99 protein-coding genes and 6 tRNA genes (2 of these 105 running past the window's edge) are annotated in these 115343 nt (G+C 66.4%); 33 read left to right on the top strand and 72 right to left on the bottom strand.

Features of this window, described 5'->3' with window-relative positions:
- The 9 genes in view from ACQP0C_RS12830 to ACQP0C_RS12790 are tightly spaced (at most 32 nt apart) and all read right to left on the bottom strand, a layout consistent with a single transcriptional unit that may run on beyond the window.
- Positions 1 to 7: the start of a hypothetical protein gene (locus ACQP0C_RS12830; protein ID WP_433733139.1), read on the bottom strand. It extends 209 nt beyond the left edge of the window; only the first 7 of its 216 coding nucleotides appear in the window; the start codon lies at positions 5 to 7; its stop codon lies off the left edge, out of view.
- A gap of 32 nt (positions 8 to 39) precedes the next feature.
- Positions 40 to 2616 carry a hypothetical protein gene (locus ACQP0C_RS12825; protein WP_433733138.1) on the bottom strand — a complete coding sequence of 859 codons (2577 nt, stop codon included), beginning with the start codon at positions 2614 to 2616 and terminating at the stop codon, positions 40 to 42.
- A 7-nt stretch (positions 2617 to 2623) separates the two neighbouring features.
- Positions 2624 to 2935, bottom strand: a complete 312-nt coding sequence (locus ACQP0C_RS12820; protein ID WP_433733137.1) for a hypothetical protein — start codon at positions 2933 to 2935, stop codon at positions 2624 to 2626.
- Positions 2936 to 2964: 29 nt separating this feature from the next.
- The gene (locus ACQP0C_RS12815; protein ID WP_433733136.1) at positions 2965 to 3318 is read right to left on the bottom strand and encodes a hypothetical protein; all 354 of its coding nucleotides are present in this window, start codon (positions 3316 to 3318) and stop codon (positions 2965 to 2967) included.
- Positions 3319 to 3327: 9 nt separating this feature from the next.
- The gene (locus ACQP0C_RS12810; protein WP_433733135.1) at positions 3328 to 4062 is read right to left on the bottom strand and encodes a hypothetical protein; all 735 of its coding nucleotides are present in this window, start codon (positions 4060 to 4062) and stop codon (positions 3328 to 3330) included.
- The gene (locus ACQP0C_RS12805; protein WP_433733134.1) at positions 4059 to 4409 is read right to left on the bottom strand and encodes a hypothetical protein; all 351 of its coding nucleotides are present in this window, start codon (positions 4407 to 4409) and stop codon (positions 4059 to 4061) included. Before ACQP0C_RS12805 ends, ACQP0C_RS12810 begins: the two co-directional genes overlap by 4 nt.
- Positions 4406 to 5908 carry a PPE domain-containing protein gene (locus tag ACQP0C_RS12800; RefSeq protein WP_433733133.1) on the bottom strand — a complete coding sequence of 501 codons (1503 nt, stop codon included), beginning with the start codon at positions 5906 to 5908 and terminating at the stop codon, positions 4406 to 4408. Before ACQP0C_RS12800 ends, ACQP0C_RS12805 begins: the two co-directional genes overlap by 4 nt.
- A gap of 28 nt (positions 5909 to 5936) precedes the next feature.
- Complete coding sequence (locus tag ACQP0C_RS12795) at positions 5937 to 7661, bottom strand: hypothetical protein (RefSeq protein WP_433733132.1); 1725 nt, start codon at positions 7659 to 7661, stop codon at positions 5937 to 5939.
- Between the two features lie 14 nt (positions 7662 to 7675).
- Positions 7676 to 8332, bottom strand: a complete 657-nt coding sequence (locus tag ACQP0C_RS12790) for a hypothetical protein (RefSeq protein WP_433733131.1) — start codon at positions 8330 to 8332, stop codon at positions 7676 to 7678.
- A gap of 736 nt (positions 8333 to 9068) precedes the next feature.
- Here ACQP0C_RS12790 and ACQP0C_RS12785 point away from each other — a divergent pair.
- A complete protein-coding gene (locus ACQP0C_RS12785; RefSeq protein WP_433733130.1) occupies positions 9069 to 10106 on the top strand; it encodes a DUF4226 domain-containing protein in 1038 nt (345 codons plus the stop codon).
- 18 nt (positions 10107 to 10124) lie between these two features.
- Here the strand turns inward: ACQP0C_RS12785 and ACQP0C_RS12780 are convergent, their stop codons facing one another.
- The 11 genes from ACQP0C_RS12780 to ACQP0C_RS12730 form a co-directional block, all read right to left on the bottom strand.
- The gene (locus ACQP0C_RS12780; RefSeq protein WP_433733129.1) at positions 10125 to 11309 is read right to left on the bottom strand and encodes a transglycosylase SLT domain-containing protein; all 1185 of its coding nucleotides are present in this window, start codon (positions 11307 to 11309) and stop codon (positions 10125 to 10127) included.
- Positions 11309 to 12409: a DUF4226 domain-containing protein gene (locus tag ACQP0C_RS12775; protein ID WP_433733128.1), complete on the bottom strand. Its 1101-nt coding sequence runs from the start codon at positions 12407 to 12409 to the stop codon at positions 11309 to 11311. Before ACQP0C_RS12775 ends, ACQP0C_RS12780 begins: the two co-directional genes overlap by 1 nt.
- A 434-nt stretch (positions 12410 to 12843) precedes the next feature.
- Entirely contained in the window at positions 12844 to 13665 is an 822-nt protein-coding gene (locus tag ACQP0C_RS12770) for a hypothetical protein (protein WP_433733127.1), read from the bottom strand.
- Positions 13666 to 13805: 140 nt separating this feature from the next.
- The gene (locus ACQP0C_RS12765; RefSeq protein WP_433733126.1) at positions 13806 to 16385 is read right to left on the bottom strand and encodes a hypothetical protein; all 2580 of its coding nucleotides are present in this window, start codon (positions 16383 to 16385) and stop codon (positions 13806 to 13808) included.
- Positions 16382 to 18910 carry an ATP-binding protein gene (locus ACQP0C_RS12760; RefSeq protein ID WP_433733125.1) on the bottom strand — a complete coding sequence of 843 codons (2529 nt, stop codon included), beginning with the start codon at positions 18908 to 18910 and terminating at the stop codon, positions 16382 to 16384. The genes ACQP0C_RS12765 and ACQP0C_RS12760 overlap by 4 nt, the downstream gene beginning before the upstream one ends.
- Positions 18910 to 19446, bottom strand: coding sequence for a hypothetical protein (locus ACQP0C_RS12755; RefSeq protein WP_433733124.1), 537 nt, complete (start codon positions 19444 to 19446; stop codon positions 18910 to 18912). Before ACQP0C_RS12755 ends, ACQP0C_RS12760 begins: the two co-directional genes overlap by 1 nt.
- Positions 19446 to 19715 carry a hypothetical protein gene (locus tag ACQP0C_RS12750; protein ID WP_433733123.1) on the bottom strand — a complete coding sequence of 90 codons (270 nt, stop codon included), beginning with the start codon at positions 19713 to 19715 and terminating at the stop codon, positions 19446 to 19448. Before ACQP0C_RS12750 ends, ACQP0C_RS12755 begins: the two co-directional genes overlap by 1 nt.
- A gap of 16 nt (positions 19716 to 19731) precedes the next feature.
- Positions 19732 to 20742: a conjugal transfer protein gene (locus ACQP0C_RS12745; protein ID WP_433733122.1), complete on the bottom strand. Its 1011-nt coding sequence runs from the start codon at positions 20740 to 20742 to the stop codon at positions 19732 to 19734.
- 69 nt (positions 20743 to 20811) lie between these two features.
- On the bottom strand, positions 20812 to 21954 hold the full coding sequence (locus ACQP0C_RS12740) for a GAF domain-containing protein (protein WP_433733121.1): 1143 nt from the start codon (positions 21952 to 21954) through the stop codon (positions 20812 to 20814).
- 428 nt (positions 21955 to 22382) lie between these two features.
- Positions 22383 to 23279, bottom strand: coding sequence for an ROK family protein (locus tag ACQP0C_RS12735; protein ID WP_433733120.1), 897 nt, complete (start codon positions 23277 to 23279; stop codon positions 22383 to 22385).
- Between the two features lie 51 nt (positions 23280 to 23330).
- A complete protein-coding gene (locus ACQP0C_RS12730; RefSeq protein ID WP_433733119.1) occupies positions 23331 to 23789 on the bottom strand; it encodes a hypothetical protein in 459 nt (152 codons plus the stop codon).
- 262 nt (positions 23790 to 24051) lie between these two features.
- On the opposite strand from ACQP0C_RS12730, the gene ACQP0C_RS12725 reads away from it, so the two are divergent.
- Together ACQP0C_RS12725 and ACQP0C_RS12720 are read left to right on the top strand one after the other, a co-directional pair.
- Positions 24052 to 24753 carry a MerR family transcriptional regulator gene (locus ACQP0C_RS12725; protein ID WP_433733118.1) on the top strand — a complete coding sequence of 234 codons (702 nt, stop codon included), beginning with the start codon at positions 24052 to 24054 and terminating at the stop codon, positions 24751 to 24753.
- Positions 24754 to 25012: 259 nt separating this feature from the next.
- Positions 25013 to 27277: a hypothetical protein gene (locus ACQP0C_RS12720; protein WP_433733117.1), complete on the top strand. Its 2265-nt coding sequence runs from the start codon at positions 25013 to 25015 to the stop codon at positions 27275 to 27277.
- Positions 27278 to 27652: 375 nt separating this feature from the next.
- On the opposite strand, the gene ACQP0C_RS12715 is transcribed toward ACQP0C_RS12720, so the two are convergent.
- On the bottom strand, positions 27653 to 29107 hold the full coding sequence (locus ACQP0C_RS12715; protein WP_433733116.1) for a class I adenylate-forming enzyme family protein: 1455 nt from the start codon (positions 29105 to 29107) through the stop codon (positions 27653 to 27655).
- Positions 29108 to 29500: 393 nt separating this feature from the next.
- On the opposite strand from ACQP0C_RS12715, the gene ACQP0C_RS12710 reads away from it, so the two are divergent.
- Both ACQP0C_RS12710 and ACQP0C_RS12705 read left to right on the top strand, forming a co-directional pair.
- The gene (locus ACQP0C_RS12710) at positions 29501 to 30091 is read left to right on the top strand and encodes a TetR family transcriptional regulator (RefSeq protein ID WP_433733115.1); all 591 of its coding nucleotides are present in this window, start codon (positions 29501 to 29503) and stop codon (positions 30089 to 30091) included.
- A gap of 107 nt (positions 30092 to 30198) precedes the next feature.
- Positions 30199 to 31455, top strand: coding sequence for a cytochrome P450 (locus tag ACQP0C_RS12705; RefSeq protein ID WP_433733114.1), 1257 nt, complete (start codon positions 30199 to 30201; stop codon positions 31453 to 31455).
- A 66-nt stretch (positions 31456 to 31521) separates the two neighbouring features.
- Here ACQP0C_RS12705 and ACQP0C_RS12700 read toward each other — a convergent pair whose 3' ends face one another.
- The 5 genes from ACQP0C_RS12700 to ACQP0C_RS12680 all read right to left on the bottom strand — a co-directional run bounded on the left by ACQP0C_RS12700 (position 31522) and on the right by ACQP0C_RS12680 (position 49676).
- A complete protein-coding gene (locus tag ACQP0C_RS12700) occupies positions 31522 to 32886 on the bottom strand; it encodes a wax ester/triacylglycerol synthase domain-containing protein (protein WP_433733113.1) in 1365 nt (454 codons plus the stop codon).
- A gap of 124 nt (positions 32887 to 33010) precedes the next feature.
- Positions 33011 to 33940 (bottom strand): aldo/keto reductase, encoded by a 930-nt coding sequence (locus tag ACQP0C_RS12695; RefSeq protein WP_433733112.1) that lies wholly within the window; start codon positions 33938 to 33940, stop codon positions 33011 to 33013.
- Positions 33941 to 33986: 46 nt separating this feature from the next.
- Positions 33987 to 48107, bottom strand: coding sequence for an amino acid adenylation domain-containing protein (locus ACQP0C_RS12690; RefSeq protein WP_433733111.1), 14121 nt, complete (start codon positions 48105 to 48107; stop codon positions 33987 to 33989).
- 535 nt (positions 48108 to 48642) lie between these two features.
- A complete protein-coding gene (locus ACQP0C_RS12685) occupies positions 48643 to 49347 on the bottom strand; it encodes a PIG-L deacetylase family protein (protein ID WP_433733110.1) in 705 nt (234 codons plus the stop codon).
- A 155-nt stretch (positions 49348 to 49502) separates the two neighbouring features.
- On the bottom strand, positions 49503 to 49676 hold the full coding sequence (locus ACQP0C_RS12680; protein ID WP_169810825.1) for a hypothetical protein: 174 nt from the start codon (positions 49674 to 49676) through the stop codon (positions 49503 to 49505).
- 236 nt (positions 49677 to 49912) lie between these two features.
- Between ACQP0C_RS12680 and ACQP0C_RS12675 the strand changes: the two genes are divergently transcribed.
- Positions 49913 to 50317, top strand: a complete 405-nt coding sequence (locus tag ACQP0C_RS12675) for a hypothetical protein (protein ID WP_433733109.1) — start codon at positions 49913 to 49915, stop codon at positions 50315 to 50317.
- Between the two features lie 15 nt (positions 50318 to 50332).
- Here ACQP0C_RS12675 and ACQP0C_RS12670 read toward each other — a convergent pair whose 3' ends face one another.
- The 3 genes from ACQP0C_RS12670 to ACQP0C_RS12660 form a co-directional block, all read right to left on the bottom strand.
- Positions 50333 to 51310: a hypothetical protein gene (locus ACQP0C_RS12670; RefSeq protein WP_433733108.1), complete on the bottom strand. Its 978-nt coding sequence runs from the start codon at positions 51308 to 51310 to the stop codon at positions 50333 to 50335.
- Between the two features lie 58 nt (positions 51311 to 51368).
- Positions 51369 to 52130, bottom strand: coding sequence for a DUF4239 domain-containing protein (locus ACQP0C_RS12665; RefSeq protein WP_433733107.1), 762 nt, complete (start codon positions 52128 to 52130; stop codon positions 51369 to 51371).
- Positions 52131 to 52212: 82 nt separating this feature from the next.
- Entirely contained in the window at positions 52213 to 52560 is a 348-nt protein-coding gene (locus ACQP0C_RS12660; protein ID WP_433733106.1) for a hypothetical protein, read from the bottom strand.
- A 40-nt stretch (positions 52561 to 52600) separates the two neighbouring features.
- Here ACQP0C_RS12660 and ACQP0C_RS12655 point away from each other — a divergent pair, with 40 nt between their 5' ends.
- The 3 genes from ACQP0C_RS12655 (at position 52601) to ACQP0C_RS12645 (ending at position 55009) form a co-directional block, all read left to right on the top strand.
- On the top strand, positions 52601 to 52726 hold the full coding sequence (locus tag ACQP0C_RS12655; protein ID WP_433733105.1) for a hypothetical protein: 126 nt from the start codon (positions 52601 to 52603) through the stop codon (positions 52724 to 52726).
- A 15-nt stretch (positions 52727 to 52741) separates the two neighbouring features.
- Positions 52742 to 53161, top strand: a complete 420-nt coding sequence (locus ACQP0C_RS12650) for a hypothetical protein (protein WP_433733104.1) — start codon at positions 52742 to 52744, stop codon at positions 53159 to 53161.
- A gap of 543 nt (positions 53162 to 53704) precedes the next feature.
- On the top strand, positions 53705 to 55009 hold the full coding sequence (locus ACQP0C_RS12645; RefSeq protein ID WP_433733103.1) for an IS4 family transposase: 1305 nt from the start codon (positions 53705 to 53707) through the stop codon (positions 55007 to 55009).
- 36 nt (positions 55010 to 55045) lie between these two features.
- Here ACQP0C_RS12645 and pspM read toward each other — a convergent pair whose 3' ends face one another.
- From pspM to pgsA, 5 genes are all read right to left on the bottom strand, one after another.
- Positions 55046 to 55942 carry a phage shock envelope stress response protein PspM gene (gene pspM, locus ACQP0C_RS12640; protein WP_433733102.1) on the bottom strand — a complete coding sequence of 299 codons (897 nt, stop codon included), beginning with the start codon at positions 55940 to 55942 and terminating at the stop codon, positions 55046 to 55048.
- 156 nt (positions 55943 to 56098) lie between these two features.
- The gene (gene pspA, locus ACQP0C_RS12635) at positions 56099 to 56935 is read right to left on the bottom strand and encodes a phage shock protein PspA (RefSeq protein WP_433683825.1); all 837 of its coding nucleotides are present in this window, start codon (positions 56933 to 56935) and stop codon (positions 56099 to 56101) included.
- A gap of 202 nt (positions 56936 to 57137) precedes the next feature.
- Positions 57138 to 57578 (bottom strand): helix-turn-helix domain-containing protein, encoded by a 441-nt coding sequence (locus ACQP0C_RS12630; RefSeq protein ID WP_433733101.1) that lies wholly within the window; start codon positions 57576 to 57578, stop codon positions 57138 to 57140.
- A 141-nt stretch (positions 57579 to 57719) separates the two neighbouring features.
- Positions 57720 to 58214 (bottom strand): CinA family protein, encoded by a 495-nt coding sequence (locus tag ACQP0C_RS12625; RefSeq protein ID WP_433733100.1) that lies wholly within the window; start codon positions 58212 to 58214, stop codon positions 57720 to 57722.
- Positions 58211 to 58867, bottom strand: coding sequence for a CDP-diacylglycerol--glycerol-3-phosphate 3-phosphatidyltransferase (gene pgsA, locus ACQP0C_RS12620; protein WP_433733099.1), 657 nt, complete (start codon positions 58865 to 58867; stop codon positions 58211 to 58213). The genes ACQP0C_RS12625 and pgsA overlap by 4 nt, the downstream gene beginning before the upstream one ends.
- Positions 58868 to 59001: 134 nt before the next feature.
- Between pgsA and ACQP0C_RS12615 the strand changes: the two genes are divergently transcribed.
- The 3 genes from ACQP0C_RS12615 (at position 59002) to ACQP0C_RS12605 (ending at position 60540) form a co-directional block, all read left to right on the top strand.
- Entirely contained in the window at positions 59002 to 59568 is a 567-nt protein-coding gene (locus tag ACQP0C_RS12615) for an amino-acid N-acetyltransferase (RefSeq protein WP_433733098.1), read from the top strand.
- Positions 59569 to 59584: 16 nt separating this feature from the next.
- Positions 59585 to 59869: a YciI family protein gene (locus tag ACQP0C_RS12610; protein ID WP_433733097.1), complete on the top strand. Its 285-nt coding sequence runs from the start codon at positions 59585 to 59587 to the stop codon at positions 59867 to 59869.
- Positions 59870 to 59985: 116 nt separating this feature from the next.
- A complete protein-coding gene (locus tag ACQP0C_RS12605; protein ID WP_433733096.1) occupies positions 59986 to 60540 on the top strand; it encodes a hypothetical protein in 555 nt (184 codons plus the stop codon).
- Here ACQP0C_RS12605 and ACQP0C_RS12600 read toward each other — a convergent pair.
- Positions 60537 to 61541: a TerC family protein gene (locus tag ACQP0C_RS12600; RefSeq protein WP_433733095.1), complete on the bottom strand. Its 1005-nt coding sequence runs from the start codon at positions 61539 to 61541 to the stop codon at positions 60537 to 60539. The genes ACQP0C_RS12605 and ACQP0C_RS12600 overlap by 4 nt on opposite strands.
- Before the next feature lie 132 nt (positions 61542 to 61673).
- Here ACQP0C_RS12600 and ACQP0C_RS12595 point away from each other — a divergent pair, with 132 nt between their 5' ends.
- The 11 genes from ACQP0C_RS12595 (at position 61674) to ACQP0C_RS12545 (ending at position 65607) form a co-directional block, all read left to right on the top strand.
- Positions 61674 to 62513 carry a class I SAM-dependent methyltransferase gene (locus tag ACQP0C_RS12595; protein ID WP_433733094.1) on the top strand — a complete coding sequence of 280 codons (840 nt, stop codon included), beginning with the start codon at positions 61674 to 61676 and terminating at the stop codon, positions 62511 to 62513.
- Between the two features lie 85 nt (positions 62514 to 62598).
- Positions 62599 to 62745: a hypothetical protein gene (locus tag ACQP0C_RS12590; RefSeq protein WP_433733093.1), complete on the top strand. Its 147-nt coding sequence runs from the start codon at positions 62599 to 62601 to the stop codon at positions 62743 to 62745.
- A 78-nt stretch (positions 62746 to 62823) separates the two neighbouring features.
- Positions 62824 to 62896: transfer RNA gene (locus tag ACQP0C_RS12585), tRNA-Trp, on the top strand.
- 81 nt (positions 62897 to 62977) lie between these two features.
- Positions 62978 to 63054, top strand: a tRNA-Arg gene (locus ACQP0C_RS12580).
- Between the two features lie 7 nt (positions 63055 to 63061).
- A tRNA-Leu gene (locus tag ACQP0C_RS12575) sits at positions 63062 to 63135 on the top strand.
- 25 nt (positions 63136 to 63160) lie between these two features.
- Positions 63161 to 63233 (top strand) — tRNA-Arg (locus ACQP0C_RS12570).
- 4 nt (positions 63234 to 63237) lie between these two features.
- Positions 63238 to 63308: transfer RNA gene (locus ACQP0C_RS12565), tRNA-Gln, on the top strand.
- 28 nt (positions 63309 to 63336) lie between these two features.
- A tRNA-Gln gene (locus ACQP0C_RS12560) sits at positions 63337 to 63408 on the top strand.
- 123 nt (positions 63409 to 63531) lie between these two features.
- The gene (locus ACQP0C_RS12555) at positions 63532 to 64488 is read left to right on the top strand and encodes an NAD-dependent epimerase/dehydratase family protein (protein ID WP_433733092.1); all 957 of its coding nucleotides are present in this window, start codon (positions 63532 to 63534) and stop codon (positions 64486 to 64488) included.
- 9 nt (positions 64489 to 64497) lie between these two features.
- Positions 64498 to 65082, top strand: a complete 585-nt coding sequence (locus ACQP0C_RS12550; RefSeq protein WP_433733091.1) for a hypothetical protein — start codon at positions 64498 to 64500, stop codon at positions 65080 to 65082.
- Positions 65083 to 65247: 165 nt separating this feature from the next.
- Entirely contained in the window at positions 65248 to 65607 is a 360-nt protein-coding gene (locus ACQP0C_RS12545; protein ID WP_433733090.1) for a hypothetical protein, read from the top strand.
- Between the two features lie 292 nt (positions 65608 to 65899).
- Here the strand turns inward: ACQP0C_RS12545 and ACQP0C_RS12540 are convergent, their stop codons facing one another.
- From ACQP0C_RS12540 to dapA, 6 genes are all read right to left on the bottom strand, one after another.
- A complete protein-coding gene (locus tag ACQP0C_RS12540) occupies positions 65900 to 67594 on the bottom strand; it encodes a carbamoyltransferase N-terminal domain-containing protein (protein WP_433733089.1) in 1695 nt (564 codons plus the stop codon).
- Between the two features lie 72 nt (positions 67595 to 67666).
- Positions 67667 to 70255, bottom strand: a complete 2589-nt coding sequence (locus ACQP0C_RS12535) for a DNA translocase FtsK (RefSeq protein WP_433733088.1) — start codon at positions 70253 to 70255, stop codon at positions 67667 to 67669.
- A gap of 237 nt (positions 70256 to 70492) precedes the next feature.
- On the bottom strand, positions 70493 to 71119 hold the full coding sequence (locus tag ACQP0C_RS12530) for a TIGR03085 family metal-binding protein (RefSeq protein WP_433733087.1): 627 nt from the start codon (positions 71117 to 71119) through the stop codon (positions 70493 to 70495).
- Positions 71116 to 71352, bottom strand: a complete 237-nt coding sequence (locus tag ACQP0C_RS12525) for a hypothetical protein (RefSeq protein ID WP_433733086.1) — start codon at positions 71350 to 71352, stop codon at positions 71116 to 71118. The genes ACQP0C_RS12530 and ACQP0C_RS12525 overlap by 4 nt, the downstream gene beginning before the upstream one ends.
- Positions 71353 to 71374: 22 nt before the next feature.
- Positions 71375 to 73351: a ribonuclease J gene (locus ACQP0C_RS12520; protein WP_433733085.1), complete on the bottom strand. Its 1977-nt coding sequence runs from the start codon at positions 73349 to 73351 to the stop codon at positions 71375 to 71377.
- 67 nt (positions 73352 to 73418) lie between these two features.
- On the bottom strand, positions 73419 to 74327 hold the full coding sequence (dapA, locus tag ACQP0C_RS12515) for a 4-hydroxy-tetrahydrodipicolinate synthase (RefSeq protein ID WP_433733084.1): 909 nt from the start codon (positions 74325 to 74327) through the stop codon (positions 73419 to 73421).
- 147 nt (positions 74328 to 74474) lie between these two features.
- Here dapA and ACQP0C_RS12510 point away from each other — a divergent pair, with 147 nt between their 5' ends.
- The gene (locus tag ACQP0C_RS12510) at positions 74475 to 74921 is read left to right on the top strand and encodes a toxin-antitoxin system HicB family antitoxin (protein WP_433733083.1); all 447 of its coding nucleotides are present in this window, start codon (positions 74475 to 74477) and stop codon (positions 74919 to 74921) included.
- A gap of 155 nt (positions 74922 to 75076) precedes the next feature.
- Here the strand turns inward: ACQP0C_RS12510 and ACQP0C_RS12505 are convergent, their stop codons facing one another.
- The 8 genes from ACQP0C_RS12505 to ACQP0C_RS12470 all read right to left on the bottom strand — a co-directional run bounded on the left by ACQP0C_RS12505 (position 75077) and on the right by ACQP0C_RS12470 (position 82089).
- Positions 75077 to 76276, bottom strand: a complete 1200-nt coding sequence (locus ACQP0C_RS12505) for a winged helix-turn-helix domain-containing protein (protein WP_433733082.1) — start codon at positions 76274 to 76276, stop codon at positions 75077 to 75079.
- 31 nt (positions 76277 to 76307) lie between these two features.
- Positions 76308 to 77321 carry a hypothetical protein gene (locus tag ACQP0C_RS12500; RefSeq protein ID WP_433733081.1) on the bottom strand — a complete coding sequence of 338 codons (1014 nt, stop codon included), beginning with the start codon at positions 77319 to 77321 and terminating at the stop codon, positions 76308 to 76310.
- Entirely contained in the window at positions 77314 to 78507 is a 1194-nt protein-coding gene (locus ACQP0C_RS12495; protein ID WP_433733080.1) for an ATP-binding protein, read from the bottom strand. The genes ACQP0C_RS12500 and ACQP0C_RS12495 overlap by 8 nt, the downstream gene beginning before the upstream one ends.
- A 95-nt stretch (positions 78508 to 78602) precedes the next feature.
- Positions 78603 to 79286: a response regulator transcription factor gene (locus ACQP0C_RS12490; RefSeq protein WP_433734529.1), complete on the bottom strand. Its 684-nt coding sequence runs from the start codon at positions 79284 to 79286 to the stop codon at positions 78603 to 78605.
- A gap of 115 nt (positions 79287 to 79401) precedes the next feature.
- The gene (locus ACQP0C_RS12485; RefSeq protein ID WP_433733079.1) at positions 79402 to 79854 is read right to left on the bottom strand and encodes a flavodoxin family protein; all 453 of its coding nucleotides are present in this window, start codon (positions 79852 to 79854) and stop codon (positions 79402 to 79404) included.
- A gap of 466 nt (positions 79855 to 80320) precedes the next feature.
- Entirely contained in the window at positions 80321 to 80827 is a 507-nt protein-coding gene (locus ACQP0C_RS12480) for a hypothetical protein (RefSeq protein ID WP_433733078.1), read from the bottom strand.
- Positions 80824 to 81570, bottom strand: coding sequence for a 4-hydroxy-tetrahydrodipicolinate reductase (dapB, locus tag ACQP0C_RS12475; RefSeq protein ID WP_433733077.1), 747 nt, complete (start codon positions 81568 to 81570; stop codon positions 80824 to 80826). The genes ACQP0C_RS12480 and dapB overlap by 4 nt, the downstream gene beginning before the upstream one ends.
- 111 nt (positions 81571 to 81681) lie before the next feature.
- Entirely contained in the window at positions 81682 to 82089 is a 408-nt protein-coding gene (locus tag ACQP0C_RS12470) for a MarR family winged helix-turn-helix transcriptional regulator (RefSeq protein WP_433733076.1), read from the bottom strand.
- 59 nt (positions 82090 to 82148) lie between these two features.
- On the opposite strand from ACQP0C_RS12470, the gene ACQP0C_RS12465 reads away from it, so the two are divergent.
- Complete coding sequence (locus tag ACQP0C_RS12465) at positions 82149 to 82586, top strand: MarR family winged helix-turn-helix transcriptional regulator (RefSeq protein ID WP_433733075.1); 438 nt, start codon at positions 82149 to 82151, stop codon at positions 82584 to 82586.
- Between the two features lie 48 nt (positions 82587 to 82634).
- On the opposite strand, the gene ACQP0C_RS12460 is transcribed toward ACQP0C_RS12465, so the two are convergent.
- Entirely contained in the window at positions 82635 to 83741 is a 1107-nt protein-coding gene (locus tag ACQP0C_RS12460; protein ID WP_433733074.1) for an alcohol dehydrogenase catalytic domain-containing protein, read from the bottom strand.
- Positions 83742 to 83941: 200 nt separating this feature from the next.
- On the opposite strand from ACQP0C_RS12460, the gene ACQP0C_RS12455 reads away from it, so the two are divergent.
- Both ACQP0C_RS12455 and ACQP0C_RS12450 read left to right on the top strand, forming a co-directional pair.
- Positions 83942 to 84337, top strand: a complete 396-nt coding sequence (locus tag ACQP0C_RS12455) for a VOC family protein (protein WP_433734528.1) — start codon at positions 83942 to 83944, stop codon at positions 84335 to 84337.
- Positions 84338 to 84581: 244 nt separating this feature from the next.
- Positions 84582 to 85751, top strand: coding sequence for a hypothetical protein (locus ACQP0C_RS12450; RefSeq protein WP_433733073.1), 1170 nt, complete (start codon positions 84582 to 84584; stop codon positions 85749 to 85751).
- 3 nt (positions 85752 to 85754) lie between these two features.
- Here the strand turns inward: ACQP0C_RS12450 and ACQP0C_RS12445 are convergent, their stop codons facing one another.
- Together ACQP0C_RS12445 and ACQP0C_RS12440 are read right to left on the bottom strand one after the other, a co-directional pair.
- A complete protein-coding gene (locus ACQP0C_RS12445) occupies positions 85755 to 87155 on the bottom strand; it encodes a pentapeptide repeat-containing protein (RefSeq protein WP_433733072.1) in 1401 nt (466 codons plus the stop codon).
- Positions 87156 to 87232: 77 nt separating this feature from the next.
- Entirely contained in the window at positions 87233 to 88498 is a 1266-nt protein-coding gene (locus tag ACQP0C_RS12440) for an MFS transporter (protein ID WP_433733071.1), read from the bottom strand.
- A 21-nt stretch (positions 88499 to 88519) separates the two neighbouring features.
- Here ACQP0C_RS12440 and ACQP0C_RS12435 point away from each other — a divergent pair, with 21 nt between their 5' ends.
- Complete coding sequence (locus tag ACQP0C_RS12435; RefSeq protein ID WP_433733070.1) at positions 88520 to 88849, top strand: ArsR/SmtB family transcription factor; 330 nt, start codon at positions 88520 to 88522, stop codon at positions 88847 to 88849.
- Between the two features lie 151 nt (positions 88850 to 89000).
- On the opposite strand, the gene ACQP0C_RS12430 is transcribed toward ACQP0C_RS12435, so the two are convergent.
- The 4 genes from ACQP0C_RS12430 to ACQP0C_RS12415 all read right to left on the bottom strand — a co-directional run bounded on the left by ACQP0C_RS12430 (position 89001) and on the right by ACQP0C_RS12415 (position 94601).
- Positions 89001 to 90311, bottom strand: coding sequence for a M16 family metallopeptidase (locus ACQP0C_RS12430; protein ID WP_433733069.1), 1311 nt, complete (start codon positions 90309 to 90311; stop codon positions 89001 to 89003).
- Between the two features lie 80 nt (positions 90312 to 90391).
- Positions 90392 to 92665 (bottom strand): polyribonucleotide nucleotidyltransferase, encoded by a 2274-nt coding sequence (locus ACQP0C_RS12425; protein ID WP_433733068.1) that lies wholly within the window; start codon positions 92663 to 92665, stop codon positions 90392 to 90394.
- Between the two features lie 531 nt (positions 92666 to 93196).
- Positions 93197 to 93466, bottom strand: coding sequence for a 30S ribosomal protein S15 (gene rpsO / locus ACQP0C_RS12420; RefSeq protein ID WP_433733067.1), 270 nt, complete (start codon positions 93464 to 93466; stop codon positions 93197 to 93199).
- Between the two features lie 169 nt (positions 93467 to 93635).
- The gene (locus tag ACQP0C_RS12415) at positions 93636 to 94601 is read right to left on the bottom strand and encodes a bifunctional riboflavin kinase/FAD synthetase (RefSeq protein ID WP_433733066.1); all 966 of its coding nucleotides are present in this window, start codon (positions 94599 to 94601) and stop codon (positions 93636 to 93638) included.
- Positions 94602 to 94724: 123 nt separating this feature from the next.
- Between ACQP0C_RS12415 and ACQP0C_RS12410 the strand changes: the two genes are divergently transcribed.
- Positions 94725 to 95507 (top strand): metal-dependent transcriptional regulator, encoded by a 783-nt coding sequence (locus ACQP0C_RS12410; RefSeq protein WP_433733065.1) that lies wholly within the window; start codon positions 94725 to 94727, stop codon positions 95505 to 95507.
- 23 nt (positions 95508 to 95530) lie between these two features.
- On the opposite strand, the gene ACQP0C_RS12405 is transcribed toward ACQP0C_RS12410, so the two are convergent.
- Together ACQP0C_RS12405 and ACQP0C_RS12400 are read right to left on the bottom strand one after the other, a co-directional pair.
- Positions 95531 to 95953: an EF-hand domain-containing protein gene (locus ACQP0C_RS12405; protein ID WP_433733064.1), complete on the bottom strand. Its 423-nt coding sequence runs from the start codon at positions 95951 to 95953 to the stop codon at positions 95531 to 95533.
- A gap of 119 nt (positions 95954 to 96072) precedes the next feature.
- The gene (locus ACQP0C_RS12400; protein ID WP_433733063.1) at positions 96073 to 96486 is read right to left on the bottom strand and encodes a DUF4345 domain-containing protein; all 414 of its coding nucleotides are present in this window, start codon (positions 96484 to 96486) and stop codon (positions 96073 to 96075) included.
- Positions 96487 to 96572: 86 nt separating this feature from the next.
- Between ACQP0C_RS12400 and ACQP0C_RS12395 the strand changes: the two genes are divergently transcribed.
- Positions 96573 to 97193, top strand: a complete 621-nt coding sequence (locus tag ACQP0C_RS12395) for a TetR/AcrR family transcriptional regulator (RefSeq protein WP_433733062.1) — start codon at positions 96573 to 96575, stop codon at positions 97191 to 97193.
- On the opposite strand, the gene truB is transcribed toward ACQP0C_RS12395, so the two are convergent.
- The 5 genes from truB to ACQP0C_RS12370 all read right to left on the bottom strand — a co-directional run bounded on the left by truB (position 97165) and on the right by ACQP0C_RS12370 (position 103716).
- Positions 97165 to 98079 (bottom strand): tRNA pseudouridine(55) synthase TruB, encoded by a 915-nt coding sequence (truB, locus tag ACQP0C_RS12390; RefSeq protein ID WP_433733061.1) that lies wholly within the window; start codon positions 98077 to 98079, stop codon positions 97165 to 97167. The two genes, ACQP0C_RS12395 and truB, sit on opposite strands and share 29 nt — an antisense overlap.
- Positions 98079 to 98750, bottom strand: a complete 672-nt coding sequence (npt, locus tag ACQP0C_RS12385; RefSeq protein WP_433733060.1) for a 4'-phosphopantetheinyl transferase Npt — start codon at positions 98748 to 98750, stop codon at positions 98079 to 98081. Before npt ends, truB begins: the two co-directional genes overlap by 1 nt.
- An 84-nt stretch (positions 98751 to 98834) precedes the next feature.
- Positions 98835 to 99791 carry a metallophosphoesterase family protein gene (locus ACQP0C_RS12380; protein WP_433733059.1) on the bottom strand — a complete coding sequence of 319 codons (957 nt, stop codon included), beginning with the start codon at positions 99789 to 99791 and terminating at the stop codon, positions 98835 to 98837.
- Positions 99792 to 99900: 109 nt separating this feature from the next.
- Entirely contained in the window at positions 99901 to 102024 is a 2124-nt protein-coding gene (locus tag ACQP0C_RS12375) for an Ig-like domain repeat protein (protein ID WP_433733058.1), read from the bottom strand.
- 9 nt (positions 102025 to 102033) lie between these two features.
- On the bottom strand, positions 102034 to 103716 hold the full coding sequence (locus ACQP0C_RS12370; protein WP_433733057.1) for an Hsp70 family protein: 1683 nt from the start codon (positions 103714 to 103716) through the stop codon (positions 102034 to 102036).
- A gap of 104 nt (positions 103717 to 103820) precedes the next feature.
- Here ACQP0C_RS12370 and ACQP0C_RS12365 point away from each other — a divergent pair, with 104 nt between their 5' ends.
- Positions 103821 to 104411, top strand: coding sequence for a nucleotide exchange factor GrpE (locus ACQP0C_RS12365; RefSeq protein ID WP_433733056.1), 591 nt, complete (start codon positions 103821 to 103823; stop codon positions 104409 to 104411).
- On the opposite strand, the gene ACQP0C_RS12360 is transcribed toward ACQP0C_RS12365, so the two are convergent.
- The 8 genes from ACQP0C_RS12360 to rimP all read right to left on the bottom strand — a co-directional run bounded on the left by ACQP0C_RS12360 (position 104404) and on the right by rimP (position 113164).
- Positions 104404 to 105849: an MATE family efflux transporter gene (locus tag ACQP0C_RS12360; RefSeq protein WP_433733055.1), complete on the bottom strand. Its 1446-nt coding sequence runs from the start codon at positions 105847 to 105849 to the stop codon at positions 104404 to 104406. The genes ACQP0C_RS12365 and ACQP0C_RS12360 overlap by 8 nt on opposite strands.
- Before the next feature lie 124 nt (positions 105850 to 105973).
- Complete coding sequence (locus ACQP0C_RS12355) at positions 105974 to 106999, bottom strand: DHH family phosphoesterase (protein ID WP_433734527.1); 1026 nt, start codon at positions 106997 to 106999, stop codon at positions 105974 to 105976.
- A gap of 22 nt (positions 107000 to 107021) precedes the next feature.
- Positions 107022 to 107465, bottom strand: a complete 444-nt coding sequence (gene rbfA / locus ACQP0C_RS12350) for a 30S ribosome-binding factor RbfA (protein WP_433683780.1) — start codon at positions 107463 to 107465, stop codon at positions 107022 to 107024.
- A 35-nt stretch (positions 107466 to 107500) separates the two neighbouring features.
- Positions 107501 to 107791, bottom strand: a complete 291-nt coding sequence (locus ACQP0C_RS12345) for a DUF503 domain-containing protein (RefSeq protein ID WP_433733054.1) — start codon at positions 107789 to 107791, stop codon at positions 107501 to 107503.
- 86 nt (positions 107792 to 107877) lie between these two features.
- Entirely contained in the window at positions 107878 to 110904 is a 3027-nt protein-coding gene (gene infB, locus ACQP0C_RS12340) for a translation initiation factor IF-2 (protein WP_433733053.1), read from the bottom strand.
- A gap of 108 nt (positions 110905 to 111012) precedes the next feature.
- Positions 111013 to 111291 (bottom strand): YlxR family protein, encoded by a 279-nt coding sequence (locus ACQP0C_RS12335; protein WP_433733052.1) that lies wholly within the window; start codon positions 111289 to 111291, stop codon positions 111013 to 111015.
- Positions 111292 to 111467: 176 nt separating this feature from the next.
- Entirely contained in the window at positions 111468 to 112499 is a 1032-nt protein-coding gene (gene nusA / locus ACQP0C_RS12330; RefSeq protein WP_433683777.1) for a transcription termination factor NusA, read from the bottom strand.
- Positions 112496 to 113164: a ribosome maturation factor RimP gene (rimP, locus tag ACQP0C_RS12325; protein ID WP_433733051.1), complete on the bottom strand. Its 669-nt coding sequence runs from the start codon at positions 113162 to 113164 to the stop codon at positions 112496 to 112498. Before rimP ends, nusA begins: the two co-directional genes overlap by 4 nt.
- A gap of 286 nt (positions 113165 to 113450) precedes the next feature.
- On the opposite strand from rimP, the gene ACQP0C_RS12320 reads away from it, so the two are divergent.
- Both ACQP0C_RS12320 and ACQP0C_RS12315 read left to right on the top strand, forming a co-directional pair.
- On the top strand, positions 113451 to 114065 hold the full coding sequence (locus ACQP0C_RS12320) for a hypothetical protein (RefSeq protein ID WP_433733050.1): 615 nt from the start codon (positions 113451 to 113453) through the stop codon (positions 114063 to 114065).
- A gap of 117 nt (positions 114066 to 114182) precedes the next feature.
- Positions 114183 to 114617, top strand: coding sequence for a ferritin-like domain-containing protein (locus tag ACQP0C_RS12315; protein WP_433733049.1), 435 nt, complete (start codon positions 114183 to 114185; stop codon positions 114615 to 114617).
- Positions 114618 to 115228: 611 nt separating this feature from the next.
- Here the strand turns inward: ACQP0C_RS12315 and ACQP0C_RS12310 are convergent.
- Positions 115229 to 115343 carry the 3' portion of an acyl-CoA dehydrogenase family protein gene (locus ACQP0C_RS12310; protein WP_433733048.1) on the bottom strand. Its footprint extends 1637 nt past the window's final position, so 115 of the gene's 1752 nt are visible here — the last part of the coding sequence; its start codon lies beyond the right edge, outside the window; its stop codon occupies positions 115229 to 115231.

Genomic DNA, 115343 nt, shown 5'->3' with positions numbered 1-115343 from the left:
ACTGCAATAATCCGCACTATGGTGCCGAGGTCCCGGGAATCATCTCGTCGGAGGGGCAGTGACGGACGAGCGGCGCGGCGCGGGTGGCGGTGTCTGGGAAGACATTTGCGTGAAGGCCGGATGATCGACGAGTTGTCCGTGCGCGTAGATCGCATCGCGCAGGCGCTGCCTGGTCGACTCCTCGGCCAGCAGCAGCACCAATTCGTCGCAGCGCCGTTCGAACAGCATCGACCGCAGGACCGACGCATCCGACGCGGAGCGGCCAGCGGCGGTTTCCGATCGCAACTCGCCCAATGGAACTCGCGAAACATCCGCCTTGAGCGGCAACATGGATGCCACCACCAGATCATCGGCATCGCGCAGCTCATCCCACCACTGCGCCGGAACCGGTTTGGCCTGCCGGAATGCCTGCAGGATCCGCTCGCGCACGGCGGCCGTCCCGAGTGCGGTCGCGGCATTCGGTCCCAGCCGTGCGGTGCGCGCATGCGCGTCCACGGCGAGTTCCACACAGCGCCAACCGATCCGGTCCGCGGGCACCGATGTAGCCCGATCCAGCAGCTGCGGTGCGCCGACCAGCTCCAGCCGGTCCACCAAACCCGATGCCGGACCCGCGAAATCCATCATCGCGGCGGCGCCGACCGAACCTGCTGTCGGAACGTCGCCCATTTGTCGGCTCAGCGCGTCCTCGATCGGTAACGAGGATGCCAGTGCGGTCAGCCGAGCCCCGGTTTTCTTGCCCCAGGCCAATGCGAATTCCGCGAGCACGCGACCCGGATCGGCGATCCCTTCCCAGGCCGCATCCGAAACCGACCACACCCACGGCGTCGACAGTTCTCGAGGCAGGTACACCCGCGCGGGCAACCATCCCTGCCCCTCGTTCGAGGTGACGAACGCGCCGATACCGCCGGGATGTCGCATAACCGACACCGCCCAGGCCGTGCCGAGTGCCGCGGACTCGGCCGCCGCGAGCAGGCTGCTCAGCAGAGTGCGCGCCAGTGCGAGATCGCCGTCGACCCGTTCACCGACCATGAAGGTGGGGGCGGCCGCCGCGAACATCGCGGCACCGACCGCATTGCGCAGATGGTCACTGCCGGAAGGCTTTTCGGATTCCTCGGCGGCCGCATCTGACTCGACCGGAACACCGGGGGCCGGACGCGGCGGGGGCGCGTTCTTGCCGGGCGGTACCGAAACACCCGGGGCCGAAACACCGGACACCGATGGTGGTCCCGCCGAAACTCGTGGTCCCGCACCGGAAAATCGCGAATCGACCCCCTGGGGCGCTCGCGTGTCCGCCCCTGATGCCGACGGACCCGCGGTGGGACCCGCCGTGGCCGGTGGCGCGCCAGTGGGCGGTGCCGTAATCGGCGGCGGCCCAATGACCGGTGGCGGCGCTACCGGACCCGCGAACGCGCCCGACATGGATCCGAGCAAGCCTCCCGGTGCCGAATTCGCGTGTTCGCCATCGGGCTCTGCCCCCAGCGGCCTATCCGTACCGGCCTTCGACGCCGTACCTATCACGTCGCGATCGGTGGAATGGCTCTCCGACGTCGAGCGGGTCTCCGCCGCAGCCGATGTCGAGCCATCGTCACCGGAAGTCGTCGAGCCCGAGTGGGATGCGCCCGCGTCCGCGGCACCCGCGGATTCACCGATATGCTGCGGTCCCCGCACAGAGTCGGGCGCCGACCCGTACCCGGGCGCACCCATCCCCGTCGACGGCGCGCTCGGCGCCTGCACCTGCGGCGCGTTATCCGGCTGCGGGCCCGTCGGTGGCTGTGTCGCGAGCGTGCTGTCGGTGCCGCCCGGTGCTTGCGGTCCGTGCGGTCCGCCGAGATCACCACCGGGTAGCGGTGAGAACGGGCGCGGCAGCCCGAGCTGATCGAACAGCCGGTTCAGCGCATCCAATGCCGGAATCCTGGGCACGCCTTGGCCATCCGGCAACCGCCAGCCATGGGGCCTGCCGGGAGGACCGGGCGGCAATTGGTGCGAAGTTCCGGGATGCCGCGGCCCATGCCCCGCGTGCGGCTCCGAATGCCCGCGATTTCCGGGTCCGCCAGAGGATCGCCGTTCCCACGGCCCCGGCTGCCCCAACGCCGCTGCGATAGCCGCCAACTCCGGCAGGCCACCCGGCCCGATCAGAGTCAGCGCATGCGCCGCCACATCGGCGACCTCGGCCCGAGCCTTTGCGATGATCCTCTTGACCTCGGCGCGTTCCTCATCAGCGGTCGAGCCGTCGCCGTCATCGTCGGAGACCTTCTCGGGAACAGCGCGAATTTCGCGGTCCGCGCCGTAGACGATATCGAGAATCCGGGTGCGCGTCCGGTCAACGATTCCGGCTATATGCCCGAAGGTGTCGGCGGTGGCCACGAGCGCATCGACGAAACCTCGCAGTGTTCCTTGCTGGGCGCGCAGATCGTCCTTGATCGGATCCAATCCGGCACTGGATCGGACACTGTCTTCGAAGGCCCGGCGAGCGCGATCGGCCTCCTCGGGATCCAAGGCCTCCGCGCCGTCACGCGCCGATGACTCCAGCGCACGCCACTCACGCGGCGAGATCTCCGGCCAGTTCTCGCCGACAATGTCCTTCCAGTACGGACTGTTGCGCTCTTCCGGGTCCATCCGGAAATCAGATCGACCTGGATACCTGGGCACCGCCCGCGACATCGGCACCGTGGAGGGCTTGGTTGGTCTCGACGACATACCGGTACATCGAACCGGCATGGCTGTTCAAGTCATCGATCCTGTTTCCGAACCATCCGAGGATCAGATCCCGCACCTCGACGCTCCGGTGATCGAGCTCCGACACCGGCTTGTGCTGCAACACGAAAGCACCGGTGGTCGCATTGACCTGACCGGTGCTGGAGGTCACGATCCCGAAGTGTCGACCGTGAATCGCGGTCACATCGTCCGGGTCGTCCATATCCAGGATGTAGGTCATGGCGGGTCCTGTCTGAAAGATTCCTGCGGTCAGGAGGTGGTGCCGAATTCGGCGATCTCGGTTGCCCGATAAGAGGATTCGGTGGGCAGATCGAACGAATCGATGGTGTACGGGCGGGTGCCGTTGTACTCCATCTCGGCGCGCAGGCCGACCCTTGACTTCATATGCGCCAACCGGGCGAGCCGGACGATTTCCGCGGCCAGCCAGGCGTCCCCGTTGTCCCTGGCATCGTCGGTGATGTGCAGCCCGACGACCTCGCCGTCGCGACCGCAGGCGACACCGACGGTGTGGTCCGGATTGAACACCTCGTAGATCAGGGTGCGCCAATCCGGCGGCGGGACATCGTCGAGGTCCTCCGGATACAGATCATTGAATTCGGTCATCGGCTACTCCTAGGTGCGTGCGACGGTGCCGGGCGCGATCACTCGGTCGGGCGGGCCCGCGGCGGGTCTGTCCGGAACCGGATCGTCGGGGGCGGACAGCTGCTGCGCCAACGCATTCCAGGCGACGTCACCGATGGTCATGACCTGACTCAACTGCCAGAATCGCGTCCCGAGATACATCTCGCCGGTGCCATCCGGCGCGATGTCCAGGTGATCCGGCCCGTCCGTTGTCGGGTTGAGGGTGATCGTTGTGGCCGGGGGAAATTGATCGTCGACATTGAGGATCGTCGCGCCGCTGCCGGGGATGAAACTCTGCCGACAGCGGTCACTGGCCGCCACCGCCAGATCGGAACTGTTGGTGGTCAGCGTGACATCCGGATTCAGCAACAGCTGCAGCACCCAGGAACGGGCCGCCTGCTCCGGATTGTCGGCATTGATCGAAATGGTCAGTGTCGCCGAAAGATCCACGACCAACACGGCGTCGGCACTGGTGACGCCGACAACCACCAACCGCTTCGGCGAACCGGCCGGATACGGCAGATCGTCCGCGGCGAGGGCGATGACATCGGAACCGACACCTACTCCGGTGACCGGATGCGCGTTCACCGTCCCCGTCGACACATCGATCGCGTACGCGCACAGCAGATCCGGGGTGCGATCCGCGACCCCGGCTAGTCGGACCAGCCCCTCGCGATGCAACCACCGGACGGTATCGGCGACGGTGACGCCATCGCCATCACTCATGACGCCTGCTCCGCGGTCGCGGCGGCCGGTTCCGGTTCTGGTTCATCGGCCCAGGGATCCCGGTCCATGAGCTGCTCGTACTGACGTGCCGCGTCGGCAGTGCTCTCCCGGATCGCGGTGACGATCTCGGTGACCAGTTCATCGCTTTCGAACCGGTCGACGGTGCCCGGAGCGAGGTAGAGCCCGACCAGCCGTCCCATGGCATCGACCTCCGGAATCACCGCTCCGCTCGGCGAAGGCCGCCGGGCACGGATGCCATCGATCTTCTCGCGCAGATCGGCGATCTTATGGCGCAGTTCGCGCGCGGCATCGAGCGCCGCCTGCACATCGGGGTGGATATCACTCATGCGGAACCTCCGGATTGGGACGCCTGACTGGGCTGGGACGGCGTCGGCGGTGTCACGGTCGGCGCGATCGACGGCTTCTCGCCGATCACCTGTTCGGTATGCGGCGTGTCGTCGACATACATCAGCCGATCCGGATGCCAGGCCACCACGCGATTGCGTTCGTTATTGCCGCTGCCCGCGCCACCCATGCCCGGTGACATCGGCATATACGGCATCATTCCGGAACCGGTACCCGCGGCGCGCGCCCCGGCAGCCGACGATGCCGACAACGGCTCGATCACCGGCGTTCGAGGCAGACTCGACGAGCCGCTCGCGGTACTGCCCGAGGAACCGACCATCGGCATCGGGCCGACCGCGACGGTCGACGCGCTCGTCCCCGAACTATTGATCGCGCTGGTGATGTCGGAGATCGGTGTCACACCGCCGGTCGAACCGCCACCGGTCAGTGCGCCGTAGTCGGTCGATCCGTAGTCGCCGTAGCCGTATTCGTCCAGCCCCTCTGTCGAGTTGTTGCTGCTCTGATTCAGCAGCGGCATACCGGCAGACATCAGCGAACTCATCATGGTCGGCAACATGGAAGCCAGACTGCTCAGCATCTGGCTGCTGTCGCCCGAACCGTTCGAACTGCCCTTGTCCGAACCAGTTTTCGACGAACCCGCGTTTTCCGCGTTCTTCGAACCGACCGTGGTGGCGTAATCGGTGATCGTCTCCGCCGAGCGCGCGTTCTGCTCCTGGAACTTCGCCAGCGCGGCCTGGATACCGAGCTCGTTCTTGGAGCGCATCGCCTTCAACAGTTCCTGGCGCGCGGCGACGATCTCCTCGGGCGTAGGGTGTTTGGCCTTCGCCGTGGTGAAGGCATTGCTGTAGGTATCGATGCCATCGACCAGCTTGCCGAGCCCGGCGCCGAGTTCATCGAGCCAGCTGCGATGTTTGGTCAATTCCGACGCCGCGGCCGAACCGACCGGAACCCAATGCTGCATCGCTTGCGTGGCCTCGTCCACGCCGGCCAGCGCGGCCGGGTGGAAGCCACCGAGGAAGCCTCGGACATCCGCCGACAGTTTGTTGGCCGGACCCGTGCCGAGGCCACCACGCAATTGGTTCGCCATGGTCAGCGGATCGATGCTGGCACCGGCCGGAGGCAGGTTGAAATCCGGCGGCTGCCGCACCGCGAGCGGCGCCGGCTCCGCGACGGGATTGGCCAATACCTCACCGCCACTGCCGTTTATGGTGCGCGCACCCTCGTCGTCAGCGACGGTGTAATCCGCCGCCGCCGCGCCCAGCTTCTGCGCGGTCTTGTGAATCTCGCTGAGCACACCCGACATTCCGTTCAACAGGTTGGCGGCGTGGGCATTGAGCTGCGGAACCGCCTCGGCCGAAATCGGGTCGCTGCCCGCGGGCAGCACCCAGCCCGTGGGCAGCGACTGCCCGGTGGCGTGCGCCAGCGCGGCGAGTTTCGCCGCCGCGGCGGCGAGTTCCGCCGGATTGACGTCCAACGCCATCACTGCCTCCTCTCACCCGGGCGCATGCTCAGACAGGCGCCCCGCCCGTGGCCGCGAGCACCGACGTGCCGGACTGGTCGCCCGTCGGGGCACCGCCGGGCGCGTGGCCGGACTGGTCGCCCGCCACAGGCGCCTCGATGCCAGCCGGGTGGAAAAATCCGGAGAATTCGCCGAACTCCCCAGCGGTGTCCGACAACTGGTGCAAGTTGTCGGAAGTCAACTCCTGCAGCTTGCCAGCAATAATGGCCTCCAGCCTGCCGCCGGCCTCCGGGGTGCCGAACTTCGCAACCACGGCCGTGCGATCCTTCCAGACGGCGACATCGCCGGTCGTCATGTCGTTCGGATCGACAGACTTGCCGATCTGCTTCTTGTCCGACCACTTCGCCGGTGTCTTCTCATAGGCGGCCTGCGCGTCGGTGCCGCCCTGGTTGCCGAAGGCGGCATCCAGTCCCAGCGCGGCCACCGCCCAAACCCGCTGCACTTCGCCGTTGGGGAAGGGGTAGTCGACCTTGCCGTCGGTGCCTGCAGTGCGGCCGGGCACCGGACCACCGGGCTGTCCTTGACCGGTCTGCGACGAGGAAGTGCCGGGAGCCGGTGTCGTCGACGACGCGGGGGTACCGGATGCGGTCGTCGCGGGCGTCTGCGCCTGGGCTTGTGGGGCGGCCGAGGCGGGCTGCGCGACGGTCGGCTGCTGCTGGACCTGGCCATACGGGTTGTTGTTCTGGTCGAGCATGCGGCGCATCATCTCCTGCTGCTGGAGCTGCTGCATCCATGGTCCGAGCTGGTTCATCATGTCGCTCAAGCCGGAGGAGCCGACGCCCGTATCCATCCCGGAGTACGGGGAGGATGCCGCGGCCGGGGTGGTGTTGGTGGGGTAGCTGGAGTCCCCCGACCCGGTCGAACCCGACCCGGTGCCCGTGCCATCCGAGCCGCCGGTGCCAGTGCCAGTGCCAGTGCCGGTGCCAGTGCCGTTCGACGAGCCGTCACCACTGGAGCCATCCGCACCGAGGTCGATCGGTTTCCAGGCGTCATCGGCTCCGGTGCCCGTTCCGTTGCCGTTGCCATTGCCGGCCGGCTGGGCCGGGCCCGGATCATAAGGGTTGCCATTCCCATTGCCGGTACCGGTACCGGTACCCTTCTTCTTCAGCTCCTCTAGTTCCTTTTCGAACTTATCGGCCCGCGCGTCCGAATCTTTTGCCTTCTTCGTCAACTCGGCGATTGTCTTGGTCTGTTCATTGATCTTGGTGGCACTGTCGGACATTTTAGCCAAAGCGTCCTTATAGACTTTCGTTACATGCTGGATCCCGTCCGAAACGTAGGAAAAGATCCACGCGTCCATCGTCATGCCATTGTCTGGTGGCTTTTCGGCATAACCGCTCAGGGTGTTTATCGCGTCAGTCATGTAGCCGTTATATTCCACGAGGTCTTCTTTAACGCCCTTTGTCGTTTTAATCGCTGCCACGACCTCGGACCGCAGACCAGCGAAATCACTCTTGAGTTCACTGTTTTTTTGCTGATAATTGGTGATGGCCCCAGATCTCAGCTGACTCATATTGATCTCGGCAACCTGCTTCACCTCGCCAGGATCCGGCATATCGGATGTCTTCCCACTGCCCTGAGCCTTCCAGCAGGGGATAACTAAGTTCAGCAGGTCCTTATCTATAAGGTTCTTTGTGGTCGACGATATATTGTAAGTTTTTCCTTCAGGATAACCTTTTTCGCGTTGATCATCCGGAACCCAGAGGATGGGCATATCTGGAGCCTCTGTCATGACAGCACCGGCCATGCCTGCTGCGACTGACCTTCCGAGTTATAATCTCCAACTATCGCGTTCGAATTCTTGTCCCCGTAGTATCTACCCTGCATATCCGCCCCCGCAGGACGAGTAGGGATCACCTTGAGCGCGGTATCCGCTCCACCATTACCACCACCGCCGCCGCCGGAACCCCCACCGGGCATGCCGGGCATATCGAATCTGGTCGCAAGGTAGGAGCCGGCCACTTGTCCGGCCGTTTGCATCGGATACCGGAAATTTTGATTACGTAGACGGGGGATCATGGCGCGTGCGTTATTGGCAACCCGCGCCCCAAAGCTGATCGGGCTTCGTCGAAGCGCATTTCGGGTGACAACCGAAGCACCGGCGAGGGCGTTAGGGCTATTCCTGAACAGTGCCCGCGCAGCCCCGCCGAGCATAGGCGCACCCGCCGCTCGCACGATCTTACCGGCCCCTCCTGAGAACAGCGCACCCTCGCCAGCCGAGGTGAGAACGTCAGTGACGCCGTGAATCTTCCCATTGATCGCGTCCGAAGCAATGTTGGCGACCGCGCCACCGATGATGCCACCAGCACCCGGCACGATCATGTTGCCCACGATCGGCAGCGCGACACTGACGGTTGTGGACAGGGCGGTCTTCCACCACGACATCAGCTCACTCCTTCTGCACCGCCGCCCAGCGGCGACCGAACTCGTCAAAGCCATTGTTGACGCTTCCCAGTAATGGGAACCGGTGTTGCCGTCGCAGCGGCCAGGATGGATCCTCGGAAGACTGACACCGCTGTGCCCGAAACTCCGTGGCCGCCACGGAGTTTCTCGGTGACCGTTCGAGGAGGAAGCGCCGGATGAGTCCTCGTCCCCGCCCATCTGGGGCGTCTCGCGTCATCATCGACTCGCGCACGCGGTTGTGGCTGGACGGTGCGCTATGACGAGCCCGGCGGTAGGGGCGGAGCCGGTCGTCGCTGATCCGGAATTCGATCCGGAGACGGATCCCAATGCGGGCGAGGGAGATTCGTCATCGGAGTCGGCGACACCGTGGACTCGGTTGGGGCGGAGAGATGGCGGCCAGTCGGGGCAGCCCGGAGTTACCACGCCGGGTGGCAGCGGGCCGGGGTCGACGGCGGATCCAGGTGGTCAGAGTGCGGTGCCTGGTCAGCCCCCGGCCGGTTCTGGTTCTGGTCAGGTTGGTTCGGGTAAGGGGGTGGCACCTCCGGCGGCGGGTGGGGTTGCGCCTGGGGCGGGTGCCGGGGGGCAGCAGGGTGCGCCCGCACCAGCGCAGGCGGCGCCCGCACAGCAGAGCCCGGCCCAGGCGGCTCCGGCGGGTGCGGTGGCGCCGAATACGTCTCGAACCACTGATGATTCGAGGGCCGCTGATCACGGTGGTGGTTTGTTGGATCCGGAGACGCTGACCTCGTTGGCGCCGACGGCGATGATGGCCGGGGCGATGATGCTGCCGATGATCGCCTCCGCCTTGGCTGGACTCGGCGGGGGCGGATCCGGTTCCGGTAGTGGGGGTTCCGATGGCGAGGGCGGTGCGAGCGGCGGGCTGAGCCCCGAAGCCCAAAAAGCCATCGACGTGCTCAAACAAATGAAAGAAGTCTACGGCAAAGGCGACACCGACGACTCCGAAACCCCCACGAGCGGAAAACAACTCGGCTCCACCACCTCCAGTGGCACCGGGTCCGGGGCGACCGCGACCAAACTGCGGGCCCATCAGCTGTATCAACGCAACGCCGCCGCCGCGTTCAACAACCTCGACAACGACCTCGTCAACTACATGCGTTCCATGGCGGGCAACCACAAGATCGACAAGAAAGCCGTCATCGCCCTGCTCCGCGAGGTCGACACCCAACTCGCCGAAATCGGTTCCGCCGCCTACACCAAAGCCGGACAGCAGAAAGTCCACCAGATCCTCACCAACGCCCTGGCCAAAGCCGCCAAAATCGTCTCCGGCGGCAACGCAGCCGCGACCGGCACCGCCGCCGAAATCAACCGCCTCACCAACCAATACATCTACAACCTCGCCGGACGCGAATACCAGGCGGCAAGCAGCAGCGGCGCCACCTCGGCGGCCGCGCAGCAGGCGGTTGCAGTGGCAATGGCCCAGCAGGGCGACCCGTACGTATGGGGTGCGGAAGGGCCTGGGTCATTCGACTGCTCCGGACTCATGCAATACGCGGCCAGAGCCGCCGGAGTCAACATTCCACGAGTCGCCGCGGACCAGTACCGCCAACTCCCCAAGGTCAACCCCGCCGATATTCGCCCCGGCGATCTGATCTTCCCGGATTCCGAATTCAACAACGGCAACCCGGGCCACGTCATGATGTACATCGGCAACGGGCAATGCGTCGAAGCGCCACGCACCGGTCTGAACGTCCGTGTGACAAACCTGCCGCGCAGCTATCACGCCAGCCGCTTCAGCTGATCCGAATCCACCACGGATTCAGTAGCCTACGTACGCGCCACCGTGGTGCAACTTCACGATGCCGGGGACATCGGCGACCGAACCGTAGCGGTCGATGGCGTACCGCACCCCGGCGATGATGTTGTCGACCGGATTCCAGATATCGCGATGTCCGGGCAGGGCGTGGGCATTGAAGGTGGAATCGATGGTCTGCATCAACCCCTTGGAGGGATGTCCGGCCGCGGCATTGCTGTCCCAGCCGTTGATGGCGTGCGGATTGCCCGCGGATTCGTGCTGGATGATCGCCGCGACATCGGCGGGGTTGATCTGGCTGATGTCATAGCCGTTCTGGTGCAGGATCTGCAAGGCCGTATTGATCCATTGGCCCACTTCACCGGTGGGCTGTGTACTCGGTGGACCGCCGCTGGCGGCGCGCGACAGATACACCTGTGGTCGGGCTCGCCCCGAGTCCTGGACATACCGATTGGCCAGTGCGGCAATCTGTTCGGCCGAAACCGCCGCGGTCGTTTGCCCGTTTCCGAGCACCGCTCCGGCCCGCTGCAGGGCATCACCGAGTGCGACCATCACCTGACGCTGGGTCGCGGCGGAATTTCCGACCGCACCGAGCGCGGTCAACGCGGCATCGGCCTCGGCGATGATCGAGGCGATCGCCGCCCGCCCCTGGATGGTGTCAGCGGCGGCACCGCCGAGGATTCGGCCGAGTTCCGCATTCAGGTTGCCCAACGCATCGTTGTGTTGAGTGCCGGTCTGCCTGTTGGCCGAATACTGCGACCCGAAAGCACCGTCCCAAAGCACTGGCCCGGTAGGCGCGCCATTGCCGACCAGCGGCGGCGCGTTCGGCTGCCCGGTGTCGGACCTCGGTGTTCCGTCACCGTACTGCGCGGAGATCGACGCCAATGCGCCCATCGCCGCTGCCGCCAGCGGACCGGCACCAGCGGCGGCGGCCAGATCCGATCCGCCGCCAACGGCCGAAGTGGCTGGCGGAGTGGATGATCCGGGCAGCGGGCTTGCCGATTGGCCGCGCACTGCGGTGGCCGCGGAACTCGAGGTGGCCGCACCGACCGACGGCGACGGCGGCATACGCACCGCGCCGCCGCGGGCCGCCGCGGCAGTGTTGCGGCGGGGTTCGGACGTTGCGATCCCACCGCGAGCGTCCCGGGCATCGTCGACGCTCGGTTCCGGCACTTCCCGTCCCGCTGGCATCAGTACGGTTCGTACGGTCGACCATTGCGGACCGCTACGACACCCGGCACGTTCTGTACGGATCCGTACCGATTGATGGCATAGCGGACGCCGGCGACGATGTTGTCGACGGGGTTGCGAATATTGGTGTGCCCCTGCACTGCCCATTGATTGAAGGTCGGCCCGATGGTCTGCATCAGTCCGATAGATGGAGTCCCGTTATCGGCGTTGCTGTCCGTTAGATTCATGGCGTTCGGATTACCACCGGATTCGTAATGAATGATGATCGCGATGGCTTCGGGGTCGATTTTGCTGATGTCGTACCCCATCTGCTGTAGTACCTGCAGCGCCTGCTGAATCCATTGCCCAACAGTGCCGCCGACCGCCGCTGTGGTACCTGTGGCGCCGCTGCTGCTTGCCGCCTGGTATTCGCGTCCGGCGAGGTTGTAGATGTATTGGTTGGTGAGGCGGTTGATTTCGGCGGCGGTGCCGGTCGCGGCTGCGTTGCCGCCGGAGACGATTTTGGCGGCTTTGGCCAGGGCGTTGGTGAGGATCTGGTGGACTTTCTGCTGTCCGGCTTTGGTGTAGGCGGCGGAACCGATTTCGGCGAGTTGGGTGTCGACCTCGCGGAGCAGGGCGATGACGGCCTTCTTGTCGATCTTGTGGTTGCCCGCCATGGAGCGCATGTAGTTGACGAGGTCGTTGTCGAGGTTGTTGAACGCGGTGGCGGCGTTGCGTTGATACAGCTGGTGCGCCCTGAGTTTGGTCGCAGTAGCTCCGCTGGCGGTGCTGCCGCTGGTCGTGGTGGAGCCGAGTTTCTTTCCACCGGTGGGGGTTCCAGAGCCGCTGGAGCCGCCGGAGCCGCCGGTACCGCCGGAGCCGTAGACGTCTTTCAACTGTTTGAGGACTTCGACGGCCTTTTGAGCTTCGGGGCTCAGCCCGCCGCTCTCCCCGCTCTCGCCGCCGGAACCCCCACTACCGGAACCGGATCCGCCCCCGCCGAGTCCGGCCAGCGCGGAGGCGATCATCGGCAGCATCATCGCCCCGGCCATCATCGCCGTCGGCGCCAACGCGGTCAGCGTCTCCGGATCCAACAACCCACCGCCATGATCAGCGGCCATCGAATCATCAGTGGTCCGAGAGGTATTCGGCGCCACCGCACCCGCCGACGCAGGCGCGCTCTGTGCGGGCGCCGCCTGAGCCGGAGCCTGCGCGGGCTGTTGTCCCGCAGCCCCCGGCGCAACCGCCTCCGGCGCGCCAGCACCCGCCGGAGGCACTACATTCTTACCCGAACCAAACTGACCAGAACCAGCCGGAGCCTGACCAGGCATCGCGGGCTTATTCTCCAGGTCCGAACCCTGCTGTGGCGCTTGCGAATTCCCACCCGAACCCGCCCCCGGCAGCCCCGGCGCACCCAGTCCGGGACTCGATCCCTCTCGAGCTTTTCGCGTCCAGGGCGTTACTACCCCAGCTAGGGCACCATCCCCGGAACCCGCCTCCGCATCCGCATCATCGCCAGCCGGCTCCACCCCCGCGTCCCACACCAACGGACTGGTCACGAATCCCCCTTCAACACCCGCTTGACCCGAACATCACCTCCGGTCGGCAGCACCTGTTCGACGACTTGCCCCGAATCCGGATCGACAGTGATGATCTGGGTTGCGTCGACGGCCACACCGACACGTGTGGGGGCGTTGGACCGGTAGTCCCAGAAGACCAGATCCCCTGGCGAGACGGCGGCCGCGTCGACTCGCTGTCCGCAAACACCCTGAGCGGCAATAGCACTCGGCAGCACGACGGCCGACCGAGCGGTGGTTGTCGAACTCGACGGCCGCCCGCAGGCAACCTGGGGCGACTCGGTTCGCGGCATCGTGGCACCCGACGACGAGCCGACCGCGCCGCCCCCGGTGCCCGCGGCCGCCTGGAGACATTGCCCCGTCATCGCCGCACCCGATGCCGCGTCGATGACGCTCTTGGACAATGTCGCGGCATCGACGGTGCCCGGCGCTCCATTGCGGCCGGGTTCGAGCGTCGCCGGGTTGCGGGCTACCGCCAGCGCGTATTGCCGCGCGCACTCGACGGCGAGCCCGGTATTGACCGTCTGCAGCGGCGGCAGCTGCCACGATGCCGATCGCATCGCGGACGCGCACGAACGCTGCCAGTCCGAGGCATCGGTGTCATCGGGCGCGATGGTCCACTCGGCATACGGGTTGGTGGTAGGCACCTCGGACTCGGGAATGGTGTCGGCTGCCCGGCGCGAGGTGGTTGCGCTCGACGTCGTCGTGACGGCCGGATCCGGACCGACGGCACTATCGCATTGGTAGTGCAGATCCGCGGCGGCCGACGTGGAGGTGTTCCCCGCCAGCGTCATAAGCATCCCCCCCACCCCGCACACCCCAACCACGCAAAAGAGTAGAGCCCACGCCCACCCCGGGATCATCGCGAAGATTACCAGGCGATTAATCATCGAATACCCTCTCGGCGCAGGTCGAGCAATCTATTTTCCTGTATGGCGACTTAATTCCCGATCGCTCGGTTCACCGGAGCCATGCCTGGTCCCCAATTCGGATTAGCGGGATTTCCGCCACTCGGCGTTACCATAACCGGTAGAGCTCCGGTCCCGCCTTCCATCTGGTAACGCACTCTGGTGGCAGTGTGGGCCGCGTCCCGCATATTACGATGAGACTGCACATTTGTTACATCCCCCCTGAGATTATCGAAGGCAGTCTCCAAATTTAAGGCATTCTCGTTAACAATCCACTGCTTCATACGAACCGCCGTGTCTGCATCCACGTTAGCCAGCCGCAACGCCATCCTCTCGTTTACAAGGGGGTTCGTCGGATTCCTATTGTACGGCGTACCTACCGCAACCTCTTCCAGGGCTTGCATCATCCTTCCCGCGCGATGGGGGTCGGTGGAAATCAGATTCATGTATTCTTGCACGTAATGGAGCTGTGGTCGGTATCCGCTTGTGGCACCGCCATCGAGGGCGACGCCACCCGATCTGAACGCACGGTACTCCCGAACCGCCTGCTCCAAGGTTCCGATGTGGGCTGCCGTCTCTTCGACGTAGCGCTGCCTCTGCGCCGGAGTACCAGTTCCGCTGACCACCAGTCGAGATGAATTCTCGACCTGGTGCACCGCAGCGGCTACGAAGGACAAGTCGGCATCCCGCAACGGAGTGGCGGCCGCGGCGTTCCTGATGGTCTCGACCGAATTGGCCGATATTCTCGCCATTCTCTCATCCTGAGCACCGGCACCGAGCATTGCCCCGAATGCATCGCCCGAACTGCCACCATTTCTTCGAATAACACCGTATGCAGCACCGGCGTTTCCGAAGTATGTGTCCAATCCGCCGTACGCCTCGGCTTCTTCCGCAGCCGTTCGCGAAAAAAACTCCCGGTTCATATATGACATGGCATACCAGCCTCGCGCCCCACCGAACCGCCCCTCGTCGACCCACACCCCGCCCTGCGCCTTCGCCATCGCCTTCTTCATCCTGGATTGCGGATGGAACGATCCGGGCAATCCCATCATCATCCATTCGGTCAACGGCGAGTTGGCAATCGTGCTCGCGCCACCCATCAGGGCCAACATCCCCATACCCGACATCTTGTGGCCTGCACCGAATTGCCCCATGCCGAGTGCGGTCCCACCGCCTCCGGACCCCCCGCCAGCCCGCGAACCACCATTCTGAACGGCCAGTGCGAAGCGGTTGGCAATCCATTCATTGCCACGATCGAGGTTGGCGGTGAAGCGTTTCGCCTGCAGGAAGGCGACTATCATCACTACCGCGGTGATGAACAATACCGCGGTTTCGCGGCCTTTCGCCTGTTTCAACATCTCGTTCTCGATCAATGCCACGACCGAGACAAAAATAATTTCAGCGGCCATCCGAAAGAACGAAAAGAAACCATGGACGACACTGCGAATTGTGAATGTTTGCGTCGGGCCGTACACGTAGCCACCCGCGGCGAAGCCGAAGAGACCCATGAATCCCCAATAGATCGAGTCCAGCCCGGACCATACGATCTTGATGGCCATATACCCGAAGAAAGGCATGATCCCGAACAACATCAAAAACAGTAGCACCAGACCGGCACCGACCTGGCCCATACCGGGATTGTCCGCGGCCGACGCTGCAGCGGAATCGTTGCAGGCCTTCAGCCCCTTCTTGACTTGGCTGTCACTGCCAGCCAATATGCCGGATGACCACGCATTAGCACATCCCGGCCGTTGGTCGACGATATGACCGAAATTCCAAACCTGCAGCGGATGGCGCACAAAATTGTCGACCATGTTCTCCTGCATGGTCTCCGCAACCGCGGAGGGATTTGCATGGTTGTCGCCGTTCAGGCCCGCCGCCACGGAAAGGCCGACATCACGCCCCTGGGCCATCATGCCGTGCGGGGAAAACACTTCTTCCAGTGGATCTCTGAGGAACAGCGCACTCAGGCTCGCCAGTATGAGCAAGGTCGCCACTTGGAACGAAGCCTTGGCGAAAAACCCGCGAGCAACGAAGTAGGCAACGATGAGCGAGCCGAGCGTGACGAAGAAGAAGAACATCGCCGTCGTCGCGATCTGAGCAGTCAAGCTTCCGGCGGCCCCGGACAAGGGTGCGCGGATCCAATCGAGCCAACTCAGGTCGATCGCTGAATCGAACGCCCAGATCGGCAGGACCACGACAAGAAGGAACAACGCGCACATAAAGCCGAGGACCGCCCCCCACACGGTTGTCATCGGATGCCATATGCTTTCGTCCCTCGTGACGTACGTATATTGCCACACCGGGACCCCGTAAGAATCCCGCATATCCGTAGCACCCAGCACGCTGTTACCGCCGGACCGCGCGGTGTCGGTGTCGGTTTGCGCGCCGGCCACCGCACCGAGCGCGACCGGCATCACAACAAGCACGAAGAATGCGACCAACCCCCAGAAGATCCAGCGTCGGCGCCGGGTCGCGGTAATCCACAGCCAACATCGGTGCGCGAGCACCGTCGGCTGCCAGCGGACCGGGTCCCAGGACTCCAGTTCGCGCCCCAGATCGGAGCCGTGCCACGCGCGCGACCAGGTGGGCACGGTGGCCGGGAGTCTCATACGATTTCCTGACGTTGCGGTAATGCGGAGCGCACAGCACCCTTCCCCGAGGGTGTGCTGCTGATCGCCTCGGCCCGATCCTCCCGCGCCGGACCGAGCACCTTGCCGCGGCCGATGCGGTTGAGCGCATCCCGCATGAACATCTCGCCGCGTCGCTCCTCTGGCACCTGCCGCCCCTGACCAACCGGGGGCGAGGTCTCCTCACGCAGAACCTGCAGCAAGAACGGCGCCTCTTCCAGATCGACGCCGAGCCATTCCAGGCTGTTGCGGGCCAGCGTTTCATCCCGCTGTCGGAAGACGAACCGGTTGGGAATCAGATTGTGCGCCGCGCCCTGGAAGTCGGTCGCCGGATCGTGCGACGCCAATCCGATTGCGGCCAAATGCTTTCGACCGTCGCGACTGAAGTCCGAGGTCACCGCCGAGCCGACCTGGGTCTGGGTGAAATGGTGCGCCTCGTCGCCGACGAGCAGACCGAATCTGCCGTTGTCGGTGAGGAACGCTTCCCTGGCGGCAACGCCGACCAGTTCATAGAGCGCGGTGCCGAGACGCTTGGTCAGCGGCAACCGGTTGTACAGGTGCGGGGTGGTGAGTTCCTCCGCCGTCGGCAGAGCCAGATTGTGGCTGCGTACCACCGTCGCCGCGGCATCGAGCCGCAGCGGGCGCAGTTTCGGATCGAACAGCACCGGAACCCGATCGACCACGGTCCCGAGCCGGGCCGCCAGATCGGCGTAGTCCTCCCCTACCCCGGGTGTGTCCCGCAGCCGCCGTACGACCTGCAAGAAGTCCAGCAGACTCCGAATGCCGTGCTCGGCAATCCCTCTCGGTGTCAGCAGATTGCTGGCGGCCGCGCCGGCACCGGATGTCGGCGACAAATCCAGCAGCGGCAGAATCGAATCCAGCGCCCGCTCCCCCGCGATCCGCGGATCGAACAGGCGCAGCGGATCCAACGACACCGTCGGATTGGCCAGATCGATGACGACCGCATTATCGATCGAGGACGCGAAATGCTCCCATTCACCGACCTGACTGCGATCGATGGCCAGGAATTGCCCGCCCATATCGTGGACCAGCACGGCCATGAGCTTCAAGAAATAGGACTTGCCGGAGCCGAGCTCACCGGTGACCGCGAACGACGCGGACAGGTCGTGCAGCGCCGCTTCCATGATCCCGAAATGGATCGGCTCGAAATTGCCGGACAACAGATTGACCCCGATTACCGGTCCACTGTCATCGCCGATCTGGCTCGTGGTGAACGGCACGAAACCTGCCCACATATCGGAGGGCACAATATGCGCGAAATCGTCGTACGCTCGCCGCGCCGGGCTGCCGGGGATGAGCATCGACCACAGATCCACCTGCGCGCCGACCGGCGCGGTCATCTCCACATTGAAGCGCCGGTACCGACGTTTGAGAGTGTTGACCGCATCGGTGGTCGCATCGCGCGACGCTCCGCCGATCGCGATAACGGTGGTGAAAGACACCTCGGATTCACCACCATTGACCTCGAAATGCTGGTTGTACTCGCCCAGCATCTGCGCCTTCGACATCAGGGTGTTCTGCGCGAAGGAAACCTCCTGATCCCGCTGGTCCATCTGCTCACCCAGCCGCCGCAGACTCAGCTCATTGTTCTTGAGCACCTGCTCCGCGGGTTTCGTCGATATCCGCATGCCCCAGTCGACCGTGACGTCCTGCATGCCCTCGAGCACGCTGAGGAATTCACTGCCACCGGGAAAGGACATGCCCGCATAGGGGAATGCACGCGGAGTCAGGACCGCCTGGTAGGAGGGCTGAAAAACCAGATCCGGCTGCACCACCTTGATCACCGGCACGAAGGACGGGCGGATGCGTCGATTGCTGTCGGCCTGTGCGCCCTCGTCCAGGGCAGCCGACCGGAAGACGGCCGATGTCGCATCGTCGAGCACCCCGGCCCGGGTCGGGGCGACCGGATCGCCCACCGCACCGCGACTCAGATAGTGCTCCCACAACCATTGGAACAGCGCGGCAGGCACGGGAACCGGGTCGAAGTCGCCGCCGATGCGCGAGAGGATCTCATTGGCCTTCTCGTCGTAAGCATCCAGGTCGGCACGCGAGAGCGCGGCGGCATCGATGGTCGTGGTGGTGCCACGCCACATCCGCGACAATGCCGAAATACCCGAATTGCTGGCCCCGACCGGGATCGACAACAGATAGATCCGGGTCTGCGGCAGAATCGCACGCACCCGCTCGAAGGAGGACACCACCTCGGTGGCGTAATCCTCGCACTCGTCCAGATCAACGCCCTCGACCATTTTGCTCAGCACGTCGAGGGTGTTGAGGCGAGCCTGGATACCGAGCAGCAATGAACCGTTCGGCAGACTATTGATCAGCGAATGATGGGCCGCTTTGACATCGAACTTGTCACTCGCCTTGCGCAACCCGTAGCCCAGCGGGTTGATGAAGTAGTTGGCCGTTACCAGACCGCCGTGCGTGAATTGCAGATGCCCGCGAATGGCGGCGGTCGGCTGCAGATCTCGTTCGAATGCCATCAGTTCCGCCCTCCGGGTAACGCGCCATTGCCCCTGTCTTCCACCGGCGGCAATGCCTTGCTCCATCTTTCGAGAATGTTGAGCGGACGCTCACTCGCCAGTACTGCTACCGCCGCGCGGTCATCGATCGCGGCGACCTTGCGATCGGGCAGCAAGATCACCACGCTCTCCTCGACGAACAGCGTGTGCCGCCCGGACTCCTCGCCGACGGGCATGCCCGAGGCGGAGACCGGCCTGCGGATGACGATCAGCCGGCCGATCCACAGAATCCGAGATGTCAATCGCACACCCGTATACGGCACCAACCCCAGTGCGACGACGGTGACGACGGTGATCACCAAGCCCACCACGAAGCTGATGGCGGGGTTCGCGGGCAGTGTCATGGCCAGCACCGAGGTGATGACCATGAGCACCCCGGCACCGACCATCTGCGGCAAGGTGTACGGCCCGAACGGGAGCTTCTGCCCGTTCTGAGCCTTGCCGATCATGGTGGGGACCCGTTTGATCGGCGTGAACACCTTGACGACTTGGGCCACTAGCGGTACACCCCACCGATCGGTTGATCCTGGACGATACGGGTATTGGTGTCGACACGTACGTAGTTGGCCAGGGTGGGCAATGTCCAGAACAGCACTACCCCCAGCAGCACCGAGGCAGCAACGCCGATGAGCTTGCCCGGCGAAAACTTCGACTTGACCCCCTCGGAGACGAAAATGACCAAGCCGCCACCGACGATGATGATCATCCCCGCCCAACGGATGAATATCAGCCCGTTATAGAGGATGATGCTGATCTGACTACCCATTATGGTGCCTTTCTGTTCAGTTCTGTGTCGCCGGTGGGATCGACACCGCCGAACTCGGTGCTGTGGTCGCTGTGCTGGTTGGGGCGCCGCCCGACCCTTGGTCGGCGGCGACGACAGTCATGGGCTCGCGCAATTCGGGCATCGAATCCAGGTACTCCACCTGCCACTGCCCGGCGTTCTGGATCATCGTCAGGGGGTAGGCGAGGGTCGGCGCGACACCGCCGGCGGTCTTCGGGTTGATCGTGACCAGTACGCGGGCATTCGATCCGCCCACACCGCAGCCGCCCTCGTCGGATGACACCGTTGTGGACTCCACCGAGGTGAAGGGCGCGGGCCGCAGTGCCGAGATACCGGAGTTCGGCACGGTGTAGCGCGCGATATCGCCGGAGGCGGTGAGATACGCCGACAGAAATCCGGAAGCCACCTGTGCCAACGGCGATTCCGCGCCACATGGATTCTGATATCCCAGTACCAGATCGATGCCACGCCCAGGTGGTTCGACGGCTGCGGGCACCGCCAGCGCGCGGCGCCTGCCGTCGGCTGCCACCGAGACCGCGACCCGGTAGTACTCGCGATTGCCGCTGGCACCGGCTCCAGCCTTGGCACCCCGGACCGAAACCGTGATCGACCAGACGTCGAACGCGTCGGTGCTCAGATTGCGCGAAGTGAACACGACGATCGGATCGGACACCTGTCGCCCGGTCGCGGGCAGGCTGATCTGCTGTCCGGCACCGACGTATTCGCCGAGGCGTTCCTGCTGTCCGGAGGAGGCGCTCAAGTAGGTGACCACGAAGTCCTCGGCGAACGACTCCGCGAGCCGGGCATGGCCGATGATTGCGCTCGACATGGTGTCCGGCGACTTCGCGGCCGGCTCATCGGCGAACCAGCCAAGGATGGTTCGGCCACCGCCGAGGACCGCGAGCACGGCGATGACGGCGACAATGGCATTGTCGCGGCGGCGGCGGGCGGCCATCCGGCGAAGTAATTCCTCGCCCGAATCTGCCTGCCTGCCAGTCGATGTCCGCACTCTCGAAATGGTAGAGAGCCGGACCGCTCCCAATTGCCTACCTGTTCCCGCGCCTGGGAATAACGACAATCAGAAGACGGGGCTGCGTTTCATACGGTCGACCAGCCAATGGCGCAGCTGATCGTCGTAACCGACCGGCGTACCCGGCTCGATCGCCTGCTGATGCGGCTCCAGCACGGGCACATCATCGGCGACCCGCACCAACTGCGCGATCGCCAACTGCCGAGTCGAATATCCGGGATACGGATAGAGCAGCAAGGATGTCGGCGTGTATCCGCCACCGTAGTTGAGGACCCGCATCGTAACTCCGGCGGTTTCTCCGGCTCGCAGTCGATCGCCCAGCTCGATCAACCGGACCCGATCGTCTGGATGAAACACGTCGATCGGCTGGAACAGATAGTCCCAGCGCACCCATGGCGCCGGATCGGTGAGCCAGTGCGAAATACTGGTGTGTTCGAGCTGGACTACCGCCAAATGGGTCCCGGCGCGGCGGTGCGCCTCACGCAACCCAACCCGCTCCAGCGTGGCCCACGACGCGGGTTGATCGTCGGAGGAGATGTCCTCGATCAGCCACCAGGCGCCTCGGGTCCGCTCGTCGTCACGGGCACGGATGGTCACGCGCCAGCGCCCGGCTCGGCCGGAGCCGTGTGGCACCGAGACATCGAACTGCAGCTTGTCCCCCGGCTTCGGTTCGTAGAGCAGATCGAGCACCTCGGCGTGCCGATCGAACGCCGTCATCCGGTGGAACAACTCCGCGATCGACATCCTCGGCACGTATTCCTCCGGCGCGCTGCCGGAGAGCCGAGTGACGCCGATGGGCTGCTGAATGGTCTGCGAATTCAGATCCCAGATCACGCCCACCGCGGGACGCAACTCCGGCGTCTGCGCAGCAGCGGGGCCGAGCCAGAGCCGGACCGCGTGCACATCGCCCGCCGGCCCGAATACCGGCCGGATCTTCAGTTCGTACGGCCCCGAGCGGGTCGGGATCTGCAGATCCACATCCTCGGCCTGATCCCGCGCCGCCTGCATGGCCGCGGCCAACCGCGCGGTTGTCAGGCTGTCATAGATCGCGGGCATCTTCGCAAACAGCCGCTGCAGAACCCGCGGCCAGCCCGCGAACTCACGCGGTGCTTCCCCCACCGACGCCACCGACATCACATCTGGCGTCAACGTTTCTATGGTCACCCATGGGATTACTGCGTCGCTACGCATCTCGCTCGCCCGTACCAGCCGTTCCTCCGGATTCGTGACTCAGATGAGCCACGATCGTGACATGTTCAATGTACCGTTGTTCAGCGGTCCAATCAACACGTCAGGAACAAGTTCACCTGGTTGAAGTCTCGTGATTCATACCGGACGGAGCAAACCGAATGCCGGTTTCTTAACCTAGTCCTAAGACAAGATGAACGGCGGCACAGGCGTTTCCAGCCACATACGTGCGCCATCGATCGCGCAACAATGCCGTGCGACCTGCGGTAACACCGAAACGCGACGGCTTCGGGACAACATCGGACACCCGGCCGCGCAACCCGGTGACGGCACGCGATCGAACGCGCCGCCACCGGCTGTCGGCACGAAATGCCCCGTCGTAACTGGTGGTTTTCCGGACAACCCGGCCGGACGACCTGTTAACCCATGTCCTAGGCGGGAACCCGGGCCATCATGGCGAGCACACCCGCACCCGCGAGAACGCCGATGCCGTCCAACTCCGAAGGGATAACGCGCAGCGAGGTCAAGAATCCGAGCCGAGCGTGTGTCGCCACGGCCGCGGTGAGCGGTTTCCACAGCGCCGGACCGGACTTCGCCACAGTGCCGCCGATGACCACCAGATCGATATCGAGTACCGGCGCCACCGAGGCGATCCCCCGGCCGAGCGCCGTGCCCGCACGATTCAGTGCGGCAACGGCGATCTCGTTGCCGCCGCCCGCCGCCTCGACGAGAGCTTCGACGGAGTTGCCGATCCAGCCCTGGCCATGCGCCCAACGCAAGATCGAGCTGCCACCGGCAACCGCCTCCACACAACCGCGCCCCCCACATTCACAGAGGTCGTCGAACCCCGGAACGAGGACGTGGCCGAAGTGTCCGGCATTTCCGGTACGTCCGACCACAACGAAGCCACCGACCATGACACCGGCACAGATCCGGCTCGATACCGTCACCGAAAGGGCGTCCATGACCTCACTGGTCGCGCCGAAGTTTCGCTCGGCCAGCCCCAGACAAACACCGTCGAGAGCGAGATGCACCGTCGCGCCGGGAAAGGTCTTCTGCACCGCTTCCACCAGGGCGAAACCGGTTCGCCACTCCGGAATCTCGGCCGGAGCGACCACTCCGGCCAGCATGTCGATCGGCCCCGACGAGCCGATGCCGACGGCCGTGATCTCATGATTCCGCGACACCTCGAGCAACAGATCTCGGCAGGTGGCCCACGCGGCGGCGGACGGCAATGGAACTCGCCCAATCTCTTCGTCCGCGACTTCCTCGCCGACGAGGGTCGCTGCGAACCCTTCCAAACCGATCTCCAGAGCCAGAATCGTCATAGGTCACCCACCGCCGCAAGAGTTTTCATGTACCGTCCGCCGCCCACAGCGTTACAGGCCGCTCGAACCGGCCGACCGCAGCCGGTGTCCGAGCACGATACGCCGTCGCGGGGTCGGGGGTACAAGATCAGCGCACACCGGCCGAGTGCTGTTGCGAATAATGCGCAGTGGTCGTTTGTGATCGATCGGCGTAGTGCGGTGCCGATCGAGATTTTCCACCACCCGGCCCGCGCTGTCGTAGGCCACCCCGGCCCAGATCATTGCCCGCGGGCCGTCGCCGCGCGCGGTGAGTGTCTGCGCCAACTGCCCACACTTGGCGAACAAGGGGCAGTGGTGGCAGGTCTGGATGGCAGCCCGCCAGGATTCCGGGGTGCCGACGTCGAGGTCCCAATCGTCTGGACCATCCGCGCAGGGCGGGCGGTGCACGGCCTTGGCCGTAGTGGGAATCACCGAAATCTGTTGCGCCGTTTGCGATCCGATCGCTGGCCGACGCGATTGCACAATGCTCATAGCCGTCTCCGAGACTGCCGAGGGCACACGCCACGCAACGTGTCCCAATGTCGGGCGGGCATCAGGGCTGCTCAACAGTCCCCGGAAACCAGCAGTGAACTGCTGTACGACGCACGTTAACTTACGATCCGTCACCCGGCAACCGTTTCCGCCGCTATGTAACGGCACATTGACCAAGTAGTGATGTCGACGTATCGTTGATTAACGGCACGTTCATCCACGGGCCGCGTTCTACGGGGTAAGTTGTGGTTTCCTGTGAGGTATGGCTGTGCAGTCGGAATACACGATCGATGAATTGGCCCGGGTAGCCGACACCACGGTGCGCAGCGTGCGCGTCTACCACGAGCGCGGACTCCTGCCCTCACCCGAGGTACGGGGTCGGATCGGCTACTACCGATCGGACCATCTGGAGCGGCTGCAGACGATCAGTCGCCTGCTCAGCCGCGGCATGAAGCTGAACGGGATCCGGGAACTGCTGGAAGCCTGGGATCGTGGCGACGGTCTGGCCGATGTCCTCGGCGTCGCGGCCGACCACCCGACCACCGAGCCGCCGACCACCCCACAACACGCGGGCACCGCCCGGGAAGAGCAGGCGGCCGAACTGCCGGACTACGTGAAGCAGGCTCTTGCCTCGAGTGATGATCCGCTCGAGGCCTACCGCCTCACCAATCCGCGCTGTTGCGATCTGGCCACCCGGCTCGTCGACATCGGCCTCCCGGCAACCGCCGCCTTCGAATTGATCGAGCGGCTGCGCGCCGACTGCGATCGGATCGCCGATCGCTATGCCACCGAAATGTTCTACAGCCTGGCCGGACGCGGTTACGAACAATCCGAGCGCACCCCCAAGGACCGCACCAAACTCGAGACCGATCTGGCCATCGCGCGACTGATCGCGACTCGCGCCACGTCGGAGTTGATCGATCAAGCCTTCGCCAGACACTCCGAACTGCCGCCGACCCCATAACAATTTCCTCCCCGCGCGGAGCGCTGCGAATATTTCGCGCCTCGAACTTTGGCGGACGATCGTATTTCGACCACGCCGAACGCGAATTGATGTGTCGCCGGCGAATTCTTTGCGTATTACATACGAATCATCCTGAGCCCAAAGGGGTTTCGACACTCGACCGGCGACTATCTTTGTATGCGTGTTCGGGCGATCGGATAAACTCGTTGGCACGCGACTCGAGTCGGGCAAGATAGACCGCGCAAATGCGTTGTCGGACTTGGAGTTCTGGGATACAGCACGGTGGCGACCGGGCGCGGTGATCCGTCGATGCGGGCACTGGGTCGGCGCGACGCGGCTGCGCCGGATAACGGCCCGACTGCTGCTCGGCGTATTCGTACTATTCGTTATCCCGATGACGATCGGTGCGGTGGCAACGGCGCAGACGGGGACCGCCACCGCCGGGTCCTCGACAATTGATGCCGTCGGCTGGATGAATGTCCGAGATTCGCACGGAGTTCCGCTGGCCAACTATGTCTTCGCCACGAATCACGGCAACATTCTGCACCCCGGGAATGCCGCGTTGTCGACCGCACTCGATCTGGAATTCGCCGGGTTCATGGCCACCGAGGTCACCGGCATCTGGGCGATCGACTACGTGGTGAGCTTCCGCTGGCTCGACCTGGTCGCGGAGCCGCTGAGCGGGGTCGCCGACACCCTGGCCGGACAAATCGCCACGCCCATCGTCTTCGTGCTCGCAGTAACCATCGGCGGAATACCCGTGGCCTGGTTCGTCTTACGCGGACAGTTCTCCAAAGCCACACTTCAGATAGGGACGATGATCGCGGTCGCCATGTTCAGCATGCCCTATCTGGCGCATCCGCTGGCCGATGTGTTGTCCTCGGATGGGCTACTCGCACAGGGGCGCGACGTCGGTGTGGCGGTAGCCGCGGGCCTCAATGGCGAATCGAATCCGAGCCCGAATGCGGTCGTCGACTCTATCGAGGGCACGCTCGCCGATAACTTCGTGCGTTATCCACTGCAGGTATGGAACTTCGGCCATGTCGTGGACGACTCGCCTGGCTGCCGCGCCGCGTGGACGGACGGGGTGCTGGCCGGCAGCGATGACAAGGTCACCAGTGGTTTGAAACGCTGCGGTGACGTCGCGGCGTACACCAAGAGCCAGAATCCCAATGCGGGCCAGATCTGCACCGGCCTGCTGTTGCTGATTTTTGCCGCCGTCCTACTGATGTTCGGCGTATACCTGTCCGGAAAGATCGTGGTGGCCGCGGCGGAGGCGATTTATCACGCCTTCATGGCCATCTTCGGCTTCGCCGCAGGCGGATACGTCTATGGACCGAGCCAGACCTTCCTGGTGCGCAATCTCGTCGATGCCTTCGTATCGTCGGGGAAAATGGTCGCGTTCACCGTCTATCTCGGCGTTTACGCCCTGGTCCTCGGCGATGTGTTCAAACAGGCGCAGGGCCATGGCATCGCGGTCATTTTCATCGGCGGATCGTTCATGATCGTCGGAATCGTCCTGCTGCGCAAGATGAGCCATGGACTCAGCGCCGGAACCGGGCGGATAGCCAGCCAGATCAGTGGTGTGCTCGCGATCGGACACGCCGCCCAAGGCGGCGGCGGTGGACCCATGATGGGCTCCGGCGCCGGGATGTCTGGAACCCAGCGGCTCATCACCGGACTCGCCGCGCTCAATACGGTCAACGCGTCGCCGGTGACCGAATATCTCATGGGTCGCAGACGGTCGCCATTGAGTTCCCGCTCCGCGATGCGCCAGCAGGCGGAGCTGGCGAACATGCGAATGGCGGTGGAGGCGGACCGGTTCGGCTGGATTCGCAACTACTACCGCACGCGCGAGCAGATCATCGACTCCGCCAGGTCCGCCGCGGCGACGTACGGCCACACACCGATGGGCGCCGCGGTCGCGATCGATCGGGTGATCGACCGCGGTGCCGGTCTCGGCGATGCCGAAGCGGCTTTGTTCAGTGCCGGATTCACCGATAAGGAAATGCGGACCAACGCCATCAAGGCCTACAACTACCGCACGAGTTGGGGGCCGAATATGTGGGACGGCGACAAGCATGTCGGACAGGCCATTGCCTCGCTCGGCGTCCTCAAATTGGGCCGGACCCCTGCCAATGTCGCGCTGTTCCAGCGAACCGCGCATCGGCTCGCACAACGTCGCTTCGCCGATCCCGACCTGCAGTTCAGCAGCTTCACCGCGCCGGAGCAGCAGTTCCTGCGCAACTACTTCACCAACCCCACCGAACCGGTCATCCATGCCATTCGGGATGTCGTATCGGGCACCGGGACCGCGTTGCCCGGCCTGACCGGGACCGTAACCAGGGACCGTGCCGCGTTGATGAACAGATTCATCAATGTCCACCTCAGCCGGGAGTACCTGGTCGCCGCCGAAGCCGAAGATTTCGCGGCGGCATCGGGAATCTTGCAGAAGATGGCACTGCCCGAGTACTGGACAGGCAGCAGCACTCTCACCCCGTCGAAGGCGATTCCGACGTTCTAGTGCCGTGTCCACATCGCTTCTGAGATAACTGAGATCCGTCGAGCGCAGTCATATGGCGGTGCGGCGGGACGTGTCGTGCCACGTTCCGACTGCGCCCGGCGAGTGAGCCGGACCTGATAGCGCGGCAACCGATCTGAACGGGGCACTGGCTACCCGCTCTGCGGGGATGTCCACGCACCGATATACATGCCGGGCACGGTGCCGCACCGCGATGTCGTGGGCGACCCAACGGTAGGTGCCGCCGCGAGCACTGTGTGGCTGAGCAGCTTCTCCGCGACAAAATCCCGGTCACTACGGCGCAACCGATGTGGACAGCGGAAAGCCGTGCTGGACAGCAGAACTCCTATCCAGCACGGCCGTGCGTCGATCGCTGTTTCAGCCGACCTCGAACAGCTGTGCCGCCATGCGACGGCTCGGCTTTCCGTTCGGCAATTTCGGCAACTGGGTGACTATGCGGATCTGGCCCGGAATCTGGTGGTCGGCCAGGTGCGCGTGGCAGTGCCGCACAATATCTCGCTTGGTGGTCTGCGAACCCTTGCGCAGGTGGACCACTGCGGCAATGTCATCGCCGAGGCGGGGGTGTGGCACCCGCGTCGCCAGCGACGAGACGACATCGGGATGTTCGTCCAGCGCGGACTCCACATCGACCGGTGCGACCGCGTGGTCGCCGCGGTGTGCGATTTCACTGAGCCGACCCAGGATGCGCAGACGTCCGTCGCGTTCCCGGCGGGCCACATCGCGGGTGCGCAACCAGCCGTCCGCGGTGAAGGCCGCCGCGGTGGCCGCCGGATTGCCGACATATCTGCTGAACAGTGCCGTACCACGGACCTCCAGCTCGTGCCCGCCCGCCAATTCGTCACCGGCCAAACGGAATTCGACACCGGTCGGTGTGCCGACCGTTCCGGGGACCCGTTCCCACGACGGCGGATCGGCCGCCGCCTGGTGACTGGTCTCGGCGAGTTCCAAGGCCTCGACGACCGGGCAGCCGAGCAAGCGTTCCGCGCGCTCGGCCGCTAGGCGCGATAGCGGTGCCGAAGCGGTGCGCAGGAAGCGCATGCCGCGTGCCCGCTTTCGCGAGGCCACCAGCCCGGCGGTGAGACCGGCCAGTTGTGCTGGCATCACCGTGAGCCAGGTGGGGGTCGCAGAATCCAGCAATCGGTGCGACTGGCGCATCTCGCTCGCGGACGGCAGCACTACCGTGCAGCGGTTGCGCAGGGTCGCCATCAGGTTCGCGAACAGACCGTGGCCCTGCGCCCACGGCAGCAGCGCAATGGTGCGATCCTCCGGTGTGAGAGCGAAATGATCTGCGACAGCGGATATTCCGGCGGCGATATTGGCCTCGGAGAGCGCGACCGCCTTCGGCGCTCCGGTGGAACCGGAGGTGAACAGGATCAGCCGGTCACCTTCGTGCACCGGCGGGTCGGGCACCGTCGAGGCCCATTGATGTCTGCGCGCCGCCTGCGACGGGATCCATTCGATCTGTGCCGGTGGCTCGAACGGGTTGCGCCACAATAGCGTCGGCGACTCGATCGGCCCCGGGGTCGACGCGACCACCACGCTGGGCCGGGCCAGCGCCATGATCTGCTGCTTCTCTCGCGCACTCAGCTGCGGATCCACCGGTGCGAATACCGCACCGATATTCCAGACCGCCGCCATTACCGCCGCGAAGGCCGGTGAATTCGGTAGTTCGGCGACCACCACGTCACCTGAACCGACGCCATTTCTCTTCAGACACCACGCGACGGATTCGGCCCAGGCCTCGAGCTGACCGAATGACAAGATCGGATCCGCGTCGGCGGAAACAAGAAACGGCCGATCGAGGGCATCCATCAATTGTCCTTCCGATGGCGCGATGGATATCCCACTCCCGTTGCGGAATTCGAGAATCCGCAACCGGGAGTGGGGTCACGAAACGGCACCCATCGCAGATCGCAGCAGTTATCCCCGGCACCTCCCGGCAAGGGGGAACAAGAGGTGAGCAATGGAACCCGAAGTCCGCGCGACCAACGCCTTCCGCATCGTGACAGCTCCAGCACCACCGTCGAGGTCCAATTCTTAGTGGCGCCAGGTGCCCAACGTTACCGCCGCGACTCGCGCATGCCCACAATCCCCGTTCCCATCTTTGGGAACGCGACGAATACCCCGGCGCGGTCGGCCGAGCCGCACTTGGTCCCGCTCATCGCGGGACTTACGCTGCTCTGTCTGGGATCAACCGGAGGGCACATGTCTGGTGAGAACGTCGGCCGCAAAAGGGATTCGGCCGCGACACGAACCGCGATTCTGACCGCGGCGCAACAGTTGTTCGCCGAACGCGGATACGAGCGCACAACGGTGCGCGAAATCGCCGCGCGCGCCGGGGTGAATCAGGCGCTGCTGTTCCGATACTTCGGCAGCAAGGACGAACTGTTCCGGGCGGCGATCGCCGATCGGGGACGACGCGTGCTGGAGGACGGGCCGGTCGATGGTTTGCTCGGCCGCTTGCTGTCACGCGCGCTCGCACCGAGCGGCTCGGCGGCACAGGGGCATTGGCTGCAGGCGGCGCTGCGCTCGAGCGGACACGATGAGGGAGCGTCGGCGATTCGCCAGGAGTTGGGTGATGAATACGTGCGCGCGCTGTCCGCACTCACCGACGGCCCCGATGCCGAGTTGCGCGCCGACCTGTTGCTTGCCTGGTTGCTCGGCATCGGACTGGTGCGGTCGGTGTACCGCAGGGAACCGCTCGCCAGTGCCGATCCGGCGGCGGTAGCCCAGCATGTGCTGCACGCCGCGCGCGAGCTGCTGGAGCGCGTAGATGTGAATTTCCCACCGCCGTAACAGGATTCAACCGTTGACGGGCCGATACCGCCTCCCTACCATCAGTTGTAAGCACTCGCTTACATCACTCGGGCGCCTGCCGTCCGCGTCGCGGAAGGGAGATCGTAATGAGGGCACCATCGCGCAGCGATTCGATGGAGGGTGGCGGCCCGGCGACGGGTGGACCGGTCGACAACGAGGTGCGCCGCTACCCCTTCGGCACCCCGGTCCGCCTCGACATGGATCCGCTCTTCGCGCTGCTGCGCCGGGAGGAACCGATCAGCCGCATCCGGCTGCCCTACGGCGGCGACGGCTGGCTGGTAACCCGCTATGAGGACGTGAAACATGTACTCGCCGACCCGAGGTTCAGCCGTGCCGCGGCGGTCGACCGCGAGGACATTCCGCGCGCCACGCCCGAGCCCGCGCGCGGCAACTCGCTACTCAGCATGGATCCGCCGGAGCACACCCGGCTGCGCAAACTCGTGGTCAAGGCCTTCACCGGCCGCCGGGTCCAGGCCTTGCGCCCGCGCGCCCAGCAGATCGCGGATCAGCGGCTCGACGAGATCGAGCGATCCGGCCCGCCTGCCGATCTGGTGCAATTGCTCGCATTGCCGCTGCCGGTCACCGTGATCTGCGAAATGCTCGGTGTCCCAGCGCAAGACCAGCACCGCTTCCGGGACTTCTCCGATACGGTGCTGTCCACCACGGCGCACACCCGAGAGCAGATCAGCGCCGCACGGGCGGGCCTGGAGGCGTACCTGACCGAATTGGTGGCGCAGCGCCGGGAGCAGCCCACCGACGATCTGCTCGGCGCATTGGTCGCCGCGCGCGATGACGAGGACCGGCTGAGCGAGGCGGAACTGGTCAACCTGGGTATCGGCCTGCTCATCGCGGGCCACGAGACCACGGCCAACCAGATCGCCAACTTCACCTACGTGCTGCTCACCGAGCCGGGACACTGGGAATTGCTGTGCGGCAGACCGGAACTCGTCCCGAGCGCGGTGGAGGACCTGCTGCGCTACGTCCCGTTGGGTTCGGGCGGTTCATTTCCCAGAATCGCCACCCAGGATCTCGAACTGGGCGGCGTCACCATCCGGGCCGGGGAGTCGGTATTCGTCAACACCCAGGCCGCCAATCGGGACGAGGCCGTCTTCGACGATCCCGAGCAGCTGGACCTCACCCGAGAACGCAACCCGCACATGGCCTTCGGGCACGGCGCACACCACTGTCTCGGTGCCCAGCTGGCCAGGGTCGAGCTGCAAGTGGCGCTCGACTCGCTGTTGCGGCGGTTCCCGACCTTGCGCCTGGCGGTACCGATCGAGGACGTGCCATGGAAGTCAGGCCTGCTGGTGCGCGGGCCGAAGGCTCTGCCGGTGAGCTGGTAGGCGTGTCCCGAGGGATGCTCCCCGGTGCTGTGGCAGGACTCTGGCACCGCGGAGCTCAGCTGATCGCTACTGTGCCTCGTTGAGCGCCGCGACTACCTCGTGCACGGATTCCAGCAGGATGTCGCGGTAGGCGTCGAGGTCGGGGACTATCTCCGGATCGCATGCCACGGATACGGTGAAGCTATCGCCGACGCCGACGAACGAATGCGCCAGACCGATGTCCGGGTACATCGGCGGCAGCCCGCCCGCGAAGCGAAACGGCTTGCCCAGCAATGACCATTCGCCGGTCGGCTCGCACCTGATGCTGGTCAGGATCGTATGGGCGAGCGCGGGCGCGTTCGGATCCGCGGGCGCCAGCGTACCGAACCTGGCCCGGTAGACGCGGCTCGGCAGCCGGTCGACCAGCGCGAGTCGGCCCAGTTCCCGGCGGCTCGATGGTGAGCGGCGGCGCTCGCGCAAGGTGGCCTCGACGGCTCGCGCGCGATCGGCGAGGTCGGGCTCACCCGCGGCCAGGACGACCGCGTCGGCACCCACGCGATTGACACCCATCACCGCGGCGTCGGGCACCGCGATGGTCACCAATGCGGCGAGATCGTCGGGGCATGTCCCATCGCGTTTTTCGAGATAGCGCTGCACGGCGCGTGAGATCGCGGCCAGACCGAGCGCCGTCACGGTAATTCCCGGCACCCGCACGTCGCGCAGGTCCAAGGGGATCGTGCGCACGGCGCGTCCCGCACCGATCCGCCGGTTGAGCACGGTCGGGCTGACCGGTGGGGTGTTCGGCCCGCCGTCATCGCCCTCGCGGGCGATCCGGCGCATTTCGCCACGGACACGGAGGTTGAAACCCAGCACCTGCCACGGCCAGCGCAGCGCCCCGCCAACGGCGGTGAGTGCCGCGCGCGGACGTTTCGCGGCAGGACCGAGCCCATCGATCCGCAACGGCGCCGAGGCGAACAATGCCTCCGACAACGAGGTCATCGAAGGACCCGCCATCAGGGCATGACTGATATGCATCAGCACCACGGTGCCCGCGCCGCTCAGCGTGGCGATACCGACCACATTCGGAAATACGTGGAGCTGCCAGGCGCTGACCCGAGCATCCAGCGGTTGCGCAAGAACGCGTCCCATCTCGTCCAGACACTGGGTCCAATCCAGTTGTGCCGCATCATGAGTGACGATGTGCGCGGCGATCGGGCTGTCGTCTACCACCCAATACGGATGCCCGAGCCCGCCCGGCACCTCGCGGATGCGGCGGCGCAGCGGTGCGAGCAGTTCGGCGCGTTCGCCGAAGTGGGCGACGATATCCGCGGCGGTCGGCGGCGCGCCGGTCTCGTTATCGAACGCCCACCACATCGGCCAGTCGGTGACCCGACCCGAGCGGGCCAGATAGTAGTAGGCGGCGTCATTGGCCACCAGCTGTGATTCATGCATGATGTTGCTCTCGTCGATCCGATTTGCTGCACTCTGCCATTACGTTGAGCGGAACTGAAATCGGCTGTCGGCGTTGGCGGTCGGCCGACGGTCCCCAGCCGTGCCGACTGGGGACCGGCGTTCGTCAGCCGCGGGACAACTTCGGCAGCAGCGAACGCCAACCACCGGCGCCTCCCGGTGCGGGACTGCTCACCGCGGACAGTGCGGCGTATTCGTCATCGGTGAGGGTGATGGTGGCGGCGGCGGTGTTCTCCTCGAGATGCGCCACACTCGAGGTACCCGGAATGGGCAGGATGACCGGCGAGCGCCGCAGCAGCCAGGCCAGTGCGAGCTGGGACGGACTGGCGTCGGTGCGCACGAGGCTGTCCAGTGGACCGCCGGGGCGCGCGAGATCGCCGGTGGCCATGGGGAACCACGGGATGAACGCGATATTGTTCGCCTCGGCGTAGTCGAGCACGTCCTCCGCGCTGCGGTTGGCGAGGTTGTACTGATTCTGTACCGAGACGATATCGACGATCTTGCGGGCCTTGGCGAGCTGGGCGACGCTCACCTCGGACAGGCCGATATGGCGAATCTTGCCCTCTTGCTGCAGCAATGCCAGCTCACCGAGTTGATCGGCGAGCGCGACCTTCGGGTCGATCCGGTGCAGCTGATAGAGATCGATGCGGTCGACACCGAGATGGCGCAGGCTCAGTTCGAGCTGCTGGCGCAGATATTCCGGGCGGCCGACCGTACGCCACTCACCAGGACGAGGACGGGTCAGCCCGCCCTTGGTGGCGATCACCAGGTCGTCGGGATACGGGTGCAGCGCCCGCCGGATGAGGGTTTCGCTGACGAACGGACCATAGGAATCCGCGGTGTCGATGAAGGTGATGCCGAGTTCGACGGCACGGCGCAGCACGCGTACGGCCTCATCGGGATCCTTCGGATCGCCCCAGACGCCGGGGCCGGTGATCTGCATGGCGCCGTAGCCCAGGCGCTGGACCGGTAGGTCACCGCCGAGGGCGAAGGTGCCCGATGCGGCGGCGGGACGGGACTGGGCTTCGGTGGTCATGCTTTCCTTTCGGATAGATATGAACGATGCTGCGGCACACACTGCCTCATCGGGATTCGACGAGATCCTCCGGTAGGCCATCATCGCTCGGGACCGGGAAGAAGCCCGAGTCGATGAAGGATCTGACATAGGCGTCGAGCGCGGCAGCATCGATGGGTGGGCAGTGGATGTGCTGTTTGGCGAGCTCGGTACGAGTATGGGTGTCGTCGATCGGGGCCGAAACCCCGCCGTAGTTACCGCTGACCAACGCGGCGCGCACCAGGGAGTCGTCGCCCGCCGCATCACGCGCCGCGGCTTGTTCGGCCAGCTTCGTCGCGATCTCCTCGACCGAGGCGATCGCGATCGGAATCCCGTGTCTGCGGATGGCTTCGAAGATGTCGCGAATGACCACCGACCGCGTATTCACCAGGTGGTACGCGGCGCCGATCGCGGGCCGGTCGGCCAGCGTCACGATGGCAGACACCACGTAATTCACCGGTACCAGCGACATCGCGGCGTCGGCGGTCTCGGGGGCGAGCCCGAGGATGGCGGCCGCCCGGATCATATTCCAGAACGAGTCGTCGACGCTGTTCACACCGAGCCGCGGATCACCGCACACGATGCCGGGACGGTAGATGCTCACCGGCACACCGCGTTCGCCCGCCTGCCGAACCAGTTGCTCGGCAACCCATTTGCTGGCCACATATCCGTTCCCGGACACCTCGCCGAGGCTCAGCTCCGCATTCTCCCGGCCGATGAAATCCGGTGCGGTGGCGGCCGGAATCACGGCATTGACGGTGGAGACGAAATGCACGGGCTTGATCCGGCCGGTGGTCGCCAGGCCGAGCACCTCGCGGGTACCCGAGACGTTCGCCGCGCGCAGCCGCGCATAGGGCTCGATGTGGTTGACGCGAGCTCCGTTGTGGTAGATCGCATCGATCCGCTCGGCCAGCCGCGTGTAACCGGCTTGGTCGAGCCCGAGGCGTGGCGCGGCCAGATCGCCTGCGACAGCGACGATTCGGGACTGGTAGGAGTCGTCCCAGATCCGGTACTGCTGCAGGGCGTCGCGGATCCGCTTGTATGCCCGCTCGTCATCGTCGCCGCGCACCAGGCACCAGACGCGTACCGGCGTGCTGACCAGCAACTCCCGCAGCAGGTGTGCGCCGACGAATCCGGTCGCACCGGTGAGCAGCACATCCCGGGGGGCCGCTGCGCGCATGGGTGCGACACCCTCGGTACTGATCTCCGGTCCGAGCACGACATCGGTATCGATCGTCGCGCCGTCATCGGGCGTTGGCACCGCCGCGGGTTCGTCCGGATTGTCGATCCGGGCGGCCAGGCCGCGCACCGTCGGCGCGGTGAACAATGCCGCCATCGGCACGTCGATGCCGAGCCGGGCGGCCAGCGCGCGCTGCAGTGTGAAGGCCAGCAGCGAGGTGCCGCCGAGTTCGAAGAAATCGTCCTCGGCACCGATCCGGGCGACGCCGAGCACCTCGGCGTAGGCCGCGGCGACGGCCCGCTCGGTGGTGGTCTCCGGTGCGAGGTAATCGCGGGCTCGGAAAACCGGCCGCGGCAGCGCGGCACGATTCAGCTTCCCGCTGCCGTTCATCGGGAAGGAGTCCAGCTCCATGATCACCGAGGGCACCATATAGGACGGCAGCACCTGCGCCAGCGCGTCGCGCAGGGCATCGGCCGCGAAGGCGGCCGCCGGTACCACGTAGGCGACCAACTGATCCCCGATATCCGATGGCGTGACCACGACCACGGCCTGGGCGACTGACGGCTCGGCCAGCAACGCGGCCTCGATCTCCCCGAGTTCGATCCGGTGTCCGCGGATCTTCGCCTGGAAGTCGGTGCGGCCCAGGTACTCCAGCACACCGTCGGCGCGGCGACGCACCAGATCACCGGTCCGGTACATCCGGACGCCCGGCGGCCCGTACGGATCGGCGACGAACCGGTCCGCGGTCAGATCCGCGCGCCGCAGGTAGCCGCGCGCCAATTGGATTCCCGCCAAATACAATTCGCCGACCACACCGGCGGGCGTCAGATGCAATCGGGAATCGAGGACGTAGGTGCGGGTATTCCACAGCGCCGCACCGATCGGCACCGTCGTCCGGTCGCTGGTGGACGCGGGCCGATACGTCACCGAGACCGCCGCCTCGGTGGGGCCGTAGAGGTTGTGCAGCCCGGCATTCGACAGCGCGGCGAAATCGGCGACGGTGCCCGGGGGCAGTGCCTCACCGATGACGAACACCTCGCGCAGCGACGCCATCTGCTCGGTCCGGGCCGCGGCCAGGAATACCTGCAGCACGGACGGCACGAAATCGGTGACCGTCACCCGATGGGTGCTGATCAGGTCGGCGATGTACCCCGGATCGCGCTGGCCGTCCGGCGCGGCGAGCACCAGCCGCGCGCCCACCCACAGCGGCGCGAAGAAACCCCACAGCGATACGTCGAACGTGGTCGCGGTCTTCTGCAGGTAGATATCGTCGGGCCGGAACGCGTACTCCGCCACCATCCATTCGATCTGGTTGGTGATCGCGCGGTGGGACACCAGCACGCCCTTTGGCCTACCGGTCGACCCCGAGGTGAACAGCACGTACGCAGGGTGGTCCGGATGCAGCGGCGCGCGCAGCTCGCCGGCGGCGACCGGATCGGCCGAGTATCCCGACAGATCGAGGGCATCGATATCGATGACCCGCGGCCCGGGAACCGGCACCGGATGCCCGCTCGTCGTCAGCACACACACGGGCTCGGCCGTGCGCAGTACATACGCGATCCGATCGGCCGGATGGTCACGGTCCAGCGGCAGATACGCGCCGCCCGCGCTCAGCACCGCGTACATCGCGACCACCAGCTCCGGCGAACGCGGCATCGCAAGCGCCACTACGGATTCGGGACCGATCCCCTGCCCGATCAGATGGCGGGCCAGGCGGTTGACGCGCTCATCGAATTCCCGATAGGTCCAGGCCGTCGCGTCGTGCACGATGGCGACCGCCTCGGGTGCCGCGGTGACGGCGTGGCGGTAGCCGCTCAGCAGGAAATCGCCCGATACCGGATGCGTCGTGTCGACCGCATCCGAGAGCAGCTGTGCGCGTTCGGCCGTATCGATCACCTCGATATCACCGAGGACGGCACGCGGCTCAGCGGCGATCACCGACAGCAGGCGGGTGAACCGGTCCACGAAACCCTGCACGGTGTGCTCGTCGAACATATCGGTGGCGTAGGTGACCACGCCGCCGATCCCGGTCGGGGTGCCCGCGGCGTCGTAGGTGTCGCCGATCATCCAGTGCAGATCGAACTGCGATATCTCCCAGCCGATATCCAGGGTCGTGATCGCGAGCCCCGGCAACTCCAGTGCCACCAGTTCCATATTCTGGAACGAGAGCGCCACCTGGTACAGCGGGTGCCGGGTGGTCGACCGCACCGGATTGAGCACATTGACCAGCCGTTCGAACGGCACGTCCGCGTTCGCGAAGGCCTGCAGATCGGTTTCGCGCTGACGTGCGAGCAGTTCGGTGAAACTCGCGCCCGCGTCGTATCGGGTGCGGAACACCACCGTGTTGATGAACATGCCGATCAGGTCGTCGAGCACCGCATCGCCGCGTCCGGCGGTCGGCGAGCCGATGGCGATATCGTCGGTCGCCGACAATCGCGCCAGTAGCACCGCGAGTGCCGTGTGCACGACCATGAACAATGTGGCACCCTCGGCGCGCGCCAATTCGACCAGCGCGGTATGGGTTTCGGCGTCGATGCGGACCGACACCCGGCCACCGGCGGCGGACCGGACCAGCGGACGCGGCCGATCCGATGGCAGGTCGAGCTGATCGGGCAGACCAGCCAACTCCTGCCGCCAGTGGGCGATCTGCTGGGCCGCCACCGATGCCGGATCATCCTCGGTGCCGAGCACCTCGCGCTGCCAGATGCTGTAGTCGGCGTACTGCACCGCCAGCGGCGCCCACTCCGGTGCCGCCGCGGCGCAGCGTGCCACATACGCGGTCATCAGATCCCGGACCAGCGGGCCGAGCGACGAGCCGTCGGCGGCGATGTGGTGCACGACCATCGCCAGCACGTACTCGCGCCCTGGCAAGAAATCCGGCGCGTCGGAGGAATCCGAGTGCGTCGCGTCGCCGAGATCGAACAGGGCGAGTCGGATGGGCACCTCGGTGGTGAGATCGAAGACCGTCTTCGCCAGATCGGCTACCGCGTCCGCCACCTCGGCCGGATCGATGGCCTCGATCCGCACCTGCGGTATCGCCTGTGTCGCGGGCAGGATCACCTGCACCGGAACCGGGTTGGGGTCATCCGGGCCCCCCTCGGTATACGGGTACACGGTGCGCAGGATCTCGTGGCGGGTGACCAGATCCCCGACTGCCTCCTGCAGTGCCGCGATATCGAGGGCGCCGCTCAAACGCACCGCCATCGGCACGTTGTAGGCCACCGAGGCGGTATCGAGGCGGTTGAGGAACCACATGCCCTGCTGGGCCAGCGACAATGGGATCCGCTCCGGTCGCGGACCGGCGGTCGGCGCGGGACGGCCGCCACCGGCCGAATGCTCGCGCAGTCGGGCCGCGAGGGCGGCCACGGTCGAGGCCTCGAACAGCAGCCGCACCGGGACCCGGGTATCGACCGCTGCGCCCAGTCGCGCCACCAGCCGGGTGGCGGTCAGCGAGCTGCCGCCCAGTTCGAAGAAGTCGTCATCGGCACCGACCGGCATTGCGGGGTGGAGCAATTCGGTGAAGACGCCGGCGACCAGTTCCTCCAGCGGCCCGGACGGCGCACGGTACTCCCGCGCCCGCAGCACCGGCGCGGGCAAGGCGGCACGGTCGAGTTTGCCGACCGGGGTCAGCGGGATCTCGTCGAGCACCATGACAGTGGTGGGCACCATATGTGCGGGCAGGCTGTCCGCGGCGAACGCGGTGAGTCCGTCGGCATCGACCACCGCACCGCCGGCGGCGTGCACATAGGAGACGAGAATGGTTGCACCGCTGGTGATTTCGTGACCGATGGTCACCGCGAAGTCGACGGTGTCGTGGGCCGCGAGCACAGCATCGATCTCGCCGAGTTCGATGCGGAAACCGCGGACCTTGACCTGGAAATCGTTGCGGCCCAGATACTCCAGCGCACCGTCGACCGTCCGCCGAACCAGATCACCGGTTCGGTACAGCCTGGCTCCGCCGAGATCGAATGGATTCGCCACGAACCGGGCCGCGGTCAGCGCGGGACGCTCGTGATATCCGCGGGCCAGCTGCGCCCCGGTGATGTAGAGCTCGCCGACGGCGCGATCCGGCACCGGAGACAAACGCGCATCCAGCACGTACTCGGTCATGGCGCGGATCGGCCCGCCGATGGTGACGGTCTCCCCCGGCACCAGCGGCGCGCTGATATTGGTCATGATCGTGGTCTCGGTCGGCCCGTACCCGTTGTAGAACTCACGGGTGCGCCGTCCGGCGATCGGAATTGTCCAGCGCCGCACCAACTCCGGCGGACATGCCTCGCCACCGGCCACCACTACGCGAAGCTTGTCCAGGCCGGTCGGGTCGACCGACGCCAGCGCCGCAGGGGTGATGAACGCGTGCGTCACCCGCTCCCGGCGCAGCAGCGCCGCCAATTCCTCACCGCCGTAGACGCTCGGCGATACGACCACCATGGTCGCGGACCCGCCGATCGCGAGCAGCAACTCCAGCACCGACGCGTCGAAGGATGGCGAGGCGAAATGCAGGGTGCGCGAACTGGTCGTCACCCGGTAGCGCTCGCGCTGTTCGTCGCAGAAGCTGGACAGTCCGGCCTGCGTGACGACCACGCCCTTGGGCTTGCCGGTCGATCCGGAGGTGTAGATGACATAGGCCGGATGCTCGGCGCGCAACGGGCGCGCTCGATCCGCGTCCGTAATCGGTTCGGCGGACTGGTCGTCGAGGCGCGCATCGATATCGTCGGCATCGATGGCGAGCCAGGCCACCTCGCCGGGCAGCTCGGCACCGACCGCCGCGACCGTAAGTCCGAGCACCGCACGCGAATCCGTGACCATGTGCCGGACCCGCTCGGCGGGATAGTTGGGATCCACCGGTACGAATCCGGCACCGGTCTTGGCGACCGCCCAGACCGCGAGCACCGACTCCGATGACCGCGGAATGCCGACGGCGACCAGATCCTCCGGGCCGATACCGCGCTCGATCAGCAGCCGGGCCAACCGGGTGGAGCGCTCGTCGAGCTCGACATAGTCCACTTCGGCCAGCCGCTCGCCGGCGTCGGCGAAGACCACCGCGACACCGTCCGGATTGCTTTCCACGGCCTCGGTCAACAGCTGCGGTAGCAATGTGACGGGCGCCTGCTCGGCCGGGTCCGTCCCGACGGACCGGACCGGTGCGGTCAATGCCCGTTCGCGTTCACGGTTGTCGAGGATATCGATGTCACCGATGATCGCGCGCGGATCGGCGGCGACCGCGGTGAGGATCCGCTCGAACCGCCGACCGAGCCCTTGAATCGTCGCGTCCTCGAAAAGATCTGTCGCATAGGTGAATACGACGGCCAGCTCGTCCGGCGTCCCATCTTCACGGTGGCGCGGCTCGATGATCACCTGCAGGTCGAATTTCGCGACGACCTCGCCGATCTCGAGCGCGGAGACCGTCAGTCCGGGCAACTCGAGCGCTGGCTGCTCGGTGTTCTGGAACGACAGCATCACTTGGAACAGCGGATTGTGCGCGCCGTCGCGTGCGGGTGCCACCACCTCGACCACCCGCTCGAATGGGATATCGGCATTGGCGAAGGCGGACAGGTCGGTGTCGCGGACCTGTTCGACCAGCGACGCGAAGGTGGCGACGTGGTCGATTTCGGTGCGCAGAGTCAAGGTATTGACGAACATGCCGACCAGATCGTCCAGGGCGGCCGCGCCACGACCGGCGATCGGCGTGCCGATCGCGATATCGGAGCCACCGCAGAGCCGGGCCAGCAGCGTGGCCAATGCGGCATGGACGACCATGAACAATGATGAATTGTGCTCGCGCGCAAGGCGATCCAGCCCCGCGTGAATGTGTGCGGGCACAATCGTGCGGCTCGACGCACCGCGCATCGATGGCCGTGCCGGACGCGGGCGGTCCGGCGGCAGCTGCGCGGCCTCCGAGACACCGGCCAGCTGGCCCCGCCAGTACGCCAATTGCTGTGCGGCGATGGAGTTCTCATCGTCGTCGGTGCCGATAGCGCTGCGCTGCCAGAGCGCGAAATCGGCGTACTGCACCGGCAGCGGCGCCCAGTCGGGCGCGGTGCCCGCGGCGCGCGCCAGATAGGCGGTGGCCAGATCCCGCGCCAGCGGCGCCAGCGATACGCCGTCCGCCGAAATGTGGTGCACGACCAGGACCAGCAGATGTTCGTTCGCGCTCGGGTCGGAGAACAACCGGATCCGCACGGGGGGATATTCGGTGACATCGAATCCCGCGGATAACAGTTCGGCGACGCGCTGGTGATCGTCGGCGGCGGCCGCCTCGACCGGCAACCCATCGGGCAGCGTTGCGGTCACCGACAGGATCTCCTGGCGCGGCAGCCCGTCCGGACCGTGCACCGGAAACCTCGTACGCAGCGCTTCGTGGCGCTCCAGCACATCCGCGACGGCCTGCCCCAATGCGGACACGTCGAGAGCGCCGGTGAGCCGAATCGCGAATGGCAGGTTGTAGGAAGGGGATTCGGTGTCGACCTGGTTGAGCACCCACATGCGGTACTGCGCCAGCGACAGCGGCACCACCTCGGGCCGCGCGGTCCGAGTCAGCGCGGGACGATCCGCCCCGGCACCGGAGCCCGGCGCGATGGCCGCGGCCAGTGCGGCGACCACCGGTGCGTCGAACAGCGCCCGCACCGGCACCCGCGCATCCAGCGCCGCACTCAGCCGGGCCACCACCTGGGCCGCGATCAGTGAGTTGCCACCGAGGGCGAAGAAGTCGTCATCGGCACCCACCCGCTGCGAGCCGAGTACATCGGCGAACACCCCGGCCACGACCTCCTCGATCGGGGTGGACGGGGCACGGAAGGCCCGGCCGGTGAAGCTCGGCCGCGGCAATGCCTTGCGGTCCAGCTTGCCGCTGGTATTGAGCGGGAATTCGGCCAACTCCACGACCGTGGCCGGAACCATATACGCGGGCAGCGTTTCCGCCAGCGCCGAAAGCAACCGCGCCGCATCGATCGCGGCGCCCGGCGTGGGCACCACGTAGGCCACCAGTTGATCGCCGAGCTCCGACGGCAGCACCAGCACGGCGGACTGACTAACCGAAGGCTGGGCGAGCAACGCCGATTCGATATCGCCGAGTTCGATGCGCAGACCCCGGAATTTGACCTGGAAGTCGGTGCGGCCCTGGTACTCGAGCACACCGCGTTCCTGGCCATCGAGCGCACGCCACACCACCAGGTCACCGGTCCGGTACATCCGCTCGCCGGAACCGAACGGGTTGGCCACGAACCGCTCCGCGGTCAGGTCGGGACGCGCAACGTAGCCGCGGGCCAGCTGGTCACCGGCCAGATAGAGTTCGCCGCTGACACCGGCCGGCACCGGCCGCAATCGCGAATCCAGCACGTAGACACGGGTGTTCCACGCCGGTGCGCCGATCGGCACACCCGTGCGCTCAGCGCCGGAGGCAGGCCAGCTCGTGACCGAGACCGCGGCCTCGGTCGGCCCGTAGAGATTGTGCACCGCGGCATCGGAGATCGCCCGCAGCGCGAGCACCGTCTCCGGTGGCAGCGCTTCACCGGCGACGAACAGCGTCCGCAGCGTCGAGACGGCGCCGGCACGCGTGTGCGCCGCGAATACCGAAAGCATCGAAGGGACGAAGTCGGTGACGGTAACTCGCTGTGCCGCAATGGTTTCCGCGAGATAGACCGGGTCGCGGTGGCCGTCGTGGGTGGCTATCACGAGCCTGGCGCCCACCCGCAGCGGCAGGTAGTAGCCCCACAGCGAGACATCGAAGGTGGCGGCGGTCTTCTGGAAGTAGATGTCGTCGATGCCCACTCGGTACTCGGCGAGCATCCAGGTGATCTGGTTGTGGATCGCGCCGTGCGATACCGCGACGCCCTTCGGGCGTCCGGTCGAGCCCGAGGTGAAGATCACGTACGCCGCGTTGTCCGGACGGACCGGTCGCAGCAGTTCCTCGGCACGCACCGGGGCGCCGTCGAATCCGTCCAGCTCCTCGGTGTCGAGGTTCAGCACCGCGAGTCCGTCCGGCACCGGTACGGCATCCGCGGTCGTGGTGACCACGCACGCCAGCTCGGCGCTGCTCAGGATGTGCCCGATGCGCTCGGCCGGATGATCCGGATCCAGCGGTACGTACGCGGCACCGGCAGTGCCGATCGCATAGATGCCGACGACCGATTCCAGCGAACGCCGGACCGCGAGACCGACCAGCGACTCGGCACCCACACCGCGCGAAATCAGCAGGCGCGCAAGTCTATTGACGCGCTCATCGAGATCCCGGTAGGTCAGCTCGCGACCCTCGTAAACCACCGCGACCCGATCCGGGTGCGCCCGCACCGCGCGGCGGTAGCCGTCCAGCAGCGGCTCCGGTTCGACCGGATGCCGGGTATCGTTCCAGTCCAGCAGGATTCGATCCCGTTCGGCGCCGCTCAGCATGATGTCGATATCGCCGATCCGAGCGGCGGGATCGCCGAGCAGCGCCTCCAGCACGCGGATCAGACGTGCGGCAAGGGATTGCACCTCCTCGGCGGTGAACCGATCGCCCAAGTACTTCCACGTCAGTTCGAGCGTCGAGGCCGCGGTCACCAGCAGTGTCAACGGGTAGTGCGTATCGTCGCGCAAACCGACACCGGTCACCGACATGCCGTCGACGGAATCGGCGGCGGCGATCGCGTCCCGGTCGATCGGGTACGACTCGAATACCAACAGGGTGTCGAATTGCGCCCCGGCCCCGGCGATTCGCTGGATGTCGGTGAGACCCACATGGTGGTGCTCGAGCAGACCGGCCTGCTCGCGTTGCACCGACCGCAGGAACTCCCCGATCGCCAACCTGCCATCGACCCGCACGCGCACCGGCAGCGTATTGATGAACAAGCCGACCATCGACTCCACGCCGGACAGTTCGGCCGGACGGCCGGACACCGTGGTGCCGAACACCACATCGGCGCGGCCGGTGAGCCGCCCGAGCAGAATGCCCAACGCCGCCTGCATCAGGGTATTCACGGTGACGCCGAGTTCGGTGGCCTGCTCGGTGATCCGGCGGGTGCGCTCGGCGTCGATCTCGGTGACGACCTTGCCGATCTCGTGGCGTTCGGGCGTCCGCGGGAGTGGCGCCAGCCGAGTCGGCTCGTCCACGCCGGACAGCGCCTGCGCCCACGCCCGCAGTGACGCCTCCCGGTCCCGACCGGCCAGCCAGCTCAGGAAGGTGCGGTAGGAGGGCACCCGCGGCAGCGCGGACTGATCGCCCCGAGTCGCATAGAGCACCAGCACATCTCGCATCAGCAGCGGCATCGACCAGCCGTCGAGCAGGATGTGGTGGGTGGTGATCACCAGATGCCACTGCTCGGTGCGGTACAGGGTGAACCGCAGCAAGGGCGCCACCGACATGTCGAAGTGGGTTTCACGCTCCTGCACGACCAGCCGCCGCAACTGCGGCAGCCGCTCGGACTCGGGCAGGTGCGTCAGATCAACCGCACGCCATGGCACCTCGACCCGTTCCAGCACCACCTGCACGGGGTGACCGTCGGCGTCGGTGACGAATGCGGTCCGCAGGTTCGGATACCGGTCCAAGATGCCCTGCGCCGCGGCCCGCAGCCGCTCGACGTCCACGATGCCGCCCAGGTCCACCGTCGCCTGCGTGGTGTAGACATCGACACCCGACTCGGCCAGTAGCGCGTGGAAGAGCAGGCCCGACTGCAGCGGCGACAGCGGCCACACATCCGAGAGCGCCGGGTAGTCCCGTTCCCACCCTTCGATATCGGACTGGCCGACGCTGACCAGCGCCAGATCCGACGGCGAGCGGCCACCGGCCTCCGGGCGTCGCACATGCTCGGCCAGTGCGTGCAGCGCGGCGACCCACAGGTCGGCGAGTTCCTGCGCCCGCTCGCGCGACAACAGCCCGCTCGGGAAGGCGAACGACGCACCGAGCTCCGGACCGTTCGGACCGTCGGTGACGATCGCGTTGATATCGATCACCCCGTTCGCCGGCATGTCCGGATCCAGCTCGGCATCCAGCTGCCCCAGATCCGCGACCGGCACCCAGCCCTGATCACCGAGTTCGGCAGGGATCTCCCCCGTCGACATTCGACCCAGATAGTTGAAGCTGATCTGACCCGCGTCGCCCAACGACGCGGCGGTCTGCGGGTTCAGATAACGCAGCAGACCGTAGCCGAGTCCCTTGTCAGGGATCGCCAGCAGCTGCTCCTTCACCGATTTCACGATGTCGCCCATGGCTTTTCCGCCCGCGAATGCCGCGGCGACATCCGCGCCCGCGAGATCGAGCCGCACCGGATAGGCGCTGGTGAACCAGCCGACCGTACGGGACAGATCCGCGCCCGCGACGACACCCTCTTCGCGACCGTGGCCTTCCAACTTGACCAGCACAGCGCCACCGGAGGTCTCGCCACGCCATGTGCTCACCGCCAGCGCCAGCGCGGACAGCAGGCCATCGTTGACGCCGCCGCGATACCGGCTCGGAATCGCAGTCAGCACCGCATCGGTCACCCCCGCGGGCAACCTCACCTGGACACGGTCGACGGTGGCAAAGGTGTCCACCGCCGGATCGAAGGCACGCGCACCGAGCAGCGGCTGCGCGGTGGCCGAAACCTGTTGCCAGAATGGCAGCTCCGCGACACGGGCCGGATCTTGCGCCGCGTCGAGCAGGGCGTGCGCCCAGCGGCGCATCGAGGTTCCGTTGGCGGGCAACGCCACCGGCTGCCCGGCCGCCAGCTGCGACCACGCCACCGCCAGATCCGGAATCAGAATCCGCCAGGACACGCCGTCGACCACGAAATGGTGCGCGATGACCAGCAATACATCACGACGGACCGCGGACTCCGGGAAGGCGAACCAGACGAACCGCACCATCACCGCGTTCGCCGGATCGAGCCGCCCCAGCGCCGCGTTGTATTCGATATTCGCCCGCCGCGACAGCTCCGCGTCCGAGATATCGGCGGGCATTTCGACCCGGTCGACCAGAGCATCGATGTCCAGGGCGCCACGCTCGAGCGCCTCGAAGACCCATGGGGTGTCGGTCGCAGTGTTGTCGCGCAGCCGTGCGCGCAGCACGTCATGGTGATCGAACACCGCACCGATGGTCGCGACCAAGGTTTCGCGATCTGTGCCGTCGGGCAGTGCGAGCGCCATCGACTGCGAGAACCGTTGGTACGAGGCGCCATTCGACAGCGTCGCCGCCAGCAGCGGCGTCAACGGGATCTCGCCGACCCCGCCGCCCGGTAGTTCCGCCAACCGCTGCTGCTGCGCAGCACCCGCCAACGTAGCGATCTCGGCCAATGCCTCGACGGTGCGATGATCGAAGACGTCCCGTGCGGTGAACACGACACCGCGCGCTTTGGCCCGCGACACCAGTTGAATCGACAGGATCGAATCGCCACCCAGCGCGAAGAACGAGTCGTCCAGACCGACCCGCTCGACACCGAGCACCGCCGCGAATATCTCGGCGATGATCGTTTCGATTTCGCGCACGGGAGCACGGAATTCGCTGGCGGCGAAGACCGGTTCCGGCAGCGCGTTTCGGTCCAGCTTGCCGATCGGGGTGAGCGGAAGGTGGTCGAGCACCACGATCGCCGCCGGAACCATGTACTCCGGCAACCGCTCCCCGACGAAGGTCGCGAGTTCGCCGGTGTCCACGCCGCTCCCAGCCTGCGGCAGCACGTACGCCACCAGGACCTTCGCACCCGAGGGCAGCGTCTTGCCGAGGGTCACGGCATAGTCGATATCGGGATGGGCGCTCAGCGCATTGTCGATCTCACCCAGCTCGATACGGAAACCACGGATCTTGACCTGGAAGTCCGTCCGGCCCAAGTACTCGAGGGTGCCGTCGGTTCCGTTGCGTCGCACCAGATCACCGGTGCGATACAAACGTCCGCCGGGATTGCCGGTGTCCAACTCGTGCGGGCTGGCCACGAACCGTTCCGCGGTCAGCCCCGGCCGCCCGAGATATCCCTGGGCCAGCGCCGCTCCCGACAGGTACAACTCTCCGGTCACTCCCGCGGGCACCGGCCGCAACCGGGCGTCCAGCACGAATGCGCCCACCCCCGCGAGCGCGGCGCCGATCGTGATCGGCTCGTCCGGCAGCAGCTCCCCCAGGGTCGCCCATACCGTCACTTCTGTGGGGCCGTATACGTTGACGAACCGCCGCCCGTCGCGCGCCCAACGTCCCACCAACTCCGGGCCGCACGCCTCGCCGCCGACCGCCACCATCTCGAGATGGTCGAGCCCGGCCGGATCCACCGACTCCAGCGCACCCGGCGTGATGATCACGTGGGTGACCCGCTCACGCCGCAACAGCTCCGTCAACTCGGGGCCACCGGATGCGTGCGGCGGCGCCACCACCAGCGTCGCTCCCGACGAGAAGGCCAGCAGCAGTTCGAGCACCGAGGGGTCGAAATTCGGCGAGCACACGTGCAGGAGCCGCGAACCCTCGCATACCCCGGAGACTTCCCGCGCCGCGGCCAACAGCCCACCGAGACCGGCATGGGTGACCACCACGCCCTTGGGCTTCCCGGTCGATCCCGAGGTGTAGATGACATATGCGGGGTGCCGGTGATCGACTGGGCGCACGCGGTCCGCATAGGAGATCGGGTGGCCCGGCCGCTCACCGATTCGCCCGGCCAGCTCCGGATCATCGAGTTCGAGCCAGTCCACACTCGCGCCGAGTACCGGCCGATGTGCGGTGGTGGTCAAACCGAGCACCGCACCCGAATCCGCGAGGATGTGCGCGATACGCTCGGACGGATATCCGGGATCCACCGGCACATACGCCGCGCCGGTCTTCGCGATCGCCCATACGGCCAGCACCGATTCGACGCTGCGCGTGATCCCGATCGCCACCACGTCGCCCGCGCCGACCCCGCGACCGATCAGCTCGCGCGCCAACCGCGAGGACAGTTCGTCGAGTTCCCGGTACGTCAGCTGCCGATCATCGGCGGCGTCGTCCGACGGATCGAACCGGATGGCGACGACGTCGGCCGCCGATTCCACAGCGGCCGCGAGCAAGTTCGCGAAGAGTAGACCTACCCGGCGACGACTACCACGTGTGGAACGACGATCCCTAGCCACTTCCGGTACTACACCTTTCAACTATGCCGAACCTGCCGACGTGGATACCACACCTGACACAAGTGGAAACGCGACTCACGAACCGACGATCAAACGCCACGGGCCGAGCGCGCCATCATACAAGCAGCGCATTTCCGCATAATCCCAACGATGGGGAGGTGCTCCGGAAGTATCGCGATAGCCGTCCCGTTGCCAACCAGCGCCACTCCGAAGTGGTGCGATCTCGCTATCGCGATACTAGTGCGCAAACCTCGTGTGCCGCCTCCACTTCCAACGTAATCTCCGCTAACCGATCAGCACGTGTGCATACCTGCACTCTGACCACAACCGCAGATAACCAGCTGACACCCGGCAACGCAATTCATCGGGCAAGTCGGCCCGACGACCGGGCTGGTCGCCACCACGGAAACGTGATAACCGCCACACATTCGTCGCAGCGGATCCGATGTTGACTTCGGTCACAAGGAACTGATCAGCCGAAATAGTAGAGCTCGAAGCCGACGGCGTGAGCGGCGGGGAAGCCCGGCTTCGCAGCGGTTGCCATATCGATCACTGCGCGAACCTGGTCGGCGACCGGCTCGGGGCTGAGCACCTCGAGATAGCGGCGGTGTGCAGCCAGTGAGGCGGCGGCCTGTTCGAGGGTGCCGGTGACATCGACGGCATGAGTGCCATTGGGGCCGACCACGGCGGCCAAGCGGGCCGACCACGGGGTTTCGGTGAGTTCGGGGAAGATCCACTCGTTGCCCGCATCGGAGATCGCGTCGAGGGCGGCGCGCCCGACGGCGCGATGGTCGGCACTATTGGCGTAGCCGGGCGCCCAGGTGTCACCAAAGTTGAACAGCACCACCAACTCCGGTTGATGGCGGCGGATCGCGGCGGCCAGATCGCGACGCAGGCCCAGGGATTCCTCGACGCGGCCGTCCGGATAGCCGAGGAATTCCACCTCGTGCACGCCGACCACCTTGGCGGCGGCAATCTCCTCGGCCTCGCGCAGGGGGCCGGCCTCGGCGGGCGGCATGCCCGCGATCCCGGCCTCACCCGAGGTGACCAGAACGTAGCGAATGTCCTTACCCTGTCCCGTCCATCGCGCCACGGCGGCCGCCGCACCGTATTCGATATCGTCGGGGTGGGCCACGATCACGAGGCCGCGCTGCCAATCTTCGGGAACATGCTCCACGCGGATCATTCAAGCAGACGCCCGCACGCACACCTGACCGCTGCCCGAAACGCGGGCAGGCCGTGTCCCGCCCACAGCGGGCGGCACACGGCCTACCTCTCGATACCGCGCCGCCCGTAAGTCCCGGCGGGCGTGCGGCTTTGCTCCGGCGGCTGCTACAGCTTGCTCACGGTGGAGTTGTCCGAGCCCGAAACCGCCTTGTACAGCAGGTAGAGCCCGAAGACGACCGCGCTGATCACCAGGATCGGGAACAGCCCCTTGATCAACGCACCGATGATGGCGAGCGCGATCCAGACGACCGCTACGACACCGATGATTTTCCACAACATGCCAGCCTCCAGAAGGTCTCGGGCGAACCGTCATCCGACGATCCGACCCCTCCATGCTGGCAGCCCGAAAACGATAAATCACCAGCTCAGCAGCGATATCCGGGTGAAGATCAGGGTTCACCCTGAGGGCACTCCCACAATCTTGTCATTGACAAGATGGGCCAGGGTGTGGAACCTTTGAGCGCAGTCGCCGCCCAGGCGCGACCAGCCCGTCGCTTCAGTCGAAAGAGCAGCCCATGCCCACCCTTCCGTGGATGACCGTCAACGCCCCCACCGCACCCGAGGCGCAGTGCATGGCCTCCCGTCTCGAGGTCGAGTCCGTTCGGCACGCACCGGCATTCCTGCTGGCTTCGCTGAGACTGTGGCGCCAGGCCCGCCGCTCCCCCGGCGCGCTCGGTGTCGCTTTGAAGGCGGAAATGTGGAAGGGCACCTTCTGGACCTACTCCGCCTGGACCGATAAGGCGGCGATCTATGCCTACGCGGGCGCCGAACCGCACAGGTCGACCGTGCAGCGCAAGCGAAAGGTCATGCGCGAGGCCACCTTCGTCTTCTTCACCGCACCGGTCGACGAATTGCCGATGTCCTGGGACGAAATCCGGCGCCGCATCGCCGAGCAGCGCGATTCCGCGAAGTCCGAATAGCACTGCCACCGGCGGTCATTCGGCCCGCTTGGCGTGGCGGCCGACCGAGATCCTGCGCACCACGGTCAGGACCGTGACCACCATGACCGTCACCAGTTCCAGCAGGTTCCAGGCAATCGGATCCGGGGTGGATTCGACCACCGTGTCCGGCGACCGGTGCGGTGCGGCGAGGATCGGCGTTTCCGGCACTTTCGCGGGTGCCGGTGCGGCAGCGGGGAATTCCGACGGGACGACCGGTGCCGCGGATATCGGTGGTGGCGGTGGGCCGGGTGCCGGCGGGCCGAGTTGGAGGGGGATGCCGGGCTCCGGCGGCACCGGAGCCGGAAGTAAGAGCAGACAGCTCAGCAGCGCGCTTCCGGTGACCGCGCTGCCGACGACGACACTGCCGAGCGCGGATCCACTCGAACCGACCGAGCCGGTGCCCACCAGAGCGGGGCCCACCACCCCGCTGCCGCTCGACCCCGCGCTACCGGTGGCCGACCCGAGCAGGATTGTCGCGCTGCCGATTACGGCGCTACCGGTGCAGGCCGACTGAACACTGCCCGGATCGAGCCCCAACGCCTCGCCCGCACCAGCCGCCGAATCGCGCGGCACCGGATGTCCGAATGAGTCATCGGCGCCGTCGGCTCGACCAGCGCTGTCGGTCGCGCCGAAACCGGCCGCCGCACCGCCCGGCATGGTGCCACCCGAGGTCGCGCCACCCGGAATCGCACTGCCGGTGGCGAGGGGCGCGCCGCCTCTCGTGCCGCTTCTCGGCTCGAGATCCAGAGCGCCTCCGGCGGAACCGCTACCGATACCGTCATTGCGGAAATCCGCCGCCGCACTTCCTGTTCCGACCGTGTCATAAGACGCACTGCCGGTACCGATAGCACCGATGAACGGCCACTCGGGCGGCACCGAATCCGCGCGAGCGGGCTGCCCCGCGAACAGCCCCGCCGCCAGCGGAATCGTCGCTACCGCGGCGAATCCCCGTGCGGCCCCTCGTCTTCGCATCACGAACACCATCTGCCGATACCCCATCCGTCGCAGCTATCCGGTCCGAAATGACTCGTCAGGTGATGTTCTGATAGCGGGACATCGCGTATTCGAAGGCGTCCCTCGGAACGCTGTTTCCGCCCGAGAACGGCCGATCGAGGTTGTAGATCGCCAGCACCGCCGAGCCGACGACGACACCGAGCAGCGCGGTCATCAGCAAACTGCGTTTGGTGACCTCGACGCCATTCAGCACCGCGGTGCACAGCAGCAGTACCGTGCCGAACCACAAAGCCGCATAGAGGAATCCGGGCATGTGATAGCTCGCGTCCATGGCCCGGTCCTGACGCGCCTCGGCGACCGCGTCGAGACTGTCCATCGCCTTCGTGCGCACTTCGGCGACGTCCGGATCCGTCGAGTTCACCGATGCGACGGCATCACGCAAGCTGTCGAGTGTCTGCTGCGTCGGCTGGCTCAGCCGCCGGTCCGCCTGCATGATCGGCCACTCCTGGGTGAGCACCTGATCGGTGTAATCCCGCACCAGCCCCTGGATCTGCCGGTGTTGCGGATCGGGCAGCGCATGCGCGGTCCAATAGGTATCCACCAGCGCCTTCGCCTCGGCAATGGTGTGATTGTGCGCATTGTCGTACTCCTGCCAGAGGATCACCACCACGAAGGCGACCACGGCCAGAAACAGCGTATTGATCAGCTCGAGTACGAGGGATCCGGCCGATTCATCATCGGTCTCCACCCACGACAGCGGCCGCAGTCGATCCCCGACGACAAAGATGGCCACCGCGATAACCGCCGCTACGGCGGGGACGAGGAATATCAGAACCATGTAGGGACGCCACCTCCCAAGACGAACCGGCACAACGAATCTCGCCGCATAGCTGGATCGCCGAGGTCGCCCACGGCGATCGTCAACAGCGTCGATCACCAGTTATTCGGCGCCGCCGCCCGGATGGATGACCGCCCACGATAATTCGTGCGGAGGCGTCGGATAGTCGTGGGGCACTGCGGGTTTCGGTGGCAACGTCGAATTCGACGCGTCGGAGGATGCCCATGCCCGCGAGGGCGACCACGGCGAGTAGCCCATGTGCCGACACGAACCACAGCGCGGTATCGAACGAGCCGGCCGAGGCAACGAGATAGCCGAGGACGATCGGCGTGACGATGCCCGCGATATTGCCGAAGGCGTTCATGGTGGAGCACACGAAACAGCGCGGTGTGTGACCGCGATCGCGCGACCGTCTGCGCAATTTCGTCATCCCCTACCTCGATATCCATGATCGCCGCCCCGGATACGCGGTGTCGATCGTCAAGGCCGGTCTCACCGCGGTCGGCAGACCATCGAGCCGGGTGCGCCCGCCGCTCACCGATCTCACCGGGGCCGAACTCGCCGAGCTGACCACGCTCGTGAAGACGATCGCCTGACCCGTAGGAATCACCATGACCACAACTGATTCACCCGTGCTCGACCGGATCGACAGCGTCAAGATCTCGTCGGTCACACTGCCATTGCCCACCGGGATCAGCGATGCCAAGGTCCTCACCGGCAGGCAGAAGCCGATGACCGAGGTCGCGGTGCTGTTCGCGGAGATCACCACCGAGGCCGGCCTGGAAGGCACCGGCATCGGCTACGCCAAACGCGCGGGCGGACCCGGCCAATTCGCCCACGCCCGCGAGCTGGCCCCGGCGCTACTCGGCGATGGCCCCAGCGATATCGCCAAGATCTGGGACAAGCTCCTGTGGGCCGGAGCCTCGGTGGGCCGCAGCGGCATTTCGAATGGTTCGATCCGCTGTTCAACGAACGCCTCGAGATCGCCGACGGCCGCATGCACCTGTCATCCCGCCCCGGACTCGGGGTAACCATCAGCGACCAGGCCCGCGCCTGGACTGTCGCGGAACACACCATCCGATCCTGAAACTGTCAGTGCCCCAGCAGTTCGGTAGCAGCTACGCAGACCGGTCGAATTCACCGTTGGCAACACCAGCGGTGAACGCGTCCCAGTCGGCGGGCCGCGTCCAGAGGAGTTCCATCGAATGCAGTCGAATGGTGGTCGCCCACACCGCCATATCACTACGCTCGACGAGCAGTAGGGCATGGCGTGCGGCGGGTGTGGGTCAGACTTAATCCGTGTCGAAGCCCTCGATGCATCGACCGAATCACCGCTCCCGCGCAAACTGTTGCGCGGCACCGAGATAGTCGACTAACCCCAATGCCGCTCACATAGGCCGGTGACCTGGCTGTCAAGTCGTGGTGGTGAGTGAGCAGGGGTTGCGAATTCGGTTGCGGTGCTGGGTGTCGTGAGATGAAAACAGCGGAACTCTAGTAGAGAAGGTTCGTCGGCCAAGACAATCCTTCAAGCTGGAGTTCCGCTGTCTGCTCAGTGTGTCATCAAACGTGAATCAGTGGTAGCCACAGGGGCTTTCGCACCCGGTCACCTGGGAGAACTGACCCGGATCATCCCGTTCGAGATGGTCGACGCGGTGCTGGAGTCGACCCGGGCGGTGCAGGCCAGGGTCCGGGCACTGCCGTCGCGGGTGGTGGTGTATCTGCTGCTGGCCGCAGTGTTGTTCGCCGAGCTCGGCTACGAGCAGGTGTGGGCGCGGATGACCGCGGGCCTGGCCGGTGTGCCGGTCGCCGATCCAGTGTCCTCGGCGTTGTCCCAAGCCCGCCGCCGGATCGGCATCGCACCGCTGCGTGCGTTGTTCGACCTGATCAAGGGCCCCGCAGCGGGTGCGGCCCGGTGGCGGGGCCTGCTGGTGTGCGCGATCGACGGCACCTCGATGTTCACCCCCGACAGCCCGGCCAACGTGGCCGCCTACGGTCACGCCGGCGGCGGCAACGGCCCGTCCGGGTATCCGATGCTGCGGCTGCTGGCCGTGGTCGCCTGCGGCACCCGCACCGTGATCGACGCCGTGTTCGGGACGCCCAGCGTCGGCGAGATCACCTACACACCACCCCTGCTGGGCTGCCTGGGCAACGACATGCTGCTACTGGCCGACCGCAACTTCGCCGCCGCGGACCTCATCGGCGCCGTCGCGGGCACCGGAGCCGATCTGCTGTTCCGCTGCCGCAACAACCGGAAACTCCCCGTGACCGGCCGCTGCGGCGACAACTCGTGGCTCACGCGGATCGGCACCACCACCGTCCGCGTGATCGCGGCGACCATCCTCGTCCACCAATCCGGCGGCCCTGCCCGCACAGAACGCTACCTGCTGATCACCACGTTGACCGACCACAAGCGTTACCCCGCACCCGAATTGGTGTCTTTGTATCACCAGCGATGGGAGATCGAAACCTCCTACCTGGAACTGAAATCCACCATCCTCGGTGGACGAGTACTGCGAGCCCGCACTCCCGACGGCATCGCCCAAGAGATCTACGCCCTGCTCGTCACCTACCAAGCCCTGCGCATCGCCATCACCGATGCCACCGTCACCACCGGCACCACCGCCGACCGAGCCAGCTTCAGCATCGCTCTCAACACCGCCCGCGACCAGCTCATACTCGCAGCCGGAATCATCGCAGGCACCACCATCGACCTCATCGGCACGATCGGCCACGCTGTGCTCGACCACCTCCTGCCCGCCCGCCGCCAGCGAACATGCCCCCGCATCGTCAAACGCGCAATCTCCAAACACCGCGCCAAAGGCAACATCGACCGAAACAGCTACAAGATCACGATCAACATCACGATCAACAGCGGTTGACGACAGCCCAACCGGCCTATGTGAGCGGCATTGCGACTAACCCCCCTGCGGCGGAAGAGTGGGCGCGTGCTGATCGGCCACCTCGGTGAGCGCCTGCGCCCAGCCGTCCAACCGGTCGGCGGCATGCCGCAGATCCGCCACGATGGCATCGAAATTGTGTCGCAGGACAGCGCTTTCGGGGACCGCGAGAATGCGCCCGGCGGCCGCGACAACCTGTTCGTATTCGGCGACGCCGCTGTCGAGGCGACCGAGCGCGAATTGAATGTTCTCGGTAAGGCCAACTGCCGCAACGGATTTGGTGCGCCCCATGGCGCCGAGCGCCTGCTCCATCGCGGCGACGTCGGCGGCCAGCGCGTGCAGCGCCGCCGCACCCGATGTCGCGGTTTCGAGCATGTCGGTGAGTTCGTCCTCGGGCAGCCGGTTCGAGCGGGCGATCTGTGTGCCGAGGCCGTGCAGCGCCTTCTCGGCGCGAACCAGGCGGGCGATCGGCCCGCGCGCCGATGACCACGGCGGCGGCTGCTTGCGCGGTACGAAGGCCGCCTGCGGCAGTGGGGCGCTGCGCAGCTGTAGATAGCGGCGAGCGCTCAGCGCGGTACCGGTGACCAACGCCACTGCTCCTCCGCCGACCACCACCACGGCCCACACCGGAGCCGAAATCACCATGAGCCCCACGGTTCCCGCCGTCGTGAGACCACCCACGGTGCCGAGTTGGAAACTGCGCCGACGGGCCCGACGGCGCTTGCGCAACTCCCGCTCGCGCGGATCCGCCCAGCGCCGCACCGCGACCAGCGCGTGCTCGCCCACCTCACGCAGACTGTCGGGCAGGCTCCCGGGCTGCGGGGCCAGCGCCGACTGCGCGCGCACGATGGCCGCACTGCGGCGGCGGCCGATCCGACCGCGGTTGAGCTGTTCGCGATGCTCCTGCGAGCTCATCGGCTTCCTCCCGGGAGCGCGAACCCGCTCGGCACGACCTGCGGAGTCCAGACAGGCAGGGCCCGAGCATGACCGACGGCCGACCCGCCAGGTACCCGTGCCATGTCCTTCACCGAACCAGTCCTCGCCGAGCTGTATCGCTGTGGAAACTTCCCGCTACTGCTGCGCGGTCTGGCCCTTGTTCATCTGCGGCTGCGGCTGCGCCGGATTCACCTGCGCGGCACCCGGATTGATCGCGGGCGCGGTTGCACCACCGGCGGGCAGCGCATCGCCGCGCATCGAGGCGCGGATCTGCTCCAGCTTGCTGTGCCCGGCCATCTGGATGCTGGCCTGCTGCACCTCGAGCATGCGGCCCTGCACCGAATTGCCCGCGAGTTCGGCGGCACCCAGCGCATTCGCGTAGCGGCGCTCGATCTTCTCGCGCACCGCATCCAGGCTCGGCGTGGTGCCGGGCGCGGACAGCGTCGAATCCATCCGCTGCAGCGATGCCGAGACCTGCTCCTGCATCTTGGCCTGCTCCAGCTGGCTGAGCAGTTTGGTGCGCTCGGCGACCTTCTGCTGCAGCAGCATCGCGTTCTGCTCGACCGCCTTCTTGGCCTGCGCGGCCGCCTGCAGCGACTGGTCGTGCAGCACCTTGAGGTCCTCGACCGACTGCTCGGCGGTGACCAACTGTGCGGCGAACGCCTCGGCGGCGTTGGTGTACTGGATCGCCTTCTCGGTATCGCCCGCCGCCGCGGCCTGGTCGGCTAGCAGAACGGCTTGGCGCGCATTGGCGTTGAGCTTTTCGACATCGTCGAGCTGACGATTGAGCTTCATCTCCAGCTGACGCTGGTTGCCGATGACCGACGCGGCCTGCTGCGAGAGGGCCTGATGCTGACGCTGAGCTTCCTCGATAGCCTGCTGAATCTGGACCTTCGGATCCGCATGCTCTTCGATCTTCGAATCGAAGAGGGCCATCATGTACTTCCAGGCCTTGACGAACGGATTAGCCATCGATTGATCCCGCCTCCATAAGATGCGCCGCGCTTTACCGCGACTGTAGTGCGCGACCGTCACGCACTCGATATGTGCCTATCCTCCACCATCTGGCACCCGGGCCGGGCGAACCCGGCCCAACCGACGCCTATTACAGAATCTATCCGCTTTCGGCGCCGGTCCGCAGCGCCGGTCACCGACGTCACCTCTTGTCGTCTGATCAGTTGCTCTTCACCAGAACGAGCATGTCCGCCTTCGGGGCCGGAATGACGATCCGGGTGTCCTCGGCGATCTTGGTCCGGGCCCCGGCCGCCGACATACTGGCGGTCGCCGGCTCCGGCGCGGCCTCGGCGGCGGGCTCGGCCGCGGCCGTCCGGTCCGACTCGGGTGCGTCGGCGGTCTGCGCGGGCGCCTCGACGGGCAGCCCGTCGACACCGGCCATGATCGTGCTCACATCCCAGAGCACCCGCGACAGCGGCACATCAAGGGCCGCGCAGATGGCGGCGAGCAGTTCGCTGGAGGCCTCTTTGCGGCCCCGCTCGACCTCCGACAGATACCCCAGGCTCACGCGCGCCGAGGTGGAGACCTCACGCAGGGTCCGGCTCTGGGCGAGACGAGCACGCCGCAGACTGTCCCCGATTGCCTCTCGCAGCAGCGTCATGTCGTTCTCCTTCAGCTCCCAGTAACCGGGTCCGCGGGCGCCTGCCAGCGCTGCGCACGCCGTCCTTTCTGGCACAACGTCGAACGCGGGTCGGTTGGTTCCCACGGGGGCAAACTCGATGCCGCCAGCATGTCGCCGGCGTCAGCGGTCGTCTCCCACGATACGACGCAACTCCCGAACCGCGCTGTGCGTAGCGCCGATTCTGATCGCCCACCGGTCACCGCGCAGCGTCCATCGCATGACCTCGGTATGCCCCGGACCGGCCAGACCGAGGAAGACCGTGCCGACGGCATGTCCGTCCTGGGAGTCGGGTCCGGCGACACCGGTCAGCCCGATCCCCCAATCCGCGCCGCAGCGCAGCCGAGCCCCGACCGCCAACTGTTCGGCGGTACTCGCGGCCACCGGGCCCTCCGTCGCCAGCACCTCGTCGCTGACACCGGCCAGGCTGTGTTTGAGATCGGTCGCGTAGACGACCAGTCCGCCGCGCAGCACCGCGCTCGCCCCCGGCACCCCGGCGATGGTCGCCGCGAGCAGGCCCGCGGTCAGTGATTCCGCGGTCGCCACGGTCTGTCCGGCCGCGCTCAGCGCATGCACCAACTCGACGACCGGTGCGCCAGTTGTCAGCGGATCGGTCATGCGCCGCGCGTCCGGCCCGGACCTCCCGCGAGCCATACCCGCGCCGCCTGCCCCAGGTAATCGAGTCCGGTGACGACCGTCAGCGCGACGGCCACATACATCAAAGTCATTCCCGCGGTGGCCGGTCCCCCGTGCAGCGGCAACAGCAGCACCGCGATCGCGACCGACTGCACCAGCGTCTTCAATTTGCCGCCGCGACCGGCCGGAATCACCCCGCGCCGCACCACCGCCAGCCGCAGGAGCGTGATTCCGATCTCACGGCCATAGATGACCAGGGTGACCCACCACGCCAGATCGCCGAGCATGGACAGTCCGATCACCGCCGAACCGATCAGCGCCTTATCCGCGATCGGATCGGCGAGTTTGCCGAAGTCGGTGACGAGTCCGTATTTGCGTGCCAGTTGTCCGTCGAAGCGATCGGTGATCGCGGCGATGCCGAACAGCGCGGCGGCCGCGATACGCCAGCCGGTCTGATGTCCGCCGCCCGCGAACAGCGCGAGCACGAACAGCGGGACCAGCGCGATCCGCAGCATGGTGAGCACGTTCGCGATATTCATCAGCGGAACGGCGGGTTCGGCCGGGGTCGGTGCGAATCCGGTGCGAACCACCGGCTCAACCCAGCGTCGATCGATCTCTTCTGGCTGCACGCTCATGCCCCCGCCTCGACCGTGGCGATACCCCCCGCGACGCCGCTGGAACGCATGCCGAAGCGATGCGGTGAGCGGAGCGGGTAGATGTGCGGCACACGTTCAGAGTATCGGTAACCGGGCGGACTACTGTGCACCCCATGACCTCTCGGGGACCACTAGGTGGTTCGACTAGCGACGCGCATCCGGGCGCGGCACCTGCCGCGAACAAATCTGGCCCGATCGTGCGACGCGCCCGAACCTCCGATGTGGCCCAGATCAAGAGCTTGGTCGATGTCTACGCCGGTCGGATCCTGCTGGAAAAGAACCTGGTCACGCTGTACGAGGCGGTGCAGGAATTCTGGGTGGCCGAACTCGACGGCCGGGTGGTCGGCTGTGGTGCGCTGCATGTGCTCTGGGCCGATCTCGGCGAGGTCCGCACCGTCGCGGTGCATCCCGATGTCAAGGGGCACGGGGTCGGACGGCTGATCGTGGAGCGGTTGGTCGCGGTGGCCAGGGAACTCGAGTTGGGGCGGCTGTTCGTGCTCACCTTCGAGGTGGAGTTCTTCGGCAGGCACGGATTCGTCGAGATCGATGGCACACCGGTGACCGCCGAGGTGTACGCGGAGATGTGCCGGACCTTCGATCCCGGCGTCGCGGAATTCCTCGATCTCAGTTATGTGAAGCCGAACACCCTCGGCAATACTCGAATGCTGCTCAACCTCTGATCAGAACGGACCGATCGTGCCCATTTTCGCCGTGCACTACACCTACTCCGATGCCACCATCGAGGCTCGCGACACCTTCCGGCCCGAACACCGGGCCTGGCTGACCGGCCTGGTCGAGGCGGGTTCGCTACTCACCAGCGGCCCCTACCCGGACGGATCCGGCGCACTGCTGCTGTTCCAGGTCGCGGACGAGGCGACGATCAAGGGACTGCTGCCGCAGGATCCGTTCGCGCGCGAGAACCTGATCGAGGCGGTGCGCGCGGTGGAGTGGCTGCCGGTGATGGGCACCTTCGCATCCTGACTATGCCGGCTGACCGCCGCGTGTCACGGTTCGACACCCGATAGTCAGCAAACTTTTGGCGACACACCGGTGCGGGTTCTCGGCGAACCCGCCTCCGGGGCCGCAGACTCCCCCGTATGCGCATATCCGCCGCGATTTTCGCGTCGATGTCGGCTGCGGCCCTCTCGCTGACCGCATGCTCATCGCCCGACCTGGGCGCGGAGTCCAGTGAACCGGTAAGGCCCGTGGTCGCTGGTCACCCCGTGCCGCACCCCGGCATGGCCGACGAACGGGAGTACCGCGCCGATGACGGCTACTACTTCCGAACCGCCGACCGCGCCATCGCCTGCGGCCTACTCGATGAGCCGTTCGGACAGCCGAGACGATCGGTGGGCTGTCAGGGTGTGACGGGCCCAGCCCCGCGGGAGATGCAGGCGTGTTGGAGTAGCGACCCGAGCGCGGCCGTCCTCGCCGTCGGCGACAGCCCCGGATATCTCTGCGTGAACCGGGGCTTCTTCGACGGACCGCCGATGGCAGGCGCGCAGGCCAGCGGCGGACCGGTGCTGCCGGTCGGGTCGAGCCTGAGTGTGTACGGATTCACCTGCCTGGCCCAGCCCGCCGGGGTGACCTGCCGCAACGAAGCGAACGGACACGGCTTCGAGATCGCGCCCGACCACCACCGGCTGTTCTAGTCGCCGATCCGACTCGCGGCCGTTCGGGCCGCCACACCACGGGTTTTGAGCAGGCTCGCCGCCGTCGCGATGACCAGAATGCCGAGAATGACACCCAGCGAGACCGGTGTCGAAATCTCCGGTACCTTGACGTGCTCACCGCCATTGATGAAAGGCAAGGTGTTCTCGTGCAATGCGTGCAGCACCAGTTTGACGCCGATGAACGCCAGGATCGCCGACAGTCCGTAGGACAGGTAGACCAGCCGGTCCAGCAGGCCGCCGATGAGGAAGAACAGCTGCCGTAATCCCATGAGCGCGAAGGCATTCGCGGTAAAGACGATATAGGGCTGCTCGGTGAGACCATAGATCGCGGGGATGGAGTCCAGCGCGAACAGCAGATCCGCGAAGCCGATCGCCAATAGCGCCAACAACAGCGGGGTCACCACGCGGCGCCCGTCGATCCGGGCGACGAGCTTGTCGCCGTCGTATTCATCGGTGGTCGGGAGCACGCGTTTGGCCAGCGCCACGATCCGGCTGTCGCGCTTCTCCTCCTGCTCGACCTCATGTCCGCTCTCGCGCAGCAGTTTGACGGCCGTGTACACCAGGAACAGTCCGAACAGATAGAACACCCAGCTGAACGCGCTGATCGCGGCCGCGCCGACGGCGATGAACGCCCCGCGCATGACCAGCGCCAGCACGATGCCGATGAGCAGCACCTTCTGCTGGTAGATCCGTGGCACCGCGAATGTCGACATGATGATGAGGAAGATGAACAGGTTGTCGACCGAGAGCGCCTTCTCGGTCACGAAGCCCGCGTAGTACTCCCCCGCGAAAGTCGAATTCCAGCGCCAGGCGACAAATCCGCCGAATGCCAGGGCGAGGCCGATGTAGATCGCCGACCAAGTGCCGGATTCCTTGAAGGTCGGATCGTGTGGCGTTCGAACGTGGGCAAAGAAGTCGAAGACGAACAGGCCGAGGATCACCGCGATGGTCAGCGTCCACTCGAGTGCGGTTACGTGCATGCGGGCTCCGGGGCGGCAAGGTGTGTCATGACAGCAATCATGCCCGATTTGTCCGTTCTTCTGGCTAGCGGGATAGTTGCTGACCATAATTTCACATGCGAATCGGGCGGCCACCGTGCCACAGTCGCGGGCATGACCGACGACTACCGCATCCTGAACAAGGCGAACTGGGACGAGCGCGCACCCGCACATGCCGCATCGCCGGACTACGCCGTGGCCCGATTCGTCGCGGATCCGGCCTACCTCAGCGAAGTGGTCCGGTTCGATCTGCCGCTACTCGGCGATATCCGCGGACTGCGCGGCGTGCACCTGCAATGCCACATCGGCACCGACACCATCTCCCTGGCGCGACTCGGGGCGCGGATGACCGGACTGGACTTCTCCCCCGCGTCGCTCGCGCAGGCTCGGCTACTGGCCGAAAAGACCGGGGCCCCGGTCAATTTCGTCGAATCGGATGTGTACGACGCGGTATCCGCACTCGGCACAGCACAATTCGATCTGGTATTCACCGGGATCGGCGCGCTGTGCTGGATTCCGAGTATCGATCGCTGGGCGCGAACCGTCGCGGACCTGCTGCGACCCGGCGGTCGGCTGTTTCTGCGCGAGGGCCATCCGATGCTGTGGGCGATCGACGAAACCCGTACCGACCGACCGACTGTCGGCTATCCATACTTCGAAATGCCCGAACCCATGGTGTTTTCGGACGGAACGACTTATGTCGAGACCGACACCGAATTCAGCCACATCATGACCCACGAGTGGAACCACGGACTCGGCGAAGTGGTAACCGCACTACTCGACCACGGCCTGACCATCACCGGACTTGTGGAGCACCGCAGCGTTCCCTGGGAGGCATTGCCCGGCCAGATGACCCGGGATGCGAATGGCGAGTGGCGGCTGACCGAGCATCCGGAACGGCTGCCACTCACATACACCGTGCAAGCACGCCGACAACTCGCCGGTGGGGAATAAATGGGTTCCTCATCGTGTCTGTCGGTGTTAGCGTTATCCAGAACGTAATCGCACCCCGTAATCGGGACCACGAAAGGCAAACGCAATGACCAGCACTCAGGACCAGGGACTACGCTCCCTCGCCGGTGCCTGGCAGTTGCGTGCGGGCGCCCGGCTGTCGACGTCGCAGCTGCGCCTGACCTGGCCGCTGATGTCGCAGCTGCGGCAGGCGAATACCCGGAGCCGCCCCTGAGGTCTCGATTCGAGAAGGCCTGAGCAGGGGCCGCTCCCGGCGAAATAGTCGCCACGGAGCGGCCCCTTTTCTTGTCCAGCGGATGTAGCTCAACTGGAAGAGCAACGATCTCCAAAATCGTCGGCTGGGGGTTCGAGTCCCTCCATCCGTGCAGATAACTTCACAGCGAATATGCGGCAGTGGGCTTTTCGTAATGCGAGATGTGAATAACCCTGCCGTAGATCGGGTTCGAGCCCGTGTAGCTCAGCGGAGCAGAGCAGCGTCCTCCGACGGCGCAGGTCGGTGGTTCGATTCCACCCACGGGTACCAAAACCATTCCCTCGTAGCCCAATTGGCAGAGGCACCGGACTTAGGATCCGGTTGATGCGAGTTCGAATCTCGCCGAGGGAACGATCCGGGTCACATACCCGGACCAGCGCTCGTAGCTCAACGGATGGAGCACCTGAATACGACTCAGGCGGATGGAGGTTCGAATCCTTCCGAGCGCGCTGATGGAGTGTGGTGTAACGGCAACATGATGGGCTCTGACCCCGTCGATCCAGGTTCGAATCCTGGCACTCCAACTGATTTCCCGGCGCTCGCCGGGATCGGTGGAGTGTGGTGTAACGGCCAGCATTGCGAACTTTGACTTCGCGGGTTCAGGTTCGAATCCTGGCACTCCAGCCCATTCCTATCCGGGCTCATGCAGGTTCGCCCCGGGGCTCTCATAAGGCCCTGCCGCGTGGTTCGACTCCACGATGAGCTACCACCGCACCGGCGCTTCCGTCGGGCTGGTTCGATGTCCCCGTGCGAATATTCGTCAGCGGAGCCAACGGCTACCTCGGCAGCGCGGTCGCGGCGACCCTGTGCGCCAGCGGACACGATGTCGTCGGGCTGGTGCATCATGAACGCTCCCGTGTCCCGGAGGGGATTGCGATCCACACCGCCGACCTGTGCGACCAGGACGCCCTCGGCGCGGCACTGCGCGAGGTCGATCTGGTCTGCCATCTCGCCGGGCTCACTCGCGTTCGCGAATCGTTTGCCGAGCCGCTCGACTACTTCGCAGTAAACGTGACGGGAACCGTGACGCTGCTGCGGGCCATGGCGGCGGCCGGGGTGCAACGACTCGTATTCGCGTCCACCGCGGCGATCTACGGGACACCGCAGCAGCAACCCATGTCGGAGGATCTGATCGACGATCCGCCGCACCCGTACGCGGCGAGTAAGCAGGCCGCCGAATCGGTGATCACCGCACAGGCCGCGACCGGTCAGCTCGACGCAACGGTGTTGCGGCTGTTCAACATTGCCGGTGGCCCTGATCCGGATGACACACGGATCGTCTCGCGGACCCTCGCCGTCGCCGCTGGCACGGATTCGACGCTGGTCGTCAATGGCGATGGCACGGCGGTCCGCGATTACCTGCATCGCGACGACGCCGCGCGCGCCTTCGACGCCGCCGTGACCGGACTCCCCCGACCGGGCCGGTACCGTCGCTACAACATCGGCACCGGTGTCGGCACCAGCGTCAACGACCTCGTTGCCGCGGCCGCGCGGGTGACCGGGCGCCGCATCCCGGTCGAATACCGTGCCGCGGCACCGGAACCGCAGCGGCTCATCAGCGACAGCAGGCGTGCGCGTACCGAATTGGGCTGGTCGCCGACCTCGTCCGATATCGACACCATCATCACCGACGCCTGGGCAGTTCGCATCGGCGCCGCCACCGATGGGAAGGATCAGCTCCGGCGCTCACCGGGTTGTGCATAGTTTCGTGAAATGCGAATTGCCTCTTCACTTCTCACCGCAACGCTGGGTGCCCTGGTGAGCGCCTTCGGCGCCACCGCGATGGCCGCACCGCCCTCGGGTTCGGCGTTGCTGCAACCGACATGGGACCTGCCGACCGACACCGCTGCCGCCGTACACGCCGCCGGTCTGCCGCTGCTGGACAAGATGTCGACGACCTATCACTATCATGCCCATCTCGATGTCATCGTCTTCGGGCAGCCGGTCGTCGTCCCGGCCCTGATCGGGATCGATGACGCCCGCCGGCTGGGCTCCCCGATGCATACCCACGATGCGACCGGGATCGTGCACCTCGAGTCGGCCGAGGATATCCCGTTCACGCTCGGGCAGTTCTGCACCGAGTGGGGTCAGCCGCTGACCGCCGACCAGGTCGGCCCGATCCACTTGACCCCCTTCGAAGCGGTGCAGCTCTACGTCAACGGGGTCCGTTTTCCCGGCGATCCCGCCTCGTATCGTTTCGCCCCGTATGACGAAATCGCACTGGTCGTCGGCACCCGATCGATGAACCCGGTCGTGCCGACGCATTACGACTTCCCGCCAGATCTCTCGCAACACTAGGCAAAGATCTTGCGGCGCAAGTAGTTTCATTGTCGAACCTCCCAATTTTGGGGAGATGTGACCGTTGACACTACCTGGGCGACTGTCGAAACTCTAAGGCCTCCAGCACTTCTGGAGCCTTGTTGGCCGACATGGTGAGTTCTCAACGAATCGAGGAACCAGGCTATGACGACTACCACCGCGTCGGCGTCGACCGAAACCGAAGTCCCCCCTGCGGAATTCGATACCACTCACCTGAAAGAGAATCTGCGCTGGGGCCACCTGTTCTGGCCAGGTTCCACCGCGTTGACCGAAGAGCAGATCGATGACCGGGTCACCCGCTATCAGCGGTCGCTGGAGCGCTTCCGCGCCAGCGGCATGCAGGGCAACTACCTGCCCGATGACCTCGAGGTCGATTCGGCTTGGCATGCGCACCAGTGCGACCCCATCGGCTACGCGGAGTTCTGTAAGAGCTACTTCGGCGGCATCCTCGCGCACACCGTGACGCTGTGTGTCTGCAAATTGGTCGATCTCGACAAGAAGTAGGCACCGGACCGAGCGGAGGTAAACCGTGGACGCATTCCTGAACATGATCGCCGCACTCTTCGCGACGCAGGGACACCTGGATATTCCGGTCCCTACGAGGGTGTGCTGACCCAGGCGAGGCGCGGCCCGTCGATGACGACGGAAAGGAGGTAGCTCGTGGACGCACTGCTGAATATGATCTCCGCGATGTTCGCATCGCAAGCACAGATCGACATCCCGCAGGTCCCTTCGAACCGTTGCTGACCCAGGCAACGGCGCGGCCCGGCCGAATACTCCGGCCGGGCCGTGCCCGTCAGGCGGTGCCGGACCGATCGGTGAAAAGGTACCCCTCGGACCAGATGTAGCGGGTACCACCCCATCGTGCCGCGGACGCTACGTCCGGAAAGAACCCCCGGCCCTCGAAATTCGCGCTGGTATTGCACAACACCGGCACGCCACTGATGGCCTCGTACCCCGCCAGAATCCGAGCGGTGGCGCGGTTGGCCGATCCATCGATGGTCTGCAGCCGCGCCGTACCGTCGACATGCAGCACCGCCGGAATGCGGTCGGTCCACTCGGGGCGGGTGCGGTGTTCGAAGAGCATGTACGGATCGCTGCCACCGGGCTGGAAGACCTCCGCCGCACGCGCGGTCAGGCAGACCGGCGCCACCGGCCGGTAGTGCGCACGGTTCTTGATGTCGTTGAGCCGGTCCTTCATCGCCGCATCCGTCGCGGGAGCCAGAATGCTGCGGTTGCCCAGCGCCCGCGGTCCCAGCTCCGCCCGACCCGACAGCACCACCACCGGCTCGCCCACCCGGTGCAGCAAGCGCGCGACTCCCCGCTCGTCACAGGGCTGTCTGCGCCAGTTCTCCGGCACCCCGCTGACACCGACCCGCGGACCGGAGTACACATCCCACCGCAATGCCGGACTCCGGCCGTACCGGAACATTTCACAGCATGCGGCGCCGATCGCGGCGCCGGAGTCATTGGGAAAGGGCGGAATCCAGATCTCCTCGACGATGCCCTGCGCGCGCAGCAATGAGTTCCACTTGATGTTCAAGGCGCAGCCGCCGGTCACCACCAGCTTCGATGGCAACGAAGAGTCCTGACGCAGTAGCGAACTCAGCGCCCGCGCCAACCGATCCCCCAGATACGCCTGGAAGGTGGCGATGAGATCGGCATCGGACAACCCTGGAAAAAGCTCGTCCCGATTCGCCGATACCTTCGCACCGACCAAACGTGCCGCATCCTGCGACGGGTTCGGTTGCGCCGCAAGGATTTCGTCGAACACCGGGTAGGCCGACTCCGCGACGGCGCCCAGCCCGGCGTAGGCCATGGCCTTCCCCGGAATGGCCAAGTGCTGCCGCAGGATCTGATCCCGGGACAGACCTTCGGTTTTCGGGATGAACGGCTCGAAGTGCGAACTGAAGAAGGTGAAGATATTGCCGACGATCGGCAGCACGGTGGCCACCGCGTGGACGGTTCGGGCCGCCGCTGAGACAGCGTAGACCCGTGCTGCGGTGCCGCCGTCCCAGACCAGCACCAGCGCATCCTCCCCGCGCGCCGCGAACGGACTTGTGCAGTAGCCGCCCAGAATGTGTTGGTCGACATGGTGATAGCTGACGTACTCCTCAGCGGCGGAACCGAATCCGTGACCGCGAAAGCGGTGCCGCGCGATCGGCACCGTGCGCCCGGGCCGATCCTGATACGGAGCCACCGCCAGCTCGATCGGACGGCCACCCGCTAGCGTCGCAATACTCGTGGGCTCCGTCGAATCAGTATCCGGCACTTCACCATTCGCGAACCAGCCGTCGACGACGAACCGGTCGATATCGGCTGGCTCCAGCCCCTCCGACCGCAGAATCTCGGCGACCCGGTCGAGATCACCCAGCGTGCTGTAGCGGAGTCCATTGCCGAGCTTCTCCATCTCGATGCTGAACACCAGCCGGTCGTCCTCGACAACCGCGACACCGCCATCGTGCGACACCTTGATTCCGCAGATCACCATGTCGGGCCACTGTACCGACGCCGCAGTGGCCCACCGGCGGTGAGAATAGTTGTCGCCGAAGCGTTTTCGGCGCTACGCCTCCGGGCTCTCCGGCTCCTCGGCACCGCCGCCGCGGATCGTCCACAGCAGACCCTCTAGCTCGTCGGGCTTGATGAGCACATCGCGCGCCTTGGAACCCTCACTCGGGCCGACAACGCCCCGGGTTTCCATCAGGTCCATCAGGCGGCCCGCCTTGGCGAAGCCGACGCGCAGCTTGCGCTGCAGCATCGAGGTCGAGCCGAATTGTGACGTCACGACCAGTTCCACGGCCTGCACGAAGACCTCGAGGTCATCGCCGATATCGGGATCGACGTCCTTCTTCTCGCCCGCCTTCGCGGCGGTGACGCCCTCCTGGTATTCGGGTTCGGCCTGGTTCTTGCTGAAGTCGACGATCGCGTGGATCTCCTCATCGGAGATGAACGCGCCCTGCAGGCGGGTGGGCTTATTCGCGCCCATGGGCAGGAACAGACCATCGCCCATACCGATCAACTTCTCGGCGCCCGGCTGGTCCAGGATGACGCGCGAATCCGTCAATGACGAAGTGGCGAAGGCCAATCGGGACGGCACATTGGTCTTGATCAGACCGGTGACCACGTCCACCGAGGGCCGCTGCGTCGCGAGCACCAGGTGAATGCCCGCGGCGCGGGCCTTCTGGGTAATGCGCACGATCGCGTCCTCGACATCGCGCGGTGCGGTCATCATCAGGTCCGCGAGTTCATCGACGATGGCGAGGATGTAGGGGTAGGGCCGGTACACGCGCTCGCTGCCCAGCGGCGCGGTGATCGCACCCGACTTGACCTTCTTGTTGAAGTCGTCGATGTGGCGCACCTTATTGGCCTGCATATCCTGGTAACGCTGCTCCATCTCCTCGACCAGCCAGGCCAGCGCGGCGGCGGCCTTCTTGGGCTGGGTGATGATGGGCGTGATGAGGTGCGGAATGCCCTCGTACGGTGTGAGTTCCACCATCTTCGGATCGATGAGGATCATCCGAACCTCGTCCGGGGTCGAGCGCGCGAGCAGCGACACCAGCATCGAGTTCACGAAGCTGGACTTACCCGAACCGGTGGAACCGGCGACCAGCAGATGCGGCATCTTGGCCAGATTCGCCGAGACGAAATCGCCCTCGATATTCTTGCCGAGGCCGATCACCAAGGGGTGGTGGTCATTTCGGGTCGCGGGCGCCTTCAGCACATCGGCCAGGCGCACCAGTTCCCGATCGGAATTGGGCACCTCGATGCCGACGGCGGATTTACCCGGAATCGGAGCGAGCAGCCGAACATTCTCGGTGGCAACGGCATAGGCGATATTGCGGGCCAGCGCGGTGATCTTCTCGACTTTCACGCCCGGGCCGAGTTCCACCTCGTAGCGCGTCACCGTCGGACCGCGCACGAAGCCGGTGACCGCCGCGTCGATCTTGAATTGCACCAGCACCTCGGTGATCGCCTCGATCATCGATTCATTGGCGGCACTGCGCTTCTTGGGTGGCTCGCCGTCGGTCAGCAGGGTCAGCGGCGGCAGCGTGTAATCACCCTCGACCTCACGGTCGGTGACGAACTCCAATTGCTTCGGTGGTGGCGGCGTCTGGTCCTCGACCTTTGCCGGGGCACGCTTCTTCGGCTTGGGCTTGTCCTCGGGGACCTCCGCCACCGCGATCGGTTTCGCATCGCGCAGCGGCGGCTCGCCGATGACCTCGGTGACCGCGTCCGAGCCGCCGAATTCGTCCGGCGGGTAATTCTCCTCCGGGGTGCGGCCGCGCCGCTTCGACTTCGTATTTCGATGCAGCGGGAATCCGTCGGCGTCGTAGTTGGCCGGATCGAAGTCGGATTCACTGTCGAAGTCACCGTATTCGTCGCCGCCGCTGCCGGTGCCGAAATACTCGCGCAGTCGCTGCGGTACCTCGCGCACGGTGGTTCCGGTCACCAGCAGCAGCCCGAAGACGATGGCCAGCAAGAGAATCGGTACCGACAGCCAAGCGGTGAGTCCATTGGTGAGCGGCCCGCCCACCACGAAACCGACGAAACCCGCTGCGCGGGAACGCCCGTGCGCATCGGTCGGCGCCCCGGCCGCGATATGCCACAATCCCAGGATCGGCAACCCGATCAGCAATCCGCCGAGTACGAGCCGCGGCCGGATCTCCGGATTCGCCTCGGTCCGCATCAGGACGATGGCGATGCCCGTGGCGACGAAGGGCAATCCGGCCGATGCCGATCCGGAGACCGCGCGAATCGCCGCTTCGACCCAGTGCCCGATCGGCCCGCCCGCCGACAGCCACACCGCGGCCGCGATCACCGCGCTGAGCGCGATGAGGGCCAATGCGATGCCATCGCGACGATGGCCGTGTTCGATTTCGCCCGCCCGGCTCACCGCCCGGGTGGTGGCGCCCAGTCCGCGCGCGAGCATATTCCAGCCACTGGTGATGCCGCGGCTGAATACCGCGAGCGGTGCGGTATTCGACTTGCCGCGGACCGGGCGGCGCGCCGCGGTGGTCCGGGCGCGCGGCGCGGGCGACCGGCGTTGCGCGGCGGTGCGAGCCTGGCCCGAACGAGGTGCCGCCGTGGTCCTCCCCCGGGCTGTTCCCGCCCGCGCACGAGTGGTCGTGGAGCTGCGGGACTTACCTGCCATAGGCTCAGGCTAGCCGCAAACGCCCCATTCAGACCATCAACCACACGCGTATCGCAGGTCACCGATCCGCCTCCCCGTGTATTTTGCCGGTCGTGAGTGCCGCTAAAGCACCGAACCGGGCCGAGAGTGAAGTGCTAGGCGGCTTTTGGGCGTGCCCGACGAGTTACCCATGTACGAACGAAATCAGTCGTCGCGAAATTATCATCGCAGTTGGCGTGTTGCCCGGCACGGCACCGGCTACACCGAGCGATCGAGGCTCAATACCGTCCGGACGGCATCGGGATCACCCGCAGTCTCGATCCGTACCTCATCGCGCCCGAAGGCGTGCAGCAGCAATTCGGAGGGCTTGCCGGTCAGCGTCACCCGCGCCGCCCCTGATCCGGTGTGCACGATGGCGTGCTCGCCGCCGGGGGTGGCCAACTCGACCGTGATCGGCGATTTGCGGTAGGCCATGCGTCCCATGCGGCGCACCGCCGTCCACAGCTTGTTTTCATCGGCGGCGGGCAGTTCGCGTGGCTCCCAGCCGGGCGCGCCGCGCCGCACGTCCTCGTGATGGACGAACATTTCGGTCAGATTGACGACGGCATCGACCGGTTTGAGCGGCGACCACCACGGCGGACCGGTCCGCACATCTTCCAGCAGTTCGGGGAAGGGCCGCCGCGCCGCCTTCGTCTGCACCGACCCCAGATATCCGGCCAACGGCTTCAGCAGGATGCCCGGTGACGCGTCCGGGCGGCGTTCCCGAACGACCAAGTGCGCGGCCAGATCTCGCACGGTCCAGCTGCCACACAGCGTGGGCGCGTCCGGCCCCGCCGCGGACATCGCGGCCACCAGTGCCCGACGTTCCCGTTGCGCCATGCTCATTCGCTGAACATATCCGATGCCGTGTTGTCGCGGCAGCCCGCATCCGCGATCGCGCTTGCCACGACCGCCCTGCTCTGCACCGCGTGCAGTTCCGACAACAGCTCGCCGAGCTCGGGTTCATCCGCAACGAGCAGCGCCGAATCGGGTGGCGGCTTCGAAAGCGGCACCAGCCATGACACCAAGGAAGAACGCGCGGCACCGACCACGTGAAAACCGCCGGGCGACAATGTCATCCGGCGGTTTTCGCAGTTGCAGTCAGACCCCGATCACCGTCGGAACGATCATCGGGCGGCGGCGGTAGGTCTCGGCCACCCATCGGCCGACGACGCGCCGCACGCTCTGCGCGATCCGATGGGTATCGGTGACACCCTCACCGGCCAGCCGCAGCAGTTCGGCCTCGACCAACTCCGCAGCGTCCAGCAGCGCGGTCGGATCATCGGAGAATCCGCGCCCACTGATCTCGGGTGTGCTGACCGCCTTACCCGTGGTCGAGTCCACCGCGAGGGTGATCGAGATGAACCCGCCCTCGCCGAGGACGAGACGATCCGACAGTGTCGACTCGCCGACGTCGCCGACGGACAGACCATCGACATACACATGTCCGACCGGAACCCGGCCGACGATCGAGGCGATCCCGTCGACCAGGTCGACCACCACGCCGTCCTCGGCGAGGACCACCCGATCCTCCGGCACACCGGTCGCCACCGCCAGCGCGGCATTGGCGCGCAGATGCCGCCATTCGCCGTGTACCGGCATGGCATTGGTGGGCCGCACCGCGTTGTACAGATATAGCAGCTCACCCGCCGACGCGTGCCCGGAGACGTGCACCTTCGCGTTCTGCTGGGTGATCACCGTGGCGCCGAGCCGGGCCAGACCGTTGACCACCGCGAACACCGAGTTCTCATTGCCGGGGATCAGCGAGGAGGCCAGCACCACGAGATCGTCGGCGCGGATATTGATCTGGCGGTGTTCACCGCGCGCCATCCGCGACAAGGCCGAAAGCGGTTCGCCCTGCGATCCGGTGGAGATCAGCACCAGCCGATCGCCGGGCAGGGTGGCGGCGACATCGAGGTCGACGACCACGCCGTCGGGCACCGTCAGATAGCCGAGCTCCTGCGCGATCTCCATATTGCGCACCATCGACCGGCCGACGAAACACACACGGCGCCCGTACTTTTGGGCGACATCGACCACCTGCTGAATGCGGTGCACATGGCTGGCGAACGATGCGACGATCACCCGGTTGCGGGCCTTGCCGATCACCGTGTCCAGGACGCCGCCGATCTCGCGTTCGGGCGTGACGAAGCCGGGCACCTCGGCATTGGTGGAGTCCACCAGGAACAGGTCGACGCCCTCGTCACCGAGGCGGGAGAATCCGGCCAGGTCGGTGAGGCGACCGTCCAGCGGCAGCTGATCGAGTTTGATATCGCCGGTGTGCAGCGCGACGCCCGCCGGAGTGCGAATGGCGACGGCGATGGCGTCCGGAATCGAGTGGTTGACGGCGAAATATTCGCAGCCGAACGGGCCGTGCGTGGTGTGCTGGCCCTCGATCACCTCGACGAGTTTCGGGCGCTGCCGGTGTTCGCGGCATTTCGCGGCCACCAGCGCGAGGGTGAATTTCGATCCGACGACCGGGATATCGCCGCGCAGCCGCAGCAGGAACGGCACCGCGCCGATGTGATCCTCGTGGCCGTGGGTGAGCACGATGGCTTCGACATCGTCCATCCGGTCCTCGATGGGCCGGAAGTCGGGCAGGATCAGGTCGACGCCGGGCTGCTGATCCTCCGGGAACAGCACACCACAGTCGACGATGAGCAGTTTGCCGCCGTATTCGAAAACGGTCATATTGCGTCCGATTTCGCCGATGCCGCCCAGGGCGAAAACGCGCAGACCGTGCTTGGGAAGCTTCGGCGGCGCGCCCAGGCGGTCGGCGGCGGCGCGTTCGGCGGGGGCAGCGGGCTGCTCACCGCGTCCGCGGCCACCCTGCTGACGGCCGCGGCCCTGCCTGCGGGGCTGCTCGGCCCTGGCGGCCGGAGCCTTCGCAGCGGGCGCCCGCACTGCGGGAGCCTTCGCGGCGGGCGCTGTTTCAGGGGACCGCGATAGGTCACCAGCATCGGATTGCGCTGCCTGATCGGACTTTTCCGAACGGGCCGGACGCTTCGCCGCGGGTTCGGGTGCGCCCGCGGCGCGGGTCGCGCTCCGGCGGGGTCTGCGGCCTACTGATTCAGTCATGACTGCACCTCACCTCTGGTCGGTTCGATCATGTCTGCCAGTGCGGTGTCGTTGATTCGCTCACTCCTCATGAAAGCACCCCTGCCAGCCGAAGGTCGGCGGCCAGGGCATCGAATTGTTCGGTGGTCGGCATCAGTTGCGGCAGACGCGGTTCGCCTACCTCGACGCCGAGCAGGCGCAGCCCGCCCTTGCTCATCGCGACGCCGCCCAGGCGCGACATCGCGGCATTCAATGGCAGCAGGCTCGCATTGATCTCACGGGCACGCACCACGTCACCGGCGGTGTAGGCGTCGAGCAGGGCGCGCAGCCGCTCGGGCACGAGATGCCCGATGACGCTGATGAATCCGGTCGCGCCGACCGAGAGCCAGGGCAGATTCAGCGCGTCGTCGCCGGAGTAGAAGGCCAGATCGGTATTCGCGATGAGGTCGGCACCGGCGTTCAGATCGCCCTTGGCATCCTTGACCGCGACGATGCGCGGATGTTCGGCGAGCTTGCGAAGGGTGTCGCTGGCAATGGGAACCACCGAGCGCGGCGGAATGTCGTACAGGGTGACCGGCAGGTCGGTGGCATCGGCGACGGCGGTGAAATGCGCGAGCAGGCCGTCCTGGGTCGGGCGGGAGTAGTACGGGGTCACCACGAGCAGGCCGTGCGCTCCCGCGCGCTGGGCATTACGGGCGAGCTCGATGGAGTGCGCTGTGTCGTAGGTGCCCGCACCGGCGATCACGGTGGCACGGTCGCCGACGGCATCGACGACGGAGCGCAGCAGGTCCGCCTTCTCCGATTCGGTGGTGGTCGGCGATTCCCCGGTGGTCCCGGAAATCGCCAGCAAATCGACGCCGCGGTCGACCAGACGGGCCGCGAGCGCGACCCCGGCATCGACATTGAGCTTGCCGTCGGCACCGAAGGGGGTCACCATCGCGACACCTACTGTGCCGGACGCGCGCAGCTCCGTTGGCGTCGATTCACCGTTCGTCATGGTCAGAAAGGCTACCCGCTCCAGGGAACGCCCTCGACACCCCGACCGCCGATCGGCTTGCCCGGGCGAGTGATTCACCTCCCACTCCATGATCATGATGTCAAAACTTTCCTTGAATGACATCAGAAATGGCGTCACACTGGTGTCATGGATTTGAACAAATACACCGCCCGGCTACGCGAGGACCTGATCGCGGCCGCCGCACTCGGCGATGAAAAGACCCAGGCCACTGCCGCCGCCCTGGCGGCGGCAACGGAGAGCTCGGCGCGACTGGCGCTGCTCGCGGCGCTGTCGGATCTCGCCGCGGAGGTCAGCACCGAACTCGGCGACCGGACGGTACACGTATCGGTGGACGGCACCGATGCGACCGTGGACGTCCGCAAGAACCCGCCCACCGAGAGCGAACATCCGAGCTTCGAGGAAATGACCGGTGATATCAGCCGGGTCACCCTGCGATTGGTCGAGCAGATGAAGGCCAAGGCGGAGGAAGCAGCCGCGGCGAGTGGAGTTTCGTTGAACTCGTGGCTGTCGAACGCCGTCAGCGGGGCGCTGCGCGATCAGATGCGCGGATACGGGCCCAAGCGCGATATCTGAGCCGGCCGCGAGGCACACCGCGCGGCGAATGGGTCGGTGGGAGCCGCGATCGGGCCGCCCGGTGCTCTACTTCCTGCGAAGGCGGTGGTCGGGTTCTCGGCGCTGGTCGATTCGACCTGGACCGCGGAAACCGAAATCGGCCTGAGGGCGAGCGCTCACAACAGTGGCGCGAGATCACCGCGCTCGCCGATCACCACCTCATCGAGTTCGAGCCAGTCGGCCATCTCACGCAGCGCGTCGGTGAGCGCTCGCGCCGTCTCCGGAGTGCTGTGGCCGGGCTCGGCGAAGGCGCCGGGTACCAGCAGCCGCCCGGCGGCACGCTCGGCCCGCAGATCGACGCGGCCCACCAACTCCCCGTTCAACAGGAATGGAAAAACGTAATAGCCGTGCACCCGTTTGGGTTCCGGCGTGTAGATCTCGATCCGATAGTGAAAGTCGAAGATCCGCTCGGTGCGGGCGCGGAAGAAGATGAGCGGATCGAACGGGCACAGCAATGCCGCACCCTCGACCCGGCGCGGGGTGGACGCACCGGCGCGCAAATAGGCGGGTTTACCCCACCCCGTCACCTCGACCTGCGCCAACTCCCCCGCATCGACCAGATCCGCGATCGCCGGTTCGGTTTGCGATCGGTGCAGCCGGTAGTAGTCGCGCAGGTCGTTTTCGGTCGCGACGCCGAGTGCGGAACCAGCGCGCAGTACCAACTCCCGCACCGCCTCGGTCTCGGAGACATCGCGCGCCAGGATCTCCGGCGGAATCACCCGTTCGGCCAGGTCGTAGTGTCTGGCGAAACCGACCCGCTTATCGACCGAGAGTTCACCGGCGGCGAAGAGCTGTTCACAGATCATCTTGGTATCGCTGAGATTCCACCAGGACCCTTTGGGGCGCGGCTTGTCCAGTTCGAGATGACGCTCCACCTCACCCGCGGTGGCCGCGCCGACCTCGGTGATCACATCGAGAATGTCCTTGCCGAGGGTGGGGTTGCGTTCCAAGGCCCGGCGCATGCCATCCCAGCGACCGTGCTCGTATCTGCGCATTCGCCACCGCATCAGCGGCCAATCCTCGACGGGGATCAGCGCGGCCTCGTGCGCCCAGTACTCCACCAGCCGCCGCGGGCGCCGCACACCATTGCTCCAGGCGGCATCGTCGAGCAGTGTGCGGTCGTATGCACCGATCCGGCTGAAAACCGGCGCGTAGTGCGCGCGCACCACCGCCGAGACCGAATCCAGTTGCAGCAGCTGTGTTCTCGCCACCGCGCCCAGTATCGACTTCCGAGTCGTCACGCTGGGCCGCCGCGCCGCGAACCCTTGCGCGGCCAGCGCCGTCCGACGTGCGGCGGCCGCACTCATCTTCCGCATGCCCACGACAATGCCATGGGGGTCCGACAGATCACGTCGAGACCGAGACCTCACCCGCGGTATCGATCTCGGTGCGCCGATCGCGGTCCGGTGCGTTCGCCAGCACCGTGGCCAGCACCCGTCGTCCCATCGGCAGCACCCGCACGGTCACCGAACCGGCATTTGCCGCGTCCAATTCGCGGGTCGCGGATTCGATCACCTGCTGGCGCACCCACTTCGGGACCCCGGCGAAACCACCGTCATCCAGCAGCACCACCTCGACCCCGCGTGAGCGCGCACCGCGGGCGGCACTGCTCAGCTCATCGGTCACCAGCTGGGGTGCGCGCAATCCGTCGCGCAGTTCGGCCTCGAGCAGTCGACACTCCTCCCGCTCACTTGCGGTGAGTTCCGCGCCGTCGGCAATGCGTTCCAGAATCGGGCGGGCCACCTTGTCGAGCCGGGCCAGTTGCCGATCGCGCTCACCGTTCTGCGCGGCCATGGTGGCCTCGGCGGCCGCGCGCATGGTCGCCTCCTCCCGCAGCAGCCGCAGCGAACGCTGCATCGGCCGCATGACCGCCGCACCGATCGAAACCCCGGCCACCGTGGCGATCGGCACGATGGACCCGACCACCACCCGCAGCCCGGTCGTCGCGCCGACCACCGCGACCACGGCCGCGATCCCGGCTACACCCCACCACGCCGCACCCAAACGGCCGCGCAACACCAGCACCGCGAGCACATAGGACGAGGCGAACGCGGTCCAGACCTGTTTGGACATGCCGTGATCGATATCGACGGTGGTCATCGCGGTCGCGAGCGGACCGGCCGCGGCCACCGCGATCGCCGCGGGCAGCGGCAGCGGATCGACCGGAATCACCAGGACCACCACCCCGGCCCCGACCAGCAGCACCAGCGCGATCAACGCCAGAATCAGCGGCGATTCGGCGAAGTTGCGCATCATATAGAGCACGATCGTCGCCTCGAAGATGACCAGGAACAGCCATGCCGACCCGTCCCGCAGCCCGAGCAGGTCGCGCAGGCCGAATTCGTTACCGGTGTCAGCCATCGCCACCCCAGACCAGGGTCACCGTGGTGCCCTCCCCCGGCTGGGATTCCACGAATCCGGCCCCACCGGCCAGTTGCCGCATCCGGCCGAGAATGCTCACCGATACGCCCAGCCGGTCGGCGGGCACCCGATCCAGATCGAAACCCGCTCCGTCGTCACGGAATACGACCCGGATACCACCCGCACTGATCGTCACTGTGACGGTGCGCTGCACGGTGCGGCCCGCAACGGTGGCGTGGCGCAGACTATTTCGGGCCGCCTCGGCGAGTGCCGCGGCAATGGTGCCGGCGGCGTGCACGGGCAGTCGCAGGTCATCGAGTCCGGCCCAGCGCCGCGCGGTGAAACGGATACCCGGATTCACCTCGTGCACCGCCGAGCGCAGGAAGCCGATCGCCGATTGCGCGTCCAACCGGTCGGGTTCGGTACTGGCGCCGCGACATTCGTCGAGTTGTTCGAGCGTGCGTTCGGCCTGACGGCGCAGCACCGGCGATTCGGCGCCGGCGCGCGAGGCATCGAGCAGCGTCGATAGCACCGCGTCGTGGATAAGCGCGGCGAATCGGGCGCGCTCCCGATCCCGGGCGGCCGCACCGGCCACCGCGGCCGCGCGGCGACTCGCGATAACCGACTCACGGTCCACCCGCGCGGCCGCCGCCAGCGCGTAGATGCAGCACCAGAGGAAAAGCGCACACAGGCCGGCGGCCCTGGCGAAGTCGTCGATCAGCGACCACGCCGTCGCATCGGGCACCACGTACCGGTTCGCGAGCGCCGCGGCCGCGGCGGCGACCAGCAGATAGGCCACGGCCAGTGCCGGACGCCAGGCCAGTACGGCGGCGAGCACACCGAGTGCGAGCACTCGATACATCCACACCGATGCGGTATCGGTCAGCGGTGCGGCGTAGAGGAACGGCATGGTCGCAAGCGCCGCAAGGTAACTCACCGCGGCCGCGCCGGCCACCATGCGGATCACCCCGGTGCCCATCGCGATCGATACGACCGCCAGCACCGGGAACCACCCCAGCGCCACACCGACCACCAGGCTCGCCCAAGCGCCGGAGACGAATTTGGCCTGGTCGGCGATGTCGGGCAGTTCGACGATCGCGACGATTACTCCGGCGAGGCCGACGGCCAGGCCCATGCGGCGCAGAATGCGATCCGAGGCCGCCTCGACAATCTTCTGCCTGGACACCGCGACCCGCCCACGACGCCACCGACTCGCCCGGAACGGGTCCAGCGAGGCAGAACTCGCGGTTGGTGATGAGGTGTCCAGCGCGCTGGACGCGGTCATCCCCGGGGCTGCCGCTCGGGAACCGGTAGCCATCCGTCCTCTACCGCCCGCTTGTAGAGGTCGGTTTTGGTGGGAGCCGGACGACCCGCATCGGCGTACTTCTGCCGGATACGCCCCAGATAGTCGTTGACGGTCTGTTCGGAGAGTCCGGTCAGCCGCGCGACGCGGGATGCCTTCTCACCGGAGGCGTACAGGGTGAGCACCTCTTCCTGGCGCGGGCTCAGGCCCACGTCGGACAGTTGCGGATCACCATCGATGGCGGCGGCCCAGTCCGTGGTCACCACCTGCTCACCCGAGGCGGCGCGGCGCACCGCCGCGACCACCGTCGGCACATCCTCAGACTTGCGCACCACGCCGAGCACACCGGCCTTCGCGGCGGCGCGCACCAGGAACGCGTTATCCGCGCCGGTGAACACCAGGACCTCCACGCCGCGATGGCGCAGCGCGCGCACATTCTCTTCCGGCGAGGATCCATCGGCCAGTCGCAGATCGAGGACGACCAGATCCAGCGGCGCGCTGTTCACCGCTGCCGCAAGTAGTTCCGGCACGGTCCCCGCAGTCAGCACCAGATCGAGATCGGGTTCCGGCGCCAGCATCGCGGCAAGCCCGATCGCCACCGACTCATGATCCTCGACCAGCCCGATCCGGCGCGGTGCTGTTTCGCCCCCTTCGGCCCACATCACCTCGATACTCCGTTCCCGAGCAAACTCGTCCACATCCCCACCGCTACAACGTCACCTCGTAGTATGCCCGGCGGCCGCGGCCCGCGGTCAGACACCAAAATTCGGGGGGCCGCTACGCCATGAGCTGCGCCGCGACGGTCGCCCCGAGCTCCCAGCAGCGCTGAATATCGTCCTTGGACGGTGGGCCCATCACGATGACCGGCGCCGCGACCTTCTCCCAGCCGAGCCCATTGGTCACGCTGACCACCCCGCGTTCGGCCCCTTCGGTGCCCTCATTGCCGTGCAGGTAGAAACCGAACGGCCGACCGCGCGTCGAATCCAGACACGGGTAGTAGAACGTGTCGAACGCATGCTTGAGCGCACCGGACATATAGCCCAGATTCGCCGGGCTACCGAGCAGATAACCATCCGCGGCCAGCACATCGCTGGCGGTAACCGCCAGCGCCGCACGGCGTTGCACCTCGACACCCTCGATCTCCGGATCTGTCGCACCGGACACCACGGCCTCGAACATCGCCTGCATATGCGGTGAGGGAGTGTGATGAATGATCAGCAGCCGAGACACATCGAGCAGCGTACTGCGGCACGTGTTAAGGGTGGGACGCCAGTGCGCCATTGAGCCAAAAATCGGGCCAATTCCAGGCCATCTAGCTATTGACTGGCGACAAAAGTAGAGGAAAATTAAGGGTTACACCGGAATACCGGAAAGTGCCGAACTGTCGGACGAAGACGTTCGTAGACATCGGAGACACATTCCAGGATTCGGCCAGGCCCCCGGCAAGTCAGTCGAATATCGGAGAAATCAACGACGGTTGAGACTCACGAATTCGATGAAGACTACCGGGGACTGCTCTGTTCGGGGGTCTTTCAAAGCCGATCTTCCGATCCCGACTGCAGCAACTCCCTGACGTCCAACCCGACACCCCACCAACCCGAGCCGACGAGAATGCGCTCAGGCAGGTGCTTCCACGAGGTTTGCCTGCACCGTTGCATGGTGATCGTGTGACCGGATTCGCAGTTGTTGGGGGCGGTCAGTTGGTGTGGGAGTCGTGTTCGAGTTTCTCCAGCGCGACTGCGCGGCGCATGGTTTCGCGGGCTCGGCTGCGGTCACCGGCGTAGTCGTAGGCGCGGGCCAGGCGGTAGGAGACGCGCCAGTTGTCCGGATCGGCCTCCCATTCCTGTTTGACCTGGTTGAACAGTTGGTCGGCGGCTTCGCGCTCGATGCGGCCGGAGGGGCGCCGGGGTAGCTCGGAGGTGTCGAGTTCCAGGCCCTCCTCGTGGATCCGGCGGGCCAGATGCTGGTGAGCCAAGGCGGCGCGGACGGTGGCGACGACGATCCAGACGCCGAGCAGCGGCAGGATCAGCACACCGATGCCGATGATCACGGCGGGCGCGTCACCGGAACCGATCAGGCTGATCGAGATGCGGCCGAGCAGCAGAAAGTAGAAGCCCAGCGCGACGACCAGGGCCGCGATGAACGCGACGACCTTGCGGACCTCGGTTGCGCGACCCGCCTCGACCGGTTCCGGGGAGTTCACAGATCCAGGAACGGGTCGAGCCCGACGGTCAGGCCGGGGCGGTTCGCGATCTGGCGCACGCCGAGCAGCACCCCGGGCGCGAAAGAGGAGCGATCGATGGAATCGTGGCGGATGGTGAGGGTTTCGCCCTGGGTGCCGAACAGCACCTCCTGGTGTGCGACGAGTCCGGCCAGGCGCACCGAATGCACCCGCACGCCGTCGACATCGGCGCCGCGCGCACCGTCGAGTTCCTGGGTGGTGGCGTCGGGGCTGGGGCCGACTCCGGCCTTGTCCCGGGCCGCGGCGATCAGGCCCGCGGTGCGGTAGGCGGTGCCCGAGGGGGCGTCGAGCTTATTCGGATGGTGCAGTTCGATGACCTCGACCGAATCGAAGAATCGGGCCGCCTGTTCGGCGAAGCGCATGGACAGCACCGCACCGATGGCGAAGTTCGGGGCGATCAGCACACCGGTCTCCGGTTGCCCGGCCAGCCAGCCGCGCACCTCGTCCAGGCGAGCCGCATCGAATCCGGTGGTGCCGACGACCGCGTGAATCCCGCGTTCCACCAGGAACTTCAGATTCCCCATCACCACATCGGGATTGGTGAAGTCGACGACCACCTGCGTCCCGGACTCGGTGAACGCCTCCAGCGATTCGTCCTTATCGACGGTCGCGACCAACTCCAGATCGCCCGCCGCCTGCACCGCCTCGCAGATGGCCTGCCCGACTTTCCCGCGCGCACCGAGCACTCCGACCCGAATGGTCACCGCACCTCCTCATTCGCCTGCTGTCCCCGCAAGCCTATCGGCCCTGCTACATCCCCCTCCGCTGACCTCCCGCCGAACTGATCGCCCGGTGCGCACGTCAGCTTCTCGCTGCTAGGCCGCCATATTCTCGGCCATCTTTTCGAGCAGGCGGACCGTCTCGCCGTACTGCTCATCGGTAATACCGTCGAGCATGGCACGGCGGCGCTTGCCGATCAGGGCGAAGGCTTCCTGATGGGTGGTGCGGCCCGCTTCGGTGAGGGCGATGGTGCCCGAATCGTCGGTGATGTCGCCGCGATCCACCAGGTACGCGAGCTGAATGTCCCACTCCGACAGGTCGTTCCAGAATGGCGCGAGACCGTCGCGAACATCGGCGGCGGGGCGCGGGCCTTCGGCCAGCGAGTTGAGCATCTGCCAGTGCCGACGAGTAAGCCCGGCGGCGGCCAGGTCATCCTCGAAGCGGGCGTTGATCAGGCGATCGAGTTCCTTGAGCCAGTAACCGATAGGGCGTTGTGCGGCCACAATTCCTCCAGTGCATGTAGAATTACAACTACATGTAATATGACATGAAAGTGAAGCGAATGGAAGAGCACGATGTGGTCACCGAGGCCGTCGAGGCGGCAATGGTCCGGATCCGGCGGCGCCAGACGCGGGGTGCACTCGGTAAGGATTCGCCGGTGCCCGTTGCGGTCTTCCGGGTGCTGGACGCGGTGGCCAGCTCCGGCGCGACCACCGTCGGAACCCTCGCCCCTGCCCTGGGTATCGATCAGCCGCGCGCGAGTCGCCTTGTCGCCCAGGCAGTTTCATCCGGACATCTCGAGCGCGTCGCGGATCAACAGGACGGCAGGCGAGCCGTCCTGCGATTGACGCCGGCCGGGCGTGCCCTCGTGACCGCGGCCCGCGATGGCCGCCGCGCCGCCATGGCGGCCGCGATGGCGGACTGGACCGACGGTGAGCGCACCGAATTCGCCCGCCTGCTTGGGCAATTCGTCGACGCACTCGACAGGTGGGAGCCCTGAGCCTTTCGATCCGCAGTACAGCGGGTGTCGTGAAAGGCTGCTGGCGGACTACTCGAACACGATCACTTGCCGCAGTGCATGCCCGGCCGCCAATTCATCCATGGCATGGTTGATTTCGTCCAACCCGACGTGGGAGGACACCAGCTTCTCGACGGGCAGCCGACCCGCGCGCCACATGCGGACATATTCGGGGATGTCGCGGGATGGGACTGCCGAGCCGAGGTAACTGCCGATGATGGTGCGCCCCTGGGCGACCAATGCGAGAGGTGAAATGCTCGCACGCGCATCGGGGGCGGGCAGACCGACGGTCACGGTCGTACCGCCGGGTCCCGTTGCGGCGATGGCGGTTTCGAAGGCGCGGACATTGCCCGCGGCCTCGACAACGATATCGGCCTCGATGCCCTGTTCCGCGAGTTCGGCCGGCGTGTAGGCGGCGGTCGCGCCGAGTTCCTTTGCGAGAGTGAGCTTTTCCGCGACGGTATCGACGGCGATCACCTCGTGCTCGCCCAGCGACACCGCGACGAGCACCGCCGCCATCCCCACGCCACCGAGCCCGACCACCATGATCCGATCGGTCGGACCGGGTTTCGCGGAATTGAGCAGTGCCCCGCCACCGGTCAGCACCGCGCACCCGAGCACCGCTGCGACCTCCGGCGGCACATCGGCATCGACCGGAACCACCGATCGGCGGTCGACGACGGCATGGGTGGCGAAGGCGGACACCCCGAGATGATGGTGCACCTCGGCACCGGCACGATGCAGCCGGCGCCCACCGTTCAATAGCTCTCCCGCATTATTGGCCACACTGCCCGGCCCGCACGGCGTGCGTCCCTCGCTGGCACAGCCCGCGCACTCCCCGCAGCGCGGCAGGAAGGTCATCACCACGCGCTGCCCCACCGCGAGATCACTGCCGCCCGGCCCCACCGCCTCGACAATGCCCGCCGCCTCGTGCCCGAGCAGCATCGGCACCGGTCGCACCCGGTTTCCGTCCACTACCGACAGGTCCGAATGGCACAGTCCGGCCGCCTCGATCCGCACCAGCAGCTCGCCCGGCCCCGGCTCGCCGAGGTCCAGTTCACAGACGGTGATCGGCGCCGACTCGGCGAACGGCACGGGCGCCGCGATCCGCTCCAGGACCGCCCCTCGAATCTTCATTCCACGACGCTACCGCGCGGCGTCACAGCCAGCGCGGCGGGTCACAGCCGGAAACGCGGTCTACGAATGATGGTCTCGATCACTCGGGGGTGGCACGGTGGGAACCGATTCGCTAGCCTCGACGCCCGTGACGGTGCTCCCGTAGGCCGCCTTGTACCGAGCCCGGGGCCGGGACCGTCACGACACCAAGGAGAAATCCCCTGTCAGTACAGTTCGATCACACCATTGTCGGTTGTCACGACCATCGGGTATCCGCCGAATTCTGGTCGGACATCCTGGGTTTGGAACTGGGCAAAGAGTGGGGGCCGTTCATCCCGCTGCCCACGGGTAATGGAGTCACCTTCGACTTCGCGAACGTGCCACCGCACATCACCGAAATCCAGCCTCAGCATTACGCATTCCTGATCTCCGAGGCCGAGTTCGACGCGGCCCACGCCAAGATCCAGCGCTACCAACTGGATCACTGGGCCGACCCGCGGCAACAGGGCGTCAACGAAATCAACCACAACGATGGCGGTCGCGGCGTCTACTTCCTCGACCCCAATGGTCACTTCCTGGAGCTGATCACCGTCCCGTACGGCGGTTGGCCGACATAGTGCGCACGTCGGGGCAGCCGCCAACGCAGCTGCCCCGACGGGTTGGTTTGATATCGTGATTTCAATTGTGCCGGTTGGTTTTTCGCGATTTCCCGCCGTCGATTCGGCGTGGCGATCCCGCCTTTCGTGACGCGTCATCCGCGTACTCTTTGAGGTACTCGTCAGGCCGCAGCCGAGCTCGCCCCGATCGACGACACCACCCTCGCGCTGAGGCCACGAGCCTGTTGAGGACAGCGAGGATCCCATGCCCATCCCGATTCAGAATCTGATCATTCTCGGCGACAGCCTGTCGGATATCGGCATCAAACGAGAGGCCCCCACCGGCATGTTCGCGCGCGCCATCGAGGCGATGCGCACCAATGACATCGGCCGCTACAGCGACGGCCGGAACTGGACCGACTTCCTGGTCGAATGGACCGGCGCGGATTCGCTCTTGCAGGACAACGTGAAAACGACCTACGACGCGACCGAACCGCACCGCAGCCTGACCCGGCATTCGCTGCTGCTGCGCACCGATACCACCGCGACAACGCCGCTGCGCTATGCGAATTACGCCGAGGGCGGTGCGATCGCCGCATCCGACTGGAAGCCGAAGGCGGGCGCGCTCGGCTATCTGAAGACCGAGGTCGGCAAGTACATCGACGCCCGCCGCGCGCTCGGCGACCTGTACACCGGCGACACGCTGCACATTGTCTGGATCGGATTGAACGATATCGTGACCGCCGAACGCGCCGAGGGCACGAATATGTCCGGCGCGCCGGGCGGCGTGTACGAGGTGCACATCTCGGCGAAGGAGAAACTGCAGCAGAAGGCCGGGATAGACCCGGATGCCGGGACGGGTATCACGCCGATCGTCGCCGAGATCAAGGAGCAGGCCGACCGCATCGTCAACGCCTTCCCGAATTCGCGCGATCATGAGCACTTCCTGCTCATCAACCTGCCGAGCCCGACCATCTCGGTGCGATTCAAGGATCAGATCGCCGACGGCAAGCGCAAGCTGGTGGATCGATTCGAGCGAAATACCCTGCGATTCAACGAGGTACTCGAATTCGTCACCACGCACTGGCCGATGACCGAGCACGACCTGTCCCTGGGCCCCGGCGCGAAACCCGCCAATGTCGGTCTGGTCGGGATGTACGAGTGGATGCGCTACGTCGCCGACAACGCGACGGCGTTCGAACTCACCGAATTGGCCCAGCTCCCCGGCGTCCCCGTGCTCTACCGCGGCGAAACCGACACCATAAGACCCGCGATTCGGCGCTGCCTCACCACCAGTGATCTCGCGCATCCGACCGAAGCCGTCTATGAACTGATCGCACGCAAGATCGCCGACGATCTGCTCGCGAAATACACACTGGGACACCTGAACGCGCAGTCCTGGCCCACCGTGAAGCCCTACGCCCGGGTCGGCTGAACATCACCCCGCGGCGGTCGGCGGCCAGGGATTGGGTTTGACGCCGATCGGTTTGCGGGTGGGCACGTCATCCCAGTCGAACTGCGTGCCCACCCAGGCCTTCGGGCGATCGAAGTGGATCTCCTGGGCAGTGAAACGGGTACCGAGGAAGGAGATATCGCCGAAGAAGTCGCCTTCGGTGAAATCGACCATGCGGCCGCCGAACACGGTCCGCGGGAACCTGATGCCACCGTGGAACTCCGCCCGCGAAAAGACCGTTTCGCGGGTGCCTCGGTTCCGCAATCGATGCGGCGCGCCCACTCTGGCCTCGTCGAAAGCGGTGAGCGTGGCATAGAACTGTGCGCTTTTGAACGTGACACGGGGACTCGTGAATTCGGCGCGGTCGAAGGCGATGTGGTCACCATCGAAGGCGGCGCGTTCGAACGAGGTCAGCTCGGCCCGGAACTTCGCGTCCTGGAACGAGGTTCGAGCGCCGAGGAAGCGGGTGCCGCTGAAGTCGGTGCGCGGACCGCGGAAGGTCGCGCCCTCGAACGACGCCGGATCTTCGAAGGTGACCTCGGCGAAGGTGGTGCCGACACCTGCCGGTTCACGATTCTCCTTGCGATCCGACCCGAACGCCGCTCGATCGAACAGCGCCGGACCATCCCGAAAGGTCGCGCCGCGGAAGGTCAGATGCAGACCGGCGAAGCTCGCGAACTCGAAGGTGGTCGGTCCGATGAAGGTCGCCCCGGCAAAGGACGTATGCCGTCCACCGAACACCGCATACCGAAAGTCCGCTTTCTCGATGACCGCCCTATTGAAGGTGAGTGTGCACGCCGACCACGAGATCTCCGCCGACGGCTTCAGGTGTTGTGCGATCACTCGCACGATCGCGCGACGCACCTCCCGATCATTGCGCCGGAATTCGTAGACCCGCTCGACCTTGACCCCGGCTTCGTCCGCCGACTCGGCCCGTGAGACAAGATGATTCGACCCATCGGCCGGATCGTAGGGCAGCTGCAGATACCCGCACAACACATCGATGCACTGCTGTCTTCGACTCGGCGCCGAGAATTCGTCCGCCACCCCCGCCATCGCATAGACCCCGGCGATCCGAACCGCCGCATCCACATCCCCCAACTGCCGGGCCGCCGCCCCGAACAATTCCGCGAACCGCCCCCGCTCCAGATCCCGCTGCCGCCGATACGCCACCACCAGCGCGACCGCCCCGCCAACTCCGGCCGCCACCGATAGCGCGATCTTGGTGAGGTCCAACTGATTCGGGGTCTCGGCCTTCGCCCCCAGTAACCACCACAACAACCACCAGGTCAGCCCGGCGATCACCAATCCGCCGACCACCGCACCGAACACCGCGAGCAACAGTGCCGCGCGGTGTAGTCGGTCGCTCAACCGCCCCCATCGCATCAACGCATGGTAGCCGGATTGTCGCTCGCCCACTACCGGATGGGGATCGGCCGAGTCTGTCCCCCTTGTGTTTTCGACTACCGACTGCGCCGCAGCCCCAGCCCCGCGGCCACCAGGCAGGCGAGGGCGACCGCGCCGACGAACCACGGGAACACCTCGCTCAGCCCCCACTCGGTCGCCGCCCATCCGGCCAGGATGGTCGGCAGTGCCATGGCCGTGTAGGCGAGCAGGTAGTACGCCGACATGGTCTCGCCCCGCTTGTGTTGCGGCACAACCTCGGACAGATGCCGCAGCGAACCACCGAATCCGAGCCCGAAGGTCGCACCGAGCAACACTCCGGCCAGCAGCACCACAACCCAGTTGCCGGTGTGCAAGGCGGGCACCGTCAACACCAGCGCCACCGCCATACCGGTATCGCCGCCGATCGCCGCGCGCCGCGCCGGAATTCCGGTCGCGAACAGCTGAGCCATGGCACCGGCCACCGCGGTCGAGGCGACGACCGCGCCGCCGAAGACCAGATTGTGAATGCCCGTCTCCGCCGAAGCGAGCGAAGGATACAGCGACAGCAGCACACCGAGCACCGACCAGGCCGCCATGACGCCCAGTGCCGAGAACCAGAAGTCACCGCGAATCTCCTGCGGCACTGCCGGTTTCGCGATCCGGATGCGTCCGGCCACCCGCGCGGTATGCGGTTCGCGCAATGCGACGACGCCTAGGCCGATGAGCAGGCACACCACGGTGATCACGACGTAGGGCATGCGCAGCGGATGCGGTGCGTACTGCGCCAGCACCGCCGATCCCAGAATCGCCACGGCCATACCGACATTGAAGGCAACGCCGCTGAGCTGCCCCGACCGCGCACCGTGCTTCGGACGCAGATCGAGCAGCGCCGCGGCACCCGCCACCACGGTCGAGCCGACCGCCAGTCCGTGCAGCGCTCGCGCCACCAACAGCATCGCGACATTGTCGGCCAGCAGGAAGACCACCAGCCCGACGATCATGGTCGCGAACGCACCGAGCAGCACCGGTTTGCGGCCGACCACATCGGAGATACGCCCGGAGACCAGCACCGCGGCCAGCGCGGCGAATGCGTAGACCGCGAAGACGAATGTCGTCGTCAGCGGCGAGAAATGCCATTGCTTCTGGTACATGCCGTACAGCGGCGCGGGCACCCCCGAGACCCCGAGCGCCACGCCACTCGCGGCCAGAATCAGCGCGTAGGCCCAGCGCTGAGAGGTCTGCTGGTCGGCCGCCACCGTCATTGTCGCTGCCATCGGAACCCCGATCAGGTAAGTTTGATGATGATCGAACCATAGAGACGATACAGCCGGTACGATGGTCATCAAACCACTGTGAGGTAGATCATGACCGAAACTAAGGAATCGGCCACCGAGGCACCGCCGGTTGCCCCGTTACCCGCCGTGCTCGGAGCACTACAGGATCCGGTGCGATTGGAGATGGTGCGCCGACTCAGCAATGCGGGCACCGCCGTGCGCTGTGGTGCGCTCTACGAGGTGATCAATAAATCGACCGCCACCCACCACTTCAAGATTCTGCGCGAAGCCGGTGTCATCGAGCGCCTGATCATCGACGGCCAGACCTGCCAGCGCCTGCGCTCCGAGGATCTCGACAATGCCCTGCCGGGCCTGCTGCCCTCGATCGTCGACGCCGCCAATCGCGCCTGCGGCGACTGATCCGTGGTCGGCCGACCGCCGGTCGTCGCTTCCGACACCACGGCTGACCATAGAGCGCCGCGCCAACCGCACAAGCGTCGAAACGTGATCGCGGACCCACATTTGCAGATCGAAGACCGGAGCGAATCACTCCGGCCCCAGGAGATCTACTTCAGCTCTCGACCAATCGCCGCACCGCGGCGGGCAATTCCCGCGTCCTCCGGTACGGCCCGGCCACCGAAGCCGCGAACGGCCGCGCGAGCAGTGTGCGGGCGATTGCCGAAACCTCCTCGGTGGTTACCGCATCGATGCGGGCCAATGTCTCCGAGACGCTGCGGTGATTGCCGTAACTCAGTTCGCTGCGACCGATCCGGTTCATGCGCGACGCCGAATCCTCCAGTCCCAGTACCAGTCCGCCGCGCAACGACCCCTTGGCGCGCGCGCATTCCGCATCGGTGATCCCGTTGGCCGCGATCTCCTCGAGCACGCCGCGCGCCAATGACGCCACCTTGCCCAGGTTTTCCGGCTGGCAGCCGATGTACACCGAGAAGGCACCGGTATCGGCGAAGGTGTCCACGCTGGAGTACACCGAGTACGCCAGCCCGCGCTCCTCCCGAATGCGTTGGAACAGACGCGAACTCAGCCCGCCGCCGACGACGGTATTGAGCACCGACAGCGGCCAGCGCCGCTCCCCCTCGTGTCGCCCGAAGGCACGCACGCCGAAGGCCAAGTGCGCCTGTTCGCTATCGCGGTGGCTCCAGTGCAGCTGCGGCACGCTATGCGGTCGAAACCGGCCCTCCCGCCGGCGGGCGGGTTCGGCGGACGGATCGAGCCGGGGGCCGAACGCGCGGTGCACCAGTTCCACGGTGTGGTCGTGCTCCACATTGCCCGCGACCGCGACGACCATCCGGTCCGGCCGGTAGCGACGCAGATGGAAACCGCGCAATTGCGTGGCATTCATCGCCTCGACGGTTTCGATGGAACCGATCACCGGACGCCCGATCGGATGATCACCGAAGAGCGCGGACAGGAATGCGTCGCCGACCAGATCCTCCGGATCGTCGTCGCGCATGGCGATCTCCTCGAGCACCACCTGCCGTTCGACGTCCACATCCTCGGCCCGGCACAGGCCGTTGAGTACGACATCGGAGACCATATCGACAGCCAGCGGCAGATCCTCGTCGAGGACGTGGGCGTAGTAGCAGGTCTGCTCCTTCGCGGTGAACGCGTTGAGCTCGCCGCCGACCGCGTCCATCGCCTGCGCGATATCCAGCGCCGAGCGAGTCGGAGTTGCCTTGAACAGCAAGTGTTCTAGAAAGTGCGCCGCGCCCGCGACACTGGCTCCCTCATCGCGCGAGCCGACCCCGACCCACACACCGATCGATGCCGAACGCACACCGGGCACATGTTCGGTGACCACGCGCAGCCCGCCGGGCAACACGGTGCGCCGTACTCCGGAGTCGCTGCCCCGCATCTGATCCATCCGCAGCTCCAGAGACGAACCCCCCTGCTCGCCGCGGAGCAGAGGGGTTGCCGTCTTCTTCTTCGTCACAGAGACAAGTACTACTCGGTCTCCGCCGGGCCCGCATCAACGGAGTCGGCCGCCGCGGGCTCGTCGGCGTTCTCGTCGACGGGGACCAGCGAAATCTTGCCGCGGTTATCGATATCGGCGATCTCCACGCGCAGCTTGTCGCCGACGTTCACCACGTCCTCGACCTTGGCCACGCGCTTGCCGTTGCCCAGCTTGGAGATGTGCACCAGGCCGTCGCGGCCGGGCAGCAGCGAGACGAACGCACCGAAGGCAGTGGTCTTGACGACCGTGCCGAGGAAGCGCTCGCCGACCTTCGGCAGCTGCGGGTTCGCGATGGCGTTGATCTGGTCGATCGCCGCCTGCGCCGCGGGGCCATTGGTCGCACCGACGTAGACGGTGCCGTCATCTTCGATCGAGATATTGGCGCCGGTCTCCTCGGTGATCTGGTTGATCACCTTGCCCTTCGGGCCGATGACCTCACCGATCTTGTCGACCGGGATCTTGATCGCGGTGACGCGCGGTGCGTACGGGCTCATCTCGTCCGGAGTGGCGATGGCCTCGGCCATGACCTCCAGGATGGTGGTGCGGGCGTCGTGCGCCTGGCTCAGCGCACCGGCCAGCACCTGCGAGGGGATGCCGTCCAGCTTGGTGTCCAGCTGCAGCGCGGTGACGAAGTCCGGGGTGCCAGCGACCTTGAAGTCCATATCGCCGAAGGCATCCTCGGCGCCGAGGATATCGGTCAGCGCGACGTAGCGGACCTCTTCCTCGCCCTTGTCGTTCGTGATGGTGTCCGATACCAGGCCCATGGCGATACCGGCGACGGGCGCCTTCAGCGGCACACCGGCGTTCAGCAGCGACAGGGTCGAGGCGCAGACCGAACCCATCGAGGTGGAACCGTTGGAGCCCAACGCTTCCGAGACCTGACGGATGGCGTAGGGGAACTCCTCCTGGCTCGGCAGCACCGGGATGAGGGCCCGCTCGGCCAGCGCGCCGTGGCCGATCTCGCGACGCTTCGGCGAACCGACGCGACCGGTCTCGCCGGTGGAGAACGGCGGGAAGTTGTAATGGTGCATGTACCGCTTGGAGGTCTCCGGGCCGAGCGAGTCGACCTGCTGGGCCATCTTCACCATATCGAGGGTGGTGACGCCCATGATCTGGGTCTCGCCACGCTCGAACAGCGCCGAGCCGTGGGCCCGCGGAATCACCGCGACCTCGGCGGACAGGGCGCGAATATCGGCCAGACCGCGACCGTCGATGCGGAAGCCGTCGGACAGAATGCGCTGGCGCACCAGCTTCTTGGTGACCGAGCGGAATGCCGCGCCCAGCTCCTTCTCCCGACCGGTGAAATCGTCGGCCAAGCGGGTGAGCACATCCAGCTTGATCTCGTCGATCTTCGCCTCACGCTCCTGCTTGTCCGCGATGCTCAGCGCCTCGCCCAGCTCGCGCTTGGCGGTGCCCTCGACGGCCTCGTAGACATCGGCCTCGTAAGGCGGGAAGAGCGGGAACTCCTCGGTCGGCTTCGACGCCAGCGAGGCCAGATCCTGCTGTGCCTTGCACAGGCGGGCGATGAACGGCTTGGCGGCCTCGAGGCCCTGCGCCACCACGGCCTCGGTCGGCGCCTGCGCGCCGCCCTCGACCAGCTCGATGACCTTCTCGGTGGCCTCGGCCTCGACCATCATGATGGCCACGTCGCCGGATTCGACGACCCGGCCCGCGACGACCATGTCGAAGACCGCGCCCTCGAGCTGCTCGACGGTCGGGAACGCGACCCACTGGCCATCGATCAGCGCGACGCGCACGCCGCCGACCGGGCCGGAGAACGGCAGGCCCGCGATCTGGGTGGACGCGGAGGCGGCGTTGATGGCCACGACGTCGTACAGATCGTTCGGGTCCAGGCTCAGCACGGTCACCACGACCTGGATCTCATTGCGCAGGCCGTCGACGAAGGACGGACGCAGCGGACGGTCGATCAGGCGGCAGGTCAGGATCGCGTCGGTGGAGGGGCGGCCCTCCCGGCGGAAGAACGAACCCGGGATGCGGCCCGCGGCGTACATGCGCTCTTCGACATCGACCGTCAGCGGGAAGAAGTCGAACTGGTCCTTGGGGTGCTTGCCCGCGGTGGTCGCGGACAGCAGCATGGTCTCGTCGTCCAGGTAGGCGACGACCGAACCGGCGGCCTGACGAGCCAGGCGGCCGGTCTCGAAACGTACGGTGCGGGTTCCGTAGGTGCCGTTATCGATCAGCGCGACGGATTCGAACACACCGGGTTCGACCTCGATGGCCGACGATGTAGTTGTCTCTGACATTTTTCTGCTCTCAACCTCTCGTCTTCGCTGGATCGAGCGCCATCGGGGCGCGATCCAGCTGTCGTCAGCCGTACCGGATACGGACGCGCGGCAACCCTCCTGGCTGCGACGCGCACACCCGGCCGAATCCCCTTGGAAACGGCGACGCGGAGGCGGTCATCGATCGAAGCCCGCCGACGGCATCGCGCCTGTCGGGAGGCCACTACCGAAGACCGACGCCACGCGGGCGGGTGCATACGGCTGTGCAATGTTGTCGTGCAAACGGGGCGTGTACACCCCTCATACACAAATAGCCAACGGGGAGATTGTACGTCTCCCCGTCGGCTACCTGATCGACCACCTCTGGTATGCAGCGTGTCGAGAGGATTCCCACCCGACCCTGCCATCACGGAGCGAGTCTTACGAGCGACCGTTCGCGGCCCGTCTCGCGTCCGAGTCGTCGAAGCGCATGCGCCGCAGGCGCGAGTCTCGACGACTCGGACGCGAGACCAAGGGGGCCGCGAACACGCCGCGCCGAAGGCGCGGCAAATCTTACCGCCGCAGGCCGAGGCGCTCGATGAGCGAACGGTAGCGCTGGATGTCCTTGTCCGCGAGGTACTTCGACAGCCGCTTGCGACGACCGATCAGCGCCATCAGGCCGTGGCGGGTGTGGTGGTCGTGCTTGTGCTTCTTCAGGTGCTCGGTGATGTCGGCGATCCGCTTGGACAGCAGCGCGATCTGCGCCTCCGGGGATCCGGTGTCCTTCTCGTGCAGGCCGTACTCGGCGAGAATCGTCGACTTCTGCTCGGTGGTCAGCGCCATGGGGCATCCACTCCTATTTCTCAGTTCCGCGCTCGAGGATTCCGGTCAACCGGCCGGGTGCCGCCGCGGACCGCAGCAAACCCGAGGATCCACCTTACCGGATTCGGTTCGCCGTACCGAATTCAGTGCGCCGAACCGGATCGCGCGAGCACATTCGCTGTTGGGAGCGTCAGTCGATGGTGGTCAGGACCTTGCGGGCGTTTTCCACGTCACGCCCCATGGCCTCGAGTAGCTCATCGATGGAGTCGAACTTGCGCATCCCGCGTAGGTGCTCGACGAAATCCACAGCGACATGTTGGCCGTACAGATCGGCCTCCCGGTCGAGGACGTAGGCCTCGACCGTGCGGGCCCGCCCGGAGAAGGTGGGGTTGGTGCCGATCGAGATCGCGGCCATGGCCCGCTCCCCCGGCGTCACGGTGCCGATGGTGGGACCGGGACCGAGCACGGTGAACCAACCCGCGTACACCCCGTCGGCGGGGATGGCGGCATACATCGGCGGGGCGATATTCGCGGTCGGGAATCCGAGCTCGCGGCCGCGGCCGTCACCGTGCACGACCACGCCCTCGACGCGATGCGGACGACCGAGCGCCTCGGCGGCCGCGGCCATATCGCCCGCGTCGACGCAGGCGCGGATGTAGGTCGAGGAGAAGGTGACCGCGTGCTCGCTGAGCAACTTCACACCGTCGACCTCGAAGCCGAAGCGCTCACTCAGTTCGCGCATGGTGTCGATGGTGCCAGCGGCCTTCTTGCCGAAGGTGAAATTGTCACCGACCACGACCTCGGCCACATGCAACCGCTCGACCAGGAGATCGTGCACGTAGCTCGCCGGGGTCAGCTTCATGAATTCTTGGGTGAAGGGCATCACGCAGAACACGTCGACGCCGAGTTCTTCGGCCAATTCCGCACGCCGGGTCAGGGTGGTCAGCTGCGCCGGATGCGAGCCGGGACGCACCACTTCCATCGGGTGCGGGTCGAAGGTCATCAACACTGCCGGAACTCCCCGGGCGGCAGCGGACTTCACCGCCCTGCTGATCAGCTGCGCGTGGCCGCGATGCACACCGTCGAATACGCCGATCGTGAGCACGCACCGCCCCCAGTCCGCGGGTACGTCGTCGAGACTTCGCCATCTCTGCACAGTGCGCAGCCTACGCAAAACAGGTCGCGAACAGTATTCGGAGGTGCCGATCCGCACACGATCGCGCGCCGCTCGTGTACACCCGGTGAACTCGGGTGGCGCGATGTGTGAATCGGCCTTCATATGCATAAGCTCGAACATGTGCCCGGTAAACGAGACATCGCAACCCGACGCGAGCTGGCCGACACCGCAGCGCAGCCGACCGAGACCACAGGCCCCCACGGCAGCACCGCAACGATTGCGCCGGAGCTCACCTCGGTCGCCCAGGACTATTTGAAAGTGATCTGGACCGCTCGGGAGTGGTCGCAGGAAAAGGTATCGACGAAGCTGCTCGCCGAACGGATCGGCGTCTCGGCCTCCACCGTCTCCGAGGCGGTCCGAAAGCTGGCCGATCAGGGCCTCGTCGAACACGCCCGGTACGGATCCATCACCCTGACCGAACACGGCCGCCGCGCCGCCGTCGCCATGGTGCGTCGGCATCGGCTGATCGAAACCTTCCTCGTCAATGAACTCGGCTACGGCTGGGACGAGGTGCACGATGAGGCCGAGGTGCTCGAACACGCGGTGTCCGAACTGCTGATGGCGCGCATCGACGCGAAACTCGGCTATCCGGACCGGGATCCACACGGCGATCCCATTCCGTCGGCCGACGGCGCGGTGCCCACTCCACCGGCCCGCCAGCTCAGCGACTTCCGCGCGGGTGAATCCGGCCATGTCGCACGGATTTCCGATGCGGATCCGGATATGCTGCGCTACTTCGATTCCGTCGGCATCGCGCTGGACACCCCGATCGTGGTGGTGGAACGCCGAGACTTCGCGGGCACCATCGCGATTCGCATCGCGGACCGAACCATCGACCTGGGCAGCCCGGCGGCCGAGGCCATCTGGCTCAGCACCCGGGACTGAACGGGTCGGCAGGTGCGGCAAAGTCAGCGGGACAGGGAGTCCAGCAGCGCACGGAATTCGGACGGCGACAGGTAGCCGTCGGCGTCCGTATCCGCCGCCGCGAGCAGGGCCTCGGCGGGCTCGTCGATCAGGCCCGCACCGACGTGGCGGATGAGGGATTCGAGTTCGGCGACCGAGATCTTGCCGTCGCCGTTGATATCGAAGACCCGGAAGGCCGCATCGGCATCGGTGACCTCGATACGCCCGCCGACCAGCGCGGCGTCGAATTCGGCCCGGGAGACCAGGAAGTCACCGTTGGTATCGGCGGCGGCGACCATGCGTTCGACCGCCTCGTCATCGACTTCCAGTCCGAGCGAACGGATTCCGGTGGTGATGTCCTCGACCGACACCAGACCGTCGCCGTCGCGATCCCAGAGTTCGAACGTGTCGACGGGTTGTTCACTCATTGCCCCACCGCCTTCTCCGCACTGTCCATCGCGGCCGCCGCAGCACACGGCTGCGCACGGCCACGGCCCACTGTACGGATTGCCGTGCCAGCGAACGACTCCAGCCGACGTGTGTCGATTCAGCGTGCGGCGGTAAGGCGCTCGGCACCGAGCGCGGCGCGATTTTCGTCCGCGGTGGCGAGCCAGAAGAAGATCGGTGGTAGCGCGAATTCGATTGCGGTCAGCACGATTTGGAACCAGTGCGGCCAGCCGTAGACGGCCACGGAGATCAGGCGGGCGACGCCGCTGAGCAGGAAGATTCCGGCGAGCCAGCGGACCGCCAGTGCCGAGATGGGGACCTGGCGCGCGGCCCAGACCCAGGCAACGCCGTAGCCGATGAAGATACCGCCGAAGAAGCGGGTCTGGCTGTCGGCGGTGACGCCGGAGGAGCCCATATCCGGGATGCCGTCGATACCGGCGGCCATATGGAAGATGCCGATACCCACGATGACGATGCCCATTGCCATGGACAGCCATTTGAGTGCCGTGGCCATGAATTCCTCCTCTCGCTAGTAGACGTTTGTCTACTAAGCCAGACCCTACGACTCTTAGTAGACATACGTCAACTAAGCTTCGAGGGGTGACCCGCCGCCGCCTCGCCCCCGACGAACGCCGCCGCCTCCTGCTGGACGCGGGAGCGAAACTGTTCGCCGAACGCGCCTACGACGCGGTGCTGATGGAGGACGTGGCGGCCGCGGCCGGGGTCTCGCGCGCCCTGCTCTACCGCCATTTCCCGACCAAACGCGAGCTCTTCGCAGGCGTCTACCAACTGGCCGCCGATCAGCTGCTGGTCGCCACCAAACTCGACACCGAAACCCCGCTACCCGAACAGCTCGCGGCCGGACTCGACGAACACTTCGACTATTTCGAGGCCAATGCCAATACCGTGGTCGCCGCCAATCGCCTGCTCGCGGGCGATCCGACCATCCAGGCGATCATCTCGGGCGAACTCGGTGAACTTCGTGTGCGCCTGCTCGACGTGATGGGCGTCGAAGGGCCTACCCGCGAGCTCACCTCATCGATCCTGACGAGCTGGCTGACCTTCGTCCGCGTCCTGTCGGTCGACTGGCTGGAAAACCGCACCTGCACACGCACCGAACTCCGCAATGTCTGTGTCGGCGCCCTGCTCGGCGCGTTGGAACCGCTCGGCGCGTCGCAAGTGCGTGGCGCGGTTACAGATTCGACGGACGCACGACCATGACCGAGGCCGCGCGCTTACCGCTCTCCCGCAATAGCGCGATCGCGCGTCCGGCGGGATCGATGGCGGCGTAGACATCGGAGATGCCGACCGGTTCGAGCCACCGGCCGTTGCGCAGATCCTCGGTCTGCTCGTCGTCGATATCGCGGCGCGGGAACGCGGTGCGGATGGCGTCGTCGATATCCAGACTCAACAGCGATTCCTCGGCCTCGGCCGCCGCGGCCAATTCGTCCAAGGTTCTGGCATGGTCGAGGGTGAACGGGCCGACCCTGGTACGCCGCAGCGCGGTCAAATGCCCGCCGACGCCGAGCGCGGCGCCGAGATCGCGCGCGAGGGCACGAATGTAGGTGCCGGAGGAACATTCGACGACCACATCCAGATCGACGAATACCGAAACATCCCGGCGAGCCAGGATATCGAAGCGAGAGACGGTGACCGGGCGCGCGGCGAGCCGCACCTCCTCACCTGCCCGGTGCCGGGCATACGCGCGTTCGCCGTTCACCTTGATCGCGCTGACCGTCGCCGGAACCTGCTCGATAGCACCGGTCAATTTCGCGGTGTGCGCAGCGATCTCGGCATCGGTGAGATGGGTCGCCGATGCGGTCGCGAGCACCTCACCCTCGGCATCATCGGTGCTGGTGGCCCGGCCGAGCCGGATGGTCGCGGTATAGGCCTTGGTGGTCAGCGTGAGCAGGCCGAGCAGTTTGGTCGCACGCTCGACGCCGAGCACCAGCACACCGGTGGCCATCGGATCGAGCGTCCCGGCATGTCCGACCTTCTTGGTGTGCAAGAGCTTCCGACACTTCGCGACGACATCGTGGCTGGTCCAGCCGCCGTCCTTATCGACGATCAGCAGACCGCCGAGGGCATCGATCCGCGCGTCGGGCATCAGGTGTGCACGATCGCGGTCAGGATGAGCCCGTCACCGATCATCCAGCGGCCGTCGAATGAAACCAGGGGCGCGCCACCGTCATTGACCTGGCCGGGTACCAGGATCTGGCTGTGGAATGTGCCGGAGCCCGCACCGTCGGAGCTCTCTTCGATGGTGAAGGTGATGTGGGCATCCTCGAAGCCGAGCCAGCGCGCGGTCAACGGGAACCACGCCTTGTAGGTGGCTTCCTTCGCACAGAACAGCAAGCGGTCCAGGTGCAGGCCGGAGCCGGCGACGGTGGTCAGCCAGTCACGTTCGGGCGCCAGGCTCACCGAATCCAGTACGCCCTCGGGCAGGGTGCCGTGCGGTTCGGCATCGATGCCGATCGAGCGGAACCGCATCTTGTGGCCCAATGCCGCCGCCCGGTAGCCGTCACAGTGTGTCAGGCTGCCGACGATCCCGCGCGGCCATATCGGCGCACCCCGCTCGCCCTTGCCGATCGCGACCGGTGGCTCACCCAGCTCCTGCAGTGCCAGCCGGGCACAGTGCCGCGCACCGATGAAGTCGCGGCGACGCTTCTCCACCGACTTCTCGATGAGATGCGCCTCCGCCGGATGCGGCTGCAAATCCTCCGGGTACGCCAACAGTTCCGCCGAGGCGACACCCGCGGGAAGAATTTTCTCGATCATCACCGACGAGCCTAGTCGAGCCGCCCCGCCGACAGTCGCCTCGGGAGGCACGGCGCACCTTTCGGCGGGACGGCGCCGTCAGGCTCACACTCCGCGACGGCGCTGGGCCTTTTCGCGCATCTCGGCGGCCGCGGCCTCCATCTCGGGGGTGACCTGAAAGTGGCCGCCCCACTTGTTCAGCGAGCCCGGCGGATACTCCGGCGTCGGGAGGATTTGGCGCAGCAGGCGCTCCGGCAGCCCGCGCCGCTGCCATTCACGCGGATACCCCAGCGACACCTCCTCGAAGCGCACGCCGTCGTAGTAGGAGGTGCGTGGGATGTGCAGGTGGCCGTAGACCGAGCAGACCACGTTGTAGCTGGTGTGCCAGTCGGCGGTCAGGTCGGTGCCGCACCAGAGCGCGAACTCCGGGTACCACAGCACATCGGTGGGCTGGCGGACCAGCGGGAAGTGGTTGATCAGCACGAGCGGCGTCTCGGGTGCCAACGCGTCGAGTTTGCGCTTGGTCACCTGGACCCGGGCATGGCACCAGGCGTCACGTGTCAGATACGGGTCCGGCGAGAGCAGGTATTCGTCGGTGGCCACCACATTGCGCTCGCGCGCCAGGGCGAGTCCCTCGGCCTTGGTCTTGGTGCCCTTGGGCAGGAATGAGTAGTCGTAGAGCAGGAACATCGGGACCAGCGTCACCTGCCCGCCGTACGGCTCCGAACCCGCGCCGGTCCACACCGGAAACGGATCCTCCGGTGTGATCACGTCGAGGTCCCGGCAGATCGACACCAGGTATTCGTAGCGTGCGACGCCGTGCATCTGCACCGGATCCTTCGCCGTGGTCCACAACTCGTGGTTGCCCGGTACCCAGATCACCTTGGCGAAGCGGCCGCGCAGCAGCTCCAGTGCCCAACGAATATCGTCGGACTTCTCCCCCACGTCCCCGGCCACAATGAGCCAGTCCTCGGGCGAATCCGCCCGAATCTGCTCGACAACCGGCCGATTCCCCTGGTGCCCGACATGAATGTCGCTCACCGCCATCAACTTGGGTATCACCACACCTACATTGGCACATCCCCGCGGGGTGGCGCCGTTCGGCTCGATGATCATGGGCGCTACCGGCCGCGTTCGTATGGTCGGTGCGGGCCTCGATCCGCTCGCTCGGCTATCCGAACCAGCGGATTCTCGCGGTCGCCGCGAAACCCGTCGCGACAGTGAGCTTTCCATTCGGTTCGCGGCGGCAGGATGCGATGGCGATATGGCAGGGGCGCGGGATATCGGGCGGAATTCGAACGCCGCCGTCGATTTCGTAGCGCATATTCGTGACCTTCCAGGAGCGGGCCAGGGGGTCGTCCGGTGTGGTCGGCGGTTGGTCGGGACGCACTACGGCCATGACCTCGGTGACGCCGACGGGCCAGGTAAAGATCAATAGGCCTGCCTGTTCGGCGAGCCCGCTGACGGCGGGGATGCCGCTCGGCGCCGGGTCATCCGGTGGCGATTGTTCTTGTTCGCCTTGCGGTTTCACGGCCGGGCCGGTATCGGATCGGGTGATCTCGGAGTATCGGCCCGCGACGGCGGCAGCCACCGCGTATACCGGTTGCCCACCAGCGGGCGCACCACCGTCCTCGAGTTCGGTCGCCTGGGTGCGCCCGACGACCCGCCACGAACCGTCCGGCTGCAGCCTGGTCACCCGGTAGGCGACACTATTCGTCGACGACGGCGACCACGCGACGAGTACCGATCCATTCGCCAGCCGGGTGGCCTCGACCCGCTGTGGCGCCTCGACCGGCGTTTCCGCGAGCGCGGCGACCGCACCGGCATGATCGGCGCACACCGCCACCGCCGCGAGCAGCCCGGGCATTCTGGCATCGGCCGGTCCGGCCTGGGCCGCGGCCACGAGCCGATCCGCTTCGGCGATGGCCTGTCCGGCTTCGGCGAGCAACTGATCGATGCTCGGCACCTGGTTCGGCGGAAGCAGATCGGACGCGGTGCGCCGCAACTGCTCCAGGTGCGCAAGCGCCTCGGCATACCGCTTGCCCGCACAGGCGGTAGTCGCGCTGCGCCAGCGCTCCTGCGCCTCGGTCAGTACCCGGTCCACCTCATCGGATACCGAACGAATCGGGGTGCGGCCCGTCCCATCGGAGCCGACAAGTCGGCGCGCCTCCTCGACATGCCGCGCGGCCTCCCGCGGGCGACCACCGCGCAACGCCGCCCGAGCCGCCCTCAGCGGTGCCTCCCAGAGTCTGGGAGGCGGTTCGGGCGCTATCGGCGCTGCACCCGAATGTGATTCGGGTCTCTGATGCGTCGGCACACCGCTTGGCGAATTGTTCACTCGCGCACCGAGTTCCGTGGCGATCTCGGTGAGCACCCGGGTCGCATCGGCCCGATCCAGCCCCAACCGCATCGCCTCATCGAGCAGATACCGGAAGTCGTCGCCGACGAGCTCATCCTCGACCAGCACGGCCGCCCTGACCTTCGGCCGCAGTTCTTCGGCGACATCCTCGGCCACCGCGCGAAGATACTCCCGCAGTGTCTCCTCACCCGAGGAGAGCACATCGTGGATGTGAATGAGCAACTCGTCCAATACCACTCGAATGCGCCCCGGCGGCAGCTCGCGCGACCGTGCGCGCAATGCCTGCGCGCGCAGCCGAATCTCCTGGGACCGACCGGCTTTGGACGGATCGACGCGCAGCAGCGCGAACAGCGTCGGCGTCGGCTCACCGTCGATCAGTCGCTCCCATTCACTGAGCAACTGCCGAATCTGTTGTCTGCGCTGCTCGGTGAGCACAGCGACGGGCACGGGCTCGTCCTCGATGACCCGATGTCTGCGCAGCCTGGTCGCGACCTCAGCGGCGCTGAGCCCGCCCATCGCGCCGATCTCCTCCAGTCCGGGAATCTTCCCGGCCGGTACCCCGCCGTGCCGCTGCACCAAGCGCGATATCGCCGCGTCCAATATCTCGTACCGATCCGCATCCCGCTGCGCGCGCACCTCTCGGACCCGCGCCGTCTGCACCCGACGCACCGCGGAATCCAGCAGTAGGCGCGACAACCTCGGATGCGCGTCGACCAGCAATCCAACGAGCACCCGATACTTCGGATGGTCGCGCTGTCGCTGCCAGAAGCCCCAGACCTCCTCGACCCGCGCAGCGACCTCGGCATCGCTCAGCGACTCCGCTTCCTCCAGTGGAATGTCGTAGAGCTCGAACGGGTCCGACTCCTCGATCCCGCCGCGGCGCTCGACGTCGGCCAGCACTCGCTTGCGGTAGTCGTTCGGGTTGAACGGCTGCATGGCTGCGGCTCAGCTGTCACGACGGCGCGTGCGCTGGACCTGATCCAGTTCGCGTGCCACATCCGCCTGGGACAGGGTCGCGCCGGTCTGCGCGGTCAGCGTCAGCGGCATATCGGCGTCGACGTGATGGCAGGTGACGTGCAGAACGCCGTCGAAGCCCATCTCGAAGGTCACCCGCACCTCACTGCCCTCGGGATAGCCCGCGGGGATGCCGCGAATGCGTCCCTCCACCAGCACCTTCGTATCCTCGGGCCGCAGCGATGCCGCCTGGCCCTGCTGCTCGACGATGGTCAGCGCGATCTCGTCCTGGTCCGCGCGCACAGTGCCGAACGAACGACGCACCTTCACCGGCAGGGTCGAATTGCGCTGCACCAGCCAGGTCGCCGCCAGCCCGTACTGATGGTCGAGCGCGAGCACACCGAAGCCGCGCGAAACGACGGTATCGACCTGGATTTCCAGCATCCGGCGCACCGTAGCGACCGGCTGGCCGAAGGATGCGGCGACCCGGGCGATGGACTGGTCCAGATCGACGGGTGCGGCGTCGTGGATATCCGCGCCGTCGCGCAGTCGGCCGCGCGTGGTGAGGTCGGCGAGAATCAGGCGCTCCATCTCGAGCTTTTCGCCGTAGAGCGCCGCACCCCGCGCCACCGAAAGGTCGGGATCGCGCAGTTCGCCCGCGAGGCCGAGTTCCCTGTGCAGTTCGCGTGCCACCATCGACATTCGTGACGAGCCGCCGACCAGCAGCAATCGGTCGACGGATGCGACACCGCGCTTACTCGCCGCGGCCAGGCAGTCGCGGGTGAGGTCGATGGTGCGGCGCATCAGCGAGGACGTCATCGCATCGACTTCATCGCGCGTCAATGGGATCACTGCTCGGGCGCCATCGTGCGCGATCACCACATCGGTGCGGTCGGCGTCGGTCAGCTCGCGTTTGGCACGCTCGGCGGCCAGCACCAGCATCTGCGAACCCGCCGAATCATCCAGTGGGTCTTCGGCATCCGGATTCGCTTCGCAGAACTTCTGCGACAGGTACAGCGCGATGCGCTCGTCCCAGTCCGCACCGCCGAGTTGGTGATCGCCCTCGACCGCGAGCACCGAAATGCGACGGTCGGCCAACTCGATGACAGTGGCGTCGAACGTACCACCGCCCAGGTCGTAGACGAGTACCGTCTCGCGCGCCCCTTGCCTGCCGACATCCACACTGCCGTCGAGTCGGCCGAAACCGTAGGAGAGCGCGGCGGCGATCGGTTCGGACAGCACACCGGCGACATCGAACCCCGCATAGGTGCCCGCCTGGATGGTGGCCCGTCGCTCCTCGTCACCGAAATAGGCGGGAACGGTGATGACCACGCGGTTCACCGGCTCGCCGCCACCGAATTCCGCATCCGAGGCAAGGCTTTTCAGGATGAGCGCCGAAACCGCGGGTGCCGACCAGGTCTGCCCGTGCGCGGCGAAACGCCAATCGGTATCGCCCATCCGCCGTTTCACCAGCGCGCACACATGCTCCGGATCGAGCCGGGCCTGCCGCCGCGCACCCTCGCCGACCAGATGGTCGAATGCGGAGGCGAACAAGACCACCGACGGCACGGTCGCCTCGCCGTTCAAACCGATCATTACCTCAGGTCGACCGTCGGCGTCGATCCGCGCGATTGCCGAGTTCGTTGTGCCCAGGTCGATCCCGTAGACCCCCATGAGACGCGATGGTAGCAGCCGAATCCGACACCGGAGCATCGGTCGATCCGCGAATCCGGCTGACGCCCAATCCAATCGGCCTGATCTCGGGTTATGGTGCGATTATGACCGAATCAGCGGCCCAGCCGACCGACGCTTGCGTACAGCCCGAAGCACCCTCGGCCGAACAACCTCTGGCGTCCGACAATTCGGCGCACACCATCGCGCACTTGATCGAGTCCCAGACGCGGCTCGGAGAACGGATCGAAGACCTGGGCCGCGTGATCGCCCGCCAAGCCGCGACCATCGAACGTCTCACCGACGACGCGAAGGCGCGTGCCGAACGGGACCGCGCCGGTGCCGATCTCCCCCTCATCGTCGAACTTTTCGCCCTGCACGGCGATACCGCGACCTGTGCGACGACGGCCGAATCGATCCGCGAGCGCGACGCTTTCGCGGCCATCACCACCCGGATCGAACGACTCATCATCGGCCGGGGCGGCAGTCTGGTCACGCCGCACGCCGACGATGCCTTCGACGCACTCACCATGGAGGCCGCGGACACCACGAAGACCGATGATCCGGAGCTGGATCGCACCGTCGATTCGGTCCTCCGGACGGGCCTGATCGTCGCCGGTCGCTCCGTTCGTCCCGCGGGTGTGGTGGTCCGCCGCTACCAGGCCCCGGCATCCGGCGCGGCCGACCGCGTCAGATGACCTGACGCGGAATCTCGGTGCCGACTCTGGCCCAGCGACCGGATTCGGCGCGCCAGACCACCGCGACCAGACGCAGCACCATGAATGCGACCAACCCGATCCAGATGCCGGCAATACCCCAATCGAAGATCAGGGCGAGCCAGATGGCGGGCAGGAAGCCGAGCAGGGCGGCTCCGAGGGTGGTGTTGCGGAGGTAGGCGGCGTCGCCCGCGCCGAGCAGGACGCCGTCGAGGGCGAAGACGATGCCCGCGACCGGAATGATGGCGACGAAGAACCACCACGCGATATGGGTGCGGTCGAGAACGGCGGCGTCGTCGGTGAACAGCTTCGGAATCACGCTGGCGCCCACCGCGAAACCCGCCGCCAGCACCAGCGCGAATGCACCCGACCAGCGAGTAATGCGCCGCGCCAGTCCGCGCGCGCCGAATGCGTCGCCCGCGCCGAGCGCCGCGCCGACCAGGGTTTGGGCGGCGATCGCCAGCGAATCCAGGGTCAGGGCCAGGAAATTCCAGAGCTGCAGGACCAGCTGATGTGCGGCCACCGACGCCGCACCGAATCGGGCGGCGACAGCCGCCGCGGAGACGAAACTCGCCTGGAAGGCGAGGCTGCGGGCGATCAGGTCACGACCGAGCACGAGTTGGGCCCGCATCACCGACCAGTGCGGCGCCAGCGGAATACGTTCGCGCACCAGCGCACTCAGGAACAGTCCGGCCGTCACGGCCTGGCCGGCGGCATTCGCGACCGCCGAACCCGCCAACTCCCATCGCGGCGCACCCAGCAACCCGTGCACCAGCGCCGGGCACAGCACCCCCGAAACCAGCAGCCCGGCAATAACGAACAGTAGCGGCCTACGCGTCTGCTGCACGCCACGCATCCAGCCATTGCCCGCCATCGCGATCAAGATCAGCGGCACACCGAACAGCGCGATCCGCACCCAGATCAGCGCCGCCCCGGCGATATCGGCACCACCGGCGATCACATTCGTCAGCGCAACCGCAACCGCCTGTCCCACAACAAGAATCAGCGTGCCGGCAATTATGGCGACCCAAGTCGCCTGCACCCCTTCCCCTATCGCACCGCGCGCATCAGCGGCCCCATGCCGCCGCGCCGCCCGCGCCGTAGTCCCATACGACAGAAACGTCAGCTGTGAACTGACCTGCGCCAGAATCAATCCGCCAACCGCGAGACCAGCCAATGCCAAGGCCCCGAGCCGTCCCACCACTGCCAGGTCGAACAGCAGGTAGACGGGTTCGGCCACCAGCACGCCCAAAGTCGGCAGCGCAAGCCCGAGAATCCGTCGGGGACCCACCGCGCCAACCGAATCCGGCGCATCCCCGCCGACCTCCGAGGCAGCCGCAAACTCCGATATCCGATCCGCCACCGAATCGAGGCCATCCCCCGCGGCTCCAGGCGAGGAATCGGCCCGTGTTTCACCCATCAATGCACCGTGCCCGACTCCGCCGGATCGCCATCCACCCCGAAGCGAGAGCTCGACGACGGTGCGCACGGACAGACCGATGCGTCGCGCCACTGCTCGACCGGACAGCCGACGGCCGCCGTGCTCACCCGAGTTCGGCCAGCAGTGCCGCGACTACCGACTCCGATGTGCCGGTCGTGGTGTACCCAGCGGCGAACCGATGCCCACCACCGCCCAAAGACGCCGCGACCGTCGCGACATCGACGCCGTCCTGCGCACCGGGCGCACTATCGCGCGAACGCAGGGAGACGGTCCACCGATCCGCGACGGTGCGCGATTGCTTGAACACCGCGGCGACCCCGGCTTCGGCAGTGGTGCGGACGATATCGACCACACTCTCCACCTCTTCCGAACGCACCCCATCGACATCCTCACGGCGCACAAAGGCATACACCAGCCCGGTCCCGCCGCCCGCCTCCGGCTCCAATCGCGCCGTAGCGAGCACCCGCGACAGCATCGGCAACCAGCCGAACGGATGCGTATCCATCAGCGACCGGGTGATTTCCGCACCGTCGATGCCGGTGGCCAGCAGCCGTTCGGCCAGTTCATGGGTCCCGGGACGCACCCAGCGGAAGGATCCGGTATCGGTGACCAGCCCGGCGTAGAGGCAATGTGCCACTTCGGAATCGATCGGCACCTGCCAGGCATCGAGCACCCGGGCGATCAGACTCGTCGTCGATTCCGCGCCCGCGTCGATCACATTGATCGTCCCGAACCGGGTATTGGAGCGGTGATGGTCGAGCACCAAAGTCGTTCGGGCTCCGGCCAATCGATCGGCGAGCGCGCCGAGCCGGCCGGCACTACCGCAATCCACGGTGACGAGCAGATCCACCTCGGCCGGTACCTCGCCGGGCGGCACCAGATGCCGCACGCCGGGCAATGTCCGCATCGTGGCGGGCAGTTCGGCGGGTTCGGCGAACGACACCCAGACCGGAATGCCCCGACGGTGCAGCACCAAGGCCAAGGCGAGCCCGCTGCCGATGGTGTCGGCATCGGGCTGCACATGACACAGGATGGTGACCGAACGGGCCGCGTTCAGTGCGGCAACGGCCGGTCCGAGCTGGACCGCCGCATCGAGATCGACCCCCCTGGTACCCGGGTCGGCGGGCATCGTCGTCATCGCCTACCGCACGTCACTCGTCGGATTCGCGTTCGACCTTGTACGGGTCGGCGGCACCAGCGTGAGTGGCAGTGGCCGCCACCTTCGCGACCGCGTCATCGGCGGCCCGCGCCCTGGCCAGCAGCTCCTCCATATCCCGTGCGGCGTCGGGCACCTTGTCGAGCACGAACGCCAGCGTAGGGGTGAACTTCACACCGGTGCCAGCGCCCACCTTGGAGCGCAGCACCCCCTTCGCCTTCTCCAGGCCAGCGGCCGCGGCCGCGTAATCCGGTTCCACGTCGAGGGTTTCGCCCATCACCGTGTAGTACACCGTTGCCTCGCGCAGATCGCCGGTGACCTTCGCATCAGTGATGGTCACGAAATTCAGACGCGGATCCTTCACCTCGTATTCGATCGCGGTCGCCACGATCGCGGAAATCCGCTTGGCGAGTCGGCGTGCCCTGGCTTGATCCACCATGGCTGAACCCTCCTCACTACTAACTATTGAACTCGTCAGTCCTCGGGTCCGAAGATCCTGCGGCGCACTGCCAGCAACTCTAACTCCGGACGCGCCGCGACGTGTCGTTCACATTTGTCGAGCACCTCGGTCAGATGGTCCATCCCGGAACTGACCATGGCAACCCCCAGCAATGAGCGACGATGGCGGTCTTGATCCCCACCCTCAGCGGCACTCACACCGAAGCGCTGCAATTCGGCCAGCACGGGCCGGATCACCGAACGCTTCTGCTTCAGCGAGTGCACATCTCCGAGCAGGATGTCGAACTCCAGTGCACCCAGGTACACCCAAGCCTCCTGTATCGGTGCCTACGAAAGGATCGGCTCGGTGGTCCGGCACGGCGTCGATACCGTGCCGGACCACCGGCACACGATCAGTCGCGCGGCTTCTCGCGCAGCTCGTAGGCCTCGATCACGTCGCCCTCCTTGATGTCGTTGTAGGTCAACGTCATACCGCATTCGAAGCCCTCGCGGACCTCGGTGACGTCATCCTTTTCCCGCCTCAAGGTGGAGATCGTGACCGTCTCGGCGACCACCACGTTGTCACGAAGCAATCGCGCCTTGGCATTGCGCTTGACCGAACCCGAGGTGACCATGCAGCCAGCGATATTGCCGACCTTCGACGAGCGGAAGATCGCGCGGATCTCCGCCCGGCCCAGCTCGACCTCTTCGTAGATCGGCTTGAGCATGCCCTTGAGGGCCTTCTCGATCTCGTCGATGGCCTGGTAGATCACCGAGTAGTACCGAATGTCCACGCCTTCGCGGTTGGCCAGCTCGGTCGCCTTGCCCTCGGCCCGGACATTGAACCCGATGATGATCGCGTTCGACGCCGACGCCAGGTTGACGTTGGTTTCGGTGACACCACCGACACCGCGGTCGATGACCCGCAGGCGCACCTCGTCGTCGATCTCGATACCGAGCAGCGCCTCTTCGAGGGCCTCGACCGTACCGGAGTTGTCGCCCTTGAGGATCAGGTTGAGCTCCGAAGTCTCCTTCAGCGCGGCATCCAGATCTTCCAGGCTGATCCGCTTGCGGCTGCGCGCGGCCAGTGCGTTGCGCTTGCGCGCATTGCGGCGGTCGGCGATCTGGCGAGCGATCCGGTCCTCGTCGACGACGAGCAGGTTGTCACCGGCGCCCGGCACCGACGTGAAGCCGATGACCTGGACCGGCCGCGACGGCAGCGCCGCGGCTACATCGTCGCCGTGCTCGTCGACCATGCGGCGGACGCGACCGTAAGCGTCGCCCGCCACGATCGAGTCGCCGACGCGCAGCGTGCCGCGCTGGATGAGCACGGTCGCCACCGGGCCACGGCCGCGGTCGAGGTGCGCCTCGATGGCGACACCCTGGGCGTCCATATCCGGGTTGGCCCGCAGGTCCAGCGCCGCGTCCGCGGTCAGCAGCACCGCCTCGAGCAGCTGCTCGATATTGGTGCCCTGCTTGGCCGAGATGTCGACGAACATGGTGTCGCCACCGTATTCCTCGGCAACCAGGTTGTATTCGGTCAGCTGCTGCCGGATCTTGTCCGGGTTCGCGCCTTCCTTGTCGATCTTGTTGACCGCCACCACGATCGGCACATCGGCGGCCTGCGCGTGGTTGATCGCCTCCACCGTCTGCGGCATGACACCGTCGTCGGCGGCGACCACCAGGATCGCGATATCGGTGGCCTTCGCACCACGGGCACGCATGGCGGTGAACGCCTCGTGACCCGGGGTGTCGATGAAGGTGATGAGCCGGTCGCTGTCGCCGAGGTGGGTGAGCACCTGGTAGGCACCGATGTGCTGGGTGATGCCACCGGCCTCGCCCTCACGGACGTTGGCCTTACGGATCGTGTCCAGCAGTCGAGTCTTACCGTGGTCGACGTGACCCATGACGGTCACCACCGGCGGACGCTGCTCGAGGTCCTCTTCGCCGCCCTCGTCCTCGCCGTAGGTCAGATCGAACGATTCCAGCAGCTCGCGGTCCTCGTCCTCGGGGCTGACCACGTGCACGACGTAGTTCATCTCGCTGCCGAGCAGCTCGAGGGTCTCGTCGTTCACCGACTGGGTCGCGGTGACCATCTCACCGAGGTTGAACAGGGCCTGCACCAAGGCAGCCGGGTTCGCATCGATCTTCTCCGCGAAATCCGAGAGCGACGCGCCACGGGCGAGACGGATGATCTCGCCGTTGCCGCGTGGCAGGCGAACGCCGCCGACGGCGGGCGCTTGCATGCTTTCGTACTCAGCGCGCTTCGCCCGCTTCGACTTGCGGCCACGACGAGGCGCGCCACCGGGACGACCGAACGCACCGGCCGCACCGCCACGGCCGCCGGGACCACCTGGACGACCGCCGCCGCCACCGGGACGACCACGGAAACCACCGGCCGCGGGAGCACCCGCACCGGCACCGGGGGCACCCGTGCCGCCGCCGCCCTGGCCACCGCGGTAGCCACCGCCACCGCCGCCACCGGGACGACCGCCGCCGCCACCACCCGGACCGCCACCGGGACGACCCGGACGGCCCGCACCTGCGCCGCCGCCCGGACCCGGACGGGCCGAACGCGCGGGCATGGCACCCGGATTCGGGCGCGGCGGCATCGAGCCGGGGCTCGGCCGCGGACCACCGGGACGCGGACCGCCCTGGCCGGGAGCCGGACGCCGCTCGCCCTGAGAACCACCCGGACGGGGGCCGCCCTGGGCCGGACCCGGACGCGGACCCTGACCGGGGCCTGGACGGGGGCCACCCTGGCTGGGGGCCGGACGCGGCGCGGGACGCTCACGATCGGGTGCGGAAGAGAAGGGGTTGTTACCGACGCGCGGGGTCTTCGGCCCCGGCTTCGGTCCGGCCGCGGCCGGACCACCGGGACGCGGACCACCCGGCGTGGGTGCGCCGGACCGCTGCTGACCGGGACGTGCGCCGCCCGGCGTCGGGCGGGGTCCGCCCTGGGCCGGAGCGCTCGGCGTCGGGCCGGCCTTCGCGGCCGGGGCCGCCGGGGTCTGCTGGACCGGAGTGGTTTCCCGCGGGGCGGGCTTGGCCGCCGGACCGGGACGCACGGCCGGGCCGGGCCGGGCCGCATCGGAGGGACGGGCAGCCGGAGCCGCCGTCTCACGGGCGGCCGGAGCCGCCGGGGTCGCCGCCTGCGCGGGCGCGGGGGTACGTGGACCCGGACGCGGACCGCCTGCGGCGGGCTTCGCGGCCGGAGTGCTCGACGGTGCGGAACCGGGGCGCGCCCCGGACTTCGCACTGCCGTTCGCCGGGGCGGACTTGCCTGCCACCGACTCGCGCAGCCGACGTGCGACGGGTGCTTCCACCGTCGAGGACGCCGACTTCACGAACTCGCCCTGCTCCTTGAGCCTTGCGAGTAGTTCTTTGCTCGTGACACCGAGTTCTTTGGCCAACTCGTGCACGCGGGCCTTGCCTGCCACTGCTCTCCTCACTGAGAGGTCGAGCAGTGCCTCCGCCTTGGGAAGGCGGGCCCGCACGACCTCGGGTTATCTCCGATGGACGTTCATCGTTGGTGCTTCACGGTGTGCTCATGAGTGCTCGTGCCTGTTCTCGAGGTACTTCTCCAGGGCTGAGATATCCAGATGTCCGGACACTCGTAGTGCTCTGCCGAATGCTCGGCGTCGTTCTGCAGTGCGCAAACAAACCGAAACGGGGTGCAGCCAGGCACCCCGTCCGGGAAGTCTGCGCCGCGGATCGGGAACTATCGCAACAACCTCGGAACCGTCACCGGTCTCACAGTCCTGCGCCACGATCCGCAACAGATCGACGGCCAGCTCGCGCTTTCGGCATCCGATACACGTCCGCATCGGAGCTGCTCGACGTCGGTGCGCCGGGACTTGCTCGGTGGTGCGTTCGAACAAAGGAACCGAAGGCTCGCGCTGAACCTGACACCACTCTACCGCTGTCCCGCTCGGAACACCGAACCCCGCCCCTTTCGAAGTTACGAACCTGTCATCCGAAGGGCCCGATTGGCGGGAATCGGTCAACTGCGATGCGCCTCCGTCCGCACGCTGCCGCTGCCCGCATCGGGTGCCGCATCGCTGCGGATATCGATCCGCCAGCCGGTCAGGCGAGCCGCCAACCTGGCGTTCTGCCCTTCCTTGCCGATGGCGAGCGAGAGCTGGAAGTCGGGCACGACCACCCGGGCGGCGCGCGCCTCCGGATCGACGATGGTGACCGAGACCACCTTCGAGGGCGAAAGCGCATTGCCGACGAAGGTCGCCGGATCGTCCGCGTAATCGATGATGTCGATCTTCTCCCCGGCCAGCTCGCTCATCACATTGCGCACGCGCTGTCCCATCGGACCGATGCAGGCGCCCTTGGCGTTGACGCCGGGCACGGTGGTGCGCACCGCGATCTTGGAGCGGTGTCCGGCCTCGCGGGCGACGGCGACGATCTCCACCGAACCGTCGGCGATCTCGGGCACCTCGAGAGCGAACAGGCGGCGCACCAGATTCGGGTGGGTGCGCGAGAGGGTGATCTGCGGCCCACGCGGACCACGGGATACGCCGACGACATAGCACTTGATCCGGTCGCCGTGCTCGTAGCTCTCGCCGGGCACCTGCTCGGCGGGCGGGATCAGCCCCTCGGTGCCGTGCAGTTCGCTGCCGATGCGCACCACCACGGTGCCGCGGGCATTGGCGCGGGCATCGCGCTGCACCACACCGCCGACGATGTCGCCCTCATGGGTGGAGAACTCGCCGAAGGATTTCTCGTTCTCGGCATCGCGCAGCCGCTGCAGCACCACCTGGCGCGCGGTGGTCGCCGCGATTCGGCCGAAACCCTCTGGGGTGTCATCCCATTCGGAGATCACATTGCCGTCGACGTCGAGTTCGCGGGCCATCACCCGGACCACGCCGGTCTTCTGATTGATATCGATGCGCGCGTTGGGCTGGTGGCCCTCGGTGTGGCGGTAGGCCGTGAGCAGTGCCGACTCGATCGCGGAGATCACGGTCTCGATCGAGATCCCTTTATCGGCGACAATCGCGCGCAGGGCTTCGATTTCGATGTTCATTCCACGATCCCTTCGGTCGGCGCATCGGACGCTTCTGATGATTCGGTTGGTGCATCGGTTGTTCCTCGGACATCGGCGGCGAGGTCCACCGCTTCCTCCTGTCCCGGCCGCGGACGGCCGGGCGCGACTCCGCCCGCGAGTTCCAGTTCCCGCGCACCGGGCGGGTTGAACTCCACCTGGACGACGGCCTCGGCGATATCGGCCACCGGAATGTGCACCCGGTGCGGCTTGTTCTTGCCGCCGAGCACCAGCGCCACCGTGTCGTCGGCGAGGACGCCGACCCTGGCCTCGAACTTGTCCGATGACTTGGGATCCGGCGACGGCGCGCCAGCGCGCAATGTGATCCGCACCTTGCGGCCCTGCGCGCGGCGCCAGTGCCGATCGGCGGTGAGCGGACGGTCGATGCCCGGGCTCGTCACCTCGAGCAAGTACGGGGTTTCGCCGAAATCGCCCGCCTCATCGAGGACCTCGGACAGCTCGGCGCTCAGTTTCGCGATGGAGTCCAGATCGGAGGCCGCGTCACTGTCCACGATCACCTGCACCCGAACCCGCGCATCCACATGCGTGCCCGCCGTCGAGATCTCGACACCCTCGAGGTCGAATCCTCGGCGCTCGACGAGTCCAGCTACGAGCTGGCTCACCCTTTCCTCGGTCGGCATGGGCATGTGGGGCGGCTCCTGGTTCAGTTGTCAGACGGCTGATCTTTCCAGCGAACTGCGGGCAGTCGCTGGCGGAAAAATTTCTCTACCGGAGATCTAGCGTAACGCGCTCCGAGAGTGTAATGGACCAGCGGCCTCGAGCAAGTTTCCTGGCCACGAGCCTGCGACCCGGCGCGGCGGGTGTCGTGCCGACCGGACGGTAGCCGTGTGGCCGACCGCGCGGTAGATGTGTGGTCGGCGGCGCGACACACGCCTGGTCGGTGGCGCCTCGTGAATCTGGCACGATGGTGCCGTGCCCATCCGCCTCCCCGCCCCGCCGCGCGCCGGGTGCACTTCCGGCATCCCCGAAGACCGGCACCGCGACGCTGGCGCCGTCCGCCCCAACATCGTCGACCGCCGGACCGCATTGCGGCTGGCAGGCGGCGGTGCGGTGGGTGTGCTGGCCGTCGGCGCGCTGGCCGGATGCACGGACAAGAAGGTGTACGAACCCGATCCGCTTGCCGCACAAGAGGTTCTGGCGCGCGCCGACGCCGCGGCCGCGACCGCGGCGATCGCCGTGACACCACAGCGGCACGCCGCGCTGACCGCGATCGCCAGCGAACGCACCGAACACGCCGACGCGCTGCGCGCCGAAATCAACCGCGTCATCGGCGTTTACGGCGACGGCACCACCCCGGCGCACCGCACCCGCCAACCCGCCCCATCCGGCTCCGCCGCCTCCCCTGCGGCGTCCGGTACCGAAACAACGTCCACCCAGCCGCCGAGCATCGACGAGCTGCGCACGCGCCTCACCAACTCGCAGCAGTCCGCGGGCGATCTCGCCCGCAGCCAATCCGGTTACCGCGCGGGCCTACTGGCCTCCATCAGTGCGGCATGCGCGGCCCAGGCGGGGGTCTTGCTCGCATGAATCGCGCAGAACACCAAGCCTTGTCCGAAGCCGGGGACGCGCCCCCGGCCGACATCGCCCACCGATCCGTGCTGCCCACTGTGCGCACGGCTCACGTCCGCAGGCAGAGATGAGCACATGACCGAAGCCGAACGCCATGCCTTGCTCGACGCATTGCGCGCCGAATACTCGGCGGTATACGCCTATGGGGTGATCGCGGCCTATGCATCCGCCGAGCGAACCCGGGTGGTCGCCGAGGACACCGCCGCCCATCGCGCCCGCCGCGACACCACCATCGATGCGCTGAAGTCGGCCGGAGTGGCGGCACCACCACCCGACGCCGCCTACACCACACCGTTTCCGGTGAACGACCCGATCCCAGCCGCGAACCTGGCCGTCACGGTGGAAACCGACACCGCCGTCGCTTGGCGCTCGGTCGTCGAGAACGGCACTTCCGACCCCATCCGCCGGATGGGCGTCGATGCCCTCACCGAATGCGCCCTCCGCCTCGCCACCTGGCAATCAATCCTCGGCACCAACCCGCCCACCACCGCCTTCCCCGGCAAGGCCTGACCCCGGCCTGCGCGTGCCGGGGCCACGCACCAATTCGCTGACGGATCGGTGCGCGGCGAGCAAGTCCACGCGGCGAGCGAATCGGCGTCCGGCGGAATCGTGGTGACTACGAGCGCATTTCGCTGGTGCCGTCCGCCGAATGTGCATCGGCGCTCTCACCGAACGCGCCCCGCGCCTGGTGACGATTGAGCACCACCCCGCTGCCACTATTTCGCCCGCCGCGCACCGATTCGACAGAGAATCCGTGCCCGCCGAGGAATCCACGCGCAGCGAACCAAACCGTGAGCAGCGAACCACGCCGGGCGCGGCGAACCAAAGCCGGACGGGCCGGAAACGCCCTACGCGGCTAGCCAAAACCTGACGCGCGAGCCCACACCCATCGCGGCAGAACGAGCGGAACTCAGCGGACTGAGCCAGGCACGGCGGCCTCAACCAGACACGGCAGAACGAAGCAAACTCGACAGCCACACCCCACACACCGAGCCAGGCACAGCGCACCCAACCAGACACGGCAGAACGAAGCAGACTCGACTGCCAGACCCCACGCGCCGGACCGGGCACGGCGTGCCCAGCCAGGCGCGGCGGACCGCAGTTGAGCGGCGAATGTGAGGTTATGAGCGCATTTCGTAGGTGCCGTCGTAGGCGGCGACCTGGGTCCAGATGCGGTCGAAGCGGGGGCGGTCGGCTACCGGGGGGCGTAGGGAGGAGGCGGCCCAGGCCTCTTGG

The sequence above is a fragment of the Nocardia sp. CA-129566 genome, from assembly GCF_050956075.1.
Lineage (GTDB): Bacteria > Actinomycetota > Actinomycetes > Mycobacteriales > Mycobacteriaceae > Nocardia.
This window is presented reverse-complemented; position numbering and strand designations above follow the sequence as displayed.

Excerpts from the sequence above, each read along its gene's own strand:
- ACQP0C_RS12825 (WP_433733138.1), bottom strand. The coding sequence starts at position 2,616 with ATGGACCCGGAAGAGCGCAACAGTCCGTACTGGAAGGACATTGTCGGC.
- ACQP0C_RS12820 (WP_433733137.1), bottom strand. The coding sequence starts at position 2,935 with ATGACCTACATCCTGGATATGGACGACCCGGACGATGTGACCGCGATT.
- ACQP0C_RS12815 (WP_433733136.1), bottom strand. The coding sequence starts at position 3,318 with ATGACCGAATTCAATGATCTGTATCCGGAGGACCTCGACGATGTCCCG.
- ACQP0C_RS12810 (WP_433733135.1), bottom strand. The coding sequence starts at position 4,062 with ATGAGTGATGGCGATGGCGTCACCGTCGCCGATACCGTCCGGTGGTTG.
- ACQP0C_RS12805 (WP_433733134.1), bottom strand. The coding sequence starts at position 4,409 with ATGAGTGATATCCACCCCGATGTGCAGGCGGCGCTCGATGCCGCGCGC.
- ACQP0C_RS12800 (WP_433733133.1), bottom strand. The coding sequence starts at position 5,908 with ATGGCGTTGGACGTCAATCCGGCGGAACTCGCCGCCGCGGCGGCGAAA.
- ACQP0C_RS12795 (WP_433733132.1), bottom strand. The coding sequence starts at position 7,661 with ATGCCCATCCTCTGGGTTCCGGATGATCAACGCGAAAAAGGTTATCCT.
- ACQP0C_RS12790 (WP_433733131.1), bottom strand. The coding sequence starts at position 8,332 with ATGTCGTGGTGGAAGACCGCCCTGTCCACAACCGTCAGTGTCGCGCTG.
- ACQP0C_RS12780 (WP_433733129.1), bottom strand. The coding sequence starts at position 11,309 with ATGCCAGCGGGACGGGAAGTGCCGGAACCGAGCGTCGACGATGCCCGG.
- ACQP0C_RS12775 (WP_433733128.1), bottom strand. The coding sequence starts at position 12,409 with ATGGCCGCTGATCATGGCGGTGGGTTGTTGGATCCGGAGACGCTGACC.
- ACQP0C_RS12770 (WP_433733127.1), bottom strand. The coding sequence starts at position 13,665 with ATGCTTATGACGCTGGCGGGGAACACCTCCACGTCGGCCGCCGCGGAT.
- ACQP0C_RS12765 (WP_433733126.1), bottom strand. The coding sequence starts at position 16,385 with ATGAGACTCCCGGCCACCGTGCCCACCTGGTCGCGCGCGTGGCACGGC.
- ACQP0C_RS12760 (WP_433733125.1), bottom strand. The coding sequence starts at position 18,910 with ATGGCATTCGAACGAGATCTGCAGCCGACCGCCGCCATTCGCGGGCAT.
- ACQP0C_RS12750 (WP_433733123.1), bottom strand. The coding sequence starts at position 19,715 with ATGGGTAGTCAGATCAGCATCATCCTCTATAACGGGCTGATATTCATC.
- ACQP0C_RS12740 (WP_433733121.1), bottom strand. The coding sequence starts at position 21,954 with ATGCGTAGCGACGCAGTAATCCCATGGGTGACCATAGAAACGTTGACG.
- ACQP0C_RS12735 (WP_433733120.1), bottom strand. The coding sequence starts at position 23,279 with ATGACGATTCTGGCTCTGGAGATCGGTTTGGAAGGGTTCGCAGCGACC.
- ACQP0C_RS12730 (WP_433733119.1), bottom strand. The coding sequence starts at position 23,789 with ATGAGCATTGTGCAATCGCGTCGGCCAGCGATCGGATCGCAAACGGCG.
- ACQP0C_RS12725 (WP_433733118.1), top strand. The coding sequence starts at position 24,052 with ATGGCTGTGCAGTCGGAATACACGATCGATGAATTGGCCCGGGTAGCC.
- ACQP0C_RS12715 (WP_433733116.1), bottom strand. The coding sequence starts at position 29,107 with ATGGATGCCCTCGATCGGCCGTTTCTTGTTTCCGCCGACGCGGATCCG.
- ACQP0C_RS12710 (WP_433733115.1), top strand. The coding sequence starts at position 29,501 with ATGTCTGGTGAGAACGTCGGCCGCAAAAGGGATTCGGCCGCGACACGA.
- ACQP0C_RS12705 (WP_433733114.1), top strand. The coding sequence starts at position 30,199 with ATGAGGGCACCATCGCGCAGCGATTCGATGGAGGGTGGCGGCCCGGCG.
- ACQP0C_RS12700 (WP_433733113.1), bottom strand. The coding sequence starts at position 32,886 with ATGCATGAATCACAGCTGGTGGCCAATGACGCCGCCTACTACTATCTG.
- ACQP0C_RS12695 (WP_433733112.1), bottom strand. The coding sequence starts at position 33,940 with ATGACCACCGAAGCCCAGTCCCGTCCCGCCGCCGCATCGGGCACCTTC.
- ACQP0C_RS12680 (WP_169810825.1), bottom strand. The coding sequence starts at position 49,676 with ATGTTGTGGAAAATCATCGGTGTCGTAGCGGTCGTCTGGATCGCGCTC.
- ACQP0C_RS12675 (WP_433733109.1), top strand. The coding sequence starts at position 49,913 with ATGCCCACCCTTCCGTGGATGACCGTCAACGCCCCCACCGCACCCGAG.
- ACQP0C_RS12670 (WP_433733108.1), bottom strand. The coding sequence starts at position 51,310 with ATGCGAAGACGAGGGGCCGCACGGGGATTCGCCGCGGTAGCGACGATT.
- ACQP0C_RS12665 (WP_433733107.1), bottom strand. The coding sequence starts at position 52,130 with ATGGTTCTGATATTCCTCGTCCCCGCCGTAGCGGCGGTTATCGCGGTG.
- ACQP0C_RS12660 (WP_433733106.1), bottom strand. The coding sequence starts at position 52,560 with ATGACGAAATTGCGCAGACGGTCGCGCGATCGCGGTCACACACCGCGC.
- ACQP0C_RS12650 (WP_433733104.1), top strand. The coding sequence starts at position 52,742 with ATGACCACAACTGATTCACCCGTGCTCGACCGGATCGACAGCGTCAAG.
- pspM (WP_433733102.1), bottom strand. The coding sequence starts at position 55,942 with ATGAGCTCGCAGGAGCATCGCGAACAGCTCAACCGCGGTCGGATCGGC.
- pspA (WP_433683825.1), bottom strand. The coding sequence starts at position 56,935 with ATGGCTAATCCGTTCGTCAAGGCCTGGAAGTACATGATGGCCCTCTTC.
- ACQP0C_RS12630 (WP_433733101.1), bottom strand. The coding sequence starts at position 57,578 with ATGACGCTGCTGCGAGAGGCAATCGGGGACAGTCTGCGGCGTGCTCGT.
- ACQP0C_RS12625 (WP_433733100.1), bottom strand. The coding sequence starts at position 58,214 with ATGACCGATCCGCTGACAACTGGCGCACCGGTCGTCGAGTTGGTGCAT.
- pgsA (WP_433733099.1), bottom strand. The coding sequence starts at position 58,867 with ATGAGCGTGCAGCCAGAAGAGATCGATCGACGCTGGGTTGAGCCGGTG.
- ACQP0C_RS12615 (WP_433733098.1), top strand. The coding sequence starts at position 59,002 with ATGACCTCTCGGGGACCACTAGGTGGTTCGACTAGCGACGCGCATCCG.
- ACQP0C_RS12605 (WP_433733096.1), top strand. The coding sequence starts at position 59,986 with ATGCGCATATCCGCCGCGATTTTCGCGTCGATGTCGGCTGCGGCCCTC.
- ACQP0C_RS12600 (WP_433733095.1), bottom strand. The coding sequence starts at position 61,541 with ATGCACGTAACCGCACTCGAGTGGACGCTGACCATCGCGGTGATCCTC.
- ACQP0C_RS12595 (WP_433733094.1), top strand. The coding sequence starts at position 61,674 with ATGACCGACGACTACCGCATCCTGAACAAGGCGAACTGGGACGAGCGC.
- ACQP0C_RS12590 (WP_433733093.1), top strand. The coding sequence starts at position 62,599 with ATGACCAGCACTCAGGACCAGGGACTACGCTCCCTCGCCGGTGCCTGG.
- ACQP0C_RS12550 (WP_433733091.1), top strand. The coding sequence starts at position 64,498 with ATGCGAATTGCCTCTTCACTTCTCACCGCAACGCTGGGTGCCCTGGTG.
- ACQP0C_RS12545 (WP_433733090.1), top strand. The coding sequence starts at position 65,248 with ATGACGACTACCACCGCGTCGGCGTCGACCGAAACCGAAGTCCCCCCT.
- ACQP0C_RS12540 (WP_433733089.1), bottom strand. The coding sequence starts at position 67,594 with ATGGTGATCTGCGGAATCAAGGTGTCGCACGATGGCGGTGTCGCGGTT.
- ACQP0C_RS12535 (WP_433733088.1), bottom strand. The coding sequence starts at position 70,255 with ATGGCAGGTAAGTCCCGCAGCTCCACGACCACTCGTGCGCGGGCGGGA.
- ACQP0C_RS12530 (WP_433733087.1), bottom strand. The coding sequence starts at position 71,119 with ATGAGCATGGCGCAACGGGAACGTCGGGCACTGGTGGCCGCGATGTCC.
- ACQP0C_RS12525 (WP_433733086.1), bottom strand. The coding sequence starts at position 71,352 with ATGACATTGTCGCCCGGCGGTTTTCACGTGGTCGGTGCCGCGCGTTCT.
- ACQP0C_RS12520 (WP_433733085.1), bottom strand. The coding sequence starts at position 73,351 with ATGACTGAATCAGTAGGCCGCAGACCCCGCCGGAGCGCGACCCGCGCC.
- dapA (WP_433733084.1), bottom strand. The coding sequence starts at position 74,327 with ATGACGAACGGTGAATCGACGCCAACGGAGCTGCGCGCGTCCGGCACA.
- ACQP0C_RS12510 (WP_433733083.1), top strand. The coding sequence starts at position 74,475 with ATGGATTTGAACAAATACACCGCCCGGCTACGCGAGGACCTGATCGCG.
- ACQP0C_RS12505 (WP_433733082.1), bottom strand. The coding sequence starts at position 76,276 with ATGCGGAAGATGAGTGCGGCCGCCGCACGTCGGACGGCGCTGGCCGCG.
- ACQP0C_RS12500 (WP_433733081.1), bottom strand. The coding sequence starts at position 77,321 with ATGGCTGACACCGGTAACGAATTCGGCCTGCGCGACCTGCTCGGGCTG.
- ACQP0C_RS12490 (WP_433734529.1), bottom strand. The coding sequence starts at position 79,286 with ATGTGGGCCGAAGGGGGCGAAACAGCACCGCGCCGGATCGGGCTGGTC.
- ACQP0C_RS12465 (WP_433733075.1), top strand. The coding sequence starts at position 82,149 with ATGGAAGAGCACGATGTGGTCACCGAGGCCGTCGAGGCGGCAATGGTC.
- ACQP0C_RS12460 (WP_433733074.1), bottom strand. The coding sequence starts at position 83,741 with ATGAAGATTCGAGGGGCGGTCCTGGAGCGGATCGCGGCGCCCGTGCCG.
- ACQP0C_RS12450 (WP_433733073.1), top strand. The coding sequence starts at position 84,582 with ATGCCCATCCCGATTCAGAATCTGATCATTCTCGGCGACAGCCTGTCG.
- ACQP0C_RS12445 (WP_433733072.1), bottom strand. The coding sequence starts at position 87,155 with ATGCGATGGGGGCGGTTGAGCGACCGACTACACCGCGCGGCACTGTTG.
- ACQP0C_RS12440 (WP_433733071.1), bottom strand. The coding sequence starts at position 88,498 with ATGACCATCGTACCGGCTGTATCGTCTCTATGGTTCGATCATCATCAA.
- ACQP0C_RS12435 (WP_433733070.1), top strand. The coding sequence starts at position 88,520 with ATGACCGAAACTAAGGAATCGGCCACCGAGGCACCGCCGGTTGCCCCG.
- ACQP0C_RS12430 (WP_433733069.1), bottom strand. The coding sequence starts at position 90,311 with ATGGATCAGATGCGGGGCAGCGACTCCGGAGTACGGCGCACCGTGTTG.
- ACQP0C_RS12425 (WP_433733068.1), bottom strand. The coding sequence starts at position 92,665 with ATGTCAGAGACAACTACATCGTCGGCCATCGAGGTCGAACCCGGTGTG.
- rpsO (WP_433733067.1), bottom strand. The coding sequence starts at position 93,466 with ATGGCGCTGACCACCGAGCAGAAGTCGACGATTCTCGCCGAGTACGGC.
- ACQP0C_RS12410 (WP_433733065.1), top strand. The coding sequence starts at position 94,725 with ATGCATAAGCTCGAACATGTGCCCGGTAAACGAGACATCGCAACCCGA.
- ACQP0C_RS12405 (WP_433733064.1), bottom strand. The coding sequence starts at position 95,953 with ATGAGTGAACAACCCGTCGACACGTTCGAACTCTGGGATCGCGACGGC.
- ACQP0C_RS12400 (WP_433733063.1), bottom strand. The coding sequence starts at position 96,486 with ATGGCCACGGCACTCAAATGGCTGTCCATGGCAATGGGCATCGTCATC.
- truB (WP_433733061.1), bottom strand. The coding sequence starts at position 98,079 with ATGCCCGACGCGCGGATCGATGCCCTCGGCGGTCTGCTGATCGTCGAT.
- npt (WP_433733060.1), bottom strand. The coding sequence starts at position 98,750 with ATGATCGAGAAAATTCTTCCCGCGGGTGTCGCCTCGGCGGAACTGTTG.
- ACQP0C_RS12375 (WP_433733058.1), bottom strand. The coding sequence starts at position 102,024 with ATGCAGCCGTTCAACCCGAACGACTACCGCAAGCGAGTGCTGGCCGAC.
- ACQP0C_RS12370 (WP_433733057.1), bottom strand. The coding sequence starts at position 103,716 with ATGGGGGTCTACGGGATCGACCTGGGCACAACGAACTCGGCAATCGCG.
- ACQP0C_RS12365 (WP_433733056.1), top strand. The coding sequence starts at position 103,821 with ATGACCGAATCAGCGGCCCAGCCGACCGACGCTTGCGTACAGCCCGAA.
- ACQP0C_RS12360 (WP_433733055.1), bottom strand. The coding sequence starts at position 105,849 with ATGGGTGAAACACGGGCCGATTCCTCGCCTGGAGCCGCGGGGGATGGC.
- ACQP0C_RS12355 (WP_433734527.1), bottom strand. The coding sequence starts at position 106,999 with ATGCCCGCCGACCCGGGTACCAGGGGGGTCGATCTCGATGCGGCGGTC.
- rbfA (WP_433683780.1), bottom strand. The coding sequence starts at position 107,465 with ATGGTGGATCAAGCCAGGGCACGCCGACTCGCCAAGCGGATTTCCGCG.
- ACQP0C_RS12335 (WP_433733052.1), bottom strand. The coding sequence starts at position 111,291 with ATGCGGACGTGTATCGGATGCCGAAAGCGCGAGCTGGCCGTCGATCTG.
- nusA (WP_433683777.1), bottom strand. The coding sequence starts at position 112,499 with ATGAACATCGAAATCGAAGCCCTGCGCGCGATTGTCGCCGATAAAGGG.
- rimP (WP_433733051.1), bottom strand. The coding sequence starts at position 113,164 with ATGCCCATGCCGACCGAGGAAAGGGTGAGCCAGCTCGTAGCTGGACTC.
- ACQP0C_RS12315 (WP_433733049.1), top strand. The coding sequence starts at position 114,183 with ATGACCGAAGCCGAACGCCATGCCTTGCTCGACGCATTGCGCGCCGAA.